The following is a 115,343-nucleotide window of genomic DNA, read 5'->3' as shown; positions in this document are numbered from 1 at the left end:
TTTCTGGGAAGCGTAGTGCTCAATAATTACATTTGCCATATTCCTGAATGACAATGGATAAACACGATCACCAATATTGATACCAATAGCAGGGAGCGCTATGCCTTCCATTATTATATTTGATAATTCAGTGGTGGAGTTAATGCTTTTAAATTCCCCTGGTTTTTTAATAAATATATTTTCTGTCTGATTTATTATTTCCTCAAACGCATGACTGGCATCCGTTAAAGCCTGATGGCAGGTTTTCCAGAACGTTTCTGGAGGGATTTCGACATGACCGGGTGAGAACTCTTGTTCTGAGAGTGTATCAACTGGATTTATGCCTGATAAAAACTGGTTCTGTAAAAGAAGAACATTTTCCATTTGCTTAAGAATAATTGGATATTCTGCGTATCTAATTTCAAAAGCTTTAATATAATCATATAAGCGTTCGACTGAGCTACCATAAAAAATTTTATAAATACTATCTCCCCACGGTATTCTTATTTGTCCCCAGTCTTGTTCAGGGATAAAATCTTCCATTTGAGGAATATCAGGTAATATATTGTAAATAATGCTAAAAAATTCGCTTGCTTGTTGGTATGTTTTAAGTTCCTTTTGGTTGTTAAATGTACTGACGTCCATGGAAAGCAAGGTGTTGAAAGCGATAGTGTGTTTTACAGGTGACGAAATATTGGGTAGCCATAATTCGGAAATACTTAATGCGAGAAAAAGTTCTGCGAGGTTGTATTCTGTATAAACAGATGTTAATTTTTCTTTTATTTGTGGCATAATGTCCTTATAGTTTCTTATCCCCCTGTTCGGGAATTTATCTTTGGACTTATTATTGTTTTTTTTCTTTTTTGAATCTCGTTTTGACTTGCTGTTCTTTCCCATTTTTAAATCCTTTTGAGAACTAAGTGTATGTAATGTGTTGTATTTAATATCCTTCAAGTCTTAATTTTGCATGCCGATCTTGATTTACAGCATCAAAATCATAATGTGAAGCAAGGTCATCAAAGACACACGCCAATTTGGGATGAGTGAAATATAACTGGTTAGCTATTTCTTTGTACTGGTCAACTAGTTTTCGTTCTTTATCACCGCCTTCATAATAAGCTCTTACTGTTGTACCACGGCTATTGATAGTGCCATAATAGAATCCTTCTCTGATCTCATCTCGTTCTGTTTCTTCCAGCAAATCTCTGATTATTATGCTGGACCATGGTGCGTTATTTAGATGTTTTGAGCGGGATAGCCATTTACCGATTATGTAATCAGTAGTATTGCTTCTGTCATTTTCTGCCGCCAATTTCCTGACTTCCTCAATCCAGTTACTAAATACGACTTCATCAATATTATCATCTGGTCTCTGACCGGGGATTCCTTTCCCTTGATCCAGAACTCTGCCAGCTTGTTGTGCCGCAGCCATTAAGGATTCATCCTGTTTATACTCTTTATTAGATTCTGGTTTATAAGCAAGACATATTAATTGCACAAAGAGTGGTGGATTGGAAAGTAATTCCGTGTAAAGGTTTTTTGCTCCTTTTTCACAATTCCTGAATGCTGAGAAAAAGAAGAATTCCAGTAAGGATAAATCTAAACGAGAGACCTGGCCTGATGATTCAAGATATTCAATAGCTCTGGATAGATACCAGCCATCTGGTATTGGTACATCTTTTTCAGTGGTAGTTCTGAATCCATTTAACAGTTTCAATAGGTTTTGCCAGGAAACTTTCTCTATACGATGTTTTACGAGATTAAATGTTGATATATATCTGTCAGCGAACATCATTTTTCCGATGAAGTAATCAATTTCATCAGCATTATCACTCCAGATGTGTGGATAATTGATTCCCTTCCAGTACAGCATTTGGGCGCTTTCAGAGTAACTTGAGAGGTTGTGCCATGTAGCCATATTGGGTGGGAGTATTGAGTGGAATGCGGCAATTTTGTCATCACTATTCATCTCATTTTTAAATTCTTGAGAATTTAACAGGATAAGTTTCTTTTCTTCAGGCAGCCAGGCATAAAATGAACTTATCAATTGATCATGAAATGGGAAACCATTACCTTTGAATTTTTCAATAATCCATGTGAATGAATCTATCAAATTTAAGTTACAGGTAGCCAGAGACTCACCTATTACAGACGGTGATTGTGCTAATGAAAGTAAAGATGATATTCCATCCAATCCTTGGTGGAAATATATCTCTTCTATTGCATTGGTTCGCATTTTTATTATTTTTTCACTATGTATTATGCGATCTATTTCATTCCCTTCAGGTAATGCAGGGTATTGAGATGTGAAAAGTCGGCGTTTATCAAGAATAATATCTTTAGGTGTTAATAAACCGACGAATGACATGAGGTCTTCTGCAACAGTTCTGCTTTTTTTATCTCCATCTTTGTTATACGAGTTATGCCAACTCAGATAGTGATATAGTGCTTCTCTGATGATCTCCTTGTCTCCATCAGAAAAAGAAATTGCGCGTTTAATTAATGCAATAAGTCTTTCTTGGTAGGTTCCTTCAAAATGGTCTATTCGCTTAATAAGCGCTGCTATTCTTTCGACATTTTTTTCTGCCAGAACCAGAATTCGCTCACTAAGTGCAGAATAATATTCATAAAGAAAAGTTCCTCTCATTTGTGCACTGCCAGCATCATCATCCCGCCATTTTGGTCTGGCATTTCCCATATAAACACCGCCCATAGGATCAGTTTGTTCATAGAGAAAACGCCAGACAATGCTATCGTGCTTTTTGATAAGCATATCAAGTACGACGAGTCTTTGTTCATCAGTAGCCATTGTTTGTGGCCAGTAGGGTCTGAGCAACGATTTTAGGGTATTTTCCGGTGTATTGGTCCAGTTTCCCTGAATTCTTAATGATGATAGCGTTGCAAGAATAAGACTGATTCTAAGTAATCGCCTTGGATTCCAGGCTAGGATTTCCAGCGCATGCAATAAGTCAGCATGCCAACAACGCATACCAAAGCCTGTGCTTTCGCTCGTTTCTGTTAGTAGACGAGTAACGGAAACCTCTGTTGATTGCAAACTTGTTTCTATGGATTTTAAGAACACCTCTGGTGATGCTTCAGCTAACGGACATAATACGTCTGTTAATGACAGCCATCTCTCACCATCGGCATCCATCAACAGATCTCTAACCAGATTGTCGATGGCGGCAATGATGAAATCTGAATTAATCCCTTCACTGCTTTCAGCGTAGATTCTGAGCTTTACCAGTGAGTCAGCGATTGATTTCAGAATAAAATCTGATTCTGAACGAACTTTTCCATAGATAGCCGCCATCCAGCGATCTTCGTTTTTAAGCTCCAGGGCAGGATCGGGTTTAAGTAGCGTTTGTTTTACAACCAAGAAGAAACGTTCAAGCTGACTTTCTGTCAGTCGAGGGGCTAGTTGATACAATAGCTCAATGGGAGATTTTGCTTTCCATACATCACCAATCTGTAATACCGGAGAGTCATCCCGAAGAGATATTTCGCGTAGTTCCTGTTCCAGTTCTTCGTAATCTTTTTGCGCAATAGTTTCAACGCAATATTTATCGCCTTCCTTTTTGGTATTCCAGCATCCTACCAGAGTCAGCGTGATTAGCGCTTTTGCTGGCGATGTGGTCAGCCATACGGGAGATGATATTGCCGGGTTTTTGGCCCTAAGACGTCGATAAACCGACCAGGATCGTCCGGTTGTTTGCGATAACCGCCTTGCATCGGATTCCTCCTCTCCTAAAGCAATGAGCTTCTCTTCAAAATCGCTTCGAGTAAGACGTTCCAATGTAATGGTATCACTTCGCTTATTGCTCGTAGTATTGTGATCGCCCAGGGAAAAGGGAATAAAAATAGTTCGTTCAGGCTGGTGTCGGCTTTGTCTGGAAATATCACTGTTCATCGCCAGACAAAATTGAATTGAGGGATTTTTATCAATAAAGTGCCATCCATCATCAGTAGTTATGCAGGCTGATATATTTTCATGTCCCATCTCTATTAAGCTGGCACAGGCAAAAGCGATACCTTCTTCCTGACTGTCTGCCCGGATAATAATTTGTTCTTTTTTATCTGATAGAAAGTCGTTCAGTGTGTTTTTTTCCTCTTCCCTGCCAGCTAGTAAGGTGTCTTTTGTTAACGGAAATTGTGACTGATTGCACCATCGTTCCCAGAAATGGGAAATGGATTCAATGCCTGCACCAGTATGGCCTGTTATTTCACTGAACCAGAGAGCTACAGCCGGAGTGTTTTCCAGCCACGCCTCCAGATCGTCAGCATCAAGAGCATAAACGCCGGACCAGATGTTTTCAGCCTGTGCTTCTTTGAGCCAGCTATCTTTTTTGGACCACCGGCGTGGTGATACGAAAACAAAGCGACTTTGAGCTGCTTCCTGTGGTGAAATTTGTTGATTTCTTTTCCGAAAATCTGAGCGGGCTTTAGTAATGATGTCGGAGGAACAGCCCATTTCCCAGAAAGAGGCACCATCAGGAACCCAGATGTTGCCTTTGTCAGCCTGGACAATACCATCCCAGCCGCTGCTTGAAACAGAATCACCGCCGGGCATGCTCAATGCTGTTATTGTTGTGGTCGCGCTAATTAATCGCCGGATCAAAATGGGCAACATTCCCTGAGCGTCTCTTGTGTCCGCCCACTGTTCAATTTGGGTAGCGGTGATCCTCATATTGAGATCCTTAGAGTGTGTTTTCTGGATTATATTCCCGATTATTCATTGAATAAAATGGAAAAAATGAAACTTTAGTCTTTTGTTTGATGCGAAAGACGAATGATTAGTTTTGCAGGTAAGAGAGAGTTATTTTTGCGATAAGCCTTTCATAACCTCACTTGCTGTTAACTGCTAATCGCGGTGCAAATTCAGGTGCCGGGATTGGTCTCCTGAAGATATTCCTTACTGGCGACATATGACGCGCTTTGCGTCTTTTTTATGTCGTTCATCCGGCTACATCTCAATGGTGGGCCGGGCGGAGGCGTCGCAAGACGCGCCGGTGTCCAGTAAGGCCGGTAAGACCAACTCTGTCCGGTTCCACCACCGCAAAATTGGTCTCTTCGGTGGTGGTTCAATTAATCACTTACTGGAGGCTGCCACTATGGCTACGATCCCTACTCAAACACACCCGTTACTTGCTATTCCCTTCAATGCCGCCACGGACTTCACCGTCCTTGCCGATCACTGCGAAAACTTCGCCGAAACCCTGATTGAAAGTAAAGATATAGCGTTAAAAATGGCGCTCTGCGGCAGGATCAATGCCTGTTTGACGCTGCTCCAGCGAGCGCAGGATCTTCGCCGTGTGATGCTCCGTCCAGCGGATATTTCCCGCCAGCCACTTACGGGCGACCTCTTCAAAGGTATTACCGCTTTTCTTCGCCTGCTTCTCCTGCTACTTTTTCACCCCCGGATTGTCGCCCGCGCTGAGTACGGCGCGAGCTTCTTCACGCAGCTTACGCGCATTCGCCAGCGTAACGGTCGGGTAAGCGCCAAACGCCAGCTTCTTCTCCTTGCCGCCAAAGCGGTACTTGAGTTGCCAGAGTTTAGAACCGTTGGGTTTAATCAGCAGGTACAGACCCTGCGCATCGCTGAGTTTGTAGGGTTTATCGAGCGGCTTGGCGTTACGGATGGCGGTATCGGTGAGTCGCATGGCGGGGGCTCCAGAGTTTATCGAACCAACAGGCCCCCAATTAAGCCCCAAAAACTCTGAATGTCAAAAACCCTGGAAGTATCTATATGATGCTCCAGGCTCTTTGCAACTTACTGATTTTTTAACGTTTCAGGACGTATAGGAGCGCCATGAAACTAAACTTTGGTGCCCGGAGGCGGAATCGAACCACCGACACGAGGATTTTCAATCCTCTGCTCTACCGACTGAGCTATCCGGGCAACGGGGCGCATTAAACCGTATTCAGCCTAAGTCGTCAATGCCTTTCTGATAAAAAATGATAAAAGTTGATTGTTTGCTTTCTTTTTGCCCGGAATTTGTGTGGTTGTTCATCTTAGGCTGATTTTTGTTAACTTAATGCGCCATTTTTGCGACATAAGGCAATAGCTAAAACATCTTCTGCCAGCAGTTTTGCCGTAGCGATGTCAGCAATATCCCGTTTGACCAGTAGCTTACTCAGGCAACCTTCCAGAATCAGTTCCATCTGTTTAGCAACGAGTTCGCAATCTTCAATATCTAGTTGATGTAGTAGCTCGGTGGTGTAACGGGAAGAACTCTGTTTTTGTAATTCAGCTAATTGATGAATAGGGTGGTCAGATTCAGGAAATTCGCTACAGGCCGCGATAAATAGGCAACCTGGGTAGCGTTTCCCTTTTACTTTTTCATCAAGGGCTGCATAACGAGCGAGTAGCTTCTGTTCGGGTGTCAGATTTTCATCCAGTAATGTTTGTCGCTGCCAGACTTCAATCTGTTGGCCGTGATAACGTAGACAGTCATAAAGCAGTGCTTCCCGATCAGGCCAGAATTGTTTGAGATATTCGATATCCATGTTAAGCGAGCCAAAAAGTATCTCAGTTGTGATGGATAAGCCATGTTGTTCCAGTAAGTTTAAGGCATGGCTAAGAACTTGTTCTCGTTGCACGGTGTTTTCCTTCTGAATCATTTTGGCAGATGTTGCAAATGCTCGTTAAAGCGGGTTGCATCCATAAAACCATTTATCCGTGAATCGGGGATCTCTTTTCCCTGAGAATCAAAAAACAGAATAGTCGGTAATCCCCGAACGTTCAGTTTTTCTAACAGCTGTTTCTGTTGCGGGCTGTTATTGGTGACATTGGCCTGTAACAGTAAGGTATCCCGCAGTTGTGACTGAACTTGTGGATCGCTGAAAGTGTATTTTTCAAATTCTTTACAAGCGGTACACCAGTCAGCATAGAAATCAAGCATAATGGTTTTATGGCTGTTTTGTGTCATTATTTGTTCTAATTCCTGCCAGTTATTTATCTGGCGGAAGTTGAGGCTGTGTTGCGACTGTTGGGTAACTGTTGTACCCCAAAACCAATCCTGTAACGGACGGGTAGCTATCAGCATCAGAATTAACAATATCAGTTGTAAGACTCGTACCCAACCGTTTTGGCTTCTAATCGTCAGAGCAAATCCCCATCCTAGGAAACTGACGGCCAGCAGGCTCCATAATCGTATTCCCCAGCTATCACCGATAACTCTTTCCAGCAGGAAAACGGGTAACGCGAGGATAATGAAGCCAAACGCTTCTTTAACATACTGCATCCAAGGCCCACTGCGTGGCAGGAGTTTATGACCAAATAGGGTGACGGCAATGAGCGGCAACCCCATTCCCAAAGCGTAAAGATAAAGGGTTAGGCCACCTGCCACGGTATTACCACTTTGAGCAATGTAGAGCAAAATAGCGCTTAAAGGCGCGGTAGTACAAGGGGAACAAATTAATCCCGCTAACGCACCCATAGCGAATACACCGAAAAGCGAACCGCTTTTTTGCTGGTTACTCCAGTTGACTAAGCGCGTCTGAACAGTGGAAGGCAGTTGCAGAGAATAAAGGCCGAACATCGACAGTGACAGCAGAATAAACAATATTGATATGCCAATCAGCACATATGGATGTTGCAGTGCGGCCTGAAATTGTAGGCCCGCAGCCGCTACAATCAATCCAAGTAGTGTGTAGGTGATTGCCATGCCTTGAACATAGCTTAGCGCTAACCAAAATATCTGTTTTAGGTTCTTAGGGCGTTGGCTGCCAAGAATAATGCTGGAAATCAATGGGTACATCGGTAGTACACAAGGTGTGAAGGCGATACCGATGCCAATCAGAATTGCCCAGAGTGGTGAGAAGGGTAAATGTTGTTGATCATTGGATGTGCTTTCTGGTGTTTTCTGAACAGGTTCAGTCGGTGTTGCGTCAGTTGTTTTTGCTGGGATAACTGCACTCAATGGAACAAGGCGGGTTTCAGGTGGATAGCAATATCCTGCGGCGGCACAGCCTTGATAAGTGACAACGATATTGGAATTGTTGTTCGCCTCTGTAACAGGAACATTGACTATGAGTTGTTGGAAATAAACTTCAGTTTCACCAAAGAACTCATCTCGATGAGCTGTACCTTGTGGCAACGTGATTTTACCCAGTGTGGCCTGTTGCGGCTCAATATGAAGTTGTTTGCGATAAAGGTAATAACCCGGTTTGATCTGCCAGTCTAACGTCAATTTGTCGCCTTTTTGCTGAAAATCAAACATGAATGCCTGATCTACTGGCAAATATGGATTTTGCCCCGGTTGTTCAAACAGCGCGTTCGCTGCTATTGGGGTAAAGAGAGTGCTGCAAAGCAGCAAAAATAGCATCAGAGTACGTTTAATCATAAAGATAATGATCGCTAATTAAATGAAATAGATTCAGCACTATAACCGAAGGCTGTCAGACCAGAAAGTGTTCTGATTAATATTAAAACAGTTATCGAAGGTTTTCAGAGAAAATATATTGTTTAGGAGAGGGGAGTCAGGGGCGATATACGCCCCTGGATTAAGTGGTTATTGGCAGCCGGAATTAGAAGATCATACTGCCGAATAGGAAACCGAAGGCAACAGCTAGAGCAACTCCAATGGTGCCAGGGATAAAGAATGGATGATTAAATACAAAACGGCCGATACGGGTAGTACCGGTGTCATCCATCTGAACTGCGGCAACTAAGGTCGGATAAGTAGGCAGAATAAACAACCCAGAAACCGCGGAGAAAGAGGCGATGGCTGTCAATGGTGTGACGTTCAGAGCCAAAGCCATCGGCATCAATGCTTTTGCAGTTGCCGCCTGAGAATAAAGTAGGGCGGAACAGAAGAAGAAAATAATCGCTAGCAACCAAGGTTGAGAGTGAATTAAGTCTCCGGCAGTGCCTTTAATCCAATCCATGTTCGCCTGTACAAAAGTATCGCCTAGCCATGCAACACCTAGAATACAGATACATGCGCTCATACCCGCTTTAAAGGTACTGGAGTTCAGAATAGCGTCAGTATCAACTGAACAGAACGTCGTCGTGATAGTTGCGATACTCAACATAATGATCAGAATGGCGTGAGTGGTGTTCATCAGGGGTTCTTCAACCAGACCGATGCTTGGGCTATTGACGATAGCGTAAATAACAACACCGATAACTCCTGACAGGAATAACAGAACGGAAGCTTTAGCCTTTGGTTTAACTTCAATTTGTTTGCTGCCACGCAGAGTTACCAGGTTGTCTTCCAGACGTTTTAAGTAAACGGGATCATCAGATAACTTGGAATTGAATGCCCAGGAGATGATGACAGACATCAGAACGATAGCGGCGAAAGTGGATGGTAGTAGCACCATTAACAGATGGATATAGCTGACGCCGTGGCCTTCCATCAGAGAAGACATATAAACGACCGCCGCAGAAATGGGTGAGGCGGTGATGCCAATTTGGGCCGCTACAACCGCTGTGGAAAGTGGACGGCATGGCTTAATGCCTTGCTCTTTCGCAACTTCAGTAATAACAGGCAGGGCTGACAGAGAGATGTTACCTGTACCTGCAAATAGTGTCAGGAAATAGGTAACAATAGGTGCGAGTATCGTGATGTATTTTGGATTTTTACGCAGCAGTTTTTCAGTTTGCTGAACCAAATAATCCAGACCACCGGCAACCTGCATTGCAGAGATAGCGGCGATAACTGCCATAATGATAGAAATAACATCGAATGGAATATGCCCTGGTTTAACGCCAATTACAGCCAGCACTAGAACGCCAAGACCACCGGCAAATCCAATGCCAATTCCCCCTAATCTTGCACCCAGGAAGATGGCCAGCAGAACGATGATCAATTCTACGGCTAACATAATAGTGACTCCTTGAAATAATTAAAAATTTGAAAATTTTAGGTTAATACTTTGTGCATGTAGGGAAGTAAAAAGGCACGCTATCCAGTTGGAGTTGCGTGCCTTATTGCTAAGAGCTATTTTTTATTATATTCAATAACTTAATCGTCAAAACGTTTTGCCTTATAAGATGGGCATTTTAGGTTCTCTACAGAGAAAATGTCATCCAATTGAGATTCGGTCAGTAAGCCTCGTTCCAGCACGACTTCACGAACACTCTTACCCGTTTCGGCACAAATCTTACCAACGATATCACCATTGTGATGACCTATGAATGGGTTCAGATAGGTGACAATACCGATCGAGTTGAATACGAAGCTTTCGCAAACTTCTTTGTTAGCTGTGATGCCATTAATGCATTTTTCTACCAGGTTGCAGCAAGCGTTGCTTAGCAGGGAGATAGATTCAAACATAGCCTGACCGATAGCAGGTTCCATTACATTGAGCTGTAACTGGCCTGCTTCGGATGCCATAGTAACACAAATATCGTTACCAATAACTTTGAAGCAAACCTGATTTACAACTTCTGGAATAACCGGGTTCACTTTTGCCGGCATAATAGAAGAGCCTGCCTGTAATTCTGGTAGGTTGATTTCATTCAGGCCAGCACGAGGGCCAGAAGAAAGCAAACGCAAGTCATTACAGATCTTAGACAGTTTGACAGCCAGGCGCTTCAGAGCACCGTGGACCATAACATAAGCTCCACAGTCAGAGGTTGCTTCAATCAGGTCTTCGGCTGGTATACAAGGTAGACCTGAAACTTCAGCCAGTTTTTCAACTGCCAATTTCTGATAACCTGGTGCTGTATTCAAGCCGGTACCGATAGCGGTAGCACCAAGGTTAACTTCCAGCAGTAGTTCAGAGGTTCGGTTTAGGTTTTTAACTTCCTCTTTCAATAGGATAGAGAATGCGTTGAATTCCTGCCCCAGTGTCATAGGAACAGCATCTTGTAACTGGGTACGACCCATTTTTAGAATGTCGCTGAATTCTTTGGTTTTTTTATCGAAGCCTGCAATTAACAGTTCAATAGACTCGATCAGTTTCAGGATGGAGTTATAAACTGCAATACGGAAACCGGTGGGGTAGGCATCGTTAGTTGACTGGCTTTTGTTCAAATGGTCATTGGGATTCAGGTACTCATATTCGCCTTTCTTATGGCCTAACAGTTCCAGACCAATGTTTGCCAGAACTTCATTGGTATTCATGTTGAGTGAAGTACCGGCGCCGCCCTGAAACACATCGACCGGAAATTGATCCATGCATTTGCCGGTATAGAGCACTTCGTCACATGCTTTGATGATGATGTCTGCAATTTTTTTAGGAATAGTTTGCAGTTCTTTGTTAGCTAAGGCTGCGGCTTTTTTTACCATCACCATGCCACGGATAAATTCGGGTACATCATTAATGGTGTTGTTACTGATATGGAAGTTTTCAATCGCACGTAAGGTGTGAATACCATAATAGGCTTCAGCAGGGACTTCTCGTTTACCTAACAGGTCTTCTTCGATACGAATGTTGTTTGACATGAGAACCTTCTTATTAGATGACGTTTTTACTGTCTAATTATGCGTTTATTAAATCATTATGTTGCCAACAGCAATAGATATGATATGAACTTTTTATCACCGGATTGCCGGCGTGATCATATGCTGGTTAGCAATAAATGCATTGAATCTGGATCACTTTATAGTGGTATTTGTTTAGTTTGATTTGATATATGTGATATTTATCACAATTGCATGTCTGATTAGCAAAATTTACAGAGGATTGAAAACGATAACTGTGACCCCAATTATATCTTTAATAAACTAAAAAACATTAATTTGGTTGTCCCTTGGATTTTGTTGATATGATTTATTCAGGATACAACCCGTTCATCCAAATCAATTGAAGGAGCACCAAGTGCGTTGGTTGCCATTTATCCTGATATTTTTGCTTGTCTACATAGAGTCAACCTTATTTGTGCGTGTTGCCTCCGAACTAGGTGTGCTGTTAACTCTGTTACTGGTGCTGTTTACTTCTTGTGTCGGTATCTCTTTGGTTCGCAGTCAGGGCATAAAGAATTTTCTCCAGATCCAGCAGAAGCTGGTTAATGGTGAGAGCCCGGCGGCAGAAATGATAAAAAGCGTCTCTCTTTTGCTGGCGGGTTTCCTGTTGCTCGTTCCCGGCTTTTTTACGGATTTCCTTGGATTGCTGTTGTTACTGCCAGTGGTTCAAAAAACATTAGTGATGAAACTGATGCCGCATATCAATTTCTATCGTCCTCAAAATAGCGGTGGGTTTAGACGGGATAGTAATACTTTCGAGGGTGAATATGAGCGTAAACAGGATGACCCCTCCCGTACGTTGAAAGATAGTAAACCCGATGATGACGAACATAAGCCTCATTGATAAGCGGCATTTTCTGAATGTCTGGTTTAATCATCGGTTTTTTTCTGTGGGCAAGAAAAAAGTAAAATATTTTTTTGCCTGCCCTTGAAGTATCATAAATAAGTCCCCACTTAATTTATCATGATACTGGTTTAATGAGAGCATGCTGGTATCAATCCTCTTACCTGATATGGACTTTCTTATAGGAGAGCTATCAATGAATATTCGTCCATTGCATGATCGTGTAATCGTCAAGCGTAAAGAAGTTGAATCAAAATCTGCTGGCGGTATTGTGCTGACTGGCACTGCTGCGGGTAAATCCACTCGTGGCGAAGTTCTGGCTGTGGGCAATGGCCGCATCCTTGAAAACGGTGATGTAAAAGCACTGTGTGTGAAAGTTGGAGATATCGTTATTTTTAACGATGGTTACGGTGTTAAGTCAGAGAAGATCGACAACGAAGAAGTGTTGATCATGTCTGAAAGCGACATTCTGGCAATTGTTGAAGCGTAATTGTTGCGCTTAGATCTTCTTAACTGAACGAATTTAAAGGAAAGAAACAATGGCAGCTAAAGACGTAAAATTTGGTAGCGACGCTCGCGTTAAGATGCTACGTGGTGTGAATATTCTTGCTGATGCAGTAAAAGTAACCTTGGGCCCTAAAGGCCGTAACGTTGTGCTGGATAAATCTTTCGGCGCTCCTTCAATCACTAAAGACGGTGTTTCCGTAGCTCGTGAAATTGAACTGGAAGACAAGTTCGAAAACATGGGTGCTCAGATGGTGAAAGAAGTTGCCTCTAAAGCGAATGATGCTGCGGGCGACGGTACAACAACAGCAACTGTATTGGCTCAGTCTATTGTTACTGAAGGTCTGAAAGCCGTAGCCGCCGGTATGAACCCAATGGATCTGAAACGCGGTATTGACAAAGCCGTGGTTGCAGCAGTGGCAGAACTGAAAAAGCTGTCCGTACCTTGCTCAGATTCCACCTCTATTGCTCAGGTAGGTACTATCTCCGCGAATTCCGACGAAACTGTGGGTAAATTGATCGCAGAAGCGATGGATAAAGTCGGTAAAGAAGGTGTAATCACCGTTGAAGAAGGTACTGGCCTGGAAGACGAGCTGGATGTCGTTGAAGGTATGCAGTTTGACCGTGGTTACCTCTCTCCTTATTTCATCAACAAACCAGAAAACGGTTCTGTTGAATTAGAAAACCCATATATTCTTCTGGTAGATAAAAAAATCTCCAACATCCGTGAGCTGTTGCCAGTTCTGGAAGGTGTAGCTAAGGCAAGCAAGCCTTTGCTGATTGTTGCTGAAGATGTTGAAGGTGAAGCACTGGCTACTCTGGTTGTTAACACCATGCGTGGCATCGTCAAAGTTGCTGCGGTTAAAGCGCCTGGCTTCGGCGACCGCCGTAAAGCTATGCTGCAAGATATCGCTGTCTTGACTAACGGTAATGTTATTTCTGAAGAGATTGGCCTGGAGTTGGAAAAAGCAACTCTGGAAGATCTGGGTCAGGCAAAACGTATTGTTATCAACAAAGATACCACCACCATCATTGATGGCGTTGGTGAAGAAGCTGCAATTGCAGGCCGTGTTTCTCAGATCAATCAGCAGATCAAAGAGTCCACTTCTGATTATGACCGTGAAAAACTGCAAGAGCGCGTAGCTAAATTAGCTGGCGGTGTTGCTGTTATTAAAGTTGGTGCTGCAACAGAAGTTGAAATGAAAGAAAAACGTGCTCGCGTTGACGATGCTCTGCATGCAACTCGCGCAGCGGTAGAAGAAGGCGTGGTAGCTGGTGGTGGTGTTGCACTGGTTCGCGTTGCAGCAGCTATTGCTGGTCTGAAAGGCGATAACGAAGATCAAAACGTAGGTATCCGTGTTGCAATGCGCGCGATGGAAGCTCCTTTGCGTCAGATCGTTGACAACGCAGGTGAAGAGCCGTCTGTTATCGCAAACAGCGTGAAAGCAGGTGAAGGTAACTACGGTTATAACGCAACGACTGAACAGTATGGCGATATGATCGCAATGGGTATTCTGGATCCAACCAAAGTAACCCGTTCTGCACTGCAATTTGCAGCATCTATCGCTGGCCTGATGATCACTACTGAATGTATGATCACTGATCTGCCTAAAGACGATAAAGCTGATTTAGGTGCCGCAGGTGGTATGGGTGGCATGGGCGGTATGGGCGGCATGATGTAGTGCGACGAGAGTCGCGTAGGTAGCTAGCCGAGCGGGCTACGTCCGTAGTGACCACTAACTTTTATAGTGGTGGTCGCTAACCAACCCGCCGAAATAGCATTTGATAAAACCCGATATTCGGGCTTGTTTCCAGGCCCGAATATCGGTCTCCGTATGGAGTCCGATTTCAGGTATGGGCGCAAGCCTGTATCCCCGCGAAAGCGAATGATACACGTTGAAGCAACTTCCTCTGGCTGTTGTGATGTAACGAAAATATCCTTTTCTATCAAAGCGTAAGCACCTACCGGTGTGAAGCTGTGCTAATGATTGTCTGGTCGTAATGATATTACATTTACAGAAGCAGACCTGTTATGCAACTAACAGTAGCCTAGGGACAGTGCGTCACCAGTAATGGTGGGGTGCCAAGCGTCCTGACAATGTACTCCCTGAATTTCAGGTATTGTTCTGCCGTGAGGTAAGCAATGGATTTCACCAGTAGCAGGTGAATGAGAGGCTAGGCTGGGTCATAAGGTTAACGTTAAGTGAACTGCTAAAAAGCACCGTCAGCCGCAAGCAGCATAAGCTACTGACATGCTGTGACCAAAAGGTACAAGGTCGGTTATTCCTCTTACATCTGGGAATACGTTGTCATCAGACCTTCGGTGTATTGGCAGAACCTACGTGATCCGTGTCATTAGTACGGAACTCGGTAAGCCCGTATTTTTGCCCTTGTGGCAGGTAAGTCGTAAGACTAGCTGTTAAAAGTGCGGGTAAAGGAGGTTGGAGAAAGCGAATGCCATTCTGTAATGGGGTGGATAAGGGGTTAAAGGTTCCTCTACCGGAAACGGGGCAGACTTCCGACTGGTCTTTAATCGTGTGAAGGCTTGTAAAGCGTTCTAAAGTACATAAGAAACTAGGTGAAGTGGATTACCACTCACCTGACCCCTGCGGGAGCAGATAACTCTCCCGTAAGGGGGATGATCTATCTGCCTCTCGTCAGGGATTCTTTTCCTAATATACTGAGGAGAGTAGCAAGATGAGTACCAAAGTTAACGTACCTGCATTCTCCAACCGAGCGCAAAGCTGGCATACCATTAATTGGTATCAAGTAACGCGACAGGTTAAGGAGCTACAGGTACGGATCGCGAAGGCGACGAAAGAGCAGCGTTGGCATAAGGTTAAAACTTTACAACGAATGCTGACTCGCTCGTTTGCTGCCAAAGTATTGGCAGTCAGACGAGTCACTGAAAACCGAGGCAAGAAAACGGCTGGTGTTGATGGGGAGTTGTGGAATACACCTGAAACCAAATGGCAGGCAATAGAGCGACTGAAACGGACAGGTTATAAACCTAAGCCATTACGTCGAGTTTATATTCCTAAAGCCAATGGTAAGTTACGCCCTCTGGGCATACCTACCATGCTGGATCGTGCAATGCAGGCACTCTATTTATTGGCTCTTGAGCCAGTAGCAGAGACAACCGCAGACCGAAATAGCTATGGTTTCCGTCCCATGCGCTCTACGGCAGATGCGATTGAGCAATGTTTTGTTAATCTCAGTCGAAAAACATCTTCTGAATGGGTCATGGAAGGTGATATCAAGGGGTGTTTTGACAACATTGATCATGAATGGTTACTTGCCAACATTCCGTTGGACAAACAAGTACTCAGGAAATGGTTAAAATCGGGATTCATGGAGTCCAACCGTCTGTTTCCGACCGAGGCAGGAACCCCACAAGGGGGAATTATTTCGCCAGTGCTGGCTAATATGGCGCTGGATGGACTGGAAAAGGTACTCGAAACCCATTTTGGGAAGAAAAATACCAAAGCCAGTTATAAAACCAAGGTCAATTATGTGCGCTATGCAGATGACTTCATTATTACAGGTATCTCGAAAGAGTTGCTTGAAAAGGAAGTCAAACCCTTAGTTGAGGCCTTTATGGCGGAGCGAGGGTTGCAATTATCTCCAGAGAAAACGGTGATCACGCATATTGCAGATGGATTCGATTTTTTGGGGCAGAACTTACGCAAGTATCACGGCAAGATGTTAATCAAGCCAAGTAAGAAGAACTTGCGAAATCATCTCCAGAAACTTCGAGGCATAGTCAGAGGTAATTTGATGGTCAGGCAAGACGTATTGATTCGTTTGCTCAATCCGGTATTACGTGGATGGGCAAATTATCATCGTCATGTCGTGGCTAAAGAAACATTTGGCTATGTGGATTATCGTGTCTGGAAGCTCCTTTGGCGCTGGTGCTGTCGTAAGCATCAGAATCGCAACAAACGTTGGGTGAAAGATAAGTATTTTCACTCAGTTGACAGCGAACAATGGGTGTTCCAATGTGTTGATACTCAGGGCAAGTTAGCTCGACTGCTCAGAAGTAAAGACATCCCGATTAAGCGGCATATCAAGATAAAATCGGAGGCTAATCTATACGATCGCAATGATGAGTTGTATTTCGAACAGCGCCAGATTAAGCACTGGAAGGAAAACAAACTCTATCTTGGAAAATTGCGAACGATATGGGAACGCCAAAGATATCGGTGCTCGATCTGCGGACAAATGTTTAAGAATGATGAGGATTGGGATATCCATCACATTATTCGAAGAACAGATGGCGGCGGAGATAAAATTGATAACTTGATAATGTTGCATCCTAATTGCCACCGGAGCATTCACCATGGAATGGCACTTTTAACTAAAGTAAATCATTGAATTAACTCTTAGCATGAGGTTGGTTATTGCTATTAAATAGAGTGAATTTAAAACTCTAAGAATACTTAACCAGATTTCTAACTGTTAACGGAGATAATTAATGAGAGTTAAAAACATTAATGGTACTGGTGATAATGCTTGTAGTAAATGTGGCAGCTGGCTGAACCATTGGATAAAGCACACAGGGCAAAATCCTCATGAATGTAGTGTACTTTTTTGTAGTAATTCGGCACAAGTAGGTGCGCATGTCCAAAAAGTTGGTAGTACTGATAGAGGCTGGTATATTGTGCCTTTCTGTCGTGAACATAATGGCAAGCGTAATGAGGAGCTTGAGATAAGAGCAGTAACATTAGTTAGTGCATCAATATCTCAAACTTGTGGTACTCGGTAATAATAAAATCGCCGGTTTATGCATAAGCATAGACTTATAAAGGCTTGAGCCGTATGCGGGGAAACTTGCATGTACGGTTCTTAGGGGGCGGTGGTATAGTAATATACTGCTGCTACCCGACATAGTCGCGTAGGTCGCTAGCCTGGCGGGTTACGTCCGTAGTGACCACTAACTTTTATAGTGGTGGTCGCTAACCAACCCGCCGAAATAGCATTTGATAAAATCCGATATTCGGGCTGAGTTTAAGCCCGGATATCGGTTTCTGTTTTACTCAGTGATTGGTTTATTAGGATAGCTGGAAGACTTTCCCGTCAATCCTGTTTTTGCTGACTTCCTCATAAACGGCACAAGAGTTCTCTTGCTGTGACGTTCTTCTCTTCCATATTCTCTCTGTCAGTGCTATCTAGCGTGTCATGTTCGTGATTTAAAGTTTGTGCAACACCGTCCTTGCCCTTATGACTTTATAAAAGTGACTGGCCCTTTTTATCAGCTTAAAAGGCGACTTGATGTTTCACTATCTTGTTCGTCAACAACATCAATCCCAATGCTGCATCAATAAGCAAAATTTCTTACCTGAATTTCAGATAGGAGTTAACGGCATTCGATCATGTTGATCCGTAGAAATTGACCACAAACACGCAACGGGCTAAGTAATAAAAGTGGTTTGGCATGGGATAAATTCTTAAGCAAAAAAATATTTCCTTAAGTTTAGAAAAAATGAGCATATTAGACTAAAATTCATTTATTCATAGGACTTTGGAAAATAATTCAAATATCTATGCACAAATTTAATCGATCCACAGAAATGGCTGTATTCGTTCAGGTAATTGAGTCGGAAGGTCTCTCTGCTGCTGCTCGCAAGCTCGATATGACGCCATCAGCAGTCAGTAAGCTTATTAATCGACTGGAGATGCGGCTTGGTGTACGGCTGTTGAATAGAACAACACGTAAACTTCAATTAACGGCTGAGGGTTCTGTTTTCTATGAGCGTAGTGTCAGGATTTTGGAGGACATCACAGCCGCAGAACAAGAGGCAAATCAGGGAACAGCACCGCGTGGACGGATACGTGTGAATTGTCATGTTGCGTTTGGAAAACATTGTCTGATGCCTTTATTACCAGATTTCCTGCAACGCTACCCGGAGATCACACTCGACATTTCGCTATGTGACTTGATAGTGGATTTACTCGATGATCGTAGCGATGTAGCAATTCGTACCGGTCCTCCTGTGGACGACTCATGTCTCATGGTGCGTCGGTTGGGGTCAAGTCGAATGGTTGTGGTAGGATCTCCTTCATACCTTGAAAGAGTGGGGATGCCTGCTACGCCTAGCGACTTGGGTTGCTATAATCGACTTGGTTTTGGTTTCACCCGCCATGTGAAAGCTTGGCCTTTCATTGGTTCGGAAGAATGGGTGCAACAATTGCCTTCTGGGAATTTGTTACTTGGTGATGGAGAAACCATGCGTAAAGCTGCGATAGCAGGGCTTGGCTTAGCACGACTGGCCCGTTTCCATGTAAATGCTGATATTCAGGCTGGTTTGTTGCTACCTGTACTTGAGGACTATAATCCTGGCGATAAGGAAGAAATATATGCCGTTTTTGTCGGCACAGGCAGGCAACCTCCATCTCGGGTACGGGTATTTCTCGACTATCTAGCAGAGCACATCCATATTGGTGATGGATGGTGATAATCATAAAATTGGTACCATGAAAATGTTTGATCGAGTGTTATCGTGGTATCAATGGAATATCTGTATTCAAATTGAATTCGTGTTAGAAAGGTATAATTATTTATATATAATAAAATCCACATAAAATTAAGGTGAGTATAATCTCTAAGTCATCTTAATAAGTGGGATTTTTTATGAAGCCTTATTTAACAAATTGGTTAAATATTTACATTATGCTCTTAATATTGTAAATTGATTTTTTAAATTAAGAGAGGTGTGGGTAAATTTATAATCCATATTAATTTTGGTGTTTATAGTATTATGAATGTCCTATCAGATAATTAATATCATGGATAAAAGATTTCTTGGGAGATAACTAATTTGATAATTAATGAGTTACCTTTTTATGGGAAAAGTAACTTATTGAGCTTATTCGTGTTATTTATTCGGTTATTTTCCCTATTTTTTTACTGAATTCATCTTGGTATAAAGGATTTTTGGTCTAAACATTTTACCTTAGGATACTTTTATTAAATTATTTTTTGCGATATTGGTGCACAACAGGGTATATTGATGATTAATTGTCGAATTTACAACAATGAGTGAGGAAAAACATGCGAATTAAAGTTTTGCTCAGCGCTTCAGTGTTGCTACTGTTGGCAGGGTGTACAACCACCAACCAATTAACTTCCGGAGGTTCACAGGTTCGTTTTGTTGACACTAAACCTGGCAGCGAGTGTCAGTTATTAGGTGAAGTGACAGGTACGCAAAGCAATTGGATGACTGGTGTAGGTAATGAAAGCAGCTCAATGCGTGGGGCAGCTAATGATTTACGTAATAAAGCCGCAGTCATGGGGGGAAATGTGATTTATGGAGTCACCAGTCCGAGTGAAAGTCTGTTATCGAGTTTTGCTCCACTGGATAGTAAAATGATTGGTCAGGTCTATAAATGCTAGTAATGGCGTTCAGAATTTGAATGGTATGCCCGGCTGAAAAATATCCGGGCATGAATTTTTTGTTAATTTTGTCTTAATCCCAAATCAAGAGGTGTTTTACTCGGTTCTCCACCGATTTCTCTTGCCAGACGTGGTACTAAATAACCTGAAATTTTTGTCAGCAATTCCCGAATAAGCCCCTTGGCTTCTTCATCACTGACCATGAAGTGGGCTGCTCCTTGTACTTTATCCAGCACGTGAATGTAATAAGGCAGAATACCGGCATCAAACAGAGCATTGCTCAGATCAGCCAGAGTATCAGCATGATTATTGACACCGCGTAATAGCACACTCTGATTTAGTAACGTGACACCTGCTTGTTTCAGCAACATCATGCTATCCCGTAAAGATTGGTCGATCTCATTAGCGTGATTGATATGTGTCACCATAAGCACCTGTAATCTTGATTGTGCCAGCCGATCACAAAGCGTTGTTGTGATCCGGGCAGGAATAACCACAGGCAGACGAGTGTGAATACGCAGTCGTTTGATATGGGAAATCTTTTCCAGATTGCTGATCAACCAATCAAGTTCGTGATCTTTTGCCATTAAAGGATCGCCGCCAGAGAAGATAATCTCATCAAGTTCAGGATGTTGCTGAATATAATCTAACGCTTGCTGCCAATTGCGTTTATTACCTTTGTTATCTTCGTATGGGAAATGACGGCGGAAGCAATAACGGCAATTAACCGCACATCCTCCTTTAACCAACAATAATGCGCGATTACGGTATTTATGTAATAGACCGGGAACCGCACTGCGTTGTTCATCCAGAGGATCGGTAGAAAAACCCGATGTAAGCGTGAATTCTTCTGGTGTCGTTATGACCTGAAGCAACAGCGGGTCATCAGGATCGTTTACTTGCATGCGTGCAACAAAAGCTCTGGGTACCCGAAGTGGAAACAGGCGGCGTGCGTCGTTCCCCTTGCTCAATGTCGGGTGTTCATCTAAAGATAATAATTGTAATAATTCATCAGGATCGGTAATAACATCTGTAAGTTGTTTCAGCCAGTCTTCTCTGATGATGATCTTTGGGGTTATAATGTGCGCCATTTTTTGGCTAAGCCATTTTGTTTAGAAAGAGGATCTCCATGGCTACTTATAGTACCAATGAATTCCGTTCAGGTCTTAAAATCATGTTAGATGGCGAGCCGTGCGCTATTCTTGAAAGTGAATTCGTGAAGCCGGGTAAAGGTCAGGCGTTTGCCCGTGTTCGTATTCGTAAGCTGATTTCCGGTAAACTGCTGGAAAAGACCTTCAAGTCTACTGACTCTGTAGAATCTGCTGACGTGATGGATATGAACCTGACTTACCTGTATAACGATGGTGAGTTTTGGCACTTTATGAATAACGAAACCTTCGAGCAATTAGCTGCTGATGAAAAAGCAGTTGGCGATAATGCGAAATGGTTAGTAGAACAAGCTGAGTGTATCCTGACGTTGTGGAATGGTCAGCCTATCTCTGTGACTCCACCAAACTTTGTTGAATTAGAAATTACTGATACTGATCCAGGTCTGAAAGGTGATACCGCAGGTACGGGTGGTAAACCAGCAACTTTGAGCACTGGTGCGGTAGTTAAAGTACCTCTGTTTGTTCAAATCGGTGAAGTGATTAAAGTGGATACCCGTTCTGGTGAATACGTTTCTCGCGTAAAATAATTACCGACTGTATTCGATAAAAGCCGCAGTTCTGGAAACAGACTGTGGTTTTTCTTTATTGGTGATTATACCGGGGGCATGGCTATTTATCTCTTTTGAACTCACGATATTGTGTTATTGATACTGCAATTTTACACGACTATAATTTATCACTGTTTCTAATGGTTATCCGGGACGACCTGGATATACTGCCGTTTTCTGGGGACGACTCCACAACTATACTATTATGGGGCGTTGATATGTCCTGGTTTGTTCTTGTTATTGCTGGTTTATTCGAAGTCGTCTGGGCGGTTGGCCTGAAGTATACTCATGGTTTCACCCGGTTGATACCGAGCCTTATTACAGCCGGTGCTGTGGCGCTCAGTATGGGGTTGCTTGCTTATGCGATGAAAGGCTTACCAATAGGTACAGCTTATGCGGTGTGGACTGGAATAGGTGCAGTGGGTACCGCCATTTTTGGCATTATAGTGTTCGGTGAATCTGCAAGTTTTGCCCGGATTCTAAGTTTTGTTCTGATTATCGCTGGTATTATCGGCCTGAAATTGTCCAGTTAATATCGAACTGCACTCCAAAGGTTTCACATTTTGGCAGTGCAGCTTCTATATGGGATATTCTTTATCAAGAAATACCGATTTTTTGTAGTAGCTTCATGCCTCTTCTCCAGATGCCGCTGCGTTGCAGAAATAGTGCTCAGCTCGTTGCTATTCAACTACAGAGTAAAAACGCCGATAATCGCGACGACACTCAGGATCGCGGCCAAGCCGTAGAAAATCCATTTACTCGCAGGGATATGAATTTTCAGGTCATGCATACCGTGGTGGATACGGTGTGAACCGCACCATAATGGTAGAATGATCATCAGTAATAGAAATGCACGACCAATAAAGCTTTGGCAGAAAGCCAGAATTCGTGTGTAGCTTAACGCTTCCGGCGCTACTCCCAATGGTAAAAGAATTGCTATCAGTAAAATAATGGCAGGGGCTACAATGGCGCCCCACATACCACCGGCACCAAATAATCCCCAAAAAATCGGTTCATCGGAACGTTTAGGTATTTGATTCATTAGATCCTCCTTGAGGTTAAAGTAAGGCTATACCTAAGATAATCGTGGTGACGATAATAGTGACGGCCCATAGCAGTTTGATTACTGGCTCAGGTCCCATCTTTTCGCCTTTTATCACTACGTTAACTGCCTTCGGCGCTAGCTCAAACCAGGTTTTAGTATGCAGTAGAGCACCTATCAGAGTGATGATATTAATTAGCAGGATGACAGGGTTTTTTAGGAACGTGACAAATGCATCCCAGCTTTGTGCGCCGTCTTTTAGAGCGAATAGGCCGTATATCAGCAAGATACTGAACCACATAGTCGTCACTGCGGTACTTTCACGCAGAATATAGAAGCGGTAAAAGCCCAGTTTCTGCCACCAATTGGGAGCCATGCTGCGGATATAAGGTTTACGTTTAGTCGTCATTACTTTCTTCCTCCCCTTATTGTGGTTTGAGCATGGCGATCATGAAGTCTTTCGCGCTTTCGATCTTGCCTTGTTGGATAGCCGCGGCTGGATCGACATGTTTCGGACAGACCTCAGAACAGTAACCAACGAATGTACAGCTCCATACCCCATTCTGGCTGTTCAGTTGTGGCATACGCTCTTTTTTGCCGTGGTCACGGTTGTCAAGGTTGTAACGGTGAGCCAGCGTGATTGCTGCCGGGCCGATAAATTCAGGGTTCAGACCAAACTGAGGGCAAGCGGCATAACATAAGCCACAGTTGATGCAGCCGGAAAATTGATGATATTTCGCCATTTGTGCTGGAGTTTGAATATTTGGGCCTTCGGAAGGTCTGCGGTCATTCCCGATGATGTATGGTTTGATAGCTTCCAGGCTTTCAATAAAGTGGGTCATATCCACTACCAAGTCACGTTCAATAGGGAAGTTAGCCAGCGCTTCAACTCTCATTCCTTGAGGGTAATCACGTAGGAAGGTTTTACAGGCCAGCTTCGGCATGCGGTTAACCATCATGCCGCAAGAGCCGCAGATAGCCATACGGCAAGACCAGCGGTAAGAGAGGTCGGGAGCGAGATTGTCTTTAATGTAACCTAGGGCATCAAGTAGAGAAGTCTGCTCATCATAAGGAACTTCATAGGCTATAAAATGGGGTTTATGGTCACTTTCTGGGTTATAGCGCATGACCTCCACTCTCAGGGTGTTCATATCAACCATTCTCCTGCTCCTTATACTTTTGCTCTTGCGCTGCGGCTTCACCGCCATATACACGTTTTGCCGTGTGGATTTGGTGATTTTCACATCGCTGTATTCTAGGTGAGGGACACCTCCAGAGTTATAAAAAGCGAGCGTATGTTTTAGGAAGTTTGCGTCATCACGTTCGGTACAACCTTCATCCAGACGTTGATGAGCGCCACGGGACTCTTTACGGTTTATCGCAGAATGAATCATACATTCAGCTACATCCAAGCCAAAGCCAAGCTCAATGGTGTACAGTAGATCTGTGTTGAATACATTGGTGTTATCGGTGATTTTCACCCGTTTGAAGCGATCTTTTAGTTCAGCAATCTTATCGATCGTTTTTAACATGAGTTCAGGGGTGCGATAGATACCGCAGCCTTCTTCCATCGAGATCCCCATTTCATCACGGATCTTCGACCAACTTTCCGTTCCTTTCTGTTTCAGTAAATTGTTCAAACGTGCGACTACATCACGGGCTTGGGCATCCAATGGGCGGTCATTAACGGGTTTGGTTTGTTGAACATGTTTTACCGCTGCTTCACCCGCCAGACGGCCAAAGACTACTAATTCAGCCAGAGAATTGGAACCCAGGCGGTTTGCGCCATGCAGGCCGACAGAAGAACATTCACCGACAGCGAATAGCCCTTTAATTCGGGTTTCACATTTCTGGTCAGTTTCGATGCCGCCCATCGTGTAATGTACTGTAGGTCGGACCGGAATGGGCTCTTTAACGGGATCAACACCGACATACGCTTTTGCCAGTTCACAGATGAAGGGCAGGCGTTCAAGTAATTTCTTCTCTCCCAAATGGCGGAGATCGAGATAAACCACATTGCCACGCGGAGTTGAAATAGTACGACCGGCACGCCATTCATGCCAAAAAGCCTGAGAAACTTTGTCACGGGGACCTAGTTCCATATATTTGTTTTCAGGTTTGCCTAATGGAGTTTCAGGGCCGAGGCCATAATCTTGTAAATAGCGGTAGCCATCTTTGTTGACCAGAATTCCGCCTTCACCACGACAACCTTCTGTCATTAGGATACCGGAACCTGGCAGACCGGTTGGATGATACTGAACAAATTCCATATCACGCAGTGGTACGCCGTGACGGAATGCCATGCCCATACCATCACCGGTCACGATACCGCCGTTGGTATTGTAACGGTATACACGGCCTGCGCCACCGGTTGCCATAATAACGGCATTGGCTCTTATCTGAATTTTGGCGCCTTCCATCATATTTAGTGCAACCAGGCCGCGTGCGTGCCCTTCATCCACCAGAATATCGAGGACAAAATGTTCATCAAAGCGCTGGATTTGAGGGTACTTAAGAGAAGTCTGGAATAGCGTATGTAACATGTGGAAGCCAGTTTTATCCGCAGCGAACCAAGTACGTTCTATTTTCATACCACCAAAACGACGCACGTTGACGGAACCATCTTCTTTACGGCTCCACGGGCAACCCCATTGCTCTAGCTGGATCATTTCTGTCGGGCAATGTTCGACGAAATATTCAACAACATCTTGCTCACATAACCAGTCGCCACCGGATACCGTGTCGTTGAAATGGAAGTCATAGGAGTCGTGAATTTGGGTGACTGCGGCTGATCCACCTTCTGCTGCTACAGTGTGGCTACGCATTGGGTAAACTTTTGAGATTAGAGCAATCTTCATTTGAGGATTAGCTTCAGCGGCGGCAATTGCGGCACGTAGACCAGCGCCTCCGGCTCCGATAATAGCGAGATCGGCATTAAAAATTTGCACTGTGCTTCTCCGTTGTTTAAGTTAAATTAATGAATTAGCAAAATCGTCGTAATTTTCCTAAATGTTGTTGTTGTTATTTCTTATATAGCAAGATTTTTTAGGTAACATCCTGTGCTTTAACGATTAAGGACAGCTATTTATTACTACCTAGATTAGATTAAGTATAGCGATTTCCAGGTGAGGTAAATTTGATATGAAAGGGTATTTTGTTGGATTTGATTATAAAAACTTGATCTGGGTCAAGAATTAGTTACTTTATTTGGCATTGATCGATAGCGTTATTATCTAAGTAGAATAGGAGAGCCCATAATGGAACTGAGCATCAAGGCTATACAATGTGAATTTTATTTTTCTGTTGTTTTTTGCTAGTGTCAGAGATTACTTAAGTGCGATAGGATTTTGAAGTTTTATTTTTATAATGTTGCAATTAATAATTTTAAATATTGTTTTATTTTGTTTATAATTTATGGCCGTTTAATTTAAATATGAAAATTATTTCCATTTATTCAATAAATGAATGTTATGTTGAAACTTTAAACAATATATCATTCGGAATAAATATATGAATATGGCTTGCAAGTTTATTCTTTTAATCTATATTTATTAATGGGAGTTTATTTTCACAGGTATATACCCTATGGATTTCAAGATGCATTGCGGCGGCAAGGGAGCGAATCCCCGGGAGCATAGATAACTCTGTTACCGGGGTGAGTGAATGCAGCCAACAAAGAGGCAACTTGAAAGATAACGGGTATAGTGATAACTGATATTTAAATAGTCTTGTCATGCTGAATACAATTTAATTTAGTAATTAGAATATATTTAAATGAGGGAATATTATGGGATTACCAAATATCACTATTGCATTACAAGCAGATAATAATCTCTACCTGAGTCGAATAGATCAGGGGGGAGTTCAGTACATTGAAGCTGTTAAATCTGCCATTGATATATACTCAAGATATAAATTAATACAGCTTGGTACTAATAAGATAGCGCTTCTTGCTGATAATGGGCTTTATTTGAGCCGGATTACTCGATCTGGTGGTGATTATATTGAAGCTGCGAAATCAAGTATTGATGTTTATTCTACGTTTACAGTAGAGGATGTCGGATGCAATGTGATAGCTTTACGTGCAGATAACGGGAAATACTTAAGTCGAATCACTCAAAATGGTGTTGATTACATTAAGCCGGATAAAGTTAATTTAGATGTGTATTGTCACTTTAAAGTGACTACATTAATTGCATAAGTAATGATCTTTATTTGAGTTTTTTATGGTGGCCAGGTAAAACTGGCCACTATTATTTTGTCTTGTTTTTTCACTAATAATATCAGCTAGTTTAATAACTTTCCAAAATAGTGCTACACATTATACACGTTACATAACATATAACTTTATGTATAACAATTGGTTGAAGAAAACCACGTGTAGCGGAATGATAAAGCTTTATTTAATATGTCAGATAAAAACCTATTACTTATTTTAAGATAATCAGATAATAATAGGATTTAAAGTTATTTATAATATTGCAATTAATGGTTTCAAATAACTTTTTATTTTGTTTATAGTTTATTATTTTATAATTTAAATGTGAAAGTTATTTATGATTAATGAATATTATAATTAAATCTTAAATAATTATAATATTCAAAATAGATACAAAAATATATTTTGGTATTTAATAATCATATTGGTTGTATATATTCATTGAAAATATCTGATATTTATAGGAATAGTGAGATGTGATGTTTAAATTAATGCGTTATAAATAATATGATTGACCAAAATAAACTAAATATATTTAAGCAGGAGAGTTTTATGGGATTATCAAGTAGCCCGATTGCATTACAGGCAGATAATGGATGCTATTTAAGTCGAATTGATCGAGGAGGAGGGTTTGACTTTGTTGAAGCTAATAAATCTATTATTGATATTTATACCAAATATTCTTCAACACAACTTAGTTCCAATAAGATAGCGCTTCGTGCAAGCAATGGCCTCTATTTAAGTCGGATCTCTCTGGCTGGTAGTGATTATATAGTAGCGACAAAATCAGATATTGATGCTTATTCTACTTTTATTTTAGAGTATATCGACGATAATGTTATAGCTTTGTGTGCAGATAATGGAAAATATCTGAGCAGGAGCAATTCTGGTGGTATTTTTAACTATATTAAACCGGATAAATACGACTTAGATATATATTGCCAGTTTAAAGTTATAAAACTGTAATTGGATAATTGTGATCTTTGCTGACATCTTATTATAGTGGTCAATTTTACCTGACCACTATTTTTTTACTATTAAAACAATAGGATTAGTCACTTAATACACTAGGTGAAATATTAATTATTTTTCTTATAATATCTTGATTTTAATTTAAATATGATAATTTCTTTTGGTTATTTAATAGTTGCAAGTAATAATTGGTTATATCATCCATAATAAAGAGAGGATATATTTTATTGTTTAACGGTAGTGGTATATATTTAACACGGGAATTTTATTTCTATGGGCATAGCGAGTCGATATGAGATTTAAGTGGTATTCTATAGAGCAATTAATTATATTTAAACGGAGGATATGATGGCACTATCAGAGCACACTATCGCCTTGCAGGCAGATAATGGACTCTATTTGAGTCGATTCAGTCAAGGAAAGATTAATTACATTCAGGCTGGAAGATATACTATTGGTGCTTCTTCCCGGTATGTAGTGACGCTATTTGATGCTTATACAATGGCGCTTAGGGCAGACAATGGGTTATATTTGAGTCGGGTTTATCATCCTGGCGGTAATTATATTGAAGCTACAAAATTGAGTGTTGATGTTTATTCTACGTTTGCTGTAGAAGATGTCGGCTATAATTTGATAGTACTAAAGGCAGATAATGAAAAATATCTGAGTAGGATCAGCATAAAAGGTATTAATTATATTAAGGCGGATAAAACCCATATAGATTCATTTTGCCATTTTAAATTGATAACTCTGTTAGAGTAAATAGTGATTTTGTCTGGTATTGGCTTTGTTGTGTCAGGAAAAAATCGATCACTATTTTATTGTTTATCTGACGGTAATATTTTGGCAGATAGCTAATAATAATATACCTGTCAGTAGTCAATCTGCGATAGTCTTGACGAGATAAGCTAAGTTGTTCCGGGATGATCAGACGGTAATAATTTGTCTGATATGTGTGATGCAGGTAGACTGCACGTTTGGTTTTATTTTGGAGTCATTTACATGAGCGAAACAGCAAACTGGCAGCCAAGTGCACCTATCGCCAACTTGTTGAAACGAGCGACTATTTTAGCAGAAATACGGCGCTTTTTCGCAGATCGTGGGGTATTGGAAGTTGAAACGCCTGCGATGGGTCAGTTTACAGTGACTGATATTCAATTGTTTCCTTTTCAGACGGAGTTTGTTGGCCCGGGTGCCGCGGATGGTATGACTCTTTATCTGATGACAAGCCCGGAATATCATATGAAGCGCCTGCTAGCAGCAGGAAGTGGCCCTATTTATCAGCTCGGGCGCTGCTTCCGTAATGAAGAGGCGGGTCGTTATCATAATCCTGAATTTACCATGTTGGAATGGTATCGGCCTCACTATGATATGTATCGTTTGATGAATGAAGTTGATGATTTACTTCAGCAGATCCTTGACTGTGAAAGTGCTGAATCACTCTCTTATCAACAAGCTTTCCTGCGTTATCTGGATATTGACCCGCTATCAGCAGAGAAAGAAAAGTTGCGTGAAGTCGCGGCCAAGCTGGATCTGAGTAATATTGCTGATATAGAAGAAGATCGGGATACCTTATTGCAACTTTTGTTTGCTGTTGGTGTTGAACCACATATTGGCACTGAAAAGCCGACTTTTATCTACCATTTTCCGGCTTCTCAGGCTTCTCTGGCGGAAATCAGCAAAGAAGATCATCGGGTTGCAGAGCGTTTTGAAGTCTATTTTAAAGGCGTTGAATTGGCAAATGGTTTCCGTGAGCTAACTGATAGTCATGAGCAGCGTCAGCGTTTTGAACAAGATAACCGTAAACGTGCAGAGTTGGGTTTACCTGTTCGACCGATTGATGAAAACTTGGTTGGCGCTCTGAAACAAGGGATGCCAGAGTGTGCAGGGGTGGCGCTTGGTGTCGATCGTTTGGTGATGCTGGCTTTGCGGGCTGAAAAGCTTAGTGATGTTATGGCCTTTTCGATAAGTAAGGCGTAGTTATTCAACGATAGGAATAGGGCGCAGATTGAGGCGCCCTGTTTGCGTCTTATTTATGTTGATGCTGTTTTTGCAGGAATTTCACACCTAAGTCGGGAAAATCGGTGAATACGCCATCTACACCCGCTTGGTTATAAATGATATCGAAAAGCTGGTCGCCACTGGCGGCGTATTTCGGCAGTTGATCGACCCGAATCGTGTATGGATGGACTTCTATATTATTGGCGTGAGCCTCTTTCACCATATTGGTTAACTTAATATTGGTTGGTGTGGAATCCTCAGACACAATCATATGGTAATCAGGGCCGATGCCGTCAGCATATGTTGCCACTTTTTTCATAGCGCCTGGTTTGAACATCCAGTCATAGCTGTAATTTATCCATTTGCCGTCTGATTGTTTTTCATAAGTTTCATTCCAGTCGGTGTAGGCGATCAGTTGGATTAGTTTCAGATCCATGCCTAGCTTGGGTTCCAATTCGTTTTTGATGCGTTTGAGTTCGTTGGTATCAAAACATTGCAGGTAAACTTTGTCGCTTTTCTTGGTGTAACCATACTCTTTCAGCACGGCTAGCACTTTAGTGGAAATATCTTTTCCCTCTTGTTGGTGGAACCACGGTGCTTTGATTTCAGGGTAAATACCAATGTTTTTGCCAGTAGATTTATTTAATCCCTGAACAAACTCAATCTCTTCTTGAAAAGTGTGGATTCGAAAATCGGACTTCCACATTGGGAAACGATGGGAGAAGCTTTGTATCTGTTGGTTATTTTTAATATCGAAGCCTTCCGTGAATTTTAGTGACTTGATTTCGGACAAGGTAAAGTCGATGGCGTAGTAGCGTCCATCTTTGCGGGCACGACCTGGGAATTTATGGGCAACGTCAGTGACACGATCAAGGTAATGGTCATGTAAGACTATCAGTTCATCATCTTTAGTCATGACTAGATCTTGTTCCAGATAATCAGCACCTTCGGCATAAGCCATCGCTTTGGCTGGCAGAGTGTGTTCAGGCAGATACCCACTTGCGCCACGATGAGCGATAACAATCTTATCTGTCGCTTGGGCGATACCTGACATCGATGAAGCTAAAATAATGCCTGTTATTATTGTTTTGATTGGAGTTTGCATGTGTGTTTCTCCGTTTTGTCGATGAGATAAAATCTATCTCATTAATTTATTTTTCTGTGTGAATGACGACTATTGGTCATAATCTCTGAATTTGAAGACTAAAAAAAGCCGCGACATAGATAATGACACGGCTTAATTAATATTATCAGTGATATATCACAGTTTAATGACAGAGGTTAGCCATATTGTTGGGCTATTTCCTGTTTATGTTTATTTTCGGTAATTGTAACGATTAGTAATAGAATAACAGACAAGGCGCTACCGCCGACCATTACCATAAAGGCTCCATCCCAATGGAAGAAATCAATGGTATAACCGATAATAGCACTGGCTGCAACGGAACCGCCCAAGTAGCCGAACAATCCGGTGAAGCCGGCTGCTGTACCTGCTGCTTTCTTTGGTGCTAGCTCAAGAGCGTGCAGGCCGATCAGCATCACTGGGCCGTAGATAAGGAAGCCAATAATTAGCATACAAGCTATATCTATATTTGGGTTACCTGCTGGGTTTAACCAGAATACGATAGTAGCGATAGTGACCAGAGTCATGAAGAATACGCCGGTTGCACCACGATTACCTTTAAATATTTTGTCTGACATCCATCCACACAACAGGGTGCCTGGGATACCGGCATATTCGTAAAAGAAGTAAGCCCATGAGGATTCGTTTAATGCAAAGTGTTTTGCTTCACGCAGATAGGTTGGTGACCAGTCAAGAACACCGTAGCGCAGCAGATAGACGAACACGTTGGCAATGGCAATCATCCACAGCAATTTGTTCGGTAATATATATTGCATAAAAATTTGTTTAGCGGTTAACTCTTTTTCGTCTTTCTCTGTGTAATCAGGTGGATAGTCGTTTTTATACTCTTCGATTGGTGGTAAACCACAGGATTGTGGTGTGTCACGCATCAACGCGAACGCAATCAATGCAACGAGAATGGCGGCAAAAGCTGGCATATAAAGTGCGGCTTTCCAGTCATTGAACCACGCCATACCCAACAGGAATAGCAATGGCGGTAAGCCGCCGCCAACATTATGTGCGCAGTTCCAGATAGAAACGATACCGCCACGCTCTTTCTGTGACCACCAGTGCACCATAGTACGTCCACAAGGAGGCCAGCCCATACCTTGGAACCAGCCACATAGGAACAGCAGTACAAACATGATAGTGATATTGGAAGTTGCCCAAGGCACGAAACCCATAAACAACATAACAAAAGCCGCGAGAATTAGGCCCGCAGGTAAGAAGACTCGTGGGTTAGAACGATCGGATACGGAGCCCATGATGAATTTGGAGATGCCGTATGCGATAGAGATCCCTGAGAGTGCGAAACCGAGATCACCTTTGGAGAAACCTTGCTCAACCAGATAAGGCATTGCCAGAGCAAAATTTTTCCTTACCAGATAGTAAGCTGCATAGCCAAAGAAGATCCCCATAAAAATTTGCCAGCGTAAGCGACGATAGACTGGATCTATCTGTTCTGTTGACAGTCGGGACCTATGAGGCGCCGGCTTAAAAATACTTAACATATTTTGCCTCCGATGGCATTTTTGGTTATATAAACAGCTTGCCGGTTGACTAGTGCCACCGGATAGGAGAATGAAAGGTTTTGTAAGTGGTTATTTTCCATAACGAAAATTATGATAGTCGAAATAACCCAACCTATCTGTGAAACAACCCTCAGTTGTTAAAGTTGTTTTGCCCCGGCGACAATTCTGAGTGATTTGTTAACTTTTTAAAATGTACTTTACCAATGAAATTGTGACTATCGTCACAATAACGAGCTTTATTTAATTATTGGTGAGCGTTTTTGGTTCGTTTTTGTTCTTTATCAAACAAAAACCATAGTTTTTATGCATCTTCTATACGTGTATCCTTTCAGACAAGGGAAACGTTTCATTAGCAAAAACCGCCGTAAACCCTTGCCCAGCGCGGGCGGGGATATCAGGCGAAAAGCCCAGAGGGCTTTAGGGCTGGCGACTCCGGCGTCTCCTGACTGGATTGATATCTGCCAGTAAAACAGGCTAAAATGAATGCACTTTATCAATGAGCGCTGAATATGTTAAGAGCGACCAAAGTCCGCGTCTACCCCACACCCGAACAGGCAGAGTATCTTAACGGCCAGTTCGGGGCGGTCCGTTTTGCGTACAACAAGGCGCTGCACATCAAAAAGCAGGCTTACAAACGTCACGGCGTGAATTTAAATCCGCGCAAAGACCTCAAACCGTTACTGGCGGTCGCGAAGCAATCCCGCAAGTATGCCTGGCTCAAAGAATATGACTCCATTGCATTACAGCAGGCGGTGATTAATCTGCATACTGCGTTTGATAATTTTTTCAACCCGAAGTTGCGCACCCAATTTCCCACGTTCAAGCGCAAACAGGGCAGGCAATCCAGCTATCACTGTGTTGGGGTGAAAGTGCTGGAGGGCGCAGTGAAGATCCCGAAATTGTCACCGATAGAAGCACGCATACACAGAAAAATTGAAGGGAAAGTGAAGAGCATTACGCTTTCTCGCACCGCCACGGGAAAATATTTCGCCGCTATCCTGTGTGACGACGGCAAAGAGGCGCCGGAAAAGCCGGGCGTTATCACCCGCGTGACCGGGTGTGATATGGGGCTATCCCACTATCTTATCCAGTCGAACGGAGAGAAGGTCAATAACCCCCGTCACCTTATCAACGCCGCCCGTAACCTGCGTCGTAAGCAAAAATCGCTGTCCCGCAAACAACAGGGCAGCGCTAACCGCGGCAAGGCACGCTTACGTCTGGCGGCCGTCCATGAGCGGGTAGCCCATGCCCGCGCCGATTTTCAACACAAACTCTCCCGAACAATAGTTGACGAAAACCAAGCGATCATTGTTGAGACGCTGAAATCGGCCAACATGATGAAGAATCACCATATAGCTCGCGCTATCGGGGATGCAGGCTGGCATGGCTTCGTCAAGAAACTGGAATACAAAGCCGCAGCGGCGGGCGTCCATCTGGTCAAACTGGATCAGTGGTTCGCCAGTTCAAAAACCTGCCATTGCTGTGGTCACAAAATGCCGGAAATGCCGCTGCGTAAGCGGATCTGGCCATGCCCTTGCTGTCGAGTCGAACATGACCGCGATATCAATGCGGCGATCAACATCCAGCGCAAGGGCATAACAGAATTACAGGCGGCGGGACTCGTCGTCTCTGCCCACGGAGGCCAGCGTAAATCCGTCATAAAGACGGTGGCGGCCTGAGAAGTGGGAAGCCTCGCCGTTTTTTACGGCGGGGAGCAGTCACGCGTAGTGTATTTCCTGAAACTTGTCCTTGGACGTTTGAGCAAATAATGGATGAGAATTTCTGGCCTGAATAGACTCGATAAATTTGTTTCCTAACGCACTGATTTTGAACAGTGCGTTTTCTCGGTTGCTTAACAACGTGGTTGATTGATTTTCACTTCACAGCAAGCAGTATTAACAGAAATTATTTGCTTTTCAGTGGATACTCATTGTATCAACCAAAATTGTTCTTTTTCATTTTCTTATGACCTTTGTCGTATCAATAATTACAGAAAAATTCATTGTGATCGCTGTGGCTATACTCAAGGCAACAGTAGGAGCCAAAATAGTAACGGAAGTAAAATGCTAACAGTTTTAATTTCTTGTCGAAGAATATAATAATAAAGATAAAATATTAGTAAATTATTAATTTGATTTTTTATATAAACTTATAAAATTTCGGTAGTGATATTGATAATTATTTCCATTTGTAGTAAATTGTATTTTCTTTAATTTATCAAAGATAATCATGGAAGTTTTCAATAAGAAAATAACTATGCCAAGTAAAGACTATGGGTTAGTTGATAAAGTTTTTAACGAAAATTTTAAAGGAATGCATGTAGAAACAATAACAGTAAAAATAGCGCCTTCAGGTACTAAATATACTAATTCGGCAGGAGACGTTAGCAAATCTACTTTTGGACATGTATGGGTTGAATTTCAGGGTGAATCAATCGGATGGGGCTTGGGTGATAATAAGCAAGTAGGAGGAGTTGAGAACATAACTTTTAGAGATTCAATCGCATACGATAAATCAAAAATTTCCAGTGTTACATATCCAATATATTCAGAAAGTGTTGTTCATAATATGAGAAATTACATTTCTGATTTAAAAAATGGAAATTTCTATGATTTTAAGCCGAATTATAACCTCCTTACTAATAACTGTATAGATTTTGTAAACTCAATTCTTCGAGTTTCACATTATGATAATGATAAACATGGTATAGATTTCATTCAGGAATTACGAGGAATGAGTCCAAATGCCGTATTAGATAATCTTGAAGAAATTGTTGAAGATCAGAAAAGTACAGAGACACCACTTATTATTGATTTAACTGGCGATGGTATTATTACCATAGCGGAAAATGGTTCTATATATTTTGATCATGATAATGATGGTATTGTTGAAAGTTCAGGATGGATAGAAGCCAATAATGCATTTCTGGTATGGGATAAAAATGGAGATGGAAAAATAAATAACGGAAATGAGTTGTTTGGGAATAATTCTATATTAAAAAATGGAATCAAATCAGCAAATGGGTTTGCTGCATTAGCAGATCTTGACGATAATTTTGATGGTATTTTTAATCAAAATGATAGTCTATGGAATTCATTAGAGTTATGGATTGATGCCAATAAAGATGGTATAACTGATAATGGAGAGTTGTATAAATTAAGTGAATCAGGAATCTCTGCTATAAATCTTACCTATAAAGAAAATGGATTCAAGGATATAAATGGTAATATTCATGGGCTTGAAAGCTCAGTACTCTGGAATAATGGGGATACGACTAAGATAGTGGATGTGTTTTTTGCTGTGGATAAAAACATACAGATGGCGTCACTAAATTCAAATATTGACATAATAGGGATAAATAATACTTTTAGCGAGATTATATTATGAGTAATTTTTTTGTAAAAAATAAGAAATATTTTCTCTACTCACTATTCTTTTTTTCTTTTATTGTTCAGAGTTCAGATATGAACATACAAGATATCCCATCGATTGTCTTCAATCATTCAGATGATTTTTTATCAGAATTCTCTATTCCAATGCCTAAAAATGAAGATGAATATCATGCGTTAATAGAGAAAGCAAATAGTGGTAATATAGATGCAAACTGGATGCTCGCTGTAATACAACAAACAGAAGGTTATCGTCAAGAAGCCAGTAAAAGATATAAGTTATCTATATCAAGAAATGATAAATATAAGTTAAGATCTATGGTTAATTTGGGATTTATTTTAGAGGATGAAAATAGATACTCAGATGCGAGAGCACTTTTCGAATTAGCTGGAGAAAGTGGATATTTTGAAGGCTATCGCACCATCGGAACCAATTATTTAAATGGGATTGGTGTAAATCAAGATTTTAATAAGGCCAAAGAGTATTTTAATAAAGGAAGCCAAATTGGATGTCATGAATGCACATTTCTTATTAATAATTGGAGTGATGTTATTAAGTTGAAAAAATCAGAATAGTGAATTTATATTTTGAGTTAATCTGTTAGTACTTAAGTGATGAGATCTTTTCAGGAATAAAAATTTGGGGAGGCGGGGTTCTTAAATATGGCGGCAGGCTCTGTTTGATGAATGAGACTTCATTAAAACAAATGATTAAATAAAAAATCAGTGCCTTGTCAACAAATTGAGCGGACAATTTGCCCGCTCTTGTCAAACTTAATACAGCCAGTCGCGTCCCATCCGGTCAGCAGCCATAATAGCGGCGTACACTTTTTCCGGCGTCACTTCAAAAGGCATGTTGTGAATGGTTTCCTCCTCGACACAACTCGCTTTCGCTACTGCCATCACTTTTTCTTTCAGTTTTTCACCATCTTTCACGCCAAGTTGATCCAGAGTAACCGGTAGTCCCATTTGTACACAGAAATCAAGGAAAGTGTCTAATTCTTCATTTGGGCTATTTTCCAGTATTAGTTGAACTAATATCCCAAAGGCGACTTTTTCACCGTGGTACATGTGGTGGCATTCTTCTAATACGGTAAAACCATTGTGTACGGAATGAGCGGCGGCTACCCCTGTATTTTCAAAGCCCAGGCCGCTTAAGTAGGTAATAGCTTCGATGACATTTTCCACCGCAGGTGTACTGACGCCTGCTTCGACAGCCAGTTTTGCTTTATAACCCTCTTCTAACAGAGTTTCGTAACAGAGATGAGCAAGGGCTATTGCGGTGCGGGATATACCGCCATCTGTCATTCGAGGTTTATGGCCGTCCCCACATACGCGGGCTTCGAAGTAAGCTGCCAACGCGTCGCCAATTCCGGCAATCAGAAAACGGGTTGGGGCTTTAGCGATAATGCTGGTATCGATTAAGACAATATCTGGGTTTGTGGGGAGAAACAGATAGTCTTCGAATTTGCCATCATCGCTATAAATAACAGAGAGAGCGCTGGTCGGGGCATTAGTGGAAGCGATGGTGGGGGCAATCAGAACAGGCAATCTGGATTCGTAAGCGACCGCTTTTGCGGTATCTTGTACTTTGCCGCCACCGATACCAATAACGGCTTGGCATTCATGTTTTTTAAGAATGTCAGACAGGCGTTTAATTTCACTCCGGCTACATTCACCGCCAAACACTTCAAAATGGCGAGTAATGTCATACTGTTCCAGGCTGTTATGGATGGTATCTCCCACCGATTTCATCGCGGAGTTACCGATGATAACCAGAACGTGGTCGGCGATAGTTTTTGTGTATTTACCAATATGGAGCAGGGCGTCAGGTCCCTGAATGTATTTGGAGGGGGATTGGATAATTTTCAACATAAGAATATTCCTTTTGTGGAAACTCAATATCTGTTTGTCGCATCAATTTTCCTAACGAACAGGGAGCAAAGTGTGACAGATCGGTAAGCTATCTTCGGATGAAAAAGTACTTAAATTACTTAACAGACTAACACCATCTATAAAAATTAATGGCTGGTTATGGATAAATAAAGTTGTTATGCCAATTTTGTCGTAGGAAATGTGTGTTTTTTTGATCTATGCCCGGATCTCTGTACTGAACAGGCCCTTTTTCCATTGGGACTGGCTGCGTTTAGGGAAGCTAGCGCCATAACGACCACCTGACAAAATGGTTCTATTTTTTCAATTTTTTTCAATTTTTAAGCCATATGTCTTAAATTTCTCAAGCACAATTGCTATTTCCTCCTGGCTTAGAATAGGAACTGGATTTTGGATCGCCAGGGTCTGTAAATATAGATGAGCGAGCACTTCAACTTCATGTGCGAGCCACAGTGCTTTTTGCAGATTAACCTCGCAAACAATCATCCCATGATGTTGTAATAGAATAGCTTTCCTGTTTTTAAAACCGTTAAATACATAGTCAGAGAGTTGTTTGGTGCCAAATGTTGCGTAAGGCACACAGGGAATTGAATCTCCTCCCGCTGCGGCAATCATGTAATGGATGGCCGGGATTGGCTTATTTAAAATAGAAACCGCTGTGCAATGAATTGCATGATTATGGACAACAGCATTGGCATCGGGTCTGGCATGATAGACCGCTTGATGAAAACGCCATTCACTTGAGGGGATCTTATTATCCTCAGGTTGACCATTTTCATCTACGTAAACAATATGTGTTTCAGTCAATTGTTCATAAGGGATTCCTGTCGGCGTAATTAACATGCCATTATTATAACGGACACTGACATTACCCGCAGTACCTTGATTTAATCCTAGTCGGGTCATTTCTAAGCATGTGTTTATAATTTCACGGGATAATGTATTTCTTTTCATGATTATTTACCTTGTTTAAATTCGAAATATGCTTTTATGCCAGTCAATGAAAAATAAATAAATTAAGTCTGTCGTTTATTTTTTGTTTTAGTGCTTTGTTGTTTTTAAATAAATATTAAAGTTAATTTTTGTGATTAAGCTCAAATGTTTTTGCCACTTTTTGGATTTTACAGATACCTGTATTTGTTTTTTTTATTCCGTATTTTTCATTTATAACTCAAACGGTCATTTATTGGTTTTATTGACCGTTTTTGCATAAAAAAGATTATTCGGTCATCTTTATGACCGAATTAAATAAAAAAAATATAAACGGGCATGTGTAATGGATTTATTTCAGTGATTAGGTTCACAATTTAGCGGTATGAATAAATAAGTGTGATTGGGATCATTTTCTTATCTTATAAATAGCTAAAAATACGACTGATTATGGAAGACTTACAGTATCAACTGCGATAGATGAGGGTGCTATGGATAATGTATCGATGCAATCAAATATAACGCGGAATAATGAAAAAAATAGAGGTTATTTAATCCCTTTTACTCTTTTATGTTCTCTGTTTTTTTTATGGGCGGTGGCGAATAACTTAAATGATATATTGCTGCCTCAATTTCAAAAAGCTTTTGTCTTGACAAATTTCCAGGCGGGATTAATCCAGTCAGCATTTTATTTTGGTTATTTTATTATTCCTATTCCTGCCGGGATATTAATGAATAAGTTAAATTATAAAGCAGGGATAATTACTGGGTTATTATTTTATGCTATTGGCGCGGCTCTTTTTTGGCCTGCCGCAGCAGTGATGAGTTATACACTATTCTTGGTGGGGCTGTTTATTATAGCTGCTGGGTTAGGGTGCTTGGAAACAGCAGCTAACCCTTTTGTCACGGTATTAGGGCCTGAAAAAACAGGGCATTTTCGCATTAATCTGGCACAAACATTTAATTCGTTTGGGGCAATTGTCGCGGTTATTTTTGGCCAAAGTTTAATTTTATCTAATGTCCCTCATTTACCCCAAGAAACACTTAATAAAATGACTGTTGAACAGATTGATACCTATAATCACAGCCTCATTTTAGCAGTACAGTCCCCTTATATGATTATCGCTGCTGCTGTTTTAGTGATTGCATGCTTGATTTTGTTTACCAAATTTCCAGTGATACAAAGTGATGAGCATGATAATAGCAGCTCATTCTTTGAGTCTTTAGGCCGCCTGATTAAAATCAAGCATTGGCGCTGGGCAGTGTTAGCGCAATTTTGCTATGTCGGGGCGCAGACAGCTTGCTGGAGTTACCTGATTCGTTATGCTGTTGAAGAAATTCCGAGTATGACTCCGGGATATGCCGCCAATTATCTGACAGCAACAATGGTGTTTTTCTTTATTGGTCGATCGACGGGTACTTGGTTAGTTAAGCGATTTGCGCCGGAAAAAGTATTAGCTTGTTATGCCTTGATATCCATGATCCTTTGCATTATTTCCGCGTTCGTGGGGGGATACATCGGCTTAATTGCATTGACCGTTTGTAGCATGTTTATGTCTATTCAATATCCAACTATCTTTTCATTAGGGATTAAAGGATTAGGTCAGGACACTAAATATGGCTCTTCACTCATTGTCATGACGATTGTTGGCGGTGGCATCGTGACGCCTATTATGGGATTTGTCAGTGATGCTGTGGGCCATATTCCAACGGCTGAACTTGTACCTGCTTTCTGTTTTGCTGTGATCTTTATTTTCGCAAAATTCCGAGCGAATACGTTACCCAGCCATCCGTTTAATTAAGAAAGCAAATAACAACTTTATTTGTATGAGGAAATAGCATGAAAAAGAATATGAATTTACCCAAGATTGGTATTCGTCCGGTTATTGATGGCCGTCGTATGGGAGTGCGTGAATCGCTCGAAGAGCAAACCCTGAATATGGCAAAAGCGACAGCTAATTTATTGACTGGGCATATTTACCATGCCTGTGGCACCCCTGTTGAATGCGTTATTGCAGACACATGTATTGCTGGTCTTACTGAATCTGCGGCTTGTGATGAAAAATTCAGTGCATTAAATATTGGCCTGACAATTACCGTCACGCCGTGTTGGTGTTATGGCAGTGAAACGTTAGATATGGAGCCAACAAGACCAAAAGCTATTTGGGGGTTTAATGGGACGGAACGTCCAGGTGCCGTCTACCTTGCAGCAGCTTTAGCCGCCCACTCGCAAAAAGGTATCCCCGCTTTTTCTATATACGGGCATGAAGTTCAAGATGCTGATGACACTCATATTCCTGATGATGTCAAAGAAAAGTTGTTACGATTTGCCCGTGCTGGATTAGCCGTTGCCAGTATGAAAGGAAAAACTTATCTCTCTATTGGTGGTACATCAATGGGCATCGCAGGTTCAATTGTTGATCATAATTTTTTTGAATCCTGGCTTGGTATGAAAGTCCAATCTATTGATATGACAGAATTACGCCGTCGTATTGATCAGCAAATATATGATGAAGAGGAACTTGAGCTCGCCTTATCTTGGGCAGATAACTATTTCCAATATGGTGAAGATCTGAATGCTAAACAATATCACCGTTCACCAGAAAGTCGTCGTCAAGTTCTTCGCGAAAGTTTACTCATGGCTATTTGCATTCGCGACATGATGCAGGGAAACCCAAAACTGAAAGAAAAAGGGTATGGCGAAGAAGCACTCGGCTACAACGCGATTGTGGCGGGTTTTCAAGGGCAACGTCATTGGACAGATCAATATCCCAATGGCGATACTGCGGAAGCGATTTTAAATAGTTCATTTGACTGGAACGGCATCCGTCAGCCCTTTATGGTTGCAACAGAGAATGACAGTCTAAATGGTGTTGCGATGTTATTTGGTCATATGCTAACAGGGACAGCACAGATTTTTGCTGATGTTCGAACTTTCTGGTCTCCAGAATCTGTCGAGCGTGTTACAGGCAAAAAACTCACGGGACAGGCTGAAAATGGGGTAATTCACCTGATTAATTCAGGTTCTGCAACACTGGATGGGACCTGTTGCCAAAAAGACGCGCAAGACCATCCTACGATGAAGCCTCACTGGGAAATTACCGCAGAGGAAGTGGATGCTTGTCTGGCTGCGACGCAATGGCGCCCGGCGCTCCATGAATATTTCAGAGGTGGTGGCTTCTCTTCCAAATTCTTAACCCAAGGCGGCGTTCCTTTCACCCTGAGTCGTGTCAATATCATTAAAGGTCTTGGCCCCGTCCTGCAAATCGCTGAGGGCTGGAGTGCGGAATTGCCTAAAGATATTCATGACATTCTGGATAAACGGACCAATGAAACCTGGCCGACAACTTGGTTTGTTCCGCGTTTAACCGGTAGAGGCGTCTTTAAAGGTGTGTACTCCGTTATGGCGAATTGGGGTGCTAATCATGGTGTGCTTTCTATTGGTCATGTTGGCGCTGATTTCATTACATTAGCTTCTATGCTCAGGATTCCAGTTTGTATGCATAACGTGGATGAGAACGCCATTTATCGTCCTTCTGCATGGAGTGCGCACGGTATGGATATAGAAGGTTCAGATTACCGAGCCTGCCAAAACTATGGTCCTCTCTATAAGAAATAGCGGCTGCTGGTGGTACGAATTGTGCCGCCTCTATTCCAGACAGGAAAGCGTATGATGCAAGATATCGTTTTAGTTTTGGATTGTGGAGCCACCAATGTACGGGCTATTGCGGTTGACTCTCAGGGTAATGTGATTGCAAAGGAGTCGACACCGAATATTAGTGAGCCTGATAAAGCCAATCCTCATTGGCACATATGGTCACTGGATGCCATTTTAGAACGGTTGGCAGGCTGTTGTCGTGTGATTATCCCTCGATTATCAGGTTATAAGGTATGCGCAATAACAGTGACGACTTTTGGTGTTGATGGAACATTGGTCGATGCAAAGGGTGATCTACTTTATCCAATAATTAGTTGGAAGTGTCCACGAACAACCCCTGTTGTTGAAAATATTGCGCGTTACTTCTCCGCTGAGAAATTACAAACGATATCCGGTGTCGGGCAATTTAATTTTAATACGCTTTATAAATTAATTTGGTTAAAGGAAAATCATCCTACTCTCTACGATAAAGCCCATGCATGGCTGTTTATCTCTTCTTTAATCAATTATCGGTTAACAGGAGTGATGTCAACTGATAGAACGATGGCCGGGACCAGTCAGTTGCTAAATATTCATAATGAGCAGTTTAGTAGGGAAATTTTAGATGCGATTTCTATTTCAGAGAATTTATTTCCTGAACTCATTTCTGCCGGCGAACCAATTGGCACTTTAACGCCGGAGGCGGCAAAAAAATTGAATTTACCTTCCTGCGTTCCGGTTATTTCCTCTGGACATGATACGCAATTTGCCTTATTTGGTTCAGGCGCAGGTTTGAATCAACCTGTCTTATCTTCCGGCACTTGGGAAATCCTAATGGTACGTACTCCTCATGTGAATACCGATATTTTACCCCATTATGCTGGCTCTACATGTGAATTGGACGCAAGAAAAGGGATCTTTAATCCAGGATTACAATGGTTGGCTTCTGGAATACTTGAATGGATCAGACAGCTTTTCTGGCAAGGTATTCCTCCTTCGGAAGCTTATCTTCAAATGATCCATGAAGCTATATCTGTTCCTCCCGGCGCTAATAACTTAAGAATGAATTGTCGTTTATTAACCTCCGAGGCGGGGTGGTGTGGAATAACGTTAGATACTGAACGACGTCATTTTTATCGTGCTGCATTAGAAGCGTTGGGATATCAATTAAAACAAAACTTATCTATTTTGGAGAAAATAAGCGGATTTCATGCTAAAGAATTGATGTTAGTCGGAGGAGGTAGCCGAAATCATCTTTGGAATCAAATAAAAGCAGATATTCTGAATCTGCCAATAAAAGTAATTAATGAAGCAGAAACGACGGTATTAGGCGCTTCTTTCTTTGCCTGGTTTGGGGTGGGTTGCTATGAATCGTCTGAAAAGGCCCGTGAACAATTTTCTTATCATTATGAACTGTATACACCCGGTGAACACCAGGAGGCTTATCATTCATTAGCTAAAAATTTCATATAGGAATAGGTAATCTTCCGTTAAAGACAATTTTCCTATTTATTTCTTCTCGTTGCTTCCTTTAAACATGCCGACTAAAGTAGGAAATGGTAACGCTTTTGTTATCATCGTCACAGAGAAAACGATTAAATGTGGAAATATATTGCTAAAGAAGGCGTGATTTTCTAATTCTGATATTGAGCAGAATAATTCTATTCTGTCCTAATATAAAAGGGATTCCTTTATGAGAAATGCACGTCATCAAAAAATCATGGATCTTCTTCATCACCATGAATCGTTAACGACTATTGAACTTTCCGTAGTTTTGCAAGTAAGTAAAGAAACAATACGCCGAGATCTGCGATTTCTTCAGGAGCATGGTCATCTTCTTCGTGTACATGGAAGAGCAAAAAGTTTAAACAGGGAAACACAGGATAATGGTGACTCTTTTAACATACGGGTTAAAAGCCATTTTTCGAGTAAATCGCTTATTGCTCAACGAGCTGTGACTTGGATAAACGAAGGAATGATAATCGCACTTGATGCAAGCTCAACATGTTGGTATCTGGCAAAGCAACTTCCTGATATTAATATTACTATTTTTACCAATAGCATTCGTATTTGTCATGAATTATCAAAGAGGAAAAATATTCGATTAATCAGTTCAGGGGGCGTTTTGCATCGTAAATATGCTTGTTATATTAACTCTTCACTGATTACACAATTAAAAAATTTAGAGATCGATCTATTTATTTTTTCCTGTGACGGCATTGATGCAAATGGCGATTTATGGGATTCGAATGTTGATAATGCACAATTTAAAGAAATTCTTATAAAACGATCATTACAATCAATTTTGCTAATTGATAAGAGTAAAATTAACCGAAAAAGTGAAATTAAAATAGAAAATTGTAGTCATATCACTGATGTAATATCGAATGATTAGAGCCAGGTGGAAGGCTAATTGCCTTGCCAATCTCTTAATCAGGAGAGCTGATTAAGAGACGGCGATCGATTGGGTGTATAAAAATCAGCGAACTTGAATGTGGCTATTGTTAGTTTGATAGTTAAAGAAATACTTGAGGATCAGGTTCAACAAAATGCCGTAAGCTGGCAGGAAAAAAATTAAACAAATTAATAGCTTAAAGCAGTAATCTACTAACCCAATCTCGATCCAGTTAGCGGCCATGAAAGCATCGGTACTGCGATAGAAAGCGATAGAGAAAAAAGCAAGAGTATCAAGTAAGTTGCCGAAGAACATCGCCGCTGCGGGAGCGACCCACCAATTACGTTTCTGACGCAGACGATTGAAGACGTATACATCCAGTATCTGCCCGAGGAAGTAAGCCATAAAGCTGGCGCAGGCAATACGGGCAACAAAGAGATTGAATTCAAGCAGCGCGGTAATCCCTTGCCATACTCCTTGGAAAAATAGGGCAGAAATCATATAAGAGATCAGCAATGCGGGGATCATAACGGTGGTAATGATTCGCCTTGCCAGTGGTGCGCCGTAAATACGAACCGTCAAATCTGTTGCAAGAAAAATAAATGGAAAAGTAAAGGCTCCCCAGGTGGTATGAAAACCGAAAATAGAGACGGGTAGCTGCACCAGATAATTACTGGAAATAATAATCAGAATGTGGAATAACGAAAGCCAAATTAAAGCGGTAGCACGCTGTTGTGTAATTGTAGTTGATAAAAACATTCTTGTACCTTTTTGAAAAATGGGGTGAGGGAACCCAATGAAAGATCTGCCGTTTTAACTGACGGCGCCTCACATGATACGTCGGTTGTACGCGAATTCAAAATGTCTGTATGTAAAGTTAATTTTTGCTGGCTTTTTTATAATATAATTCGGTCTAATAGACTGACTGAAATTGTAGAGATAAGTTATGCCCGATGTGTTTACTCATCCAGACAAAACCCTTGATACACAAGGGCTTCGCTGTCCTGAACCGGTAATGATGGTACGGAAAACTGTGCGTCATATGGAAGCAGGACAGATGTTATTAATTCTTGCTGATGATCCGGCAACTACACGTGATATTCCCAGTTTCTGCCGTTTTATGGAGCATCAACTGGTTGCGCAAGAAACGGAACAAATGCCTTATCGCTATCTGGTTCGGAAAAAAGAGAGTCAACTCTGAATATAACAGCCAAGTTGAGAAATGAACGGTTTTGCTTTTTACCATGCCTTCGAACGTTAATGAGTTTTCACCACTGAATTCATCTTGCTATGGCACAGGATATGAGCCGGAAATAAGACTCATATCCTTAAATAGCGAGACGATTTTCGTTATTTCAGCTTAATCCTCAATAACCTTACCGCATTTGCTGTCACAAGAGCGGTTGCGCCAGAATCCGCCAGTACTGCCATCCACAAGCCTGTGATACCCAATAGGCTGGTGACAAGGAAGATCCCTTTTAGTCCCAGGGCGATAGCAATATTTTGGCGGATATTATTGTGCGTTGCGCGGGAAAGGGTGATGATTTCCGACAAACCTGTCAGACGGTTGTGAGTCAATGCTGCATCTGCGGTTTCCAGAGCGACATCGGTACCGCTTCCCATCGCGACACCGATACTGGAAGCTTTCATTGCAGGTGCATCATTGATGCCGTCACCGACCATCATTGTGCTGTGATCTTTATTCAATGCAATGACCGCTTTGACTTTATCTTCCGGCATTAACCCGGCGCGGAAATCTATTCCTAACTGACCTGCAATTGCCGTTGCTGCACGTGGGTTATCCCCCGTCAACATCACTGAGTTAATACCTTGATCTTTCAGTAAACGGATAGCATCAATTGCATCTTGACGTAACGTATCTTGCATCGCGATAAGGCCAGTAAATTGTTCATCATACATCACGGCAACAACGGTTTTACCGCCATCTTCTAACTGAACAATTTTTTGTTTCCAATGCTCAGATAATGAGTTTGCTGGCAGTTTTCCGGGCGTACTGACGAGAATACGTTTACCGTCTAACTGACCCTCAACACCCACCCCTGCCAGCGCTTTACGCTGTTCAGCTTCGGTAGTATTGGCGTTTTTACTTTCTGCATATTGCAAAATGGCTTTAGCCAGTGGGTGGTGAGAACCGCTTTCTACTGCGGAAGCCAGGGTTAGTAGCTGAGATTCGCTGATGTTTTCTGCTGGTTGTACATCGGTGACTTGTGGTTTACCCGCGGTCAGCGTACCGGTTTTATCAAAAGCGATTGTGGTGATGAGTCCCAATTGCTCCAGCGCCGCACCACCTTTAATCAAGGCGCCTCGGCGGGTTGCTGCTGCAAGGGCAGAGGTAATTGCGGCGGGTGTGGAAATTACCAAAGCACAAGGGCAACCGATCAGTAGCAAAGTCAGGCCACGGTAGATCCAGGTTTCCCAAGGTTGGCTGAATACAGCCGGTGGAATAATGATAACCAATGCAGAGAACAGCATAATCAGCGGAGTGTAAATCCGGCTAAAGCGGTCAATGAAACGCTCAATCGGTGCGCGGCGTTCTTCGGCTTCTTCAATCAGTTGCAGAATACGGTCAATGGCATTGTTGCCCTGTTCGGATAACACTTTCATTTGGACTGCACGATCCACGGACAAACAACCTGCCGGAACTTTTTCTCCTTGCATTCGCTCAACCGGAACAGATTCGCCTGTCAGCGCACTTTCATCAAAGCTAGCGAATGAATTGAGTAATTCGGCATCAGTGGGTAGACGTCCGCCTGGAGCAATCTCGATGATATCGCCGGGGCGAAGGTCTGAAACTGGGACAGTTCTTTTCTCACCATTTTTTACCAGTAATGCTTCTTCGGGCACCAGTGCCATCAATGCGCTAACCCCTCGACGAGCGCGACCGGCAGCATAAGCTTCCAGCATTTCACCAAGCATAAACAGCAGTAATACCATTGCCGCTTCAGCGGTGGCGTCAATAAACAGTGCGCCGATGGCGGCAACACTCATCAGTGTTTCAATGGCGAATGGCGTGCCTGATCGTATGAGTTGCCAAGCCTTGGTGACAATAGGCACCAATCCAATCACGGTGGTGATGATAAAGGCAATGCGGCCAAATGAAGGATTGATGTGAGAGATTCCCCAACTTATCAGCATCATCAGTGAAAGAGTGATGATCGGGGCAAACTCTTTCCAGCGGCTGCTTTTTGCTGCTTTCTGGCTTGAATCGGAATTGCGTAGAGTAAATCCAGCCTGATTAACGGCTTGAATAACCGCTGAACGTATATCTGTATCCGCATCCACAACCAGTTTTTCTGTTGCGAATAGAACCTTGGCTTGTTTCACTTCTGGAATTTTGCTGACCGCAGTTTCAATTTTGCGGGCGCAACTTGGACAATCCATACCATTAACAATCCAACTGAAACGTTGGCTTGCCAAAAGCTCAGGTGCTGGTGTCTCTTGTGTATCATGGGAAGGGTGATGCTTATGTGAGCAAGCCTTGCCATGTTCATGATTATGTAAATGCTCACTAACTTGTTTAGCCTGATCTGAACAAGTGGTAGTCGCGCAGCAGCTTCCATGCTGGTGGTTATGTTGATGATCACTATTTTTGTTTGTATTTGAGTACATGGGCTCCCCCTGAACAGAGTTAACTCAAAGATAATGATTAAACTCTACACTTTGGAGCCTACTCCAGAGTCAAATAAAAAAGAAAAAATAAGTTGGTAAATTGTGTGATGGGATACTGATATTTATTTTCAATTTATTGCTTATCTCAATAGGGCTATTTTTTGCCGTCCTGTGTGGTGAAGTGTGAAACCTAAGCAATGCTTCACATTGTTCATTCACAAGAACGGCCTGCAAAAATTACGCCTATTGGGATAGGTTACTAAAGATAAATAGAACGAATAATCAAAAAATGGCCGATAAAATAACAGGTTGCCACAATCGCTTTGGAAGATTTGAATTGGAAGCGGTAATGGTTAATCAACCAGAAACTATGTGACAGTAGCAACAAGATACTGCCTGCCAATAGGGAGAAACCATACTCGGTATTAAGGGAGAAGTATTGTTCACCGGCCATCCACACCATTATCAGGAGCATAACGACTGAGGCAACAACCAGCCAGCGCATTTCCTCCAATTTATTCCAAATAACCAGCAGAATAACGGAGCCCAGAACCAGTAAAATTAATGGTAATGGGAAGAAGAAACTGAAATTCATCTGTAATACAAAGCTTATCGTGTAGAGCAGATAACAGAGGAATAATGTGCTTAGAGAAAATAGTGAATACTTACTGGGGAGCATGCGCAGAGTATCTGATATTAAAGCAGTCAATAACCCAAGACAGATTAAATAGCCTGAAATATGCAGTTCAGGTGCTTGCCATGCCCACAATAATAACAATAGCAGAGTGATTGGCCTGAATAGCCATCTTTGCCAGTTTGGACCACGGTAAGCTGCGTCAACATACAACCAACCAGAAAAAAATACTGCGATAAATGGCCAGCTCATCTTCGTTCCTTAAATAAGTGATGGATAAGGGGTCTGCTCTCTTACTAGCAAAATATATACTGAAATAATAGTGATTGGTTTAAGTATCTGTGCGGAAGTAGGCAGTGAATTAAGAAATGTTGATCCGGTTATTTATCTGTTCAACAAAGAAAGGAGGTACGAAGCCATGCTCAGATAAACGTGACAGCTTTTGAATACATAACGGGAAGAGGAATGAAATGAATCATTCCTCAAGTAATTGTATATATTTTTCGGGCGCTTATGTGCGCTGTCCATGCCCACTATTTTGGGTGATGACTTTTCTCCTGCCGTTGTTTTTTCTGCATTGACAGTAGTTCAAAGACACCAAAAAAGAAGATCTTGGTTTGCATCAGGCTAGAGAGTTTTTGGTCTTTGGGCTGACTGGCTTTCAGAAGCAGCATTTGAAATGCATGCATGACCACCATGAAAATCATGGCGACATCCATAAAATACTTCAATGGTTTTGGAAATGGATGGATCAGGTTAAAGATCAGAAATCCCCAAACGCAGATCATTAACAGTTTGCCCAATTGAATAAACATCAGTGTGTACTCCAAAGTAATCGTTATGCAGGTAAATAACGGATATAGAGCCGGTATGCGACTTGTCCGGCGACTTTTTCACGATGAAGTTGCCAGTTAACAGGTACGTCAATCGCCGTTGATTCAGATTCCGCTTCGACATAAATCCAGCTTTCATCTGCCAGCCAATTTTGTTCTTCCAACAATTTTATGGTTTCGTTAAGCATTCCTTTACGAAAAGGAGGATCAAGGAAAACGACATCATAAGGTTTTCCTGATTGAGATAAATGGGTTAATGCACTGTCGTTAATGACCTCGGCATTTTGGGCACTGAGCAAATCCAAATTCGCGGAAAGCTGTTTGGCTATATTACGTTCATATTCAATCAGAGTAACTTGTGCTGCGTAACGAGAAAGTGCCTCTAATCCAAGCGCTCCGCTTCCTGCATAACAATCCAGGCAGTGTGCTTCCTGAATAACTGGGGCTAGCCAGTTAAATAGCGTTTCTCTGACGCGATCTGTCGTTGGGCGTAATCCGGGACTATCCGGTACAGGTAATTTTCGGCCTCGCCATTTTCCGCCAATAATGCGGATTTGTCCCATCGATTGCCGTTGTGATTTCTTTGCCATAATTTGAGTAACAATTGTTAAGACTTACAGGCATTAATTTACCATCTTTTCCTCCAAAGGGTACTCTTGTCGGCATAAGGCGGGAGGGGAATTGGGACGGGCTTGAAAAGCCCGAAGAATCATCAGCCACTCTGATGCTGAATATATTGTTTAACCCCTGCCAACGGCGCGCCACCGCACGAACCGGCAAAATAGGCACGAGACCAAAGCACGGCTTTTCCGTATGCACCATGCCAGTCCAAAAATTTATGACGCAGACGCCGGGACGTTACTACCTTTAGTGAGTTGACCCGCACGGAAAGCTGAACTGTCGGCGGGGACTCGATCAGCATGTAGACGTGATCAGATTCGCCGTGGCTTTCTTTTAGCGAAGCGCCAAAATCATGGCAGACTTCAACCTGCATACTGATTAAAGGCGGCGAATGGCGTTCGCTGAGTATTTTCTTCCTGTATCTGGTGACAAAGACGAGATGCACAGGCAGAAGAAAGGCCGCGTGCCTGGAACGATTGATTTGGTATTTTTGCATTGAAATTAACTAGATAGGCAGTAAGATAATGTGGAAAATTACAACATACTGAATGCCCATGCTCATCCTGAAAGCCTACAAATTCAGACTCAGACCCACAGTAGCACAGTCGCAGCGTCTGCGGCAGTTGTGCGGTTGTGCCCGTTTTGTCTGGAATTACGGGCTTGCCGAGACGCAACGCATTCTGGCATCGGGTGGCAAGTTGCCTTCCTCCTTTGAGTTGAACCGGATGCTCACCGTCTGGAAAGGCATGCCGGAGCATACCTTCTTACAGGCAGCCTACACCGATAATCTTCAGCAGAAGCTTAAAGACTTACACGGCGCATGGCAGCGCTGTTTTGATAAAAAACTGACGGCAAAAGCCCCGGTATTTAAAAGGAAAAATGACGGTCGTGATTCGGTCCGTTTTGTTAACTTTGAAAAATATTGTCGGCTTGAGAGCCGACGCGTCAAGCTCCCGGCGGGTCTCGGCTGGATGAAGTTCAGGCCGTCACGGGATATCAGCGGGAAAATCAAAAATGCGACAATTAGCCAGCAGGCAGGTCACTGGTACATCTCATTTCAGGTGGAAATTGACGTCCCGGAGCCGCAGCATCCATCCACCTCAATCGTGGGGCTGGATGTAGGCGTGGCAAAACTGGCCACCCTCTCAGACGGAACCATTTTCGAGCCGGTGAACAGTTTTAAAACCCGTCAGCGCAAACTGGCGAGGCTCCAGCGCCAGTTAAGCCGGAAAATAAAATTCAGCGCCAACTGGCAGAAGCAGAAACGAAAAATTCAGCGTCTGCACGCGCATATCGGTAATATTCGCCGCGACTACCTTCATAAAACCACAACGAAAATCAGCAAAAACCACGCGATGATAGTCATTGAGGATTTGAAAGTCAGCCATATGTCGAAATCAGCAAAAGGCACCGCCGAACAGCCCGGGCGTCATGTTCGTGCGAAGTCGGGCTTAAACCGTTCGATATTGGCGCAGGGCTGGTACGAAATGCGCCGTCAGCTTGAGTACAAGCAACGCTGGCGTGGCGGTCGGGTGTTAGCCGTCCCGCCGGCCTATACCAGCCAGCGGTGCTCCTGCTGTGGTTATATAGCGAAAGAAAACCGCCGGTCACAAAGCCAATTCGCCTGTCAGGTATGCGGATATACCGCGAACGCCGATGTCAACGGCGCCCGTAATATTTTAGCGGCAGGGCATGCCGTGCTTGCCTGTGGAGGGAGGGGGCGGTCAGGCCGCCCGTTGAAGCAGGAACCGGACACTGAGCAATCAGCAGTCACCCACTAACGGGAATCCCCCTTCTGAGTCAGGAAGTGCGAAGGTGGGGGAGGATGTCAAGAAATTCGTGATTGATATGTGTTGCGTTATTACGAAAATGTTAGACTGATTCTAATTTCGTTATTATTCCTTGTTGTAACGCCATGATTTAACCTTGAGGAGTGCAGTGGCTAATGGCAAAAGAGAAAAAAAGAGGCTTTTTCTCCTGGTTCGGGCGTGGCCGTCAGGAAGAGCAGCAAAAAGAAGAACAATTGGCAGCGGAGCAGGCAGAACAGCAACGTGTTGCTGAGGAAGCTGCAAGATTGGCGGCGGAGCAGGCAGAACAACAGCGTTTAGCTGAGGAAGCTGCAAGATTGGCGGCGGAGCAGGCAGAACAACAGCGTTTAGCTGAGGAAGCTGCAAGATTGGCGGCGGAGCAGGCAGAACAACAGCGTTTAGCTGAGGAAGCTGCAAGATTGGCGGCGGAGCAGGCAGAACAACAGCGTTTAGCTGAGGAAGCTGCAAGATTGGCGGCAGAGCAGGCAGAACAGCAACGTTTAGCTGAGGAAGCTGCAAGATTGGCGGCGGAGCAGGCAGAACAGCAACGTTTAGCTGAGGAAGCTGCAAGATTGGCGGCGGAGCAGGCAGAACAGCAACGTTTAGCTGAGGAAGCTGCAAGATTGGCGGCGGAGCAGGCAGAACAACAGCGTTTAGCTGAGGAAGCTGCAAGATTGGCGGCAGAGCAGGCGGAACAGCAGCGTTTAGCTGAGGAAACTGCAAGATTGGCAGCGGAACAGGTAAAAACTGAACAGCCGCCAGTTATATTAAAAGAGCAAGAGCGCCCGACTAAAGAGGGTTTTTTCTCTCGTTTGAAACGCAGTTTGGTTAAAACTCGTCAGAATCTAGGGTCCGGTTTTCTCAGTCTATTCAGTGGTAAAAAGATTGATGATGAGCTGTTTGATGAATTGGAAGAGCAGTTATTGATTGCTGATGTTGGTGTCGATACTACCCGTAAAATCATTAGCAGTTTAACTACGCATGCCAGCCGTAAAGAGCTAAAAGATGCAGAAGCGTTGTATGCCAAACTAAAAGAAGAAATGTCTGGTATTCTGACTAAAGTGAATCAACCCTTGGACATTGAAGGAAAAACACCCTACGTCATTCTGATGGTTGGTGTTAATGGTGTGGGAAAAACGACGACCATTGGTAAATTGGCGCGTCAATTCCAGGCACAAGGTAAATCTGTCATGCTGGCAGCTGGAGATACTTTCCGTGCAGCTGCTGTTGAACAGCTACAGGTGTGGGGGGAACGTAACCATATTCCGGTGGTAGCGCAACATACTGGCGCTGATCCCGCTTCCGTGATTTTCGATGCTATTCAGTCAGCTAAAGCTAAAGGCGTAGATGTACTCATTGCAGATACCGCTGGTCGTTTGCAAAATAAATCTCATCTGATGGAAGAATTGAAGAAAATTGTCCGGGTGATGAAAAAACTGGACGAAAATGCTCCACATGAAATTATGCTGACATTGGATGCTAGTACCGGTCAGAATGCGATCAGTCAGGCCAAACTGTTCCATGAAGCTGTTGGATTGACAGGTATCTCGTTGACAAAATTGGATGGTACTGCCAAAGGTGGGGTGATTTTCGCCATTGCTGATCAGTTTGAAATTCCTATTCGTTATATTGGGGTTGGTGAAGGAATTGAAGATCTACGGCCATTTAAGGCAGACGACTTTATAGAGGCACTTTTTGCCCGAGAGGATTAATTACCTATGATTCGCTTTGAACAGGTCAGTAAAGCTTATCTGGGGGGACGGCAAGCCCTGCAAGGGGTGAATTTTCATTTGCGCCCTGCGGAAATGGCATTTCTAATCGGTCACTCAGGGGCAGGTAAAAGTACCTTGCTGAAACTTATCTGTGGCATTGAGCGGCCTAGTGCCGGGCATATCTGGTTTGCCGGTCATGATATCAGTCGGTTAAAAAGCCGTGAGGTACCTTTTCTGCGTCGTCAGATTGGTATGATTTTCCAGGATCATCATCTGCTGCTGGATCGGACGGTATACGATAATGTGGCAATGCCGTTGATTATCTCAGGCGCCAGTTCTGAGGATATTCGTCGCCGGACCTCCGCGGCTCTGGATAAGGTTGGTCTGCTGGACAAAGCGAAAAATTTCCCAATTCAGCTTTCAGGGGGAGAACAACAACGTGTCGGCATTGCTCGTGCCGTTGTGAATAAGCCGACTGTTTTGTTGGCGGATGAACCTACCGGTAATCTGGATGGTGAGTTGTCAGAGGGTATTTTACGACTGTTTGAAGAATTTAACCGGGTAGGGGTGACAGTGCTGATGGCGACCCATGATATGGCGCTGATTGAAAGACGGAAATATCGTATTTTGACTCTGAGCCAAGGCCGTATGGCGGGAGAGCATCATGGTTAAAAATGTGCGTAAGGCAGCGGGGAAAGCAACAAGATCGAAAAGTAAAGTTTTACAAGGAGGATGGCGTGAGCAGTGGCGCTATGCTTGGATGAATACGTTGACAGATATGTCACGTCAGCCATTAGCAACGTTGTTGACGGTGATGGTGATTGCGATTTCCCTGACATTGCCAAGTGTTTGTTACATTGTGTGGAAGAATGTCGGCCAGGCTGCGGAAAAATGGTATCCCACCCCTCAACTGACGGTATATTTCGATAAATCACTGGATGATAGCAGTGCCCAGAAATTAATAAGTGAGCTGAAAGCGCTTGATGGTGTGGATAATGTCAACTATCTCTCACGTCAGGAAGCAATGACAGAATTCCGCGCTTGGTCTGGTTTTGGTAACGCGCTGGATATGTTGGAAGAGAATCCGTTGCCCGCGGTGGCTATTATCACACCGAAAATCGATTTTCAGAGTTCACAGACGCTGACCACGCTGCGCGATAGAGTTTCTCAGGTTAAAGGTATTGAAGAAGTTCGGATGGATGATAGCTGGTTTGCTCGCTTGGCGGCGCTGACCGGTCTTATCGGTCAGATTGCGACAGTAATCGGTATTCTGATGATCGTTGCGCTGTTTTTGGTTATTGGTAACAGTGTGCGTCTCAGTATTTTCAGTCATCGTGATACGATTAACGTGATGAAGCTTATTGGTGCAACGGATGGCTTTATTTTGCGTCCATTCCTCAATGGTGGTGCTTTGTTAGGGGCTTTGGGGGCAATTTTATCGCTAATTTTGTCTGCGCTGTTAGTGTGGAAACTTTCTGATGTTGTCACCCAGGTTGCCAGTGTGTTTGGCACGACATTTAATTTGCATGGGCTTTCATGGGATGAGTCCCTGCTGTTAGTTTTACTCTCCGCGATGATTGGTTGGGTTGCTGCCTGGTTGGCGACAACTCAGCATTTGCGCCATTTTACGCCGGAATAAAACGGTAATCTTTTCAACAGGCTGAGCGAGATCAGCCTGACAACGCAATAATCACCTCTTTTTTCCCCTGAGGTAAAAATTTCTTATCCATCGACTTAAGTCTAAAATCACGATTTTCTGCTATATAGAATTAATTAAAAAGGTGCTTGTACTCTCCCAGTGAATCTGGCGGGCGCTTTTGTGAAATGAAATTAATATTTGTCGGGGATAGTACAAATAAAGGTAGTTGCATAAAGACAAAACTATCTGTTATTTTTTGTTCTGTGATCCCATTATAGGGATGGCCGGTGCTGAAATTATTACTCTTCCACGGATCTGTAACTTGAATATGCACATTCTGGTGATAGACTGTACCGCTGTATGTTGAACGTTGGTTCATATACATTGATGTGATCTAATCCATACTAACGATTTGAGCCTTATTTGAGAGGATTTGAATGGCCAAAGAAATGCAAACCTTAGCGTTAGTTCCTCAAGGAAGTCTAGAGGGCTATATCCGCGCCTCTAATGCCTATCCGATGTTGACAGCAGAGGAAGAGAAGGAACTGGCTGAAAGGCTGCATTACCAGGGAGATCTGGATGCAGCTAAGAAGCTGATTCTGTCTCATCTGCGCTTCGTTGTTCATGTCGCTCGTAGCTATGCTGGTTATGGGCTGCCTCAAGCGGATTTAATTCAGGAAGGGAATATTGGCCTGATGAAAGCAGTACGCCGTTTTAACCCAGAAGTTGGGGTGCGTCTGGTTTCTTTTGCCGTTCACTGGATTAAAGCTGAAATCCATGAATATGTACTGCGTAACTGGCGTATTGTTAAAGTTGCAACAACTAAAGCACAGCGTAAGCTGTTCTTTAACCTGCGTAAAACTAAACAGCGCTTGGGGTGGTTCAATCAGGACGAAGTAGAAATGGTTGCCAAAGAACTTGGTGTAACCAGTAAAGATGTGCGTGAGATGGAATCTCGTATGTCAGCGCAGGATATGGCGTTTGATATGTCTGCCGATGATGATAGTCAGGAAGGTCAACCGGTTGCTCCAGTGTTGTATCTTCAAGATAAAGCTTCTGATTTTGCAGACGGCATTGAAGAGGACAATTGGGAAAACCATGCGGCTGATAAATTATCGGTAGCGATAGAAAGCTTAGACGAGCGCAGTCAGGACATTATCCGTTGTCGCTGGTTAGATGATGACAATAAATCTACCCTGCAAGAGCTGGCGGATAAATATGGTGTTTCTGCGGAGCGTGTGCGTCAGCTTGAAAAAAATGCCATGAAAAAATTGCGTGTAGCAATTGAGGCATAAATAAAGTGATTTTGCGTTAACGCATTCATAATTAATACATTAAAAGGGCGATAATGTTTTATCGCCTTTTTTGTTTCGTTTTTCACAGTTGTCATCCAATTAATCCTATGAAAATTGTCATTGCGCCTGATTCATTTAAAGAAAGCCTCAGTGCCTTAGAGGTTGTTGAAGCGATAGAACAAGGATTTCGTGAAATCTATCCACAAGCTGAATACATTAAATTGCCGATGGCAGATGGCGGTGAAGGTACGGTTGAATCAATGGTAGCAGCTACTGGTGGAAAGATTGTACACCTGTCGGTCATCGGTCCGTTAAATCAGCCGGTGGATAGCTTTTTCGGCGTGTTAGGTGATGGCGAAACCGCTGTTATTGAAATGGCTGCGGCTTCTGGTTTACATCTGGTGCCGATGGAAAAGCGTAATCCGTTGATAACCACGACTTATGGTACCGGCGAGTTGATGTTGGCTGCTTTGGATCAAGGTGTCAGAAAGATAATTTTAGGCATTGGCGGTAGCGCGACTAATGATGGCGGTGCCGGTATGATGCAGGCGTTGGGGGCCTGTTTGCTTGATTCTGATGGAAAAGCGTTGGAGGCTGGCGGGGCTGCGCTCAGTCGGCTGGCTAAAATTGATCTTTCCCGTTTAGACGCGCGTTTGAATCGAACTGAAATTATCGTTGCCTGTGATGTAACTAACCCGTTATGTGGTGAATTTGGCGCATCTGCTATTTTTGGGCCACAGAAAGGGGCGACACCAGAGATGGTGAAAGAATTGGATGCAGCTCTGCGCCATTATGGTGAAAAAATTGAATTACTGACCGGCATTAAGGTCATTGACGTACCCGGTGCGGGAGCGGCAGGGGGAATGGGCGTTCCTCTACTTGGTTGGCTGGACGCTAAATTGCAACCGGGAATTGATATTGTTATCTCCACGCTGGAATTGGAAAAGGCAGTACAAGGCGCTGATCTGGTTATTACTGGTGAAGGCCGAATGGACAGTCAGACTATTTACGGTAAAACGCCGATTGGTGTTGCTCGTGTTGCTAAAAAGTATGCTATTTCAACCATTGCATTGGTTGGCAGTATAAGTCGGGACTATAGCATCGTTCATGAGCACGGATTGGATGCGGTTTTCTCAATTATACCCGGCGTTTGTTCTCTTTCTGACGCTCTTGCTTGCGGGCATGAGAATTTGAGGGTGACTGCCCGCAATGTGGCTGTGGTCTGGAAAATGGGTCAGCTAGAATAACAATTTGACTTGGGATCGTAGTAAAAACCACAGGCGTTCATGAAACCTTTTAATGCCGGTTCGTTAGCATCAGAGAACCTTTCAAGGTTTAACTTCCACTGGTTAACAGTGGGATGCTGAGCTTTTATTTCATTTATCAAATATAAACCCACTCCCCGGCGGCGTGTTATTTCACGGACACACAAATCTTTAAGCTGGCCGGATTGCTCATTGAAAGTCACTTTTACTGCGGCCAATAATCTATCATTAAAACGAGCAGCGAACAGTTTATTTTCATTTTTTATCCAACTTTGCCATTGCTCAGGTGTCTGTTGAGGCCAGATTTTTTTCAGATCAATCATATCTTGTGCTGACAAAACAGTAAGTTGTTCAATAGTTAGCTTCATGGTGTTTCCATATCAATTTTAGTTGAATAGATCGATAGAGTGCCGCGTAACCGCTTTTATACGTTACTGGAAAAATGTTTTTAGCATGATCGATATTTCGAGTTAAAGATTGCTTTACTAGTATTTAACCAGAATATCACACTATTTTTTGTCTAAATTCCAATCAACTTTGGCGGTATTTTATTCTGTAATTAATGCTTTTAGCTACCTTGTTAATTTGATTTTAAGCATGAAATGCTATTTTAATAGCATGAAAAATAAAATCTTATTCATAAAAATTACTTTATCTAATCATAGATCACAAAAGATCACGGTTATCCCATTAGATAATCGGAGATCTAAAAGGTAAACACAATAAATTAGACCAATAACGACACGGGGATAAATAAAATGAAAATCATAACAGGTAAAAGCCTATTAGCCGGCTGTATTGCCATGATGATGAGTCACTCACTGTGGGCACAAGAGATCAAAGTGGCGATTGTGGGGGCAATGTCTGGTCCAGTTGCGCAATATGGTGATATGGAATTTACTGGCGCACGTCAGGCGATTGCAGATATCAATGCTAAAGGGGGGATTAATGGTAATAAGCTGGTGGGCGTTGAATATGATGATGCCTGTGACCCGAAACAGGCTGTGGCCGTCGCCAATAAAGTGATTAATGATAACATTCGCTATGTTATCGGCCACTTATGTTCTTCCTCTACTCAACCGGCATCTGACATCTACGAAGATGAAGGTGTCATTATGATTACACCCGCGGCAACCAATGCTGATCTGACAACTCGTGGCTACCAAATGATTATGCGTACTACCGGGTTGGATTCTGATCAGGGACCAACAGCAGCGAAATATATTGTGGAAAAGATTAAACCTCAGCGTATAGCTATTGTTCACGATAAACAGCAATACGGAGAGGGGCTGGCGCGATCTGTTCTCGATAAATTGAAAAAAGCGGGAGCCAATATTGTCCTGTTTGAAGGCGTCACGGCGGGTGATAAAGATTTTTCGGCTCTGGTTGCCCGCCTGAAAAAAGAAAATGTGGATTTTGTCTATTTTGGCGGCTATTACCCTGAAATGGGACAAATTCTGCGTCAGGCTAAGCAGTCCGGCCTGAATATTCGTTTTATGGGGCCGGAAGGTGTGGGTAACTCCTCGTTATCCAATATCGCCGGGGTCGCTTCTGAGGGCATGTTAGTCACATTACCTAAGCGTTACGATCAGGTACCGGCGAACAAAGCTATTGTTGAAGCGATCAAAGGTAAGAAAAGCGATCCAACAGGTCCGTTCGTCTGGACCACCTATGCTGCTCTGCAATCTCTGGCTGCGGCGATGAATCGTACCGGTAGTATGGAACCGACTGATTTGGTGAAAGACCTGAAAGCGAATCCAGTGGATACCGTAATGGGAACACTGAGCTGGAACGCCATTGGCGATCTAAAAGGGTTCGAATTCGGTATTTTTGAATGGCATGCAGATGGTTCTTCTACTTCTGTGAAGTAAAGTCATTCGAATCGGTCATAGCGCCTGTTTGCCAGGCGCTGTTATTCCAGAGGTACAACGTATGTCGGAGCAATTTCTCTATTTTTTACAACAGATGTTAAATGGAGTGACTCTGGGTAGTACTTATGCATTGATTGCCATTGGTTATACGATGGTTTACGGCATTATTGGGATGATTAACTTCGCTCATGGTGAAGTTTATATGATTGGTAGCTATGTCTCTTTTATTGTGATTGCGGCTCTGATCATGATGGGAATTGATTTGGGCTGGTTACTGATTACCGCCGCTTTTTTAACATCAATTATTATTGCCGCTGCTTATGGTTGGAGTATTGAGCGAGTAGCTTACCGGCCAGTTCGCCATTCCAAACGCTTGATTGCCCTGATTTCAGCAATTGGAATGTCTATTTTCTTACAAAATTATGTCAGTCTGTCACAAAGTTCTCGCGATCTGGCATTGCCTAGCCTGATTACCGGACAGTGGGTATTAGGTGAAAGTGATGGATTTTCTGCCAGTCTTAGCGCAATGCAACTGACCATCTGGATAGTGACATTTCTTGCCATGCTGATATTGACAATATTTATTCGCTACTCCCGTATGGGACGTGCCTGCCGTGCTTGTGCGGAAGATCTGAAAATGGCTAGTTTGTTGGGGATCAATACTAATCGAGTGATTTCCTTAACTTTTGTTATCGGTGCAGTCATGGCCGCAATAGCCGGTGTTTTATTGGGGCAGTTCTACAGTGTGATAAATCCGTATATCGGTTTTATGGCAGGAATGAAAGCTTTCACCGCAGCAGTATTGGGAGGAATTGGCAGTATTCCGGGGGCAATGATTGGTGGTTTGATCTTAGGAATTTCAGAAGCCTTAACTTCTGCTTATTTGAGCACAGAATATAAAGATGCCGTTTCCTTTGCTCTGCTCATTGTTGTGCTGTTGTTTATGCCGACTGGGATTTTAGGCCGTCCAGAGGTGGAAAAAGTATGAAACATGCCAATTGGGTGAATGCCATTATTGCCTCGGCCGCTTTATTTGTGTTGTCTGTCTTTATGATGGGGATGCAGTTGTCGCTGGACGGTACGAAGTTGGTCGTCCATCGTGCCGATGGAGTGCGATGGTTATGGATTAGTATTGGTTGTGCGGTGGTTTTTCTGTTCCAGCTATTGCGTCCGGTTGTTCAGCAGACAATCAAGAAAGTACCGATCAAAAGCTGGTCGTTGCCGGATTTCGATGGCTCAACCAAAGGACAAAAGTTACTGGCAATATTGGTCATTATTGCTGCAATTATCTGGCCGTTTATTGTCTCCCGTGGTAGTGTTGATATTGCTACGCTGACGTTAATTTATGTCATGCTCGGGTTGGGTTTGAATGTCGTGGTTGGTTTGTCGGGGTTGTTGGTGCTTGGGTATGCAGGTTTTTATGCTATCGGTGCTTATACCTACGCTTTGTTAAGTCACTATTACGGATTAGGATTTTGGCAGAGTTTGCCGCTGGCGGGGTTAACGGCGGCTTTATCGGGGTTATTGTTGGGCTTTCCGGTATTACGATTGCGAGGTGACTATCTGGCAATTGTTACGCTTGGTTTTGGTGAAATTGTTCGCATTCTACTGTTGAATAATACTGAAATAACCGGCGGTCCGAATGGTATCAGCCAGATCCCAAAACCGACTTTCTTCGGGCTAGAATTTAATCGCAGTGTGAAAGAGGGAGGCTGGGATACTTTCCACAACTTCTTTGGTTTGAAATACGATCCCAGTGATCGGGTCATCTTCCTCTATCTGGTGGTGTTACTGTTGGTAATACTGACAGTATTGATTATTAATCGACTACTGCGTATGCCATTAGGTCGTGCATGGGAAGCGCTGCGTGAAGATGAGATTGCTTGCCGCTCTCTTGGTTTAAGTCCAACTCGAATTAAACTGGCTGCATTTACTATCAGTGCTGCATTTGCCGGTTTTGCTGGTACTTTATTTGCTGCCCGGCAGGGTTTTGTTAGCCCGGAGTCCTTCACGTTTGCTGAATCTGCTTTTGTGCTGGCGATTGTGGTACTCGGAGGGATGGGGTCACAGACTGCGGTGATTCTAGCGGCGGTTTTGTTGGTGGTTTCCCGTGAGATGATGCGTGATCTGAATGCCTACAGCATGTTGCTGCTAGGGGCAATGATGGTATTGATGATGATTTGGCGCCCGCAAGGGTTGCTACCGACAAAACGCCGTCATGTTAAATTGGAACGACAGGTACAGGAAGGAAAGCAAGCATGAGTGCAACACCATTATTGCAAGTTTCCGATCTGACCATGCGCTTCGGTGGCTTGCTGGCGGTTAACAATGTTGCCCTGAGACTAAATCAGGGTGAGATTGTTTCTCTTATTGGCCCTAATGGCGCAGGGAAAACCACGATCTTTAATTGCCTGACCGGATTTTACTGTCCGACTAGCGGTACCATAAAGCTGCGGGAAAAACATCTGGAAGGGTTATCTGGGCAGGCTATTGCTCGTATGGGTGTTATCAGAACATTCCAGCATGTGCGATTGTTCCGGGAAATGACTGTGATTGAGAATCTATTAGTGGCTCAGCATCAGCATCTGAAACGGGGCCTTTTGGTCGGCCTTTTTAAAACGCCGTCATTCCGCCGGGCAGAATCTAAGGCCGTAGATTGGGCCATAACTTGGTTAGAGCGGCTTGGTTTATTACCACTGGCAAATAGACCGGCGGGTAATCTGGCATACGGTCAGCAACGGCGTTTGGAGATTGCCCGCTGTATGGTAGCTCGCCCGGAAATTTTGATGCTGGATGAACCTGCTGCGGGGTTGAATCCGAAAGAGACAGCAGAGCTTAATGCGTTAATTGCTGAACTGAGGGAACATCATCAAGTTTCTGTATTGTTGATCGAGCATGATATGAAATTGGTGATGGGAATTTCAGATCGTATCTATGTTGTTAATCAGGGAATGTCTTTGGCGCAAGGACGGCCAGAAGAGATTCGTAACAACCCGGATGTTATCCGGGCATATCTGGGCGAGGTGTATTAATTATGTTGGAATTTAAGAGGGTATCAGCCCATTACGGAGAAGTTCAGGTATTGCATCAGGTCAGCCTGAATATTCAGCAGGGGGAAATCGTCACTCTGATTGGTGCAAACGGCGCAGGAAAAACAACGTTGCTCAGTACTTTATGTAGTGAACCCAGAGCAACCGAAGGTTCCATAATTTTTCGTGGTAAGGACATCACCCAATGGCCGACATCTCGTATTATGCGTGAGGACATTGCGATTGTCCCGGAGGGACGCAGAGTGTTTGCTCGTATGACAGTGGAAGAGAACTTGGCAATGGGCGGCTTTTTTGCTGATAAGACTCAATATCAGCAGCGCATTGAGCGGGTTTATGATTTATTTCCGCGTTTACAGGAAAGGCGTCACCAGCGGGCTGGAACGATGTCCGGTGGTGAACAGCAAATGTTGGCAATTGGCCGTGCTTTAATGAGTCAGCCACAGTTATTGTTGCTGGATGAGCCTTCTTTGGGACTGGCGCCGATAGTTATCATTCAGATTTTCGATACTATTCAGCAGTTGAGAGAAGAGGGGATGACAATCTTTTTGGTTGAACAGAATGCAAATCAGGCATTGAAGTTGGCTGACCGAGGATATGTATTGGAAAACGGCCAGATCGTACTAGAAGACAGTGGATCTGCATTATTGGTTAATGAAGCTGTGAGAAATGCGTATTTGGGGGGATAGAGAGATATTCTTTTTCACAGGAAGGGAATTCAGATGGTTGATTATCCTCGTAGTACTGGGAAGGTGGTTTTTCCCAAGGTGAGGACGCCATTAATAGTGCTTTAAGTTTGGTATTATCTGAGATTGGGGCAACGAGTGTGGTTTCAAATACTTTGAAATCTGCCCTTATTTTTTCTGTGTTTTCTCGTCATATTTTAAGCGATATATACCCTATGGATTTCAAAATGCATCGCGACGGCAAGGGAGTGAATCCCCGGGAGCATAGATAACTATGTGACCGGGGTGAGCGAGTGCAGCCAACAAAGAGGCAACTTGAAAGATAACGGGTATAGTTTATTGGTGGAGTAATGAAAGGTAAATTAATTGTATTCAGCATATTTTAGTGGCTAAAATCTACAGTCAAAATTATTTTGCTATTAAGTTAATTTTCTTTCATTAGAAAGAGAATGTTTTTAAGAATGTTCATCCGTTATCTTGTAGAAGATATAACCAATTAGTAATGAAAATATTATTGATGCGGATATAACAGAAATATATTCTTGGGATAACAGACTATTTTATTTATTGTCATTTTAACGTTGTGAGTGAATTTGGTGAATTATTATAGTTCACTGAATAAAGGTAAATTTGTAAAATAAAGAATAGAATTATATAGCGCTAGAGTAACCAATATTAATATTATAAATCCAGGTTAATAACGTAATATCAATAATTTCTATTTAAATTTTTTATATATGTTTTTTATATGTATTTTTTATATGTCATATAATTCCATAAACTCTTAAATAATAGTAATTTCATTGAAGCAGAACGTTGACATGAACTATATATCTGCTATAGTTTTGTATTATTGTGACTTGTTTTAGATATGTCTCATTAATGACTGACTTATAATGTGGATATCTTAATATTCTTTTGAGTTATTGTGGTATGTCAAGTCCATGTAATACATTGGGGAATTAAATTTCAAAAGTAATAGTGGTTCTATAATGGTTAAAGAGCATCTTTAATTAAGTGGTAATACTGTATTTTGAAAATATTTATATGTAAGTTGAGTGAATTTTATTTAAACTTTAATGAGGAAAGTAAATATGTCTAGAATAACCATTGTTGTTGATTCAGATGAGCAGAAAGCAGAGTTTTATTCTAATTCCCCTGTTCCAGTACATAAAGACTTAAATGCAGTTGGTCCTTTGAGTGATGTGACGATATCACCTCATGCTAGTGTGGAAGTATTTAGAATAGATACACCAATAATTCCAGAATCCAGAAGATCTCTGAGAGTTGTAAATACCGGGCTATCAAATAGTGTCACGGCTAAATTTTACTGGTCTCATAGTTTTACCTCTGAATGGTTTGAGTCTGGTTCTATAGATGTAGGATTAGGAGAAGAGAAGGTGTTAAACGTGCCTAATAACTCTTTTTATTATAGTAAATTTGTTATCTATAATAATACGGATAAAGTTGCTTATGTGACGGCAAATTTGGTTTAAACATCTCATTTTAATTGAAGGGTTCCATTATGCATACAGAAAATGTTTTAGACATAAGAACCATTGTGGCTAATGAATATGCCGTAAAAACGAGTGCAGTAGAGTGGGATGTTACTGATATTGTAAAAAATGCGATCATCGGGGGAATATCTTTTATACCTTCAGTTGGCCCTGCTATATCTTTTTTAGTCGGTTTATTCTGGCCTCAATCGAAAGAAAATATATGGGAAGGGATTGTCAAACAAATTGAAAGGATGATAGAGGAGTCGGCATTAAAGACGATTAAAGGTATCCTTGCTGGTGATATTGCATATGTACAAGAGCGAATGGCAACCGTTGCCGATCTTCTTGATAAGCATCCGGGATCTGAAGAAGCGAGGAGTGCTTTTAATAACTTGGCAGAAAATATAGATGGTTATCACAAAAAATTTAATAATTTTTCCGATGATGTTAACTATCAGATATTACCCATGTTTTCTACTACGGTTATGATGCAGATAACATATTGGGTTGCTGGTTTAGAGAGAAGAAATGAAATCGGGCTTAGTGATATTGATATTGAAAAAGTCCGAGGGTTAATCAAAAAGACGGTAGAACAGGCTAATAGTTATATTAATAATATATATGATAGAGAGCTTAATGACGCTCTTAATAACTCAACTGCTGACACTGTTGCAAATAATGTGATGTCTGTTCATGGTCACTGTCGTTTACATGGGATTGAATATATCAGTATTTGGGATAAATTAAGTGAAGCCGAGTCGGTAAATAATAGAATCTATGTTGATGTTTTAAGTTATTCTACTTTCTTTGACCGTCAAACAGCAAAAGCCAGAATTCAGGCATTGACTCCAGAGAAAGATATGGCTCCACCTCTCAAACCAGCTCTTAATGACGGGAAAAGAAGAAAGATCGATTCGTTAACGGGACATATTGTGCGTATTGGAGGGGCTCCGAGAGTCGGAGGGCTGACAGTTGTATTTGATGATGGTAGTAGCCATCGATTAGGTACAATATCTGGTGAGACGGCATCTATTTCTCTGAATGGCAGTCGAATTACCAGTTTGGAAGTATGGGGCAATGGTGCTGTTGATCAAGCGGTCTTTACTTTGAGTGATGGTCGTTCATTATCATTTGGCGCACCTGGAACATCTCGATATAGGAAATTTTATGTTGGCGAAAGTCACTATATTGCAGGGGTATATTTGTCCAGTGACTACAGCCCATTAGCAGGTCAGGCAGCAAATATCGCTGTATCTTATCAGTTGATAAATGATGATGAAAAATAATAGCTTTTAACAAGTATATTTTATGTACGTAGGATGTTATTAGCTTTTATTTAATTATTTGATGCAATTGCCGATGTCTATATTCATATGGTGAATAATTCCTTTGATGTCGGCAATTTTTGTATATTATCTCAATAGCTATTTACTTTAATAACTATTTACTTTAATAACTATTTACTTTAATAACTATTTACTTTAATAACTATTTACTTTAATAACTATTTACTTTAATAACTATTTACTTTAATAACTATTTACTTTAATAACTATGTTCCTTATAAGCAGACATATATTCCCTTGGTGAACGCCCGGTCATTTTCTTGAAAAAGATTGCAAAAGCACTATCACTGGCAAATTCTAATTCGCTAGCAACAGATGACAAATTACCCTGTTTTGCCAGTAATTCTATAGATTTGATTAAACGCCATTGTTGTCGCCACTGTTGATAACTGAGTCCTGTTTCTCGGCGAAATATCCGACTGATGGTTTTTTCACTGGCTCCAATATTCATGGCCAATATTTTGAGCGGTGGTGGTAGTGTGGTCAGAGGAATATGGGCCAAACGACGGTCAAAAGGGAGCGGTAATAATGTCGGTTCTCTTTTTGCCAGATGGATTTCGTCAAGGCAGACAGCCAACAGGTTAGCCGCAGGTTTATGTAACCAATCTGTATTGAAAGGTGACAGTGCGATTCGCTCTAATACTTCACGTAACAGAGGGGTAACTTCCAATACCTCAACGTTTTCTGCTAAACGTCCGATCTGATTTATATTTAGATAAATCGAGCGATACCCGACGGATTCTTTTATCTCTGCTCTATGGATAATTCGCGGTGGAATCCAGGCGACCCGAGTTGGTGGAAGTATGCATAACTGATCTGCCAGGGTGATATTGATGCATCCTTGTTGGGTAAATAATAATTGCCCCATCTCATGTTGATGGAATCCTGAGTCATGCTGACCTAGTTCAGCCGCAATTCCCACTACCGGTACTCCAAGGCTATCAGGATCAAAACTATCATCACGAGAAAGCCATGCCATATTGATGTCCTATTTGATAAATAAATTGTCTTTATTATTATAATGCGACAATTAAGAGCATGCTAATTTACGTTTTATTGTCTAATTGATTAAGAAAATACAATGCAACGTAAACTCGGACTTACTTTGGCAACAGCGCTGATGATGTTTCCACAAATTGTAGAAACCATCTATAGCCCGGCATTAACCAATATCGCAAAGGAATTTAAAGTGAGTGCTGAGCAAGCCGCTCAAACGCTATCGTTATATTTTTTCGCTTTTGCTATCGGTGTGGTCGTTTGGGGGCGTATGTGCGATCTCATAGGCAGACGGTTAACTCTATTGAGTGGATTGTTACTTTATAGCGGTGCTTCGTTAATAGCATTACTAAGCCGTCAGTTTGAGTTGTTACTGGCGGCCAGAATGTTATCTGCATTTGGGGCCGCAGTGGGCTCGGTAGGAACGCAAACAATGCTGAGAGATTCTTATCAGGGAAATGAATTAGCTCGGGTGTTTTCTATTATGGGGGTCGCCTTGGCCATAGGTCCGGCAGTTGGCATGATAAGTGGTTCTATTTTGGTGTACTTCTGGGGGTATAAAGGTGTCTTTTCCGGCTTGTCTTTACTTGCGGTATTACTATCAGGCTGGTCTGCTATTTGTCTGCCTGAAACCCGCCCAATGTCAATGGTAACAATATCGCTAATAGATACTTTAATTATCATGCTCAAGGACATGGCAATTTGGCGTAATGCCCTGTTGATAGCCCTCTTTAACCTATGTTTGTTCAGTTATTACCAATTAGCTCCATTTAATTTTGAACGGTTAGGATTCTCTCCTGAGATGTTTGGTTACACAGGATTATTTTTGGCATCGGGAGTAGGCATTGGTGCTTGGTTGAATAAACTCTTGCTGAACAGACAGTGGAATTCATTAAATTTAGTGTTGCTTGCTTCTGTTATTGTCCTAATCGGAGGTGGGTTGATAATGGTTCTGGAAGATACTGGGTTGTTTATTCTGCCGATGATTTTGATTGTTGTGGCCTACGGAATTGCAATTCCTAACATCTTGGCTTCTGCATTGACCGATTATACGGATAGATTGGGAACAGCAGGAGCACTATTGGGTTTGCTATATTATTTGATGTTAGGCGGTGGTTTGGCGCTAGCGGGTTGGAACCAACATCTTGGTGTTGTTTTGATATGTTGTGGTTGTTTCATCCTATTGTTGACTGTAACCAATTATTTCAAATTAATGAGAGTCAAAAACAACCTATCAGTTACGGAATAACCTGACATTGGGAAGATTTGGAATTATGGTAAGCCAATCAAGTAAAAGAGAGATTTAATGCAGATGATGTGGGGTTTTTAGGAACGAATAATGACGTGAACGCTGCCATGCCAGGCCCGTACATTTATCATGATATTTGTGATTTGGCAAAAAAGGCACTTTACCAAGAGGTACAGCGCCTTTTTTAATGAACTAATTTTAGTGATTAGTTCATGCCATATTTTTTCAATTTCTTACGCAGTGTGCCACGGTTGATGCCCATCATCAGGGCAGCGCGCGTTTGGTTGCCACGGGTGTATTGCATCACCATGTCCAACAATGGCTGTTCCACTTCAGCCAATACCAGCTCATACAGATCATTAACATCTTGACCATTTAATTGAGCAAAATAGTTCTTCAGTGCTTGTTTAACTGAATCACGTAAAGGTTTTTGAGTTACCTGATCTTGTGAATTTACAGTAGCAACGGTTAGTACGTCAGAATTTACGCGTTGTTCGAACATAGTTCTGTCAGCTCTTTTCTTTATATTACGCAAAATTTTCGAAATATGCCCCCAACACCTCCAGCTGTTCGCTGGCATCCTCTATGGTGTTGAATGTGCGCCGGAACTGGTCATCAGGAGCATGTTCCCGGAGATACCAAGATACATGCTTACGTGCTATACGGGCTCCCTTGCCTGGACCATAAAAGTCGTGCAATTCCCGTACGTGCTCGCTCATTAAACGCTGCACTTCGCCAATCGGCATCGGTGACAGCAGTTCCCCTGTTGCCAGATAGTGCTGGATTTCCCGGAAGATCCAGGGTCTTCCCTGAGCAGCGCGGCCTATCATCAGGGCATCAGCCCCAGTGTATTCAAGCACTGCTCTGGCCTTAAGCGGGTCAGTAATGTCACCATTGGCAATAACCGGAATGGCAACAGTCTGCTTAACTGTCCGAATATTGTCGTACTCTGCTTCTCCGTTAAATAAGCAGGCACGAGTCCTGCCGTGGATTGTCAGAGCTTGAATACCACAATGCTCGGCCAATTGGGCAATCTTTACACAGTTTTGTTCTTCTGGCGACCATCCAGTGCGAATTTTCAGCGTAACAGGAACATCTACTGCCTTTACAACGGTAGAAAGAATTTTTTCCACCAATTCTGGGTAACGCAGTAAAGCTGAACCTGCCAACTTACGATTCACTTTCTTGGCTGGACACCCCATGTTGATATCAATGATCTGAGCACCATTAGCGACGTTGAGCTTCGCTGCTGCTGCCATTTCATCAGGATCACTCCCAGCAATTTGCACGGAACGAATGCCCGGTTCGTCACTGTGGACCATACGTAGCCGGGATTTGTCTGTCTTCCAGACCTGTGGGTTGGAAGAAAGCATTTCCGATACTGTCATACCTGCACCCATTTTGTAACATAGTGACCGAAACGGGCGGTCAGTTATGCCAGCCATTGGGGCCGCAATAAGACAGTTTTTCAGCTGGTATTGTCCGATACGCATAAACGAAGAAAGAGTGGCCATACTGTGACTGCAAGGGCGCGTATATTACGCATTTTTCGCAAAATATGAAAGGCCAAACTTTGAGCAAATCGTCATTTGTTACAACTTTTTTCCAGTTTTTCTTCTGGGATAAACATAATTATTCATAAATAACATGGTGTTATATGTTATTGGTAAAGTTTATCACTTAGGATATTTCTATCAGCAAGTTTGCTGATAGCACGGATTACCATCAATAAGCGATCAAAATTCACACTTGCAATAGTAACAAAATAAAATAATTTTAATTTGTTACTACTTTTACCCCAGATATCCGACACCACTCTTCCTGTTCCGCAACAGGATCGATTACGAATTTATCAGTATAGGCCCGAATAACACTTTCTGCTTGATTCGTTAAAATACCCGATAAACCTAACAAGCCACCCGGTTTTGGTAATGCGCCAATGACAGGGGCGAGTTCACGCAGAGGGCCTGCCAAAATATTAGCAATTACTACATCAGATTCAAGATCGGTTGGTGCATCTTTCGCCAAATATAGCGTTAAACGCTCCAGAACGCCATTACGTTCTGCGTTGTCGCGGCTGGCCTGAATAGCTTGTGGGTCGATATCTATGCCAATAGCGTGCGTTGCACCGAGTTTTAACGCGGCAATTGCCAGTATGCCGGAGCCGCAACCAAAATCGATAACCGTTTTACCTTCCAGATTGAGACTGTCTAGCCATTGCAGGCATAACGATGTGGTTGGATGAGTACCAGTACCAAAAGCCAGTCCAGGGTCCAGCATAACGTTGACAGCATCTGGATCAGGGACGTCGCGCCAGCTTGGACAAATCCACAAGCGGTTGCCAAAACGCATTGGGTGGAAGTTGTCCATCCATTCACGTTCCCAGTCTTTGTCTTCCAACTGCTCGATCTTATGAATAAATCCTTCACCTAACTCAGGAACTTGTTCGAGCTGGCTGATAACTGCTTTCATATCTGTTTCAGCATCATAAAGCCCGATGACATCTGTATCTCCCCATAAACGAGTCTCGCCTGGTAGGGGTTCGAATACAGGGTTATCGTGGCTGTCTTGAAAGGTGACTGATACGGCTCCATTTTCCATTAGAGTATCTCCAAGGGATTCAGCGAGCCGTCCTGTAGTATTTAATCGAAGTTGTATCCAAGGCATAAAAAATTCTCCTTATTGAAAATAGATTAAAAGTGACCAACTTAATGTGGTCTGACCGCTTTTGGCGGTAATCGCTGACCGATGGTATTGCCCATCCCGAAAGCCAACAGGCTAAGTAACAATGATGGCACGATCGGGTGAAAGCCCAATAGATGGATATTGAAACTAGCGAGCAGAGTGTAGCTTATGGCCCCGGTAATCATCGAACTGATAGCGCCATAGGCATTGGCTTTTTCCCAATACAGGCCCAATACTAATGGCCAGAGGAATACGGCCTGTAAGCCACCAAAGGCCAATAGATTCAGCCAGATAATCATCTCGGGTGGGCGCCAGGCGGCTAAAAGTAGCAATAAACCAAGAATCAGGGTAGAAAAACTGGAAATTCGGGCGAGTCTTTTTTCCTGTACGATTTGCTGTGGAAACAGGTTTAGGTAGAGATCTTTGACGATGGTTGCAGAAGATTGCAGCAGTTGTGCATTAATTGTGGACATAATGGCGGCCATTGGTGCGGCTAGAAAAATTCCAGCAGCGAATGGCGGCAATACCGTGATCATCAATGTTGGGATCACCTGATCGGGAATGGTCAGATCAGGAATAATGGCTCGACCAATTGCTCCTGCTAAATGCATACCGAACATGAGGAGCGTCATGACGATGGTTCCGATGATGATCCCACGGTGAACAGCTTTGCTATCGCGGTAGGAGATGCAACGAACGGCAGTATGAGGTAATCCAATTACCCCAAAACAGACCAGTATCCAGAACGATGCCATGAAAGGTCCGCTAAGAATATGGTCTGCGCCTTGCGGGGAAACCAGCTCAGGATTAATTGTTCGTAATGTGGTGATTGCCTCCGATAAGCCACCTGCCTTATAGATAATCGCCACCAGCAGTAGAACAGTGCCTAGCAACATTACCAGCCCTTGTAGGGCATCATTGAGGACACTCGCTCTGAACCCTCCAAATGCGGTATAGAGGGCGATAGAGATACCGAAAATCATTAATCCAGTGCCATAAGGGATACCCGCAGCAGTTTCCAGCAGGCGTGCGCCGCCAATAAACTGAACGGTCATCGCGCCAACAAAAGCGACTAAAAGACTTAGGCTGGCAAACCAAACCAGAAAACGACTGCCATAACGAGCATACAACATGTCATTAAGGGTAACGGCATTATAGCGACGGGCAAGAATGGCAAATTTTTTACCTAATACGCCCAAGGAAAGCCATATTGCCGGCAACTGAATCAGCGACAGTAATACCCATCCCAGACCATATTTATAGGCTGCTCCTGGCCCGCCGATGAATGAGCTAGCACTGATATAGGTGGCGGTAATGGTCATTGCCAATACAAAGCCGCCCATTGAACGGTTGCCAAGGAAATACTCAGTCAGGAAGGGGCCTTTCTGGTGGCGTTGATAAGCGTAAACTGACAGGAGAAATACCAATGCAAGATAGCCAAGCAGAGGTAAGATAACTTCACTTTGCATTCTCATCCTCCAGCGGGACTTCTTTGAAAATAAACTTCACCATTAACCAGCAGAGGATAATGAATACGACTGGTAGTAACAAACATGCCATTTCAAACCAGCGAGGTAAGCCGGTGACACCGGGAGCATCACTGGGTAAATAGGCTGTCAATAGCCAGCCAATAAGGTAAGCAAGCGTTAGGAACACTGCCCAAAGTGCTTCTTTATGGGATTGAACAAATCGTCTGTCCATTCGTTCTTCCGGTAATTAAATAAGATGGGAAGGGAAGGATTGTACGGCAAGATGCGAATTTATTCAGGAAAAATGTGATATAAAGTGAGTCATTTGAGTTTCGCTTAAAAACTTTTCTATATGAATAGATTATCTCGTATTCTTGTAGCATAACCCATATCAGAAAATGCATTTTCTGAATATGTTGATCACATTTTTATCCTATTTTTCCCATAATATGATTGGTCATGTTATAGACAAATTTAGGTTGTTTATTTATTGGTAACTAATACTGTGAAATACAATGAAATTAAATTATTTCCGACAATAACTTATCTGATATTTATCATCCTATTTTGTTATTGTGGGGGGAATCAAAAATATTGGAAAAATATTTTTATCGATTGTGACTGTTTCTACTGGAGGAATCGACTATCCTATGGAAGTTGGCCTGATCAATATCATAAATATAAAATTTTACTCATTGAAAAATTTAGAAAAAATAGTCTAATCCGCTGTTGAATCAATAATAAGGAATAAGGTATGTATGATTATATTATTATCGGTATTGGTATTGTGGGGCTTGGCGTTGCTAATGCGTTGCAGGAAGTTCAGCCGAGCGTCAAGATATTGATGTTGGATAAAGAGAATACACCAGCCAGGCATCAAAGTGGTAACAATAGTAATGTAGTACATTCAGGTATTTATTATAAACCTGGTAGTTTGAAGGCCCGTCTGGCGGCGCGTGGTAATAAAACTATGTTCTCTTTTTGTCGCCAGCATGGCTTGTACTATGATCGTTGCGGCAAAGTTATTGTTGCTACACAGCCAAAAGAGTTGCCGTTATTGGAAAATCTCTATCAGCGTGGATTGCAAAATGGTCTGAAAGTTAGCCGTCTAAACCGTTTACAACTTAATGAGCGTGAGCCACACGTTAATGGATTGGAGGCATTACTTGTGCCCGATGCAGGTATCGTGAACTATAAAGAGGTGGCTGATAAGCTGGCAGAAATCATCCAGCAGCGTGGCGCTACCTTGATTTATGGTCAAATGGTGACTGCTATTAAAGAAAGCAGTGATAAAGTAGAAGTTGTCACGCCACAGAATAGTTATCAGGCAAAATGGTTGATTAACTGCGCTGGATTGCATAGTGATCGTATCGCTCGTTTATCAGGCTATGATATCGGCATGAAGATTATTCCCTTCCGTGGTGAATATTATGTGTTGAATAGTGAAAAAAATTATCTGGTCAATCATTTAATCTATCCAGTACCTAATCCAGATTTTCCTTTCCTTGGTGTACATTTTACCCGCATGTATAACGGTAAACGTGATATTGGTCCGAATGCTGTATTGGCATTTAAACGTGAAGGCTACAAAAAAACCGATATTAATCTGAAAGATCTGAGTGAAATATTGCGCTACCGTGGTTTTTGGAAAATTGCACGTACCTATTTTGGTGAAGGAATGGCGGAGATATACCGTTCATTATGTAAAAAACAGTTTGTTGCTAATGCCCGTTGCTTGATTCCTGAACTTAATGCCGAGGATATTGTTCCTGGCCCCGCCGGTGTGCGTGCTCAAGCGCTGACTGCCGATGGCAAGTTGGTTGATGATTTTCATATCGTCACGGGTAGGCGCTCACTGCATGTTTGTAATGCGCCTTCACCAGCAGCGACTGCTTCAATTGAAATAGGTCGTGAAATTGTTCACCAATATTTGCCGGTGTGAATGCGAGATAAAATAGAAATTATTTGGCTGTGGTTTTTGTTATTATGATTTTTTATGTTCATGATTTAATGGGTTTATGAAAAAGTTTATTTTCATTTGAAAACGTTATTAAAGTTAGCGCTTTTTGGTAAATATATTTCCTGATTAACCTATTTATATTCTTATTTGTTTTTTTCTGGAGGTATAATATCGATAAAGCCAATTTTGTTTCTCATTTTCTATTTCTGATTTTATGAGGAGAATATTTTAAATAGTTATTAAAAGTCATTTTGTAACTTCTGAGTTGAATCAATATATACCCGTCATATTTCAAGTTGCCTCTTTGTTGTCTGCACTCATTCACCCCGATAACATAGTTATCTATACTCCCGGGGATTCGTTCCCTTGCCGCCGCGATGCATCTTGAAATCCATAGGATATAAAGATTTAACGGTTGATTTTATACTTTTACCGTCTGATTTTGTTAAGTTTAATCATTATAGGAGATGGTTTTACGTTTAATGAATGTTGATTATACTGATTTTTTATTTTAATAAATCATTGCCTTATATGAGATTTTTAATCTCTCTGTATTCGTATTTTTAAACAGTCATAGCGGGCTAGATAAATGAATTAAATATGGCAGAGAATAGGCTGTTTTTAGTCACGCTATACCTTTTTAAAGTTTTCCATTGATAAACTATTTTTTTAACCCTTTGTTTTTAAATGGCATGAAAAAAATAATCCACATGATTTAATCTGGGTGAATCGGGTTTTGATGCCATCAATAAAAAGCGCTAAACCGGTAAGATTAAAGGCAGTAAAAAAACAGTGTTTAAATCCATAGTTAACATATTGAAAGTCAAAGATTTAAGGAGCGTTTAAACGCTCCTTAAAACATGCTGATGTGATTAAACCGGTTTTAAGTTTCCTGTAATCCCAGTTTTTTCTCCAGATAGTGGATATTAGTGCCACCATTCTGAAAGTTTTCATCATTCATTATCGTCTGTTGAAGCTCGATATTTGTCTTGATGCCATCAATAATCAATTCTGCCAGTGCGTTTTTCATACGGGCAATGGCATTATCACGATTTTCACCGTAAGTAATCAGCTTACCAATCATTGAATCATAGTAAGGGGGGACGGTGTAGCCAGCATAAATATGCGATTCCCAACGTACGCCGAATCCGCCTGGTGAGTGGAAGCGGGTAATTTTACCTGGGCTTGGCAGGAACGTGTTTGGATCTTCGGCGTTGATACGACACTCAATGGCATGACCACGAACAACAACATCTTTCTGCTTAATTGAAAGTGGCATACCTGCGGCAATCCGCAACTGTTCTTTAATCAGGTCAACACCGGTAATCATTTCTGTCACTGGATGTTCGACCTGAATACGGGTGTTCATCTCAATGAAATAGAATTCGCCGTTTTCATACAGGAATTCGAAAGTACCGGCGCCACGATAGCCAATTTCGATACATGCGTTAGCACAGCGTTCGCCAATGCTGCGACGCATTTCTGGCGTGATGCCTGGTGCAGGAGCTTCTTCGACAACTTTCTGGTGACGGCGTTGCATGGAGCAATCACGTTCAGCCAGATAAATTGCTTGACCTTGACCGTCGGCCAAGACCTGGATCTCAATATGACGTGGGTTCTCAAGGAATTTTTCCATATAAACCATATCGTTATTGAAAGCAGCTTTTGCTTCCGCACGGGTCATATTGATTGATTGTTCCAAATCTTTATCACTGCGCACGACGCGCATACCGCGACCGCCACCGCCGCCGGATGCTTTGATGATGACAGGATAGCCAATGCGTTTAGCGAAAGCTTTGTTTTTCTCTGTGTCATCAGACAATGGGCCATCAGAGCCAGGTACACAAGGAACGCCCGCTTTTTTCATCGCATTGATAGCAGAAACCTTATCACCCATTAGGCGGATCGTTTCTGCTTTTGGACCGATAAAAATAAAGCCGGAACGTTCAACCTGTTCAGCAAAATCTGCATTTTCAGACAGAAAACCGTAGCCAGGGTGAATGGCTACTGCACCAGTGATTTCTGCCGCAGAAATAATCGCCGGGATATTCAGATAGCTTTTTGCAGAAGCTGCCGGGCCTATACAGATAGTTTCGTCTGCCAGCAGGACGTGTTTTAAGTCACGATCCGCAGAGGAATGTACCGCAACGGTTTTGATCCCCAACTCTTTACAAGCTCGCAGGATACGCAGGGCAATTTCACCACGGTTAGCAATTACAATTTTATCAAGCATGGGAACGCCTCGTTATTCGATGACGACCAATGGCTCGTCAAATTCAACGGGTTGACCGCTTTCCACAAGAATCGCTTTAACCACACCGGCTTTGTCGGCTTCGATCTGATTCATCATTTTCATGGCTTCAACGATGCAGAGGGTATCACCCACATTGACACGTTGACCGATTTCGATAAACGGTTTCGCATCCGGGCTAGGCGTACGATAGAAAGTGCCTACCATTGGAGAACGAACAATGTGACCGTCGATTGCAGCCGATCTGTCGCTGATCGTTTCTGGTAGAGCCTGAGAAGGCGCAACAGCACTAGCTAGCGCAGGTTGTTGCGCTGCTATTGGAATATATTGTTGAGCTGCCGGAAAACTCTGGGGGGCTAATGCGCGGCTGATGCGCACTGACTCTTCCCCTTCAGAAATTTCCAGTTCAGAAATGCCAGATTCTTCAACCAGCTCGATCAGTTTTTTTATCTTACGAATATCCATGAGTGTGATTCCGTACTCTTCTGTTTAATTTAGTTGAGTTTTGACAAGCGGTTTACCGCTGCCTGTAATGCAAAGCTATAGCCATCTACCCCTAAACCACAGATTACACCAACGGCAAGATCTGAAAGATATGAGTGATGACGAAATGGCTCGCGCGCGTGAACATTGGAGAGGTGGATCTCAATAAATGGGATCTTCACTGTCAGCAATGCATCACGCAGTGCCACGCTGGTATGCGTGAATGCAGCAGGATTAATCAAGATAAAATCAGTATTACCCTGTGCAGAATGAATTCTATTTATCAGCTCAAATTCTGCGTTGGATTGCAGGTGACTGAATTTAACCCCTGATTGATAGGCTTCTTCAGACAATTTGCTGACGATATCATCAAGCGTTAAGTTGCCATAAATATCAGGCTCCCGGGTTCCTAACATATTTAGGTTAGGGCCATTAAGGAGTAAAATGTGAAACTTGCCTGTCATTGTGCTGGTATCTCCGGCAATTTGTCAACAATGCGCCAACATAATCCGATATTAGCGATTTGTCATCTTTTTGTAACAGCCACAAATTCATTTCGGCGATAAAGCGCGACATTATAATGATATCGTAGCATTTAGCAGCTAAATACTGGTCTTATCAGAAAAAATGTCAAGAATAAAACCACTGTACTTTAGAGGCTAATCACAATTCTTAACGAACTCTTACCAATGTACGTCCTGTAACCTGATTAGCTATCAATTTATTGGCGTATTCCACGGCTTGTTCCAGTGTTATCTCCGTAGTTGCCTGCTGATAAAAAGAATCAGGTAATAGCTTTTGCAGGCGTTGCCATACGGCGGGTCGTTTGGCTGATGGAACAGTGACGGACTCTACGCCTTGCAGACGTACGTTACGTAAAATAAATGGCATCACTGTTGTTGGCAGATTTGCATCACCGGCGAGGCCACAAGCGGCAACGGTACCGTTATAGTGAGTTTGAGCCAGTATTGTCGCCAGTACATTACCGCCTACGGTGTCAATGGCTCCGGCCCAAAGTTGTTTTTCCAGTGGGCGAGGTGGTTGGCTAAATTCATGGCGCGGCAAAACCTTTTTTGCCCCTAGAGATAACAAATATTCATGATTTTCTTGTCTACCGCTAACGGCAACAACGGAATAGCCAAGTTGTGAGAGTAGTGCTATCGCCGTACTGCCTACGCCGCCACTGGCGCCTGTCACAATAACATCACCACTTTCTGGCTTAACGCCGCCTTGTTCCAGAGCGATAACGCATAGCATGGCGGTAAAGCCAGCAGTACCAATGATCATGGCTTGCCTGCTATCCAAACCGGTAGGTAAAGGTGTCAACCATTCGCCTGAAACTCTGGCTTGTTCTGCCAGTCCACCCCAATGATTTTCTCCTACCCCCCAGCCGGTTAATAATACATGTTGACCGATATGAAAACGGGGATCTTCGGTACTGTGTACAATGCCAGAGAAATCAATACCCGGTATCATTGGGAATTGGCGGATAATTTTCCCTTTACCTGTGATGGCTAATGCGTCTTTATAGTTCAGCGTTGACCAGTGAATATCGACGGTAACGTCTCCTACGGGAAGATAAGATGCATCAACTTCTTCTATGGACGCGGATAATGGGTTCTGTTGTTGTTTGAGTAGCAGGGCTTTCATTATTGTTCCGTTCTCTGTAATCGATTTTGTCATTAAATAAGGATAGATAAAAATGAGTAATTTACATAAGGTAGATAAGAAAAAATAAAGTTTTGGTGGATTATAAAACAGAATTTATCCACATTTTTATCTGTAATCTCATTGTCATATTCCAGCTTAGTTGCGTATAGTGTTCTATTTCAGAAAATTCTGTTTTTTATTATTTTTTAGCAGAAAGTATTGTATTTTAGTCGCAGTTTATTACATCATTAATTTGTTCACTACACAGACTACATACTTGTAGTTAAGTATTGTAGTGGGTGAGCAAAGGTATGGGTTTGTAGATATAAGTTTGATGTGAACTTACCGGAGTCGCTACTGGTCAAAAAGCAGCAGCGGATTTAGCCGGTACGGTGCCGGTGACGCCATCCAGTAGCACCATAATGTTAAATTATGCAAAATCAGGCAGTTCTTGCATTTCGTTATGGAACAATTGGTAAAATTAACCCATTTTTATGCAGTTTTTTTCTGCTCCGTTTGGGAGAAGTAACGTAGAATATCGCGTTGTTGATATGAATAACGTAGCCACTTTTTTATTGAAGCAGGTGTTTGTGCGCCTTGTCGCTGCTTCATGTGGTTGGTAGAGTAGACGGGTTTTGTTCCGTCCCCAGCTTGCAGGATTATCCTTTCGCTATGTTTAAAAAATTTCGTGGCATGTTTTCCAACGACTTGTCTATTGACTTGGGTACCGCCAATACCCTTATTTATGTCAAAGGTCAGGGTATTGTATTGAATGAACCTTCTGTCGTCGCAATCCGTCAGGATCGTGCGGGTTCATCGAAAAGTGTTGCTGCCGTTGGGCAGGAAGCAAAGCAAATGCTGGGTCGAACACCGGGTAATATTGCGGCAATTCGTCCGATGAAAGATGGGGTGATTGCCGATTTTTATGTTACCGAGAAGATGCTGCAACACTTTATTAAGCAAGTTCATAGCAATAGTTTCATGCGTCCAAGCCCGCGAGTTTTGGTTTGTGTACCTGTTGGCGCAACGCAAGTTGAGCGTCGAGCAATCCGTGAATCTGCGCTCAGTGCCGGCGCTCGTGAAGTATTTTTGATTGAAGAACCTATGGCTGCGGCGATTGGTGCTGGTTTACCTGTTTCAGAAGCTACGGGTTCAATGGTTGTGGATATTGGTGGCGGCACCACGGAAGTGGCGGTTATCTCTTTGAATGGGGTTGTTTATTCATCTTCTGTACGTATCGGTGGTGATCGCTTTGATGAGGCGATTATCAATTACGTTCGTCGTAATTATGGTTCGCTGATTGGCGAAGCAACGGCTGAACGTATTAAGCATACGATCGGTTCTGCTTATCCTGGCGATGAGATGTTGGAGATTGAAGTTCGTGGTCGTAACTTGGCAGAAGGTGTACCACGCGGCTTTACGCTTAACTCCAACGAAATTCTTGAAGCTCTGCAAGAGCCTTTAACGGGTATTGTCAGTGCTGTCATGGTCGCCCTTGAGCAGTGTCCGCCAGAATTGGCTTCCGATATTTCAGAACGAGGCATGATCTTGACTGGTGGTGGTGCATTATTGCGCAATCTTGACCGTTTACTGATAGAGGAAACGGGTATTCCAGTCATTGTTGCGGAAGATCCGTTGACATGTGTTGCTCGTGGTGGCGGAAAAGCACTTGAAATGATCGATATGCATGGCGGTGAACTCTTCAGCGAGGAGTGAGTGTTAACTTGCAAGTGAGGGGGGAATGACGGGCAGCTCAGACCTCCTTGCGATTGCTGTCTGGGAATTCCATTGTTTATGAAACAGTACAGTTTGGAATAGCGCAGCTTATGAAGCCAATTTTTAGCAGAGGGCCTTCCCTGCAATTACGACTTTTCTTTGCTGTTATTGTTGCCATTGCTTTGGTTGTGGCAGACAGCCGCCTTGATGCTCTCAGTAAAGTCCGTAATTATATGGATACGGTAGTCAGTCCATTTTATTTTCTCGCCAATGGCCCGCGTCAAGTGCTTGATGGTGTGTCAGAAACCCTTGCCTCCCGTGAACAACTTCGATTGGAAAATCGGGCTTTACGCCAAGAATTATTGATGAAAAACAGCGACATGCTGTTATTAGGGCAACTTAAACAGGAAAATTCCCGCTTGCGTGAGCTATTGGGGTCGCCTTTACGTCAGGATGAACACATGATGGTGACGCAGGTGATCTCCGGTAGGGCTAATCCTTATAGTGATCAGGTCGTCATCGATAAAGGATCAAGAGAAGGCGTTTATGAAGGGCAACCTGTTATCAGTGATAAAGGCATTGTGGGTCAAGTTGTTGCTGTCAGTCAGTTTACTAGCCGGGTATTACTGATTTGTGATACGACTCATGCTTTGCCAATCCAAGTCTTACGTAATGATATCAGAGCTATTATTGCTGGTGCGGGTTGTAGTGATGATTTGCAGTTTGAGTCATTGCCAAGCAACACAGATATTCGGGTTGGGGATGTGCTGGTGACTTCTGGGTTAGGAGGTCGTTTCCCGGAAGGTTATCCGGTCGCGGTGGTTTCATCAGTTAAAGTCGATAATCAGCGGGCCTATACGGTGATTCATGCCCGGCCAACGGCAGAATTACAGCGTTTGCGTTATTTGTTGTTGTTGTGGGGGGCGGATAATAATCCATCCGAACCATTGCCTCCCTCAGAGGTTTATCGTGTAGCTAATGAACGTTTAATGCAAATGATGCCTCAGGTATTGCCGCATGCAAATGAAATGGGACCACCAGCGCCATCGTCTATTTCTGATGAAACAACCAAGACAGCAGAAAGAGTGAAAAATGCTGAATCGACAATAACGTCTGCTAAATTTATAAATTCGGGAAATCGTTAATGAATCAATACCGGAGTCATGGGCGTTGGATCATTTGGTTGTCTTTCTTGATTGCAATGGTGCTGCAAATTATGCCGTGGCCGGAGCAAATTTATATGTATCGGCCAACTTGGTCGGCACTATTGTTGATTTATTGGGTAATGGCGTTACCTCATAGAGTCAGTGTTGGTACCGGTTTTGTCTTGGGGATCATCGTAGATTTGATTCAGGGGGCGACACTGGGTGTTAACGCTTTGGCTTACAGTCTTGTGAGTTATTTGGTGTCATTTAAGTTTCAATTATTCCGCAATATGGCACTTTGGCAGCAGGCTTTGGTTGTCATTGCTTTATCGATACTGATGGATTTCAGTGTTTTTTGGGCAGAATTTTTGTTATCAAATGTTGCTTTTCATCCAGAAGTATTCTGGAACAGTTTGGTCAATGGTATTCTTTGGCCGTGGTTGTTCCTGTTAATGCGAAAAATCCGTCGTCAGTTTAATGTGCATTAGTGGTCGGATTGCAGTTTTTAATGTCCTGATAGAACTTATTCCAGCAGGCGTTACTGGTGCAGGCCATTTTTTCAAGTAACTTGAGGATATGAGCAGGGTGTATAACCGGAGCGTACATAGCGTACGTGAGGATTAATCTGCTCTAGGTTCAAAAATGGCAAATGAAATAGCCTAATGAGATAGGTAGTAGTAAGGACGATATCATCATGAAAACCCTTTATCTGGCTTCCGGCTCACCAAGGCGGCGTGAGCTGGTTGAATTATTGGACTTTAAATTTGAAATTCTTTCTCCTCAGGTAAAGGAGCAATGGCAAGAAGGTGAAACTCCGCATCAGTATGTTAGCCGATTAGCAAAAGATAAATCTCTGGCGGGAGTTGCTATTGCACCAGAAGATTTTCTGGTATTGGGAGCGGATACTGTTGTTGTATTGAATGGTAAGATTCTCGAAAAACCGCGCAGTGAACAACATGCTGTTGAAATGCTTAGTGCACTTTCCGGTCAGTGTCATCAGGTGATTACAGCTATTGCTTTATCAGATAGTCAGCGTACCTTAAGTGATATAGTCGTTACAGATGTAACCTTTCGCCAATTATCCACGCAGGAAATTTTGGATTATGTAGCAACCGGTGAGCCGATGGACAAAGCGGGTGCTTATGGTATTCAGGGAAAAGCAGGTTGCTTTGTTAAAACGCTGAATGGTAGTTATCACTCAGTTGTTGGTCTGCCATTGGTGGAGACGCACGAATTAATCACCAAGTTTTTTGCGTTAGTTGATGGGAAGGGGAACACATGACAGCAGAGTTATTAGTCAACATTACACCGTCCGAAACGCGCGTTGCCTACATTGATGGTGGGATTTTGCAAGAAATCCATATTGAAAGGGAAGCTAAAAGAGGAATTGTCGGCAATATTTATAAAGGTCGTGTAAGTCGGGTATTACCAGGGATGCAGGCTGCTTTTGTTGATATTGGGTTGGAAAAAGCCGCCTTTCTTCATGCCTCAGACATTGTGCCTCATACGGAATGTATTGCTGGTGAGGAGCGAAAGAACTTTCATGTCAAAGATATTGCTGAGTTGGTTCGCCAGGGACAAGATTTAATGGTACAGGTAGTGAAAGATCCCCTCGGCACTAAAGGCGCTCGGTTAACTACCGATATTACCTTACCTTCCCGTTATCTTGTATTTATGCCCGGTGCATCTCATGTCGGGGTTTCACAACGTATTGAAAGTGAAGAAGAGCGTAATCGGCTGAAAAATATTGTTGCTGACTATTGTGATGAACATGGTGGTTTCATTATTAGGACGGCTGCCGAGGGGGTTGGCGATGAAGAATTAGCTCAGGATGCGGCTTTCTTGAAACGTCTATGGAGTAAGGTGATGGAGCGTAAAAAGCGCAATGTCACTAAAAATAAACTTTATGGCGAATTGGCTCTGGCCCATCGTATTTTGCGTGATTTTGCCGGAGCAGCCCTTGATCGTATTCGAGTGGATTCTCGTTTGACATTTACGCAGTTACAGGAATTCATTCGCGAATATATTCCTAAAATGACAGCCAGATTGGAACTTTATAACGGTAATCAGCCTATTTTCGATCTGTTTGATGTAGAAAATGAAATTCAGCGAGCACTCGATCGCAAAGTTGAATTAAAATCAGGTGGTTATTTAATTATTGACCAAACTGAAGCGATGACCACAATTGATATTAATACCGGCGCATTTGTCGGGCATCGCAATTTGGAAGAAACTATTTTTAATACCAATATTGAGGCGACGCAAGCTATTGCCAGGCAATTAAGGCTGCGTAATCTGGGGGGTATTATTATTATCGATTTTATCGATATGAATAGCGAAGAGCATCGTCGACGGGTATTGGCTTCTCTTGAACACGCGCTAAGTAAAGATCGTGTTAAGACGACGATTAATGGTTTTTCCCAACTCGGACTGGTGGAAATGACCCGCAAGCGGACTCGTGAAAGTATCGAGCATATACTTTGCGGCGATTGCCCTACTTGTAAAGGCAGGGGAACCGTAAAATCTGTTGAAACTGTCTGTTATGAGATTATGCGTGAAATTGTGCGTGTGCACCGGGCAGTCGACGCAGATCGTTTCCTGATTTATGCCTCACCCGCAGTGGCCGAAGCGCTGAAAGGGGAGGAATCTCATGCACTGGCAGAAGTGGAGATTTTTGTCGGTAAACAAGTAAAAGTTCAGACAGAACAGCTCTACAGTCAGGAACAATTTGACGTAGTTATGATGTAACCATCTGATTTGCTGACATAACAGCATTAGGGAACCAAGGAGATGCGTGTGAGGCGACTGCCGGGAGTATTTTTAGCGACAGCCGCAATAGTCATTATCATTGTGGCTTTGCTTGTTAGTGGATTACGTTTTCTACTGCCACATATTAATGATTACCGTCCACAATTATTCGCTAAAATTGAGTCAATTATTGGTGTACCTATTGATGCTGGATATATTGCGGGAGAATGGGAATCTTTCGGGCCTGTTTTTGAATTACGTGATATCAGTGTCAAAACCGCAAATGCAGATGTGCAAGCCAAAAAGATTACGATTGCATTGGATATCTGGCTATCTTTGCTAAGAATGCGTTGGAATTTCCGCGATCTTACTTTTTATCAGTTACAAGTAGATTACCATCAACCGCTATTTAATGATCAAAGCGGTAATATGTTTTCCCAATCGGATCTATTTTCTGATCTGTTTCTGGAGCAGTTTGATCATTTTAATCTGCAAGATAGCCGTTTTACTTTCCTTACTCCCTCTGGTGAACGTGCTGATCTGCTGTTACCACAATTAACCTGGCTGAATAAAGATAATCGTCACCGTGCTCAAGGGAAGATTAGTCTCTCTTCTATCAATAATCAGCATGGGGATATACAAGTTAAATTTGATTTGCATGACACTAATGGTGTGTTGGATAACGGGACCATTTATTTACAGGCAGATAATGTTGATATTCACCCGTGGTTAAGTCATTGGTTGCAGGATAATACAGGGTTGGAAGATGCTGAGTTCAGTTTGTCTAGCTGGATTATGCTTAAAGATGGTCGAATTGATGGCGGTCAACTGCAACTCCGTCAGGGAGAAGCTAATTGGAAAGTTGCTAACAAATCTCACAACCTTTCTGTCAGTGATCTGGTGTTACGGATGCGTCGCCAAGATGGTGGTTGGTTGTTTGATGCGCCTGAGTTGGCAAATTTAATCACTGATGGTCAGCAATGGCCGTCAGGAGAAGTATCAGTGCTCTATCTGCCGGAAGCCAAAAGAGTTGACGGTCATGATCATTGGCGTATTCGGGCGAAAAATATTCAACTTGAACGGCTAAGTAGCATTTTACCGACTTTTTCTTTTTTGACTCCTGATCTTGTGAAGGATTGGCAGAATCGTCAGCCACAAGGATTGGTAAAGTATCTTGCCCTCGATATTACACCAAAAATGGCAGATGATTCCCAAATCAGTATGCAATGGCAGAATGTCAGTTGGCAACGCTGGCAGGAATTGCCTTCTATTGATCATTTCTCTGGTTCTCTTAATGGCAGCTTGCGGCAAGGCAAACTGAGTTTTGCATTGAAGGATAGTGTCGTTGATTATCGGGATATGTTCCTGGCGCCGTTTGAGATATCTCAAAGTCATGGCGAAATACTCTGGCGACAAGGTGAGCGAGGTTTACAACTTTGGAGCCAAGGGTTGGATTTGCAAGCGAAATCGTTGTGGGTTAATGGTGATTTTCGTTATCAACAGCCTAAAGAACAGCCTCCGGCGCTAAGTATTCTGGCGGGAGTCCGGGTTTATGATGCCGGTGATGCTTGGAGATATTTTCCAGAACCTCTGATGGGGACGGCTCTGACTGACTATCTGACAGCTTCAATCATTAAAGGGCAGATAGAAAACGCGACTTTTGTTTTTCAAGGCAATCCAAAAGATTTCCCATTTGCAAAGAATAATGGGCAGTTTCAGGTTTTTGCTCCATTGCGTCATGCGACTTTCCAGTACCAACCAAACTGGCCGGCACTGTTGGATCTCAATATTGATCTTAATTTCCAGAATAATGGTTTATGGATGCTTGCTCCGCAAACGGCACTTGGTGAAGTGAAAGCGAGTAATCTTTCAGCAGTAATTCCTAATTATCGCAGCAAGAAATTATTAATCGACGCTGATCTTCTGGGAGATGGCAAAGATATTCATGAATACTTTACCCGCAGCCCGTTAGCAAATTCTATTGGTGAAACGTTGGATACATTGCAGGTTGGTGGTCAAATCGCAGGTAATTTGCATTTGGATATTCCACTCAATGGTGGCAATGTGGATGCCAGTGGTGAGGTAACTTTAAAAAATAATCACTTGTTGATTAAGCCCCTAAACAGCGAAATGAAAAATGTGAGTGGCCGGTTTCGCTTTAATAATGGTAACTTACAAAGCGGCAAATTATCGGCCCAATGGCTTGGGCAGCCTGTTACGGTTGATTTTTCTACCGAGAGTTTACCCAAAAACTATCGAGTCAATGTTGGTCTGAATGCGCGTTGGGCTATTAAAAAATTATCTGGATTTTCACCGGCGATGGTTAAAGTGTTTTCTGGCTCTGTTGATTGGGTAGGAAAGGTCGGTATCAGTTTGCCGTTTCAGGGTAAACCTCAATATGATGTGAAAATCGACGCTGACTTATCACAAGTGGGTAGTCATTTATCTGCCCTGAAAGTGGATGAACTGCGTGCTCTTCATATTCTGGCTGATGGTGATATGGAGCAATTGCGAGTAAAAGGCATTTTAGATAAACAGTATGCCTTTAATACTCAATGGCGTTTGGCAGGGAAAAACACTCAACTGTCACGGGGAGTTTTACAAAGTAACAGTAACAACATTCCTGACTTACCTGAAAAATCCCTATTGGAATTGAATCTTCCGGCAATTGAGGGGGAAGAGTGGTTAGGGCTGATTGCGCCGATGACTTCTGGTCCTTCATTGGATGGAATGTCAATGTTGCCGCAGCATCTGCGTATATCACTTCCATCACTGGATGCAGGAGGGCAACGTTGGAATCAGTTATCGTTGGATGTGGAGAAACAGCCTTGGGGAACGCAGATCATAGCTAATAGCCAGGAAATCAACGGCAAACTTAATATCCGTAATAGTGGTCCTTGGCAAATGAATTTGGGCTATCTTTATTATAATTCTCTAAAAGATAGTCCTGTGAAAAATAGCCCTTTGAAAGATAGCTCTCAGCAAGTTGAATCGGATTTATCTAAGCAATCTCAGACAGGTACAACTCTGCGTTATTCGCTGAACCAGTGGCCTTCATTAGATATCATCTGTTCTGAATGTTGGATTATGGGATTGAAGCTTGGGAAGGTGTCTGGCTCCCTGATTCCAGAGGGCAATTCACTTGTATTAAGGGATGGAATAGTAGAAAACAGTGTCAGTAAACTCAATTTGGCAGGTCGTTGGCAAGAGGATGCTGTAGGGAATAATACCCATATTACCGGGCAATTTTCTGGTGAAAAGTTTGATGAGATGGCATCTTATCTTGGTATAGTCGTACCGATTGTAAATTCACCGTTTACTTTCCGTTTTGATTTTAATTGGTGGGATACTCCGTGGGAACCCAATTTCCAAACGCTGAATGGAAATCTAAAAAGCAACTTAGGTAAAGGTGCTATTGAAAAATTGGGCGGGGGAAGTGCTGGCCAATTACTAAAATTAGTCAGTTTTGATGCTCTGTTACGTAAATTACAGCTCGATTTCAGCGATACCTTTAGCCAGGATTTTGAATTTGATTCAATCCGTGGCGATGTTTCAGTAAAAAATGGGATACTCAAGACTGAAAACTTACGGGTCGATGGGTTGATTGCCGATGTGATAACGAGAGGTGAAATCGATCTGGTTCGTCAACAGATCAATATAGAAGCCATCGTCACGCCAGAGATTTCTGCTACTGTGGGGGTAGCGACGGCTTTTGTCATCAATCCGATGGCTGGCGCTGCGTTATTCGCAGCGACCAAAGTCTTGGGGCCATTATGGAGTAAGATATCCGTTATTCGTTACCGGATTACGGGTAATCTTGAACAACCGAAAATTGATGAAGTTCTGCGTCAGCTTAAGGAGAATAGAGGAACATGAGAAACGTCAATGTTGCACTCTTGCAGTTATGTAGCGGTGAGAATATCAAACATAATTTGGCGCAAATTGAACAGCAAATTAAGCAGTTGCCGGATACTATCAAGTTTGTCATGACCCCGGAAAATGCATTGTTGTTTGCTAATGCTGATAGCTATCGTAGGCATGCAGAACAACAGGGGCATGGGCCTTTGCAGCAAGCTGTCAGTGAGATTGCACGCCGTTATGGTGTCTGGTTATTAATCGGTTCTATGCCGCTTATCAGTCGTGAAAATCCTGAACGGCTCACCAGTAGTAGCCTGTTGTTTGATGATCAGGGTAAGATTTGCGCCCGTTACGATAAAATCCATATGTTTGATGTCAATATTAATGATGAACATGGATCATATAACGAATCGTCCATTTTCCAACGTGGGGAACATATTACCGTTGTAGATACCCCTGTAGGTCGTCTCGGGATGACCATATGTTATGATCTGCGCTTCCCTGGGCTGTTTCAGGCGTTACGTGAGCAAGGCGCTGAATTGATATCTGTTCCTGCGGCATTTACTCGTTTAACGGGAAAAGCACATTGGGAGCCACTGTTACGGGCCCGCGCTATTGAAAACCAATGTATTCTGTTAGCGCCGGCTCAGGTTGGTGTACATGGAACCCGTCAGACCTGGGGTCACTCAATGGCCGTGGATGGTTGGGGGAAAGTGATTAAGAAAAACCCCGATGCAGTCAGTGCACTACAACTGAATGTCAGGGCAGATAGCTTGAAGATTATGCGTGAGCAGATGAAAGTGGTGAAACATAACCGCTTCCGGCCGCAGTTGACGTCCTTGATTGAAAAAATACCGCAAATTAAAGAGTAGCAATTATGAGTTTAACTTCTGTCAGTGAACACTTACTGGCTGCAAATAAATTAAGCCATCAAGATCTGTTTTCAGTACTCGGTCAAATGACTGAACGTCGGTTAGATTATGCCGATCTCTATTTTCAGTCCAGTTACCATGAATCTTGGGTGTTGGAAGATCGGATTATTAAGGATGGCTCCTATAATATTGATCAGGGGGTTGGCGTTAGGGCAATCAGTGGCGAAAAAACGGGTTTTGCTTATGCCGACCAGATCACATTGAATGCGCTGCAACAAAGCGCACAGGCTGCCCGTAGCATTGTCCATGAAAACGGGAATGGTAAAGTCCATACCTTTGGCGAAGTGGCCTATTCCCCGCTTTATGCGGCAATTGATCCGCTGCAAAGTTTTTCCCGTGAAGAAAAGATTGCATTATTGCAGCGTGTAGATCAGGTGGCTCGTGCGGAAGATCCGAGAGTACAAGAGGTCAATGCCAGTCTGACAGGGATCTATGAACGGGTGTTGGTTGCGGCAACTGATGGGACTTTGGCGGCTGATATTCGTCCTCTCATTCGCTTATCTGTCACGGTGCTGGTGGAAGATAACGGCAAACGTGAACATGGCACCAGCGGTGGTGGTGGCCGTTATGGTTATGAGTATTTTCTGGAAGTGGTTAGTGGTCAGATTCGTGCAGAGCAATTTGCCCGTGAAGCTGTTCGCATGGCTCTGGTGAACCTTTCCGCTGTTGCCGCACCTGCTGGTACTATGCCGGTTGTTCTGGGGGCTGGTTGGCCGGGAGTATTGCTGCATGAAGCTGTTGGTCATGGGCTGGAAGGCGATTTTAACCGCCGTGGTACTTCGGTGTTTTCTGGTCAGATTGGTGAGAAGGTCGCGTCAGAACTCTGTACTGTGGTTGATGATGGCACGATAAAAGGTCGCCGTGGGTCATTGGCAATTGACGATGAAGGCGTTCCTGGACAATACAATGTATTGATTGAAAACGGCATTCTGAAAGGTTACATGCAGGATAAAATGAATGCACGCTTGATGGGTGTCGCGCCGACTGGCAATGGTCGCCGTGAATCTTATGCTCATCTACCAATGCCTCGTATGACTAACACATACTTGTTGGCGGGCCATTCCACACCGGAAGAGATCATCGGTAGTGTGAAAAATGGTTTGTATGCGCCAAATTTTGGTGGTGGTCAAGTGGATATCACTTCCGGTAAATTCGTGTTCTCGACATCGGAGGCTTATCTGATTGAGAACGGTAAAATTACCAAACCAGTGAAAGGCGCAACTCTTATCGGTTCCGGTATTGAGGCGATGCAGCAGATCTCTATGGTAGGAAACGATCTTGATCTAGATAAAGGTGTCGGGGTTTGTGGCAAAGAGGGCCAGAGCGTACCTGTTGGTGTTGGTCAGCCTACTTTGAAACTGGACAACTTGACCGTTGGAGGAACAGCCTGATTTTTGGCTGTTTTTCCGAGATAGATCATTATAAGGATAGTCATGAAGAAGACTTGGCTAGCAGGTGTGTTACTGACTGTTTTGACTGTGGCTTGTGGTACTTTTGCTAAAGGTGTTGATAAAACACTGTTACAGGATTCAGAAACAGATAGGAATATCTCAGCAATACAACGGATTGAAGGGCTAACTGAACAGAATAATGTGGTGGCTTACTTACGACAGAATAATAAATTGCCCGATATTTATATTACTAAGAAGCAAGCCCGCGACCTTGGCTGGAATGCAAAACAGGGAAATTTATGTCAGGTTCTGCCGGGTAAAGCAATTGGTGGCGACAAATTTACTAATCGTGAAAAGAAGCTACCGATGAAACCGAAACGTCAGTGGTTTGAAGCAGATGTTAACTACCGTTGTGGGCACCGAGGGAGTGACAGATTGCTTTATTCATCTGATGGTCTGATTTATCTGACGTTGGATCATTACAAAAGTTTTATCTTAGTGGAGTAATTCTATGCGTAAAGTGGAGTTTGATTTTGACCGTATCCCTGATCTGAAAATGTTCTATCAGCAGTTTTCTGAACAGTTTGAGTTAGGAGACGAGTTTGGTAGTAATCTGGATGCTCTGTGGGATGTTGTGACAGGAGGAATTGCGTTACCTGTAGAGGTCAATTTCATCCATTTTACGCAGCAGAAAGAACGCGATTTCTCCTCGTTAGTGCTTTTGTTTGAAGAAGCAGAAGAAGAACTGGAAGGGGAATTGAGTTTCAATATTTTCCCCTAACAGAAATCAGAACCTTACAGGTTTTAGGTCGTTAAGCGGATTCAGCCATATCTTTAAGATACTGGAAAATCTGACGATAAGATTTAGGTGGCTTATTTGCCGCCTTTTCTTTTTTGGCGTTGCGGATCAAAGTACGCAATTGCTGGCGATCGGTTTGTGGGAATAACGCCACCACTTCATCAATAACATCGTCATTGCCGTCAATCAATTTATCACGTAATTCTTCCAGTTTATGGAACAGAGTGATTTGCTGATTATGACGGTTTTTCAGTTTATCAAGCGCGGTGGTAATGGGCTCGACATCCCGGGTACGCAGCAGTTTGCCAATAAATTGTAATTGGCGGCGGCGCCCCTCTCTTTTTATCTTCTGTGCAAGTTCAATGGCGGCCAGCAGATCCTCATCTAACGGAACGCGTTCAAGCGCACTTTTGCTGAGCTCAACCAATTCTGTACCCAGCTTTTTCAATGCTTCGGCATCACGTTTAATTTCGCTTTTACTGACCCAAATTATCTCTTCTTCTTCCTCTTCAGCAGGATAATCATTGAGCCAATCTTCAGGCTGCTTTGCCATAGTGGTTTTCCTTTTAAAAAGGCCGGAGCTGGCAGGTTGATTTTTGGTGCATGACCTGTAGCCCGGTGGGTGTTAACATCCTAATATTGTGTATTGTAACTGGGAAAAACGCCTGATTACCACTCGGCATTGGTTGTGTGGATAAAAAGGTCCTGTTTTCCCGACAGATTTTCCCTTTATTCATCAAATTGCGGGTAATTAATGAAAATCACGGATCAAATTGCGGAACAACGCAAACAACTGGAAAATGCAGTTTCACAGGCACTAGAACTGGCAAAAGCGGGTTGTGATGCTGCGGAGGTTGCGGTTAATAAAACAACGGGTATTAGTGTCAGCACCCGCTTTGGTGAAATAGAAAATGTAGAGTTCAATAGTGATGGTGCGTTGGGGATTACCGTCTACCATCAGCAATGTAAAGGTAGCGCATCATCAACAGATTTAAGCCCGGATGCCATTGCTCGTACTGTTCAAGCTGCGATTGATATCGCTCGTTATACCTCTCAGGACCCATGTGCAGGCCCGGCAGATAAAGCGTTATTGGCGTTTGAAGCGCCAGATCTTGACCTGTTCCATCCAACAGAATTGGATGCTGATAACGCGATTGAACTAGCAGCTCGTGCAGAGCAAGCGGCATTACAGGCCGATAAACGTATTACCAATACCGAAGGCGGCAGTTTTAACAGCCATTATGGCATTAGAGTGTTTGGTAACAGCCACGGTATGTTGCAAAGCTATTGCTCCAGCCGTCATTCTATGTCGAGTTGTGTGATTGCTGAACTTGATGGCGATATGGAACGGGACTATGCGTATACCATTAGTCGTCGTTTTGAAGATTTAGAATCGCCAGAATGGGTTGGGCAGGAGTGTGCTCGCCGTGCATTATCTCGTTTGTCGCCACGTAAATTACCGACCATGAAAGCGCCGGTGTTGTTTGCTGCGGAGGTTGCAACAGGTCTTTTCGGTCATCTGGTTGGCGCTATCAGTGGTAGCAGTATTTACCGGAAATCCTCTTTCTTGCTTGATCATCTGGGCAAACAAATTCTGCCATCATGGCTGACAATTGAAGAGCGGCCACATTTGCTGGCAGGTTTAGCATCTTCTCCATTTGATAGCGAAGGTGTTTCTACCAGTAATCGGGATATTATCAAGGATGGCGTATTACAGACCTGGCTTTTGACAAGTTATTCTGCCCGTAAGCTAGGAATGGCAAGTACCGGCCATGCAGGTGGAATTCATAACTGGTGCATTGCAGGGCAAGGTCAGGATTTTGCAGGTTTGCTGCGTCAGATGGGAACAGGGTTAGTGGTCACTGAACTTATGGGGCAGGGAGTCAGTGCAGTAACCGGCGATTATTCCCGTGGTGCCGCTGGTTTTTGGGTAGAAAATGGCGAGATTCAGTATCCTGTCAGTGAGATTACTATTGCCGGTAATTTGAAAGATATGTGGGCTAATATGGTCACTATTGGGAATGATATTGAAACTCGCAGTAATATCCAGTGCGGTTCAGTCTTACTACCGGAAATGAGTATCGCTGGTCAATAAGAGATACTCGTTTCCGATTATTTTAGTCAGCCCGGACAAATGGGCTGGCTGAATTAACGGTGGAGCTCACCGGCAGCTTCTGGTTGGTAAAGCAATTCTAATACTTTGACTCGGGTTTCTTCGCCGTTTGGCAATGCCCAACTGATTTCGTCACCGATACGAAGGCCCAATAATGCAGCCCCTAAAGGAGCCATGACAGAAAGCTGATCTGAACTGTCTTGCAGTGATGCTGGATAAACTAAAGTACGTACCCGCTCTTCATTGCTTGTCAGGTCAAGAAAACGAACCCGGCTGTTCATTGTTACAACATCTGATGGAATTTCTGCTGGGGGTACAATCTCTGCACGATCCAGCTCCTCATTCAAAGCGTCAGCGATACTAGTATCTGCAAACGCTGGCTGTTCCAACAGGGAATCTAAACGTTCTGCGTCTAATTCGTTGATGATAATTGCTGGTTTAGTCATACCACACTCCAAATGGACTCCAACACAAAATAACACCCCGCACCATGAGGAGGGGGGTGTTATTTAAAATGATTAACCTGATAGTAGGCTGTTCTTACGGGAAAAGAAAGAGATCATGATCACGAACTGTTTTGCGCTGCTAATGAAAACAGTGAAGGACAGGATAATCCACAGGTGAGTGAGCAACGTTATTCTTCGTCAAATCCCGAATTAAATAGGTTAATAATGGCTGTAAGAGCCTGCTCTTCATCTGGGCCACTGGCTTCAACTTCAATATAGCTGCCTTTTTCTGAATCCAGCATCAGCATAGCAATGACACTGCTGGCTTCGGCTTCAACATGGCTATCATTGCGTAAAACAACATGAGATTCAAAGAGCTGTACTAGATCATACAGCTTCATTGCTGGCCGGGCGTGCATTCCCAGCCGATTTTTGATTTCAAGCCTCTGCTTGACAGTCATTATTTATTTTCGCTTTTCGAGAGTACGGTGGCGCGACTGTACGTTTTTTCCTCGGGAGCGGAAATAATCGGCCAACTGTTCTGCCACGTAAACGGAACGATGTTTACCGCCGGTACAACCAATAGCTACGGTTAGATAGCTGCGGTTATTGGTTTCAAGCATAGGCAGCCAGAGTTCAAGATAACTGCGGGTTTGATAGATAAAGTTATGCACTTCCGTATGACGGTCGAGGAAAGCGGCTACGGGACGATCAAGGCCAGTCATTGGCCGTAATTTAGGGTCCCAGTGTGGGTTTGGTAAGAAACGTACGTCAAAAACATAGTCGGCATCAATTGGTATGCCATGCTTGAAGCCGAAAGACTCAAAGACCATTGTCAACTCACGTTCCCGTTTGCCTAGCAGACGTGTTCTTAGCATCTCAGCCAATTCATGGACTGACATTTCGGAAGTGTCGATAATCAGATCTGCTCTTGAACGAAGGGGTTCCAGTAGATCGCTTTCTTGATCAATCGCGCTTTCCAGAGAAAGGTTTTTGCTTGATAGCGGATGCAGACGGCGGGTGTCGCTATAACGGCGGATCAACGTGTTACGGTCAGCGTCAAGAAACAGTAATTGCGGTGAGAAACTCGCTGGTAGTTTAGTCAAGGCTTCTTCGAAAACCTCAGGGGATTCCGGCATGTTTCTTACATCAATACTCACCGCGGCAGAAATATCACGGTCAGACAACGTATTTGCTAATTCCGGTAGTAATACTACCGGCAAGTTGTCCACACAATAAAAACCCATATCTTCCAGTGCACGCAAGGCAACGGATTTACCTGAACCGGAACGGCCACTGACTATCATCAGCACCATGAGGCGACTCCCCTTAATTTCTCAGTGGTTATTATGAGCCACTCTTATCTGTTGCTCTCCATGCACTGCAACAGTTATTTAGTGATAATTGAGTACAATTCTTCATCACTTTGTGCCGATCTTAAACGGCGGCAGAGGTTTTTATCTGCAAGACGTTTGGCGATCAATGACAATGTGTGTAAATGCGTCTGGCATTGATCATTTGGAACCAGTAAAGCAAACAGCAAATCAACTGGTTGATTATCAACTGCATCAAAAGCAATGGGTTGTTCCAGATTTAGGAAAACGCCGACTGCTTGATCTGAACATTCTGCATCTAACTTACCGTGAGGGATAGCAATACCACTGCCAATTCCAGTAGTACCCACTTTTTCTCTGGTTAATATTGCTTCGAATACGACATTTTCTGGTAACTTAAGCTGCTGAGATGCTAGCTCACTGATAATCTCTAAAGCCCGTTTTTTGCTCGAACAATGTACATTATTGCGCGTACATGCGAGAGAAAGCACAGAACTTAGTAGTAAATCTGCTTGATTATTCATTTTTTCTATTCACTTAGGTGCCTCATTGATACCGGATGCCATAGATTATCTGTGACATCCGGTATTTGCGCACTGTTTTACAGCAATACTCCGCTGTTGTTACTACATTCTTTGTTAAATAACTGTTAATGATGTCTCAGTTTGTCTTTATGTTTGGTTAATTGACGCGCTAGTTTATCGACCAGTCCATCAATTGCTGCATACATATCTTCATGTTCTGATGATGCGTGCAACTCACCTCCGTTAATGTGTACAGTAGCTTCGGCGATTTGTTGTACCTTTTCCACTCGGAGGATTACCTGAGTCAGGTTGATCCTGTCGAAATATTGATCCAGTTTGCTGCATTTTGCAGTGATAATGTCGCGTAATGCATCAGTAATTTCAATATTGTGGCCGGTTATTTTGAGTTGCATATTGTCTTCCTTCTCTGTTCATTTCAAACCAGACGCTTACGTTGGTTTGATGGCGGAATGGATAACGACTCTCGATATTTTGCGACAGTCCGTCGGGCAACTATGATGCCTTGATCGGCTAGCATGCTCGTCAGTTTGCTGTCACTTAATGGTTTGGCGGGGTTTTCCGCTGCTACCAGTTTTTTCACCAAAGCCCGTATTGCAGTTGAAGAGGCTTCGCCTCCACTTTCTGTATTGACGTGACTGGAGAAAAAATACTTCAATTCAAAAATACCACGTGGGCTGTGCAGGAATTTTTGGGTAGTCACCCTGGAAATGGTGGATTCATGCATATCAACCTGGAAAGCAATGTCAGCTAAAACCATAGGTTTCATATGTTCTTCACCATGTTCAAAAAATTCCTGTTGTTGTTCTACAATGCAACGCGCAACTTTCAGCAAAGTATCATTCCGGCTTTCCAGGCTTTTGATAAGCCATCTAGCCTCTTGTAGGTTATTACGGATAAACTGACCGTCACTTTCATTGCGCGTATGTTGCCCAAGCTCTGCATAATGCTGATTAATGTGTAAACGGGGGATACTATCTGTATTTAATTCTACTTGCCAGTGTTCACTCTCTTTTCGAACCAGTACATCGGGGATGACGTATTCAGATTCGCCGGTGTTTATTGCCAGACCGGGCTTTGGTTCAAGTGATTGGATTAAACTAATGACCTCTTTTAGAGTATCTTCTTTCAAATGACTCAGACGGATTAAATTGCGGAAATCCCGATGACCTAATAGCTCCAGATGTTCGCCAACGATCAGTTGCGCCTCTTTCAGATAAGGTGTTTCTGGCGGAAGCATTGATAGCTGTACCAGTAGACAATCTTTTAAATCACGAGCGGCGACACCGATAGGATCGAAATGTTGTATCCGTTTTAGCACCGCTTCCACTTCTGCCAGAGTGAGTTGATCGTCGCCAATGCTGGCAAGAATATCTTCTAATGGCACAGTGAGATAGCCAGTGTCATCTACGGCATCAATGATTGATATTGCAATGGCCGCATCGGTTTCCGTAAAAGAGGTGAGTTCTGCCTGCCACATCAAATAGTCTTGCAAGGTTTGAACGGTTTCACCTTGATAAAGCGGCAGTTCATCGTCGTTATAGTCATTACGTGTCCCGGAAGGTGTGCCAGCGGTGTAAATTTCATCCCAACTGGCATCCAGGGGTAACTCGTCTGGCATATCCTTTTGTTGCAAGGCGTCAAGCGTATCCATAGCTTCCGTTTCGTTATCGGGAAGCTCCTGATTGTCTATTTCCTGATGATCTTCATCCTGTTCAAGCAAAGGGTTCATCTCTAGCGCTTGTTGTATTTCCTGTTGGAGTTCAAGCGTAGAAAGTTGCAACAAACGAATAGCTTGTTGGAGCTGTGGTGTCATAGCCAGTTGCTGACTAAGCCTGAGTTGCAAACTTTGCTTCATAGCGTTAAATCAATTCTCCTGGCTAATTAGAGCCGGAAACCTTCGCCTAAATAAACGCGCTTCACCTGTTCATTATTAAGAATATCATTAGGTGTGCCGTGAGCAATCAGCTGCCCTTGGCTGACAATATAAGCACGTTCGCATACATCCAATGTTTCACGGACATTATGGTCTGTGATAAGGACCCCTAGTCCATAATCTCTCAAATGTTGAATGATCTTCTTGATATCGATGACCGAGATAGGATCTACGCCGGCAAAAGGCTCATCCAGCAAAATAAATTTAGGATTGGCGGCGAGCGCTCTGGCAATCTCTACGCGGCGGCGTTCACCTCCGGAAAGCGATTGACCAAGACTGTCGCGTAGATGGCTGATATGAAACTCTTCCATCAGCTCTTCGGCGCGTTCTTTTCGTTGTTCTTGGGTCAGATCCTGGCGGATTTCCAATACAGCCATCAGGTTGTCGAATACGCTTAGGCGACGGAAAATAGAAGCTTCCTGAGGCAAATAACCAATACCACGGCGTGCCCGTTCGTGAAGTGGCAGTAGGCTGATATCTTCATTATCAATGGTGATTGTCCCGGCATCCCGTGAAACGATGCCGACGACCATATAGAAAGTTGTCGTTTTCCCTGCGCCGTTCGGACCAAGCAGGCCAACAATTTCGCCGGAGTTCACGTTTAGGCTGACATTTTCAACGACCTTACGGCCTTTGTAAGCTTTTGCCAGGTTTTCTGCGTTTAGTATTGCCATATATCGTTATTTACTCTTGTTGTTAGCCCCAGGGCCTTCTTCTTGTAATTGAGAAGGGAGTAGGACGGTGGTCACTCGTTTACCTTTGTCACTAAACGCTTCCATCTGCTGAGTTGGGACCAGATAGGTGATACGATCGCCTTTTATATTGCTGTCTAACTGTTCCAAATAGGCATTGCCAGTCAGTGTAACCAGCTCTTTATCCATTTCGTAACGCATTTTGGAACCGCGGCCCTTGATTGGCTTGCCATTGTCTTGTAGCTGATAGAAAGTGACCGGATTACCAAATGCCTCAATAATCATTTTCTTAGAATCGCCATCTGGACGAGTCACAACAACTTTATCAGCGCGGATATCGATAGAACCCTGTTTAACGATCACATCTTCTGTAAATGTGGCAGTGTTCCCTGTCATGTCAAGGGCTTGTTTAACCGAATCGATAGAAATGGGTTTTTGGGTATCATCTTTCAGTGCCAGAGCAGGAAGGCTGACTGCAAAGATGGCGCTGGCAATAAAGGCATTACGGATTCTGTTTTTCATGTTGGATTTCATAGTAGGTGTTAACCTTTTCAATCAGTTCAGCGGTTTTGTTCCGCAGATTGCCACGCATTTTCATACCGACGGATTTTAGCCCGACACCAATCAGTGTGACCTGATCGTCAGATGAAACATCCTGAGTTACCAGGTTGATGATAGCGTTCTCTGTGGTAATACGTTGTAATTGTGACGTATTAGTCAGACTGTCAACCTGTACGTCTCCGTAAAGATAGAGCATTCTGTCATTAGTCAGTTTGGCTTTGTTAGCACGAACTGTCCATGTCGCAATGGCATTTGAGTCATAAGTGATTAGCACTGGTTTGGTAAACCAAGTAAGCTTTGACTCTGCATAATTTTGGACGTCATCAGCGACCAGTTTATACGTCAGTTTCCCCGTAGGGTCATAAACAAAAGTTATGGCATCCTGACTTTGGTAGGTTGGCTGACTATTATCTGTAGCAGAAGACGATTTCGTCTCATCTGAATCAGACAAGTTCCAGCCAATTAACGCCAGGATGATTAATACCAGAGTTATCACCAACCAGGATTTGATTCTATCCATTCTCGTTTCACTTCAACCTACTATATTGATAATCCTTTGGCTTCTTCTAGCTTATTCTGAGCAAAAAGCACCAAATCACAAAGTTCCCTTACCGCACCGCGTCCCCCGGCAATTTGGGTGACATAATGCGCTTTTGGTAAGAGCAATGGATGTGCATCTGCCACAGCGACAGATAACCCCACTTGTTCCATGACCGGCCAATCAATCAGATCATCACCGATGTAAGCAACCTGTTCTGGTTTTAATCCCAGTGTATCTAACAATTCTTTGTACGCCAAAACCTTATCACTTTGTCCTTGGTAAAGATGTGTAATCCCCAGCGTGTTTGCTCGATCTTCCAGCAATTTCGCTTTACGGCCGGTAATAATAGCGACTTCGATTCCCGAAGTAATTAAGCAGCGAATTCCATAACCATCTCGAACATTAAATGTTTTTAGCTCTTCACCGTTATTGCCCATATATATCAGGCCATCGGATAGAACACCGTCAACGTCGCAAATCAACAAGCGGATTTTGCGGGCTTTTTCAATAACATCTTTACTAACTGGACCATAACAGGTGTCCAGATAAACTAATTGGCTCATTAAGGTGTTTTCTCCGGTTAAACCACACCAGCTTGTAGCAGGTCATGCATATGTAATACACCAAGTAATTTGTTTTCCTCTGCGACCAGTAAGGAGGTAATATGGTGTGACTGCATTAAGTTCAATGCATCAACAGCAAGGGCATTCGGTTTGATACGGATACCGCCTGTTGTCATAACATCTGAAATTTTAACAGTGTACAAATCAACTCCCATATCAAACACTCGCCGTAAGTCACCGTCAGTAAAAATACCATCAATATACATATTTTCATCGCAAATGACGGTCATCCCCAGTTTTTGCCGGGTGATTTCGAGTAATGCTTCGCGTAAGGATGCATCACGATTAACCTTTGGAATATCATTGCCGGTATTCATCAAATCACTTACCAGTAGCAAAAGTTTGCGTCCAAGGGTGCCGCCTGGGTGTGATAGGGCGAAATCTTCAGCGGTAAAGCCACGCGCCTGGAGCAATGCAACCGCTAAAGCATCGCCCATAACCAGAGTTGCAGTGGTACTGGTTGTAGGAGCTAAACCTAGCGGACAGGCTTCCTGTGGAACTTTGATACACAGGTGGATATTTGCGGCTTTCCCCATACTACTGTGGTAATTGTTAGTCATGCAGATAAGCGGAATTTTTTGGCGCTTTAATGCCGGGATCAGTGACAAAATTTCACTGGACTCACCAGAATTTGAGATAGCTAAAACAATATCTTTAGGTGTAATCATGCCGAGGTCGCCGTGGCTGGCTTCTCCCGGATGTACGAAAAAGGATGGCGTACCGGTGCTGGCGAAAGTTGCAGCAATTTTGCACCCAATATGGCCGGATTTGCCCATCCCCATGACAATCACTTTACCTTCGCAGTTGAACATCAGTTCACAAGTACGGGCAAAATCTTCATTAATATATTGTTCAAGTTCTGCCAATCCATTACGTTCTATGTCTAATACTTTTTTACCCGCTTGCTGAAAATCAATCTTAGGCATTTCTTTTTCCTACTCATTCGTGTTTATTCAATGCTGTAATTGGAAATAAACAGTACGATAAAATAAGCGATAAAGCAGCTTAATAACAGGACACCTTTAAATCGGTTTAATCGGTGTTTACGACCCAGACAAAATGCAGTAAATATTGTGCTGGCTACCATCATGACCCAAAAGTCACGGTGGAAAGATTCAGGCGAAATGGCTGCTGGTGAGAGTAATGCGGGAAGGCCCAAAACAATTGATATATTGAATATATTCGAACCTATAATATTGCCGAATGCAATGTCATCTTCGCCTTTGAACGCGGCGGCAATAGAGGTTGCTAATTCTGGCAGGCTGGTGCCGACCGCAAGTACAGTAAGCCCGATAACTAATTCACTAATGCCATAAATGCGGGCAATAACAGTTGCATTATCAATAACCATGCGAGTTGCCATAGGTAAAATAAGTAACCCTAATAGAATCCAAAGTAGGGCAATGTGTTTATTGCCTTCTGCCGGTAATTCGGAAGTTTGTTCCTGCGTGTAAATATCTGTTTCAGCACGGCGTGGTAGAGCCACCATTTTTATCATCAATAAAATATACACTATGGCGGAAGTGAGTAATACCAATCCATCCATCCGGCTGAGATAGTTATCACTCATCAGATAGCCACAGAAGGCGGTGAGCAGTAGCATCAATAGCAGCTCCTGCCGCAGGATATCTGATTTTACTTCCATTGGGCGAATAAATGCAGCAGCACCGGTTATCAGTAGCAGATTAGTAATGTTGGAACCAATAACATTACCCACCGCCATATCAGGTTGACTATCTAGCATTGCAGTAACTGAAACCATTAATTCGGGCAGGGAAGTTCCAATGCCAACAATGGTAATACCAATAATAAATGGCGGCAGCCCCAGAGTACGGGCAAAAATTGCAGCACCATATACTAATCTATCGGAACCATATACCAGTAAAATCAATCCGGTAATTAAGAGTAAAAAGGTCAGAAGCATGAAGCATCCCTTGTAAGGTATATTCCGAATTAATGTTAACGCTGGTTGATTTTCTAAACAAAAATTGTCTGCCCAGTTAGATGGGGTATATTCTGACGGCGACGGATAGAAAAGTAAAATTTGTCATCACATTAATGGCGAAAATTCTCCAGTTTTTTTGTAGTATATGTGATTAATATGTGAACCAAATATTAAAGCCAATTTATTAACCGTTAAGGGCTATCAATAATGAACCAACAGACAGCAAATCTCATCGAGATCCGTGGTATGTCTTTTACCCGTGGTAAACGTTCGATTTTTGCTGATATTAATCTAGTTGTGCCTAGAGGGAAAGTCACTGCAATTATGGGGCCTTCTGGGATAGGGAAAACGACACTATTACGCTTGATTGGCGGTCAATTACGTCCTGAACGCGGAGAAATCTGGTTTGATGGCGATAATATTCCTGCTTTATCCCGTTCTCGCTTGTATGCTGCTCGCAAGAAGATGAGTATGCTGTTTCAATCAGGGGCATTATTCACTGATCTCAGTGTCTTTGAGAACGTCGCTTTTCCGCTGCGTGAACATACGAACCTGCCAGAGGAAATTATACAGACTACTGTAATGATGAAATTAGAGGCTGTCGGGTTACGCGGAGCTGCTAATTTGATGCCTTCTGAACTTTCTGGAGGTATGGCAAGGCGAGCGGCTCTGGCTCGTGCTATTGCACTTGATCCTGATCTGATTATGTTTGATGAGCCTTTTGTCGGCCAGGACCCGATTACGATGGGGGTTTTGGTGAAGTTGATTGATGAACTGAATAAGGCGCTTGGTGTGACTTGTGTGGTGGTTTCCCACGATGTACCGGAAGTTTTGAGCATTGCAGATTACGCTTATATTATCGCTGAACAGCGGGTTATTGCTGAGGGTACTGCGCAGCAGTTGCAGTCTAATTCTGATAGACGAGTACGGCAATTTCTTGATGGTATTGCTGACGGGCCGGTACCTTTCCGTTTCCCGGCCGGGGATTATAAAACTGAGTTATTAGGATAATGGGATGTTAATGTTAACACAGGCGCTGGCGGCACTTGGCCGACGAGCCATTGAGGTATTTGCCTCTTTTGGTCGTGCAGGTTTTATGCTTTTCCGCGCAATAATTGGCAGGCCAGAACCCGCCAAACAATGGCCGTTGCTCCGACAGCAACTTTACAGCGTGGGGGTTCGGTCATTGTTGATTATTATCGTTTCAGGGCTGTTTATTGGCATGGTACTTGGCCTACAGGGGTATCTGGTACTGACAACATATAGCGCAGAAGCCAGTCTTGGTATGATGGTGGCGATATCTCTGTTGCGTGAATTGGGGCCGGTGGTCACGGCACTGTTGTTTGCTGGTCGTGCTGGATCAGCCTTGACCGCAGAAATCGGTTTGATGAAAGCCACGGAACAAATTTCCAGCCTGGAGATGATGGCGGTAGATCCATTACGGCGAGTGATAGCTCCCCGTTTCTGGGCAGGGTTTATCAGTATGCCGCTATTATCCCTGATTTTTGTGGCAGTAGGTATTTGGGGAGGTGCGATGGTTGGTGTTGATTGGAAGGGGATTGACAGTGGCTTCTTCTGGTCTTCAATGCAGTCTGCTATCGAATGGCAGAAAGATTTGCTGAATTGTTTTATTAAAAGCGTCGTTTTCGCCATTACTGTAACCTGGATAGCTCTATTCAATGGTTATGATGCAATCCCTACTTCAGAAGGGATCAGCCGAGCAACGACCAGAACGGTGGTTCATGCGTCGTTAGCGGTTTTAGGTTTGGATTTTGTGCTGACAGCACTCATGTTCGGGAACTAAGTCAATGCAAAGCAAGAAAAGTGAAATTTGGGTTGGATTTTTTGTCTTGATTGCACTGGCTGCAATCATCTTTTTATGCCTAAAAGTGGCAGACATTAAATCGGTAGGCAACCAGCCAACTTACCGTTTGTACGCAACTTTTGACAATATCGGTGGTCTGAAAGTGCGCTCACCGGTAAAAATTGGGGGAGTGGTGATTGGCCGAGTTGCAAGTATCTCTCTTGATGAAAAAACTTATACGCCGCAAGTGGCACTGGATATTATGAAGCAGTATGACCATATCCCTGATACCAGTTCTCTTTCCATCCGTACTTCTGGCCTATTAGGTGAACAATATATTGCCCTGAATATAGGGTTTGAAGATCCCGATATGGACACCCGTATTCTGAAAGAGGGGGACCGCGTACAGGATACCAAATCAGCAATGGTACTTGAGGATCTTATCGGCCAGTTCTTGTATAAGAGTGGCGATAATGCTCAAAGTGGGGCAGAGCACACGCCGACACCCTAGCCAGCAACTGAATATCATTAAGAGGAACCAATTATGTTGAAGAGATTATTAATGGTGGCGCTATTGGTTGTTGCGCCACTGGCGAGCGCGGTTGATCAAACGAACCCTTATAAGTTGATGCAGGACGCGGCGGAAAAGACTTTTACTCGTTTAAAAAATAGTCAGTCGCAAATTCGTCAAAATCCAGATTATCTGCGTCAAGTGGTGAAGGAAGAACTATTGCCCTATGTTCATGTCAAATACGCTGGCGCATTGGTTCTGGGGCGCTACTATAAAGATACGACTCCAGAGCAGAGCAAGGCTTATTTTGCGGCATTTGAATCCTATCTTGAGCAGGCTTATGGGCAGGCTTTGGCAATGTATCACAATCAAACTTACCAGATAGACTCTGAAAAGCCGTTGGGGGACAGCGATGTTGTTGCTATTCGTGTCACTATTATCGATCCGAATGGCCGTCCTCCTGTCCGTCTTGATTTCCAATGGCGCAAAAACAGCAAAACTGGCCAATGGCAGGCATTCGATATGATTGCTGAAGGCGTCAGTATGATTACGACTAAACAGAGTGAATGGGCTTCTATCTTGCGTCAGCAAGGTATTGAGGGCTTAACTAAGCAGCTTGAAATCAGCGCCCGTCAGCCAATCACACTGGAAGAGAAAAAATAAGATGGGTGAGAGTCTGATCTGGGAAAAAACAGGGCAAACATTGATTCTCAAGGGCACTTTGGATCGTGATAGTTTGCTTCCTCTCTGGCAGCAAAAAGAGAAATTATTGGCTGATATCAACAGCATCAATGTGTCGCAACTTGAATATGTGGATTCTACCGGGTTAGCTCTTTTAGTCCGTTTCAAACATCATATGCAAAAGAGAGGGGATAAATTGCGCTTTGTTGGCATTGATGAACGGCTTAACACCTTGATTACGCTCTATGATCTGCAAGACATGATCATGGATAGCTAACCGATAATCTCATTAATTATCTGTACAATCAGCGCCCTTGTAAGCAGAAATGTTACAAGGGCGTTTTCATAGTTTAAGAATAAGCAGGATTCTATTAGGATAGACGGCTGACTATCATTTCTAACTACAGAACATTGAGCAATTATGGATACTAATGAGATTAAGCAAGTGCTGATGGATAAATTAGCACTGGATGAAGTCATCGTTAACGGAGATGGCAGCCATTTCCAGGTTATTGTGGTTGGTGAAATGTTTGCCGGTATGAGTCGGGTAAAACAGCAGCAAGCCGTTTATGCGCCTTTAATGGAATACATTGCTGATAATCGTATTCATGCCTTGTCAATTAAAGCCTACACACCGGATGACTGGAAACGGGATCGCAAGCTCAACGGTTTTTAATATTGTTTGCCTCGCCGCGAACAGCAAATTATATAAAGAGAGTTGTCACAGATGGATAAATTTCGTGTGAAAGGGCCTACTCGTCTGTCGGGTGAGGTTACTATTTCCGGGGCAAAAAATGCTGCACTGCCAATCCTGTTCGCCGCGTTGTTGGCTGAAGAGCCTGTTGAGTTGCAAAATGTTCCAGAATTGAAAGATATTGATACCACTATCAAATTATTGAATCGCCTTGGGACCAAAGTTGAACGTAATGGTTCAGTATTTGTAGATGCTCGTGATGTGAATCAATATTGTGCGCCTTATGAACTAGTGAAAACCATGCGTGCCTCTATTTGGGCGTTAGGTCCTTTGGTGGCGCGTTTTGGTCAAGGGCAAGTCTCTTTGCCGGGTGGTTGTGCTATTGGTGCCCGCCCGGTTGATCTGCATATCAGTGGCTTGGAACAGTTAGGTGCTGAAATTGTGCTGGAAGAGGGCTACGTTAAGGCTTCCGTTAATGGGCGTCTGAAAGGGGCTTGCATTGTGATGGATAAAGTCAGCGTTGGAGCGACAGTCACGATTATGACCGCGGCAACGTTGGCTGAAGGAACAACAGTGATTGAGAACGCAGCACGTGAACCTGAAATCGAAGATACGGCTAATTTTCTCAATACCTTGGGTGCAAAAATCACCGGGGCGGGTACAGACCATATCACCATTGAAGGTGTAGAACGTCTTGGTGGCGGTGTATATCGTGTACTACCTGATCGGATTGAAACGGGGACATTTCTTGTTGCGGCGGCGATATCTGGTGGCAAAGTGGTTTGCCGTCATGCTCAGCCTAATACGCTGGATGCGGTATTGGCTAAATTACGTGAGGCGGGGGCGGATATTGCAATTGGTAAAGATTGGATAAGCCTCGATATGCACGGTAAGCGCCCTAAAGCTGTGACATTACGTACTGCTCCGCACCCTGGTTTCCCGACTGACATGCAGGCACAGTTCAGCTTGCTGAATTTGGTTGCGGAAGGTGCTGGTATGATCACCGAAACTATTTTCGAAAACCGTTTCATGCATATCCCTGAATTAATTCGGATGGGGGCGCATGCGGAAATTGAAAGTAACACTGTGCTTTGTCATGGTGTTAAAAAATTATCTGGTGCTCAGGTCATGGCGACGGATTTACGCGCATCGGCAAGCTTGGTTCTGGCGGGGTGTATTGCGGAAGGTGTGACGGTTGTTGACCGTATTTATCATATTGACCGGGGTTATGAACATATTGAAGATAAGTTGCGCGGACTTGGCGCAAACATTGAACGAGTGAAATCGACGGAAAAGTAATTTTGTTTTCTTAATTGTTGGAAACAGGAAGCACTGTAGTTTTAGCAAAGTAGGTGGTGATGGGTAGAAGAAGTAAAGCGTAAACTCAAACCGATAAGAAGGGATTGATGTGTTACTACAATCTACCCATCTCTTACGCTCAAAGATGTTATCGGTAAGCTTCAACCCGTTCTGGCTTACCGTGGGTATGCGCCACGGTAGATCATACATAAGGCCGGAAGATCACTTAGGATCTCCCGGCCTTATTAATATGTTTTAGGATAAATTAGAGAACCCAAAATCTATATATCCTTCAGAGCTAATAACAAAGCACCATTTTTTATTTTCATCAAAAAAATAATGATGTTGTGGCACATTATTAATAACAAGCAAAGAAATAGCATGGAATTGCTCTGGATTCATAGCGATTGCAAAGTCTAAAGATGAATCATTTATATAATAAATCGTTTTACTGCTAGATATAACCTTGTTAATAGAATGATCTTCAACAAATTTATTCATTAATAGTTCCAAATCATCATCTTTCGTATATAAACAACTTTGATGATTATTGGTTTTTGACCAATCTATCTTAGAGCCTTTCCATTCAAAAGAATCTGATAAAGAATCGGCTATTTCTTCCCAATCATCTATTATTACTGGAGGATTAGGTTGTTGATTGATTTCATTTCTAATTTCTTCATCAAGAGTCATGAGCCTCTCCACGGTTTTGATGGAAGCTCAAATAGCTTTTGCAGTTTAGTGACTGTTTTCTCAGTAGAGTCAAAAAGGAAATGTTCACCTTTTTCTTTTCCACTAAAGACATTAATATGGGCACCGCTTCTTTCATCATATTCAATTCTAAAACCTGTTTTTCCATCAGCGGTAGTCATTCCGACAGACTGGTTCTTTGTAGAACCAAACTTACCAGTGTTCACTTTCTCTGCTTTAAATTCTCTATCTGTAAGCCAATTTAATGCCTTATTTCTAGCTTGTTCAAACGAGTCTTTAACTGCTGGACAGCCAGCAAGACCCAGAGGATCAACCCATCCGGTAGGATTATGGACGTACGCATACGGATTCAGACCCCCATTTATCCCTAGCGGGTCAGGGTTGAGGTAACACGTCGCTTCCGGCAAATAATAGCGGAACCGATTATAAAATAAACCACTTTCTTCATCAAAAAGTTGCCCGGCGAATCGGAGGCCCGGGTCCAGTTGCGGGTTCTCGCCGTATCCGCCCAGTCGCAGCCCGTACAGGGACTGCTTCGGCCGCCGCCACACCCGCTTGCCTGCCGGGTCGAACAGCGCCAGCGGCTCGCCGGTCGGGGCGCTGATAACCGGTTTTGCGGGTTAAGGGGAGAGCATGAGATGACGATAGCGATTGAACATTTGCAGGACATTCAGTTAACCCACCTTGAAGCGCTGGCCCTGGCTCAACTGGTTAAACGGCTGAACTGGGCGGAGATACGCGCCTGTGCGGTTGATGATACGGAAGCCTGGGTTATCAAGGCCGCGATAGGGCGGCTCCAGTCGGCACTGGCGTATCATGGGTATTCGCCACGGTAAGAAAGAAACAGGCCGGAAGCGATTCCGGCTTTTTGCTGTTTCAGAGAAAAAACAGAATAAAATAGCTAAAATATAGCTTATATATATATTTACCATTAATCTTATATTTTTCTATATTATTACTTTGTTTATCTTCTTATTTATTTTATATTTTCGCGATTTTAATTTATATATTTAATATATAAGACCAACCCTGTAAAATATTTATTTTAAGCATAAAAATAACAAAGTTGGAAAGATAACGAGGATCTTTCCGGCTTTTCATGAGAATATGTTTTCTATATCAACTAGTTTTTAATATCATTGGATTAAAGGCGACTATTTTTTCATCCTTAGTCATTCCGCATGGATACAACCCTTCTTTATATATCTCAAAGATCTTTTCCAAGATTGATTCTTTTTGTTCACCTAATATATACCTTTGAATAGATAACATGTTTAGTTGATAATAGACTTCATCTAAAATTTCAAAATAAAAATCATCGTATTCTGTATTTGTTTTTTTATTTTAGATTTTCTATAAATTAATGTCTTTTCCTCTTGTAAGTCACTGTATTCTTCGTCAATATCTTCTAAGTAATCTTCAGCTTCAGAATAGTTATCTTTTAAAGAAAATTCACCAACGCTATTTTCTATAAGATCTTGCCAGACTAAATATCCATCTGGTAAATCTTGACTTAATGATAATCTGAGGGATTTGTCTTTATCTTCCAATAGGATAATATCAGAAGGTGCTTTTACGCCCCCTGATAAAAGATTATCTGAAAATAAAAAATTCATTGGTTCAGTTATAAACTTCTTATTTTCGCTTTTCCTTTCGAGTTATCTTTAGCTCTTATTGGTGTTCCATTTATCATTCCTTTCTTAGCTAAATTTTGTATATCAGCAACCTGTTTCGATATCTTATTAACAGACTGGTTTAAGTCTATTTTGTCTGGTACATTTTTAATAGCCTTAAAGTAACCATTGTGATTACCTTGATGCCTTGCCATTGCACTAACCAGTCGGCGCTAGCTTACCGTGAATATTCACCACGGTAAGAAAGAAACAGGCCGGAAGCGATTCCGGCTTTTTGCTGTTTCAGAGAAAAAACAGAATAAAATAGCTAAAATATAGTCTATGTATATATTTACTATGAATCTTATATTTTTCTATATTATTTCTTTGTTTATCTTATTATTTATTTTATATTTTCGTGATTTTAATTTATATATTTAATATATAAGGTCAACCCTGTAAAATATTTATTTTAAGTATAAAAATAACAAAGCCGGAAAGATCACGGGGATCTTTCCGGCTTTGTTAATTATTAACTACCACTTATATGGATACGCATGATTTGATAAGATTTGCTGCTTAATTCCCTCATCAAGAGGACTATTTTCATGTTTTTCTAAATATTCGACTCTTTTGATTACAAAATTCTTATCTGCTTCTAGAAATTTTGAAAAAACTTTATCCCAATCATCCTTATAACCATACATATTCAACATTTTTTCCAATGCTGAATTTATCAAAGGACTACTTGAATATATCAATGTTCCAGGATCTTCACATTCAAACTTTATGTAAAGGATCAGCTTGATTATTGCATTCACCTCTTCCCTTGCTAATTGAATAGATTCGTGCTTCATTATTTTCCTCCGCACTTTCTGATTTTAACTTGATTATCAGTGAGTTTGAGTCTCGTATCATAATCAAGATGTTCTAATATGGCATATGGGTTTTTACCGGCATACAGAATATTATTCAATTTCAACTTTCCTTCATGAGTATATTCTAATCTAGAAGGTGAGCGGATATTTCCTCTTTCCCCTGGATCTATTTTGAAAATAATCGCATAGTCTCCTCGTCCTATATGATTGGGGTTGTTTATCAATAAGTCTCTCATTACATCTTTTGGAGACATTAGTACATCAGTTATATAAACTTTTCCACTGACGTTTGGATGAAGAACACCGCTCTTCATAATGCCGTCAAAACCCGCTTTATTTGTATAGTGAATAAATACATTTTCACCAGCAAGTCCTAGTGGGTCGATCCAACCCGTCGGATTATGAACGTAACTATAAAGACGGAATGTTTAATGTGCTGAATGGGAACTAGATAAAAAAGCCGGAAGATCACGGGGATCTTTCCGGCTTTCTAGTGTTTATTTTCTACTCAAAAGTAATTCTTTCCACTTTTCAAGATAGCTTCTGAACTCTTCTATCGTTGAGATTGTTAAGCTCTCTTCGGTGTACTCATTAAAAATCTCGACGCTATCCAGTTTGATAGTGACAGTATGGGCATTGCCAGTGCCTTCCCATTGCAGTAATTCTCCATTTTTAACCGATTCACATAAATCAAGATATTCATTTACACCACGTAAACTACCTTGAATATCACCACTTAAAAAGTCTGCCAATACATGATATTCATAACCAAGATCCACTTCGGGGTATCCATCTTTATCAATAAAAAATCTCATACATCCTCTACTAATCAATGTATTTTGGGAACGCGGTATTTATATTGCCTGAAGCGTCAAGCCATCCTTCTATCTTAACTCCACTAGGAGAAGTTCCTGACCATTTTCCATTCGGCTGTATGGTGCCGTTTTTATAAGCTCCTCTGATCTCTGACATTACCTGTTGTCGATTCCAAGATTGAGGGAAAAATGTTGAATCAGGTCCTTTTGCTACCCATTGGTTTGTTCTAGCATTAAACACTTCAACTCTTCCTTGATAAACACCATGTGTATTTGGAGGATTTGTAATTTCAGTGATACGGGCTTTCCTTTGATGACCTATACTCGCTTCGTGGTGAAAACCGACTGCTCTTCCTCTCCGATTTATTTCACCATGAAAAACATGCTCAGCATTAATTTGAGGATCACAACCAGCCAGCCCCAGTGGGTCGATCCAACCCGTCGGATTATGCACGTAACTGTAAGGATTTACTCCTCCTGCTAACCCCAAAGGATCAGGGCTGAGGTAGCACGTCGCTTCTGGCAAATAATAGCGGTGCCGATTGTAGCAAAGCCCTGATTCCTCATCAAAAAGTTGCCCGGCAAATCTGAGGCCCGGGTCCAGTTGCGGGTTCTCGCCGTGTCCGCCCAGCCGCAGCCCGTACAGGGACTGCTTCGGCCGTCGCCACACCCGTTTACTCGTCGGGTCGAACAGCGCCAGCGGCTCGCCGGTCGGGGCGCTGACCGCATACTGGGTCTGCACCTCCCCGGCTATCAGCTCCACCCGGTTATCCAGATTAAGCGTAAACGCCTGCGTCTGCTGCGCCACCAGTTCCCAGCCGTCAAACACCAGATGGCGGATCATCTTCAGCCTGCCGTGCTGATACTCGCGGATTTCTGCTGGGGTATCCCCATCCCACAGAATTGTGCACCCTTATCCTTTGCAGCGCTTTTACGCCAAACACCCGAGGTGGGAGCCGGATGCGTTAGTTGCGCACGTCCGGATCTGTGCGGGGGAGTAGCCGGTAACGGCTATTCCTACCGCGACCGATCTTTCCGGCTTTTTAATATAGCCATGATGTACTTATTATGCAAACCCACTAATAATAAAAATATTCTGGCACATCTTTAATAGGAAGATGTGCCAGAGATTTTTATTTATAAAGATTCCATGATGAATAATCACCAATATATATTTCGTTTAATTCCAAGTCCAATGGAATATTGGAAATATTATCAGCTATTTCATCAAAAGGAGATGGTAATACGAATAAAAAGCCAAAATCATCATCTATAATAATAGAGCCATTAAATATTCTTTGACGCTTTGTAAGGTTAATCACATCCCCCATTGATTGCCCTGCATATAAATGGTTTTTATATAAGCCTTTATAATTTTGGTTACACCCTATGGAAAATATAATTCCATTTGAATTGGTTGATATGGTTAGGGTTTTGTTAAGGATGTATGCATATCTTTTACTATTATCAGGCAAGCAATATTCTTTATATTCAACACTGAAATCAGAATAAATTTCATTTGTATAATCGGAAATGTTATTGTTTAATAATACATTTCCGATTGAATGACATGATATTATTTCTGCGGAAAAATTTAACATGTCTACATTCCTCCATTTACTAAAATACGGTCAACATATACTGGAGAGTCTTTTATTAGATCATAATTTTTAAAATCCCCATGTCCTATACGTCCGAATACAATATCTTCACCTTTATTATTAACTTTATATACTTTCCAATAGTCATTTCCATGAATATTTGGCTGCTTAGCATTACCTCCAGGGTGATAATCTAGCTTATATGTAGTACCAGATTTAGTTGTTTTAACATATTGAACATGTTGAATTGCGTTCGGATTACCAGCTTGAGGATAAGTTTTTTCCCACCCACGACTTGTAAGATGCGCATTTACATCAGCAGGTTTTTTACCTGTAAGTTCATCTGTCCATCTCTGAGTTATCCTGTCTTTTTGGTCAAATCCTTTTGTACATTTAGGTTTAAGCCCCAGTGGATCAATCCATCCTGTGGGATTTTTGACGTATGAATATGGGTTCTCACCACCCCAGAGGCCCGTAGGATCGGCACTCAGGTAACAACAGCCTTCCGGCAAATAATACCTGAACCGGTTATAAAATAAACCACTTTCCTCATCAAAAAGTTGCCCGGCGAATCGGAGGCCCGGGTCCAGTTGCGGGTTTTCGCCGTGTCCGCCCAGCCGCAGCCCGTACAGGGACTGCTTCGGCCGCCGCCACACCCGTTTACCCGTCGGGTCGAACAGCGCCAGCGGCTCGCCGGTCGGGGCGCTGACCGCATACTGAGTCTCCACTTCCCCGGCCATCAGTTCCACCCGGTTGTCCAGATTAAGCGTAAACTGTTGCGTCTGCTGCGCCACCAGTTCCCAGCCGTCAAACACCAGATGGCGGATCATTTTCAGCCGGCCGTGCTGATATTCGCGGATTTCTGCTGGCACGTCGCCATCCCACACATACGTGGTCCGCTTACCGCTCGGGATACACCGTTTTTCTGTCCGCCGCCCGAAGGCGTCATAGCGATATTCCCACGGTATCCCGTCCGGGGTGATAAGGCCGGTCAGCTGATTCTGGCTGTTCCACCGGTATTTCGTCAGCGCCAGCCGGCACCCTTCCGCTAAAAACTGTTTCTCCTGCATGCGGCCGGCCCGGTCGTAAACAAACCGGTGCGAGCCCACCCAGTTCAGGCGGTGGCCCTCCTGATAGAGGGTTTCCCCCATAATCTCCTGCACCCCGTCAAACCGTCTTGACGGGTACCCCGTTTCATCATACTGATAATGCTCCCGCAGTGTCCGGCCTTCCCCCACCGAAATCACCTGGCCGTTGCCGTTGAGGAGATAATTTAACGGCTGTCCGTCATCACTGGCGGCGGTCAGGTTCAGCGCGGCATCGTATTCATACCGGCGCGCCACCCCCGCGTAAGCGGGGCCCTCAATCTCGTCCGGTTCAGCCGGCCGGAAAAAGTAGGGGTTGCGGCCTGCCCGTTGCGCGGTTAACTGGCCCATCAGGCTGTACTGCTGGCGCAGAATAAATCCCCCGTCCACATAACGGCCCGTATCCCGGCCGGCGTCATCCCGTTCCAGGGTCAGGGGCGCCTGCTCCGCCAGCGTCAGCTTAATCAGTTCCCCCACCCGGTTAACCTCCCGCCGGCTCTGCCAGCGGCAGAGGCGGGTCTGGCCGCTAAACCGGGCCGGACCGGCAACCGGCGCTGTTTCGCCGGTGAATAACTGCCGTTCTGCGGTGCGGGTATCCGGGTAGTGACGCAGAATCTCTCCGTGCGGCTGGATTTCCCGCACTATCCGGTCCTGCTCGTCGTATTCAAAATGCAGGGTGCTGTCCGGGGAGTCCACGGTTAACAGCCGGCCCA

General features: G+C 42.9%; 109 protein-coding genes, 1 tRNA gene and 4 pseudogenes (1 of these 114 running past the window's edge). 57 read left to right on the top strand and 57 right to left on the bottom strand.

The genetic code is table 11. The annotated features are described in order from the left end of the window. Both EAE90_RS09990 and EAE90_RS09985 read right to left on the bottom strand, forming a co-directional pair. Nucleotides 1-876 carry the beginning of a hypothetical protein gene (locus tag EAE90_RS09990; protein WP_214053360.1) on the bottom strand. 2,874 nt of this gene lie to the left of the window's left edge, so 876 of the gene's 3,750 nt are visible here — the first part of the coding sequence; its start codon is at nucleotides 874-876; its stop codon lies beyond the left edge, outside the window. Nucleotides 877-919: 43 nt separating this feature from the next. After that, nucleotides 920-4,666 (bottom strand): hypothetical protein, encoded by a 3,747-nt coding sequence (locus EAE90_RS09985; RefSeq protein WP_214053359.1) that lies wholly within the window; start codon nucleotides 4,664-4,666, stop codon nucleotides 920-922. 238 nt (nucleotides 4,667-4,904) lie between these two features. On the opposite strand from EAE90_RS09985, the pseudogene EAE90_RS24660 reads away from it, so the two are divergent. After that, nucleotides 4,905-5,060: pseudogene (locus EAE90_RS24660) on the top strand (hypothetical protein); the annotation flags it as partial. 30 nt (nucleotides 5,061-5,090) lie between these two features. Continuing rightward, nucleotides 5,091-5,270 (top strand): annotated as a pseudogene (locus EAE90_RS09975) (hypothetical protein); the annotation flags it as partial. Here EAE90_RS09975 and EAE90_RS23785 read toward each other — a convergent pair. From EAE90_RS23785 to aspA, 6 genes and pseudogenes are all read right to left on the bottom strand, one after another. After that, nucleotides 5,265-5,639: pseudogene (locus EAE90_RS23785) on the bottom strand (Arm DNA-binding domain-containing protein); the annotation flags it as partial. The pseudogenes EAE90_RS09975 and EAE90_RS23785 sit on opposite strands and share 6 nt — an antisense overlap. Before the next feature lie 163 nt (nucleotides 5,640-5,802). After that, nucleotides 5,803-5,878 (bottom strand) — tRNA-Phe (locus EAE90_RS09965). Between the two features lie 128 nt (nucleotides 5,879-6,006). Beyond that, the gene (gene dicD, locus EAE90_RS09960) at nucleotides 6,007-6,579 is read right to left on the bottom strand and encodes a division control transcriptional repressor DicD (protein WP_214053358.1); all 573 of its coding nucleotides are present in this window, start codon (nucleotides 6,577-6,579) and stop codon (nucleotides 6,007-6,009) included. Between the two features lie 17 nt (nucleotides 6,580-6,596). Further along, nucleotides 6,597-8,324 (bottom strand): protein-disulfide reductase DsbD, encoded by a 1,728-nt coding sequence (locus tag EAE90_RS09955; protein WP_214053357.1) that lies wholly within the window; start codon nucleotides 8,322-8,324, stop codon nucleotides 6,597-6,599. Between the two features lie 184 nt (nucleotides 8,325-8,508). Then, complete coding sequence (locus EAE90_RS09950) at nucleotides 8,509-9,810, bottom strand: anaerobic C4-dicarboxylate transporter (RefSeq protein ID WP_214053356.1); 1,302 nt, start codon at nucleotides 9,808-9,810, stop codon at nucleotides 8,509-8,511. Between the two features lie 140 nt (nucleotides 9,811-9,950). Further along, complete coding sequence (aspA, locus tag EAE90_RS09945; RefSeq protein ID WP_214053355.1) at nucleotides 9,951-11,375, bottom strand: aspartate ammonia-lyase; 1,425 nt, start codon at nucleotides 11,373-11,375, stop codon at nucleotides 9,951-9,953. Between the two features lie 376 nt (nucleotides 11,376-11,751). On the opposite strand from aspA, the gene EAE90_RS09940 reads away from it, so the two are divergent. The 7 genes from EAE90_RS09940 to EAE90_RS09910 all read left to right on the top strand — a co-directional run bounded on the left by EAE90_RS09940 (nucleotide 11,752) and on the right by EAE90_RS09910 (nucleotide 20,137). After that, nucleotides 11,752-12,240 carry an FxsA family protein gene (locus tag EAE90_RS09940; RefSeq protein ID WP_214053354.1) on the top strand — a complete coding sequence of 163 codons (489 nt, stop codon included), beginning with the start codon at nucleotides 11,752-11,754 and terminating at the stop codon, nucleotides 12,238-12,240. 196 nt (nucleotides 12,241-12,436) lie between these two features. Then, nucleotides 12,437-12,730 carry a co-chaperone GroES gene (locus tag EAE90_RS09935; protein ID WP_036809429.1) on the top strand — a complete coding sequence of 98 codons (294 nt, stop codon included), beginning with the start codon at nucleotides 12,437-12,439 and terminating at the stop codon, nucleotides 12,728-12,730. Nucleotides 12,731-12,779: 49 nt separating this feature from the next. Next, the gene (gene groL / locus EAE90_RS09930; RefSeq protein WP_214053353.1) at nucleotides 12,780-14,426 is read left to right on the top strand and encodes a chaperonin GroEL; all 1,647 of its coding nucleotides are present in this window, start codon (nucleotides 12,780-12,782) and stop codon (nucleotides 14,424-14,426) included. 1,015 nt (nucleotides 14,427-15,441) lie between these two features. After that, nucleotides 15,442-17,118: a group II intron reverse transcriptase/maturase gene (gene ltrA / locus EAE90_RS09925; RefSeq protein ID WP_214053352.1), complete on the top strand. Its 1,677-nt coding sequence runs from the start codon at nucleotides 15,442-15,444 to the stop codon at nucleotides 17,116-17,118. A 100-nt stretch (nucleotides 17,119-17,218) separates the two neighbouring features. Continuing rightward, on the top strand, nucleotides 17,219-17,509 hold the full coding sequence (locus EAE90_RS09920) for a hypothetical protein (RefSeq protein ID WP_214053351.1): 291 nt from the start codon (nucleotides 17,219-17,221) through the stop codon (nucleotides 17,507-17,509). An 805-nt stretch (nucleotides 17,510-18,314) separates the two neighbouring features. Beyond that, entirely contained in the window at nucleotides 18,315-19,199 is an 885-nt protein-coding gene (locus EAE90_RS09915; RefSeq protein ID WP_246550564.1) for a LysR family transcriptional regulator, read from the top strand. A gap of 596 nt (nucleotides 19,200-19,795) precedes the next feature. Continuing rightward, complete coding sequence (locus EAE90_RS09910; RefSeq protein ID WP_214053349.1) at nucleotides 19,796-20,137, top strand: DUF4156 domain-containing protein; 342 nt, start codon at nucleotides 19,796-19,798, stop codon at nucleotides 20,135-20,137. 62 nt (nucleotides 20,138-20,199) lie between these two features. On the opposite strand, the gene epmB is transcribed toward EAE90_RS09910, so the two are convergent. Beyond that, nucleotides 20,200-21,228, bottom strand: coding sequence for an EF-P beta-lysylation protein EpmB (gene epmB, locus EAE90_RS09905; RefSeq protein ID WP_214053348.1), 1,029 nt, complete (start codon nucleotides 21,226-21,228; stop codon nucleotides 20,200-20,202). 38 nt (nucleotides 21,229-21,266) lie between these two features. On the opposite strand from epmB, the gene efp reads away from it, so the two are divergent. Together efp and sugE are read left to right on the top strand one after the other, a co-directional pair. After that, on the top strand, nucleotides 21,267-21,833 hold the full coding sequence (gene efp, locus EAE90_RS09900) for an elongation factor P (RefSeq protein ID WP_036776062.1): 567 nt from the start codon (nucleotides 21,267-21,269) through the stop codon (nucleotides 21,831-21,833). A 239-nt stretch (nucleotides 21,834-22,072) separates the two neighbouring features. Beyond that, entirely contained in the window at nucleotides 22,073-22,387 is a 315-nt protein-coding gene (gene sugE, locus EAE90_RS09895; protein WP_036776061.1) for a quaternary ammonium compound efflux SMR transporter SugE, read from the top strand. Between the two features lie 155 nt (nucleotides 22,388-22,542). Here sugE and frdD read toward each other — a convergent pair whose 3' ends face one another. The 4 genes and pseudogenes from frdD to frdA all read right to left on the bottom strand — a co-directional run bounded on the left by frdD (nucleotide 22,543) and on the right by frdA (nucleotide 25,844). Then, on the bottom strand, nucleotides 22,543-22,896 hold the full coding sequence (gene frdD, locus EAE90_RS09890; RefSeq protein ID WP_214053347.1) for a fumarate reductase subunit FrdD: 354 nt from the start codon (nucleotides 22,894-22,896) through the stop codon (nucleotides 22,543-22,545). Between the two features lie 16 nt (nucleotides 22,897-22,912). After that, a complete protein-coding gene (gene frdC, locus EAE90_RS09885; RefSeq protein ID WP_214053346.1) occupies nucleotides 22,913-23,305 on the bottom strand; it encodes a fumarate reductase subunit FrdC in 393 nt (130 codons plus the stop codon). Between the two features lie 16 nt (nucleotides 23,306-23,321). After that, nucleotides 23,322-24,056 (bottom strand): succinate dehydrogenase/fumarate reductase iron-sulfur subunit, encoded by a 735-nt coding sequence (locus EAE90_RS09880; protein ID WP_214053345.1) that lies wholly within the window; start codon nucleotides 24,054-24,056, stop codon nucleotides 23,322-23,324. Next, a pseudogene (frdA, locus tag EAE90_RS09875) lies at nucleotides 24,049-25,844 on the bottom strand (fumarate reductase (quinol) flavoprotein subunit). Before frdA ends, EAE90_RS09880 begins: the two are co-directional and overlap by 8 nt. A gap of 839 nt (nucleotides 25,845-26,683) precedes the next feature. On the opposite strand from frdA, the gene EAE90_RS09870 reads away from it, so the two are divergent. The 4 genes from EAE90_RS09870 to epmA all read left to right on the top strand — a co-directional run bounded on the left by EAE90_RS09870 (nucleotide 26,684) and on the right by epmA (nucleotide 30,067). After that, nucleotides 26,684-27,097, top strand: coding sequence for a fascin domain-containing protein (locus tag EAE90_RS09870; RefSeq protein WP_214053344.1), 414 nt, complete (start codon nucleotides 26,684-26,686; stop codon nucleotides 27,095-27,097). A 570-nt stretch (nucleotides 27,098-27,667) separates the two neighbouring features. Next, nucleotides 27,668-28,081, top strand: coding sequence for a fascin domain-containing protein (locus EAE90_RS09865; protein WP_214053343.1), 414 nt, complete (start codon nucleotides 27,668-27,670; stop codon nucleotides 28,079-28,081). A 351-nt stretch (nucleotides 28,082-28,432) separates the two neighbouring features. Continuing rightward, nucleotides 28,433-28,849 (top strand): fascin domain-containing protein, encoded by a 417-nt coding sequence (locus EAE90_RS09860; RefSeq protein WP_246550561.1) that lies wholly within the window; start codon nucleotides 28,433-28,435, stop codon nucleotides 28,847-28,849. A 240-nt stretch (nucleotides 28,850-29,089) separates the two neighbouring features. Continuing rightward, entirely contained in the window at nucleotides 29,090-30,067 is a 978-nt protein-coding gene (epmA, locus tag EAE90_RS09855) for an elongation factor P--(R)-beta-lysine ligase (protein ID WP_214053342.1), read from the top strand. 49 nt (nucleotides 30,068-30,116) lie between these two features. Here the strand turns inward: epmA and glpQ are convergent, their stop codons facing one another. After that, nucleotides 30,117-31,193, bottom strand: coding sequence for a glycerophosphodiester phosphodiesterase (glpQ, locus tag EAE90_RS09850; RefSeq protein ID WP_214053341.1), 1,077 nt, complete (start codon nucleotides 31,191-31,193; stop codon nucleotides 30,117-30,119). A gap of 176 nt (nucleotides 31,194-31,369) precedes the next feature. Further along, on the bottom strand, nucleotides 31,370-32,722 hold the full coding sequence (gene glpT, locus EAE90_RS09845; RefSeq protein ID WP_214053340.1) for a glycerol-3-phosphate transporter: 1,353 nt from the start codon (nucleotides 32,720-32,722) through the stop codon (nucleotides 31,370-31,372). A 530-nt stretch (nucleotides 32,723-33,252) separates the two neighbouring features. On the opposite strand from glpT, the gene EAE90_RS09840 reads away from it, so the two are divergent. From EAE90_RS09840 to EAE90_RS09825, 3 genes are all read left to right on the top strand, one after another. Next, nucleotides 33,253-34,422, top strand: coding sequence for an RNA-guided endonuclease InsQ/TnpB family protein (locus EAE90_RS09840; RefSeq protein ID WP_214053339.1), 1,170 nt, complete (start codon nucleotides 33,253-33,255; stop codon nucleotides 34,420-34,422). 577 nt (nucleotides 34,423-34,999) lie between these two features. Continuing rightward, nucleotides 35,000-36,130: a hypothetical protein gene (locus EAE90_RS09830; protein WP_246550559.1), complete on the top strand. Its 1,131-nt coding sequence runs from the start codon at nucleotides 35,000-35,002 to the stop codon at nucleotides 36,128-36,130. 77 nt (nucleotides 36,131-36,207) lie between these two features. Then, the gene (locus EAE90_RS09825; protein ID WP_246550557.1) at nucleotides 36,208-36,708 is read left to right on the top strand and encodes a tetratricopeptide repeat protein; all 501 of its coding nucleotides are present in this window, start codon (nucleotides 36,208-36,210) and stop codon (nucleotides 36,706-36,708) included. 198 nt (nucleotides 36,709-36,906) lie between these two features. Here EAE90_RS09825 and EAE90_RS09820 read toward each other — a convergent pair whose 3' ends face one another. After that, entirely contained in the window at nucleotides 36,907-38,007 is a 1,101-nt protein-coding gene (locus tag EAE90_RS09820) for a glycerol dehydrogenase (protein ID WP_214053336.1), read from the bottom strand. 321 nt (nucleotides 38,008-38,328) lie between these two features. Then, on the bottom strand, nucleotides 38,329-38,979 hold the full coding sequence (gene fucA, locus EAE90_RS09815) for an L-fuculose-phosphate aldolase (protein ID WP_214053335.1): 651 nt from the start codon (nucleotides 38,977-38,979) through the stop codon (nucleotides 38,329-38,331). Nucleotides 38,980-39,446: 467 nt separating this feature from the next. Between fucA and fucP the strand changes: the two genes are divergently transcribed. The 4 genes from fucP to fucR all read left to right on the top strand — a co-directional run bounded on the left by fucP (nucleotide 39,447) and on the right by fucR (nucleotide 44,987). Then, nucleotides 39,447-40,757 carry an L-fucose:H+ symporter permease gene (gene fucP / locus EAE90_RS09810; RefSeq protein ID WP_214053334.1) on the top strand — a complete coding sequence of 437 codons (1,311 nt, stop codon included), beginning with the start codon at nucleotides 39,447-39,449 and terminating at the stop codon, nucleotides 40,755-40,757. A gap of 38 nt (nucleotides 40,758-40,795) precedes the next feature. Continuing rightward, nucleotides 40,796-42,574: an L-fucose isomerase gene (gene fucI, locus EAE90_RS09805; RefSeq protein WP_214053333.1), complete on the top strand. Its 1,779-nt coding sequence runs from the start codon at nucleotides 40,796-40,798 to the stop codon at nucleotides 42,572-42,574. 51 nt (nucleotides 42,575-42,625) lie between these two features. After that, complete coding sequence (gene fucK, locus EAE90_RS09800; RefSeq protein ID WP_214053332.1) at nucleotides 42,626-44,065, top strand: L-fuculokinase; 1,440 nt, start codon at nucleotides 42,626-42,628, stop codon at nucleotides 44,063-44,065. Between the two features lie 220 nt (nucleotides 44,066-44,285). Continuing rightward, nucleotides 44,286-44,987 (top strand): L-fucose operon activator, encoded by a 702-nt coding sequence (gene fucR / locus EAE90_RS09795; protein ID WP_214053331.1) that lies wholly within the window; start codon nucleotides 44,286-44,288, stop codon nucleotides 44,985-44,987. An 84-nt stretch (nucleotides 44,988-45,071) separates the two neighbouring features. On the opposite strand, the gene EAE90_RS09790 is transcribed toward fucR, so the two are convergent. After that, nucleotides 45,072-45,746 (bottom strand): 7-cyano-7-deazaguanine/7-aminomethyl-7-deazaguanine transporter, encoded by a 675-nt coding sequence (locus EAE90_RS09790; RefSeq protein WP_214053330.1) that lies wholly within the window; start codon nucleotides 45,744-45,746, stop codon nucleotides 45,072-45,074. Nucleotides 45,747-45,933: 187 nt separating this feature from the next. Here EAE90_RS09790 and tusA point away from each other — a divergent pair, with 187 nt between their 5' ends. After that, nucleotides 45,934-46,188 carry a sulfurtransferase TusA gene (gene tusA / locus EAE90_RS09785; protein WP_011148230.1) on the top strand — a complete coding sequence of 85 codons (255 nt, stop codon included), beginning with the start codon at nucleotides 45,934-45,936 and terminating at the stop codon, nucleotides 46,186-46,188. 149 nt (nucleotides 46,189-46,337) lie between these two features. Here the strand turns inward: tusA and EAE90_RS09780 are convergent, their stop codons facing one another. From EAE90_RS09780 to tnpA, 5 genes are all read right to left on the bottom strand, one after another. Continuing rightward, nucleotides 46,338-48,617 carry a zinc/cadmium/mercury/lead-transporting ATPase gene (locus EAE90_RS09780; RefSeq protein WP_214053329.1) on the bottom strand — a complete coding sequence of 760 codons (2,280 nt, stop codon included), beginning with the start codon at nucleotides 48,615-48,617 and terminating at the stop codon, nucleotides 46,338-46,340. Nucleotides 48,618-48,876: 259 nt separating this feature from the next. Then, nucleotides 48,877-49,503, bottom strand: a complete 627-nt coding sequence (locus EAE90_RS09775) for a lysoplasmalogenase (RefSeq protein WP_214053328.1) — start codon at nucleotides 49,501-49,503, stop codon at nucleotides 48,877-48,879. A gap of 281 nt (nucleotides 49,504-49,784) precedes the next feature. Continuing rightward, nucleotides 49,785-50,066, bottom strand: a complete 282-nt coding sequence (locus EAE90_RS09770) for a DUF1145 family protein (protein WP_214053327.1) — start codon at nucleotides 50,064-50,066, stop codon at nucleotides 49,785-49,787. Nucleotides 50,067-50,089: 23 nt separating this feature from the next. Continuing rightward, the gene (rsmD, locus tag EAE90_RS09765; protein ID WP_214053326.1) at nucleotides 50,090-50,674 is read right to left on the bottom strand and encodes a 16S rRNA (guanine(966)-N(2))-methyltransferase; all 585 of its coding nucleotides are present in this window, start codon (nucleotides 50,672-50,674) and stop codon (nucleotides 50,090-50,092) included. 122 nt (nucleotides 50,675-50,796) lie between these two features. Further along, entirely contained in the window at nucleotides 50,797-51,201 is a 405-nt protein-coding gene (gene tnpA, locus EAE90_RS09760) for an IS200/IS605 family transposase (protein ID WP_214053325.1), read from the bottom strand. Nucleotides 51,202-51,259: 58 nt separating this feature from the next. Here tnpA and EAE90_RS09755 point away from each other — a divergent pair, with 58 nt between their 5' ends. From EAE90_RS09755 to EAE90_RS09730, 6 genes are all read left to right on the top strand, one after another. Beyond that, complete coding sequence (locus EAE90_RS09755) at nucleotides 51,260-52,486, top strand: RNA-guided endonuclease InsQ/TnpB family protein (protein WP_214053324.1); 1,227 nt, start codon at nucleotides 51,260-51,262, stop codon at nucleotides 52,484-52,486. A gap of 164 nt (nucleotides 52,487-52,650) precedes the next feature. Then, entirely contained in the window at nucleotides 52,651-54,225 is a 1,575-nt protein-coding gene (ftsY, locus tag EAE90_RS09750; protein WP_214053323.1) for a signal recognition particle-docking protein FtsY, read from the top strand. A gap of 6 nt (nucleotides 54,226-54,231) precedes the next feature. Further along, nucleotides 54,232-54,897 (top strand): cell division ATP-binding protein FtsE, encoded by a 666-nt coding sequence (gene ftsE / locus EAE90_RS09745; RefSeq protein WP_214053322.1) that lies wholly within the window; start codon nucleotides 54,232-54,234, stop codon nucleotides 54,895-54,897. Further along, nucleotides 54,890-55,864 carry a permease-like cell division protein FtsX gene (gene ftsX, locus EAE90_RS09740; RefSeq protein ID WP_214053321.1) on the top strand — a complete coding sequence of 325 codons (975 nt, stop codon included), beginning with the start codon at nucleotides 54,890-54,892 and terminating at the stop codon, nucleotides 55,862-55,864. Before ftsE ends, ftsX begins: the two co-directional genes overlap by 8 nt. A 437-nt stretch (nucleotides 55,865-56,301) precedes the next feature. Beyond that, entirely contained in the window at nucleotides 56,302-57,159 is an 858-nt protein-coding gene (gene rpoH, locus EAE90_RS09735) for an RNA polymerase sigma factor RpoH (RefSeq protein WP_139656373.1), read from the top strand. Between the two features lie 107 nt (nucleotides 57,160-57,266). Continuing rightward, nucleotides 57,267-58,406 carry a glycerate kinase gene (locus tag EAE90_RS09730; protein ID WP_214053365.1) on the top strand — a complete coding sequence of 380 codons (1,140 nt, stop codon included), beginning with the start codon at nucleotides 57,267-57,269 and terminating at the stop codon, nucleotides 58,404-58,406. Here EAE90_RS09730 and panM read toward each other — a convergent pair. Beyond that, on the bottom strand, nucleotides 58,394-58,792 hold the full coding sequence (gene panM, locus EAE90_RS09725) for an aspartate 1-decarboxylase autocleavage activator PanM (RefSeq protein WP_214053320.1): 399 nt from the start codon (nucleotides 58,790-58,792) through the stop codon (nucleotides 58,394-58,396). The two genes, EAE90_RS09730 and panM, sit on opposite strands and share 13 nt — an antisense overlap. Nucleotides 58,793-59,182: 390 nt before the next feature. Between panM and EAE90_RS09720 the strand changes: the two genes are divergently transcribed. The 7 genes from EAE90_RS09720 to EAE90_RS09690 all read left to right on the top strand — a co-directional run bounded on the left by EAE90_RS09720 (nucleotide 59,183) and on the right by EAE90_RS09690 (nucleotide 66,813). Further along, nucleotides 59,183-60,295 (top strand): branched-chain amino acid ABC transporter substrate-binding protein, encoded by a 1,113-nt coding sequence (locus tag EAE90_RS09720; protein ID WP_214053319.1) that lies wholly within the window; start codon nucleotides 59,183-59,185, stop codon nucleotides 60,293-60,295. A 61-nt stretch (nucleotides 60,296-60,356) separates the two neighbouring features. After that, complete coding sequence (gene livH, locus EAE90_RS09715) at nucleotides 60,357-61,283, top strand: high-affinity branched-chain amino acid ABC transporter permease LivH (protein WP_214053318.1); 927 nt, start codon at nucleotides 60,357-60,359, stop codon at nucleotides 61,281-61,283. Next, nucleotides 61,280-62,557: a high-affinity branched-chain amino acid ABC transporter permease LivM gene (locus tag EAE90_RS09710; protein WP_214053317.1), complete on the top strand. Its 1,278-nt coding sequence runs from the start codon at nucleotides 61,280-61,282 to the stop codon at nucleotides 62,555-62,557. Before livH ends, EAE90_RS09710 begins: the two co-directional genes overlap by 4 nt. Further along, nucleotides 62,554-63,327: a high-affinity branched-chain amino acid ABC transporter ATP-binding protein LivG gene (gene livG, locus EAE90_RS09705; RefSeq protein WP_214053316.1), complete on the top strand. Its 774-nt coding sequence runs from the start codon at nucleotides 62,554-62,556 to the stop codon at nucleotides 63,325-63,327. The genes EAE90_RS09710 and livG overlap by 4 nt, the downstream gene beginning before the upstream one ends. 2 nt (nucleotides 63,328-63,329) lie before the next feature. Then, complete coding sequence (gene livF / locus EAE90_RS09700) at nucleotides 63,330-64,031, top strand: high-affinity branched-chain amino acid ABC transporter ATP-binding protein LivF (protein ID WP_011148215.1); 702 nt, start codon at nucleotides 63,330-63,332, stop codon at nucleotides 64,029-64,031. 1,091 nt (nucleotides 64,032-65,122) lie between these two features. Further along, on the top strand, nucleotides 65,123-65,524 hold the full coding sequence (locus EAE90_RS09695; protein ID WP_011148214.1) for a hypothetical protein: 402 nt from the start codon (nucleotides 65,123-65,125) through the stop codon (nucleotides 65,522-65,524). A gap of 29 nt (nucleotides 65,525-65,553) precedes the next feature. After that, nucleotides 65,554-66,813 (top strand): insecticidal delta-endotoxin Cry8Ea1 family protein, encoded by a 1,260-nt coding sequence (locus EAE90_RS09690; RefSeq protein ID WP_214053315.1) that lies wholly within the window; start codon nucleotides 65,554-65,556, stop codon nucleotides 66,811-66,813. Nucleotides 66,814-67,072: 259 nt separating this feature from the next. Here EAE90_RS09690 and EAE90_RS09685 read toward each other — a convergent pair whose 3' ends face one another. Next, complete coding sequence (locus tag EAE90_RS09685) at nucleotides 67,073-67,852, bottom strand: AraC family transcriptional regulator (protein ID WP_214053314.1); 780 nt, start codon at nucleotides 67,850-67,852, stop codon at nucleotides 67,073-67,075. 102 nt (nucleotides 67,853-67,954) lie between these two features. Between EAE90_RS09685 and EAE90_RS09680 the strand changes: the two genes are divergently transcribed. After that, nucleotides 67,955-69,118: an MFS transporter gene (locus EAE90_RS09680; RefSeq protein ID WP_214053313.1), complete on the top strand. Its 1,164-nt coding sequence runs from the start codon at nucleotides 67,955-67,957 to the stop codon at nucleotides 69,116-69,118. Between the two features lie 205 nt (nucleotides 69,119-69,323). On the opposite strand, the gene fis is transcribed toward EAE90_RS09680, so the two are convergent. The 5 genes from fis to EAE90_RS09655 form a co-directional block, all read right to left on the bottom strand. Continuing rightward, entirely contained in the window at nucleotides 69,324-69,620 is a 297-nt protein-coding gene (gene fis / locus EAE90_RS09675) for a DNA-binding transcriptional regulator Fis (protein WP_010847912.1), read from the bottom strand. Nucleotides 69,621-69,645: 25 nt separating this feature from the next. Continuing rightward, nucleotides 69,646-70,611 carry a tRNA dihydrouridine synthase DusB gene (gene dusB / locus EAE90_RS09670; RefSeq protein ID WP_214053364.1) on the bottom strand — a complete coding sequence of 322 codons (966 nt, stop codon included), beginning with the start codon at nucleotides 70,609-70,611 and terminating at the stop codon, nucleotides 69,646-69,648. A 283-nt stretch (nucleotides 70,612-70,894) separates the two neighbouring features. Further along, nucleotides 70,895-71,785, bottom strand: a complete 891-nt coding sequence (prmA, locus tag EAE90_RS09665; protein WP_214053312.1) for a 50S ribosomal protein L11 methyltransferase — start codon at nucleotides 71,783-71,785, stop codon at nucleotides 70,895-70,897. A 41-nt stretch (nucleotides 71,786-71,826) separates the two neighbouring features. Then, entirely contained in the window at nucleotides 71,827-73,272 is a 1,446-nt protein-coding gene (gene panF / locus EAE90_RS09660) for a sodium/pantothenate symporter (protein ID WP_214053311.1), read from the bottom strand. Next, nucleotides 73,262-73,504 (bottom strand): YhdT family protein, encoded by a 243-nt coding sequence (locus EAE90_RS09655; RefSeq protein WP_112879754.1) that lies wholly within the window; start codon nucleotides 73,502-73,504, stop codon nucleotides 73,262-73,264. The genes panF and EAE90_RS09655 overlap by 11 nt, the downstream gene beginning before the upstream one ends. Nucleotides 73,505-74,026: 522 nt before the next feature. Between EAE90_RS09655 and lhgO the strand changes: the two genes are divergently transcribed. After that, the gene (gene lhgO / locus EAE90_RS09650) at nucleotides 74,027-75,214 is read left to right on the top strand and encodes an L-2-hydroxyglutarate oxidase (protein WP_214053310.1); all 1,188 of its coding nucleotides are present in this window, start codon (nucleotides 74,027-74,029) and stop codon (nucleotides 75,212-75,214) included. 901 nt (nucleotides 75,215-76,115) lie between these two features. Here lhgO and accC read toward each other — a convergent pair. The 4 genes from accC to acuI form a co-directional block, all read right to left on the bottom strand. Next, the gene (gene accC, locus EAE90_RS09645; RefSeq protein ID WP_214053309.1) at nucleotides 76,116-77,465 is read right to left on the bottom strand and encodes an acetyl-CoA carboxylase biotin carboxylase subunit; all 1,350 of its coding nucleotides are present in this window, start codon (nucleotides 77,463-77,465) and stop codon (nucleotides 76,116-76,118) included. Nucleotides 77,466-77,477: 12 nt separating this feature from the next. After that, nucleotides 77,478-77,948: an acetyl-CoA carboxylase biotin carboxyl carrier protein gene (gene accB, locus EAE90_RS09640; protein ID WP_036776009.1), complete on the bottom strand. Its 471-nt coding sequence runs from the start codon at nucleotides 77,946-77,948 to the stop codon at nucleotides 77,478-77,480. A 29-nt stretch (nucleotides 77,949-77,977) separates the two neighbouring features. After that, nucleotides 77,978-78,430 (bottom strand): type II 3-dehydroquinate dehydratase, encoded by a 453-nt coding sequence (gene aroQ, locus EAE90_RS09635; RefSeq protein ID WP_036776008.1) that lies wholly within the window; start codon nucleotides 78,428-78,430, stop codon nucleotides 77,978-77,980. A 208-nt stretch (nucleotides 78,431-78,638) separates the two neighbouring features. Then, complete coding sequence (acuI, locus tag EAE90_RS09630) at nucleotides 78,639-79,616, bottom strand: acrylyl-CoA reductase (NADPH) (RefSeq protein WP_214053308.1); 978 nt, start codon at nucleotides 79,614-79,616, stop codon at nucleotides 78,639-78,641. A 672-nt stretch (nucleotides 79,617-80,288) separates the two neighbouring features. Between acuI and mreB the strand changes: the two genes are divergently transcribed. From mreB to EAE90_RS09580, 10 genes are all read left to right on the top strand, one after another. Then, nucleotides 80,289-81,332, top strand: coding sequence for a rod shape-determining protein MreB (mreB, locus tag EAE90_RS09625; RefSeq protein ID WP_011148194.1), 1,044 nt, complete (start codon nucleotides 80,289-80,291; stop codon nucleotides 81,330-81,332). 110 nt (nucleotides 81,333-81,442) lie between these two features. After that, nucleotides 81,443-82,477, top strand: coding sequence for a rod shape-determining protein MreC (gene mreC, locus EAE90_RS09620; RefSeq protein WP_214053307.1), 1,035 nt, complete (start codon nucleotides 81,443-81,445; stop codon nucleotides 82,475-82,477). Next, nucleotides 82,477-82,965 carry a rod shape-determining protein MreD gene (gene mreD, locus EAE90_RS09615; RefSeq protein ID WP_214053306.1) on the top strand — a complete coding sequence of 163 codons (489 nt, stop codon included), beginning with the start codon at nucleotides 82,477-82,479 and terminating at the stop codon, nucleotides 82,963-82,965. Before mreC ends, mreD begins: the two co-directional genes overlap by 1 nt. A gap of 206 nt (nucleotides 82,966-83,171) precedes the next feature. Then, nucleotides 83,172-83,759: a Maf family protein gene (locus EAE90_RS09610; RefSeq protein ID WP_036776003.1), complete on the top strand. Its 588-nt coding sequence runs from the start codon at nucleotides 83,172-83,174 to the stop codon at nucleotides 83,757-83,759. Further along, complete coding sequence (rng, locus tag EAE90_RS09605; protein ID WP_214053305.1) at nucleotides 83,756-85,225, top strand: ribonuclease G; 1,470 nt, start codon at nucleotides 83,756-83,758, stop codon at nucleotides 85,223-85,225. Before EAE90_RS09610 ends, rng begins: the two co-directional genes overlap by 4 nt. A gap of 48 nt (nucleotides 85,226-85,273) precedes the next feature. Continuing rightward, nucleotides 85,274-89,101 carry an AsmA2 domain-containing protein YhdP gene (gene yhdP, locus EAE90_RS09600; protein WP_214053304.1) on the top strand — a complete coding sequence of 1,276 codons (3,828 nt, stop codon included), beginning with the start codon at nucleotides 85,274-85,276 and terminating at the stop codon, nucleotides 89,099-89,101. Then, a complete protein-coding gene (nit1, locus tag EAE90_RS09595; protein WP_214053303.1) occupies nucleotides 89,098-89,955 on the top strand; it encodes a deaminated glutathione amidase in 858 nt (285 codons plus the stop codon). The genes yhdP and nit1 overlap by 4 nt, the downstream gene beginning before the upstream one ends. A 5-nt stretch (nucleotides 89,956-89,960) precedes the next feature. Further along, nucleotides 89,961-91,406, top strand: coding sequence for a metalloprotease TldD (gene tldD, locus EAE90_RS09590; protein ID WP_214053302.1), 1,446 nt, complete (start codon nucleotides 89,961-89,963; stop codon nucleotides 91,404-91,406). 42 nt (nucleotides 91,407-91,448) lie between these two features. Beyond that, the gene (locus tag EAE90_RS09585; RefSeq protein ID WP_214053301.1) at nucleotides 91,449-91,913 is read left to right on the top strand and encodes a ribonuclease domain-containing protein; all 465 of its coding nucleotides are present in this window, start codon (nucleotides 91,449-91,451) and stop codon (nucleotides 91,911-91,913) included. Nucleotides 91,914-91,917: 4 nt separating this feature from the next. Continuing rightward, a complete protein-coding gene (locus EAE90_RS09580; protein WP_214053300.1) occupies nucleotides 91,918-92,187 on the top strand; it encodes a barstar family protein in 270 nt (89 codons plus the stop codon). Between the two features lie 31 nt (nucleotides 92,188-92,218). On the opposite strand, the gene yjgA is transcribed toward EAE90_RS09580, so the two are convergent. Further along, on the bottom strand, nucleotides 92,219-92,758 hold the full coding sequence (yjgA, locus tag EAE90_RS09575) for a ribosome biogenesis factor YjgA (RefSeq protein WP_036809275.1): 540 nt from the start codon (nucleotides 92,756-92,758) through the stop codon (nucleotides 92,219-92,221). Between the two features lie 201 nt (nucleotides 92,759-92,959). On the opposite strand from yjgA, the gene pmbA reads away from it, so the two are divergent. Next, nucleotides 92,960-94,300: a metalloprotease PmbA gene (gene pmbA / locus EAE90_RS09570; protein WP_214053299.1), complete on the top strand. Its 1,341-nt coding sequence runs from the start codon at nucleotides 92,960-92,962 to the stop codon at nucleotides 94,298-94,300. 53 nt (nucleotides 94,301-94,353) lie between these two features. Here the strand turns inward: pmbA and rnk are convergent, their stop codons facing one another. The 12 genes from rnk to EAE90_RS09510 all read right to left on the bottom strand — a co-directional run bounded on the left by rnk (nucleotide 94,354) and on the right by EAE90_RS09510 (nucleotide 102,917). Beyond that, nucleotides 94,354-94,764: a nucleoside diphosphate kinase regulator gene (rnk, locus tag EAE90_RS09565; RefSeq protein WP_036775993.1), complete on the bottom strand. Its 411-nt coding sequence runs from the start codon at nucleotides 94,762-94,764 to the stop codon at nucleotides 94,354-94,356. A gap of 188 nt (nucleotides 94,765-94,952) precedes the next feature. After that, the gene (gene npr, locus EAE90_RS09560) at nucleotides 94,953-95,225 is read right to left on the bottom strand and encodes a PTS phosphocarrier protein NPr (RefSeq protein WP_036775992.1); all 273 of its coding nucleotides are present in this window, start codon (nucleotides 95,223-95,225) and stop codon (nucleotides 94,953-94,955) included. Nucleotides 95,226-95,228: 3 nt separating this feature from the next. Next, complete coding sequence (gene rapZ / locus EAE90_RS09555; protein WP_036775991.1) at nucleotides 95,229-96,080, bottom strand: RNase adapter RapZ; 852 nt, start codon at nucleotides 96,078-96,080, stop codon at nucleotides 95,229-95,231. A gap of 74 nt (nucleotides 96,081-96,154) precedes the next feature. Next, nucleotides 96,155-96,622: a PTS IIA-like nitrogen regulatory protein PtsN gene (gene ptsN / locus EAE90_RS09550; RefSeq protein WP_214053298.1), complete on the bottom strand. Its 468-nt coding sequence runs from the start codon at nucleotides 96,620-96,622 to the stop codon at nucleotides 96,155-96,157. A gap of 125 nt (nucleotides 96,623-96,747) precedes the next feature. Beyond that, the gene (gene hpf / locus EAE90_RS09545) at nucleotides 96,748-97,035 is read right to left on the bottom strand and encodes a ribosome hibernation promoting factor (protein WP_036775988.1); all 288 of its coding nucleotides are present in this window, start codon (nucleotides 97,033-97,035) and stop codon (nucleotides 96,748-96,750) included. A 23-nt stretch (nucleotides 97,036-97,058) separates the two neighbouring features. Then, complete coding sequence (gene rpoN / locus EAE90_RS09540) at nucleotides 97,059-98,498, bottom strand: RNA polymerase factor sigma-54 (protein WP_214053297.1); 1,440 nt, start codon at nucleotides 98,496-98,498, stop codon at nucleotides 97,059-97,061. Between the two features lie 26 nt (nucleotides 98,499-98,524). Further along, a complete protein-coding gene (gene lptB, locus EAE90_RS09535; RefSeq protein WP_214053296.1) occupies nucleotides 98,525-99,250 on the bottom strand; it encodes an LPS export ABC transporter ATP-binding protein in 726 nt (241 codons plus the stop codon). A gap of 6 nt (nucleotides 99,251-99,256) precedes the next feature. Beyond that, the gene (gene lptA, locus EAE90_RS09530; protein WP_036775984.1) at nucleotides 99,257-99,790 is read right to left on the bottom strand and encodes a lipopolysaccharide ABC transporter substrate-binding protein LptA; all 534 of its coding nucleotides are present in this window, start codon (nucleotides 99,788-99,790) and stop codon (nucleotides 99,257-99,259) included. Beyond that, entirely contained in the window at nucleotides 99,771-100,349 is a 579-nt protein-coding gene (lptC, locus tag EAE90_RS09525; protein WP_105398356.1) for an LPS export ABC transporter periplasmic protein LptC, read from the bottom strand. Before lptC ends, lptA begins: the two co-directional genes overlap by 20 nt. A 20-nt stretch (nucleotides 100,350-100,369) precedes the next feature. After that, nucleotides 100,370-100,933 carry a 3-deoxy-manno-octulosonate-8-phosphatase KdsC gene (gene kdsC, locus EAE90_RS09520; protein WP_214053295.1) on the bottom strand — a complete coding sequence of 188 codons (564 nt, stop codon included), beginning with the start codon at nucleotides 100,931-100,933 and terminating at the stop codon, nucleotides 100,370-100,372. A gap of 17 nt (nucleotides 100,934-100,950) precedes the next feature. Next, nucleotides 100,951-101,919, bottom strand: a complete 969-nt coding sequence (kdsD, locus tag EAE90_RS09515; protein ID WP_214053294.1) for an arabinose-5-phosphate isomerase KdsD — start codon at nucleotides 101,917-101,919, stop codon at nucleotides 100,951-100,953. A 23-nt stretch (nucleotides 101,920-101,942) separates the two neighbouring features. After that, the gene (locus EAE90_RS09510; protein ID WP_214053293.1) at nucleotides 101,943-102,917 is read right to left on the bottom strand and encodes a calcium/sodium antiporter; all 975 of its coding nucleotides are present in this window, start codon (nucleotides 102,915-102,917) and stop codon (nucleotides 101,943-101,945) included. A gap of 228 nt (nucleotides 102,918-103,145) precedes the next feature. Between EAE90_RS09510 and mlaF the strand changes: the two genes are divergently transcribed. From mlaF to murA, 7 genes are all read left to right on the top strand, one after another. Beyond that, nucleotides 103,146-103,949: a phospholipid ABC transporter ATP-binding protein MlaF gene (gene mlaF, locus EAE90_RS09505; RefSeq protein ID WP_214053292.1), complete on the top strand. Its 804-nt coding sequence runs from the start codon at nucleotides 103,146-103,148 to the stop codon at nucleotides 103,947-103,949. A 10-nt stretch (nucleotides 103,950-103,959) separates the two neighbouring features. Beyond that, entirely contained in the window at nucleotides 103,960-104,742 is a 783-nt protein-coding gene (gene mlaE, locus EAE90_RS09500; RefSeq protein WP_046395124.1) for a lipid asymmetry maintenance ABC transporter permease subunit MlaE, read from the top strand. 4 nt (nucleotides 104,743-104,746) lie between these two features. Then, entirely contained in the window at nucleotides 104,747-105,253 is a 507-nt protein-coding gene (mlaD, locus tag EAE90_RS09495) for an outer membrane lipid asymmetry maintenance protein MlaD (RefSeq protein ID WP_214053291.1), read from the top strand. 33 nt (nucleotides 105,254-105,286) lie between these two features. Further along, nucleotides 105,287-105,916 (top strand): phospholipid-binding protein MlaC, encoded by a 630-nt coding sequence (mlaC, locus tag EAE90_RS09490; RefSeq protein WP_214053290.1) that lies wholly within the window; start codon nucleotides 105,287-105,289, stop codon nucleotides 105,914-105,916. A gap of 1 nt (nucleotide 105,917) precedes the next feature. Beyond that, nucleotides 105,918-106,211, top strand: coding sequence for a lipid asymmetry maintenance protein MlaB (mlaB, locus tag EAE90_RS09485; protein WP_214053289.1), 294 nt, complete (start codon nucleotides 105,918-105,920; stop codon nucleotides 106,209-106,211). Between the two features lie 144 nt (nucleotides 106,212-106,355). Next, nucleotides 106,356-106,610 carry a BolA family iron metabolism protein IbaG gene (gene ibaG, locus EAE90_RS09480; protein ID WP_011148158.1) on the top strand — a complete coding sequence of 85 codons (255 nt, stop codon included), beginning with the start codon at nucleotides 106,356-106,358 and terminating at the stop codon, nucleotides 106,608-106,610. Nucleotides 106,611-106,661: 51 nt separating this feature from the next. Beyond that, nucleotides 106,662-107,927 carry a UDP-N-acetylglucosamine 1-carboxyvinyltransferase gene (murA, locus tag EAE90_RS09475; RefSeq protein ID WP_214053288.1) on the top strand — a complete coding sequence of 422 codons (1,266 nt, stop codon included), beginning with the start codon at nucleotides 106,662-106,664 and terminating at the stop codon, nucleotides 107,925-107,927. Between the two features lie 255 nt (nucleotides 107,928-108,182). On the opposite strand, the gene EAE90_RS09470 is transcribed toward murA, so the two are convergent. Beyond that, the gene (locus tag EAE90_RS09470) at nucleotides 108,183-108,620 is read right to left on the bottom strand and encodes a type IV secretion protein Rhs (RefSeq protein WP_214053287.1); all 438 of its coding nucleotides are present in this window, start codon (nucleotides 108,618-108,620) and stop codon (nucleotides 108,183-108,185) included. Then, nucleotides 108,617-109,189 (bottom strand): RHS repeat-associated core domain-containing protein, encoded by a 573-nt coding sequence (locus EAE90_RS23780; protein ID WP_422615988.1) that lies wholly within the window; start codon nucleotides 109,187-109,189, stop codon nucleotides 108,617-108,619. The genes EAE90_RS09470 and EAE90_RS23780 overlap by 4 nt, the downstream gene beginning before the upstream one ends. An 87-nt stretch (nucleotides 109,190-109,276) precedes the next feature. On the opposite strand from EAE90_RS23780, the gene EAE90_RS09460 reads away from it, so the two are divergent. Next, nucleotides 109,277-109,474 carry a DUF7706 family protein gene (locus EAE90_RS09460; RefSeq protein WP_214053286.1) on the top strand — a complete coding sequence of 66 codons (198 nt, stop codon included), beginning with the start codon at nucleotides 109,277-109,279 and terminating at the stop codon, nucleotides 109,472-109,474. A gap of 459 nt (nucleotides 109,475-109,933) precedes the next feature. Here the strand turns inward: EAE90_RS09460 and EAE90_RS09455 are convergent, their stop codons facing one another. The 8 genes from EAE90_RS09455 to EAE90_RS09420 form a co-directional block, all read right to left on the bottom strand. Beyond that, nucleotides 109,934-110,254, bottom strand: coding sequence for a hypothetical protein (locus tag EAE90_RS09455; RefSeq protein ID WP_214053285.1), 321 nt, complete (start codon nucleotides 110,252-110,254; stop codon nucleotides 109,934-109,936). 8 nt (nucleotides 110,255-110,262) lie between these two features. After that, the gene (locus EAE90_RS09450) at nucleotides 110,263-110,466 is read right to left on the bottom strand and encodes an AHH domain-containing protein (RefSeq protein WP_214053284.1); all 204 of its coding nucleotides are present in this window, start codon (nucleotides 110,464-110,466) and stop codon (nucleotides 110,263-110,265) included. A gap of 321 nt (nucleotides 110,467-110,787) precedes the next feature. Beyond that, on the bottom strand, nucleotides 110,788-111,108 hold the full coding sequence (locus EAE90_RS09445; protein ID WP_011144744.1) for a hypothetical protein: 321 nt from the start codon (nucleotides 111,106-111,108) through the stop codon (nucleotides 110,788-110,790). Further along, on the bottom strand, nucleotides 111,108-111,443 hold the full coding sequence (locus EAE90_RS09440) for a hypothetical protein (RefSeq protein ID WP_214053283.1): 336 nt from the start codon (nucleotides 111,441-111,443) through the stop codon (nucleotides 111,108-111,110). The genes EAE90_RS09445 and EAE90_RS09440 overlap by 1 nt, the downstream gene beginning before the upstream one ends. 183 nt (nucleotides 111,444-111,626) lie before the next feature. Next, nucleotides 111,627-111,944 carry a hypothetical protein gene (locus tag EAE90_RS09435; RefSeq protein ID WP_214053282.1) on the bottom strand — a complete coding sequence of 106 codons (318 nt, stop codon included), beginning with the start codon at nucleotides 111,942-111,944 and terminating at the stop codon, nucleotides 111,627-111,629. 10 nt (nucleotides 111,945-111,954) lie between these two features. Further along, nucleotides 111,955-112,788, bottom strand: a complete 834-nt coding sequence (locus EAE90_RS24235; RefSeq protein ID WP_281422329.1) for an EndoU domain-containing protein — start codon at nucleotides 112,786-112,788, stop codon at nucleotides 111,955-111,957. 289 nt (nucleotides 112,789-113,077) lie between these two features. After that, complete coding sequence (locus tag EAE90_RS09425; protein ID WP_214053281.1) at nucleotides 113,078-113,545, bottom strand: hypothetical protein; 468 nt, start codon at nucleotides 113,543-113,545, stop codon at nucleotides 113,078-113,080. A gap of 2 nt (nucleotides 113,546-113,547) precedes the next feature. Continuing rightward, on the bottom strand, nucleotides 113,548-115,343 hold a 1,796-nt coding region (locus tag EAE90_RS09420; RefSeq protein ID WP_281422328.1), incomplete at its 5' end, for an RHS repeat domain-containing protein.

It is taken from the genome of Photorhabdus caribbeanensis, from assembly GCF_018448885.1.
Classification (GTDB): domain Bacteria; phylum Pseudomonadota; class Gammaproteobacteria; order Enterobacterales; family Enterobacteriaceae; genus Photorhabdus; species Photorhabdus caribbeanensis.
This window is presented reverse-complemented; position numbering and strand designations above follow the sequence as displayed.

What these genes read in the sequence shown, in the direction of transcription:
- EAE90_RS09985 (WP_214053359.1), bottom strand. Translation starts at nt 4,666, where the DNA reads ATGAGGATCACCGCTACCCAAATTGAACAGTGGGCGGACACAAGAGAC.
- EAE90_RS09955 (WP_214053357.1), bottom strand. Translation starts at nt 8,324, where the DNA reads ATGATTAAACGTACTCTGATGCTATTTTTGCTGCTTTGCAGCACTCTC.
- EAE90_RS09950 (WP_214053356.1), bottom strand. Translation starts at nt 9,810, where the DNA reads ATGTTAGCCGTAGAATTGATCATCGTTCTGCTGGCCATCTTCCTGGGT.
- aspA (WP_214053355.1), bottom strand. Translation starts at nt 11,375, where the DNA reads ATGTCAAACAACATTCGTATCGAAGAAGACCTGTTAGGTAAACGAGAA.
- EAE90_RS09935 (WP_036809429.1), top strand. Translation starts at nt 12,437, where the DNA reads ATGAATATTCGTCCATTGCATGATCGTGTAATCGTCAAGCGTAAAGAA.
- groL (WP_214053353.1), top strand. Translation starts at nt 12,780, where the DNA reads ATGGCAGCTAAAGACGTAAAATTTGGTAGCGACGCTCGCGTTAAGATG.
- ltrA (WP_214053352.1), top strand. Translation starts at nt 15,442, where the DNA reads ATGAGTACCAAAGTTAACGTACCTGCATTCTCCAACCGAGCGCAAAGC.
- EAE90_RS09920 (WP_214053351.1), top strand. Translation starts at nt 17,219, where the DNA reads ATGAGAGTTAAAAACATTAATGGTACTGGTGATAATGCTTGTAGTAAA.
- EAE90_RS09915 (WP_246550564.1), top strand. Translation starts at nt 18,315, where the DNA reads ATGGCTGTATTCGTTCAGGTAATTGAGTCGGAAGGTCTCTCTGCTGCT.
- EAE90_RS09910 (WP_214053349.1), top strand. Translation starts at nt 19,796, where the DNA reads ATGCGAATTAAAGTTTTGCTCAGCGCTTCAGTGTTGCTACTGTTGGCA.
- epmB (WP_214053348.1), bottom strand. Translation starts at nt 21,228, where the DNA reads ATGGCGCACATTATAACCCCAAAGATCATCATCAGAGAAGACTGGCTG.
- efp (WP_036776062.1), top strand. Translation starts at nt 21,267, where the DNA reads ATGGCTACTTATAGTACCAATGAATTCCGTTCAGGTCTTAAAATCATG.
- sugE (WP_036776061.1), top strand. Translation starts at nt 22,073, where the DNA reads ATGTCCTGGTTTGTTCTTGTTATTGCTGGTTTATTCGAAGTCGTCTGG.
- frdD (WP_214053347.1), bottom strand. Translation starts at nt 22,896, where the DNA reads ATGAATCAAATACCTAAACGTTCCGATGAACCGATTTTTTGGGGATTA.
- frdC (WP_214053346.1), bottom strand. Translation starts at nt 23,305, where the DNA reads ATGACGACTAAACGTAAACCTTATATCCGCAGCATGGCTCCCAATTGG.
- EAE90_RS09880 (WP_214053345.1), bottom strand. Translation starts at nt 24,056, where the DNA reads ATGGTTGATATGAACACCCTGAGAGTGGAGGTCATGCGCTATAACCCA.
- EAE90_RS09870 (WP_214053344.1), top strand. Translation starts at nt 26,684, where the DNA reads ATGGGATTACCAAATATCACTATTGCATTACAAGCAGATAATAATCTC.
- EAE90_RS09865 (WP_214053343.1), top strand. Translation starts at nt 27,668, where the DNA reads ATGGGATTATCAAGTAGCCCGATTGCATTACAGGCAGATAATGGATGC.
- EAE90_RS09860 (WP_246550561.1), top strand. Translation starts at nt 28,433, where the DNA reads ATGATGGCACTATCAGAGCACACTATCGCCTTGCAGGCAGATAATGGA.
- epmA (WP_214053342.1), top strand. Translation starts at nt 29,090, where the DNA reads ATGAGCGAAACAGCAAACTGGCAGCCAAGTGCACCTATCGCCAACTTG.
- glpQ (WP_214053341.1), bottom strand. Translation starts at nt 31,193, where the DNA reads ATGCAAACTCCAATCAAAACAATAATAACAGGCATTATTTTAGCTTCA.
- glpT (WP_214053340.1), bottom strand. Translation starts at nt 32,722, where the DNA reads ATGTTAAGTATTTTTAAGCCGGCGCCTCATAGGTCCCGACTGTCAACA.
- EAE90_RS09840 (WP_214053339.1), top strand. Translation starts at nt 33,253, where the DNA reads ATGTTAAGAGCGACCAAAGTCCGCGTCTACCCCACACCCGAACAGGCA.
- EAE90_RS09830 (WP_246550559.1), top strand. Translation starts at nt 35,000, where the DNA reads ATGCCAAGTAAAGACTATGGGTTAGTTGATAAAGTTTTTAACGAAAAT.
- EAE90_RS09825 (WP_246550557.1), top strand. Translation starts at nt 36,208, where the DNA reads ATGAACATACAAGATATCCCATCGATTGTCTTCAATCATTCAGATGAT.
- EAE90_RS09820 (WP_214053336.1), bottom strand. Translation starts at nt 38,007, where the DNA reads ATGTTGAAAATTATCCAATCCCCCTCCAAATACATTCAGGGACCTGAC.
- fucA (WP_214053335.1), bottom strand. Translation starts at nt 38,979, where the DNA reads ATGAAAAGAAATACATTATCCCGTGAAATTATAAACACATGCTTAGAA.
- fucP (WP_214053334.1), top strand. Translation starts at nt 39,447, where the DNA reads ATGGATAATGTATCGATGCAATCAAATATAACGCGGAATAATGAAAAA.
- fucI (WP_214053333.1), top strand. Translation starts at nt 40,796, where the DNA reads ATGAAAAAGAATATGAATTTACCCAAGATTGGTATTCGTCCGGTTATT.
- fucK (WP_214053332.1), top strand. Translation starts at nt 42,626, where the DNA reads ATGATGCAAGATATCGTTTTAGTTTTGGATTGTGGAGCCACCAATGTA.
- fucR (WP_214053331.1), top strand. Translation starts at nt 44,286, where the DNA reads ATGAGAAATGCACGTCATCAAAAAATCATGGATCTTCTTCATCACCAT.
- EAE90_RS09790 (WP_214053330.1), bottom strand. Translation starts at nt 45,746, where the DNA reads ATGTTTTTATCAACTACAATTACACAACAGCGTGCTACCGCTTTAATT.
- tusA (WP_011148230.1), top strand. Translation starts at nt 45,934, where the DNA reads ATGCCCGATGTGTTTACTCATCCAGACAAAACCCTTGATACACAAGGG.
- EAE90_RS09780 (WP_214053329.1), bottom strand. Translation starts at nt 48,617, where the DNA reads ATGTACTCAAATACAAACAAAAATAGTGATCATCAACATAACCACCAG.
- EAE90_RS09775 (WP_214053328.1), bottom strand. Translation starts at nt 49,503, where the DNA reads ATGAGCTGGCCATTTATCGCAGTATTTTTTTCTGGTTGGTTGTATGTT.
- EAE90_RS09770 (WP_214053327.1), bottom strand. Translation starts at nt 50,066, where the DNA reads ATGTTTATTCAATTGGGCAAACTGTTAATGATCTGCGTTTGGGGATTT.
- rsmD (WP_214053326.1), bottom strand. Translation starts at nt 50,674, where the DNA reads ATGGCAAAGAAATCACAACGGCAATCGATGGGACAAATCCGCATTATT.
- tnpA (WP_214053325.1), bottom strand. Translation starts at nt 51,201, where the DNA reads ATGCAAAAATACCAAATCAATCGTTCCAGGCACGCGGCCTTTCTTCTG.
- EAE90_RS09755 (WP_214053324.1), top strand. Translation starts at nt 51,260, where the DNA reads ATGCTCATCCTGAAAGCCTACAAATTCAGACTCAGACCCACAGTAGCA.
- ftsY (WP_214053323.1), top strand. Translation starts at nt 52,651, where the DNA reads ATGGCAAAAGAGAAAAAAAGAGGCTTTTTCTCCTGGTTCGGGCGTGGC.
- ftsE (WP_214053322.1), top strand. Translation starts at nt 54,232, where the DNA reads ATGATTCGCTTTGAACAGGTCAGTAAAGCTTATCTGGGGGGACGGCAA.
- ftsX (WP_214053321.1), top strand. Translation starts at nt 54,890, where the DNA reads ATGGTTAAAAATGTGCGTAAGGCAGCGGGGAAAGCAACAAGATCGAAA.
- rpoH (WP_139656373.1), top strand. Translation starts at nt 56,302, where the DNA reads ATGGCCAAAGAAATGCAAACCTTAGCGTTAGTTCCTCAAGGAAGTCTA.
- EAE90_RS09730 (WP_214053365.1), top strand. Translation starts at nt 57,267, where the DNA reads ATGAAAATTGTCATTGCGCCTGATTCATTTAAAGAAAGCCTCAGTGCC.
- panM (WP_214053320.1), bottom strand. Translation starts at nt 58,792, where the DNA reads ATGAAGCTAACTATTGAACAACTTACTGTTTTGTCAGCACAAGATATG.
- EAE90_RS09720 (WP_214053319.1), top strand. Translation starts at nt 59,183, where the DNA reads ATGAAAATCATAACAGGTAAAAGCCTATTAGCCGGCTGTATTGCCATG.
- livH (WP_214053318.1), top strand. Translation starts at nt 60,357, where the DNA reads ATGTCGGAGCAATTTCTCTATTTTTTACAACAGATGTTAAATGGAGTG.
- EAE90_RS09710 (WP_214053317.1), top strand. Translation starts at nt 61,280, where the DNA reads ATGAAACATGCCAATTGGGTGAATGCCATTATTGCCTCGGCCGCTTTA.
- livG (WP_214053316.1), top strand. Translation starts at nt 62,554, where the DNA reads ATGAGTGCAACACCATTATTGCAAGTTTCCGATCTGACCATGCGCTTC.
- livF (WP_011148215.1), top strand. Translation starts at nt 63,330, where the DNA reads ATGTTGGAATTTAAGAGGGTATCAGCCCATTACGGAGAAGTTCAGGTA.
- EAE90_RS09695 (WP_011148214.1), top strand. Translation starts at nt 65,123, where the DNA reads ATGTCTAGAATAACCATTGTTGTTGATTCAGATGAGCAGAAAGCAGAG.
- EAE90_RS09690 (WP_214053315.1), top strand. Translation starts at nt 65,554, where the DNA reads ATGCATACAGAAAATGTTTTAGACATAAGAACCATTGTGGCTAATGAA.
- EAE90_RS09685 (WP_214053314.1), bottom strand. Translation starts at nt 67,852, where the DNA reads ATGGCATGGCTTTCTCGTGATGATAGTTTTGATCCTGATAGCCTTGGA.
- EAE90_RS09680 (WP_214053313.1), top strand. Translation starts at nt 67,955, where the DNA reads ATGCAACGTAAACTCGGACTTACTTTGGCAACAGCGCTGATGATGTTT.
- fis (WP_010847912.1), bottom strand. Translation starts at nt 69,620, where the DNA reads ATGTTCGAACAACGCGTAAATTCTGACGTACTAACCGTTGCTACTGTA.
- dusB (WP_214053364.1), bottom strand. Translation starts at nt 70,611, where the DNA reads ATGCGTATCGGACAATACCAGCTGAAAAACTGTCTTATTGCGGCCCCA.
- prmA (WP_214053312.1), bottom strand. Translation starts at nt 71,785, where the DNA reads ATGCCTTGGATACAACTTCGATTAAATACTACAGGACGGCTCGCTGAA.
- panF (WP_214053311.1), bottom strand. Translation starts at nt 73,272, where the DNA reads ATGCAAAGTGAAGTTATCTTACCTCTGCTTGGCTATCTTGCATTGGTA.
- EAE90_RS09655 (WP_112879754.1), bottom strand. Translation starts at nt 73,504, where the DNA reads ATGGACAGACGATTTGTTCAATCCCATAAAGAAGCACTTTGGGCAGTG.
- lhgO (WP_214053310.1), top strand. Translation starts at nt 74,027, where the DNA reads ATGTATGATTATATTATTATCGGTATTGGTATTGTGGGGCTTGGCGTT.
- accC (WP_214053309.1), bottom strand. Translation starts at nt 77,465, where the DNA reads ATGCTTGATAAAATTGTAATTGCTAACCGTGGTGAAATTGCCCTGCGT.
- accB (WP_036776009.1), bottom strand. Translation starts at nt 77,948, where the DNA reads ATGGATATTCGTAAGATAAAAAAACTGATCGAGCTGGTTGAAGAATCT.
- aroQ (WP_036776008.1), bottom strand. Translation starts at nt 78,430, where the DNA reads ATGACAGGCAAGTTTCACATTTTACTCCTTAATGGCCCTAACCTAAAT.
- acuI (WP_214053308.1), bottom strand. Translation starts at nt 79,616, where the DNA reads ATGAAAGCCCTGCTACTCAAACAACAACAGAACCCATTATCCGCGTCC.
- mreB (WP_011148194.1), top strand. Translation starts at nt 80,289, where the DNA reads ATGTTTAAAAAATTTCGTGGCATGTTTTCCAACGACTTGTCTATTGAC.
- mreC (WP_214053307.1), top strand. Translation starts at nt 81,443, where the DNA reads ATGAAGCCAATTTTTAGCAGAGGGCCTTCCCTGCAATTACGACTTTTC.
- mreD (WP_214053306.1), top strand. Translation starts at nt 82,477, where the DNA reads ATGAATCAATACCGGAGTCATGGGCGTTGGATCATTTGGTTGTCTTTC.
- EAE90_RS09610 (WP_036776003.1), top strand. Translation starts at nt 83,172, where the DNA reads ATGAAAACCCTTTATCTGGCTTCCGGCTCACCAAGGCGGCGTGAGCTG.
- rng (WP_214053305.1), top strand. Translation starts at nt 83,756, where the DNA reads ATGACAGCAGAGTTATTAGTCAACATTACACCGTCCGAAACGCGCGTT.
- nit1 (WP_214053303.1), top strand. Translation starts at nt 89,098, where the DNA reads ATGAGAAACGTCAATGTTGCACTCTTGCAGTTATGTAGCGGTGAGAAT.
- tldD (WP_214053302.1), top strand. Translation starts at nt 89,961, where the DNA reads ATGAGTTTAACTTCTGTCAGTGAACACTTACTGGCTGCAAATAAATTA.
- EAE90_RS09585 (WP_214053301.1), top strand. Translation starts at nt 91,449, where the DNA reads ATGAAGAAGACTTGGCTAGCAGGTGTGTTACTGACTGTTTTGACTGTG.
- EAE90_RS09580 (WP_214053300.1), top strand. Translation starts at nt 91,918, where the DNA reads ATGCGTAAAGTGGAGTTTGATTTTGACCGTATCCCTGATCTGAAAATG.
- yjgA (WP_036809275.1), bottom strand. Translation starts at nt 92,758, where the DNA reads ATGGCAAAGCAGCCTGAAGATTGGCTCAATGATTATCCTGCTGAAGAG.
- pmbA (WP_214053299.1), top strand. Translation starts at nt 92,960, where the DNA reads ATGAAAATCACGGATCAAATTGCGGAACAACGCAAACAACTGGAAAAT.
- rnk (WP_036775993.1), bottom strand. Translation starts at nt 94,764, where the DNA reads ATGACTAAACCAGCAATTATCATCAACGAATTAGACGCAGAACGTTTA.
- npr (WP_036775992.1), bottom strand. Translation starts at nt 95,225, where the DNA reads ATGACTGTCAAGCAGAGGCTTGAAATCAAAAATCGGCTGGGAATGCAC.
- rapZ (WP_036775991.1), bottom strand. Translation starts at nt 96,080, where the DNA reads ATGGTGCTGATGATAGTCAGTGGCCGTTCCGGTTCAGGTAAATCCGTT.
- ptsN (WP_214053298.1), bottom strand. Translation starts at nt 96,622, where the DNA reads ATGAATAATCAAGCAGATTTACTACTAAGTTCTGTGCTTTCTCTCGCA.
- hpf (WP_036775988.1), bottom strand. Translation starts at nt 97,035, where the DNA reads ATGCAACTCAAAATAACCGGCCACAATATTGAAATTACTGATGCATTA.
- rpoN (WP_214053297.1), bottom strand. Translation starts at nt 98,498, where the DNA reads ATGAAGCAAAGTTTGCAACTCAGGCTTAGTCAGCAACTGGCTATGACA.
- lptB (WP_214053296.1), bottom strand. Translation starts at nt 99,250, where the DNA reads ATGGCAATACTAAACGCAGAAAACCTGGCAAAAGCTTACAAAGGCCGT.
- lptA (WP_036775984.1), bottom strand. Translation starts at nt 99,790, where the DNA reads ATGAAAAACAGAATCCGTAATGCCTTTATTGCCAGCGCCATCTTTGCA.
- lptC (WP_105398356.1), bottom strand. Translation starts at nt 100,349, where the DNA reads ATGGATAGAATCAAATCCTGGTTGGTGATAACTCTGGTATTAATCATC.
- kdsC (WP_214053295.1), bottom strand. Translation starts at nt 100,933, where the DNA reads ATGAGCCAATTAGTTTATCTGGACACCTGTTATGGTCCAGTTAGTAAA.
- kdsD (WP_214053294.1), bottom strand. Translation starts at nt 101,919, where the DNA reads ATGCCTAAGATTGATTTTCAGCAAGCGGGTAAAAAAGTATTAGACATA.
- EAE90_RS09510 (WP_214053293.1), bottom strand. Translation starts at nt 102,917, where the DNA reads ATGCTTCTGACCTTTTTACTCTTAATTACCGGATTGATTTTACTGGTA.
- mlaF (WP_214053292.1), top strand. Translation starts at nt 103,146, where the DNA reads ATGAACCAACAGACAGCAAATCTCATCGAGATCCGTGGTATGTCTTTT.
- mlaE (WP_046395124.1), top strand. Translation starts at nt 103,960, where the DNA reads ATGTTAACACAGGCGCTGGCGGCACTTGGCCGACGAGCCATTGAGGTA.
- mlaD (WP_214053291.1), top strand. Translation starts at nt 104,747, where the DNA reads ATGCAAAGCAAGAAAAGTGAAATTTGGGTTGGATTTTTTGTCTTGATT.
- mlaC (WP_214053290.1), top strand. Translation starts at nt 105,287, where the DNA reads ATGTTGAAGAGATTATTAATGGTGGCGCTATTGGTTGTTGCGCCACTG.
- mlaB (WP_214053289.1), top strand. Translation starts at nt 105,918, where the DNA reads ATGGGTGAGAGTCTGATCTGGGAAAAAACAGGGCAAACATTGATTCTC.
- ibaG (WP_011148158.1), top strand. Translation starts at nt 106,356, where the DNA reads ATGGATACTAATGAGATTAAGCAAGTGCTGATGGATAAATTAGCACTG.
- murA (WP_214053288.1), top strand. Translation starts at nt 106,662, where the DNA reads ATGGATAAATTTCGTGTGAAAGGGCCTACTCGTCTGTCGGGTGAGGTT.
- EAE90_RS09470 (WP_214053287.1), bottom strand. Translation starts at nt 108,620, where the DNA reads ATGACTCTTGATGAAGAAATTAGAAATGAAATCAATCAACAACCTAAT.
- EAE90_RS09460 (WP_214053286.1), top strand. Translation starts at nt 109,277, where the DNA reads ATGACGATAGCGATTGAACATTTGCAGGACATTCAGTTAACCCACCTT.
- EAE90_RS09455 (WP_214053285.1), bottom strand. Translation starts at nt 110,254, where the DNA reads ATGAATTTTTTATTTTCAGATAATCTTTTATCAGGGGGCGTAAAAGCA.
- EAE90_RS09450 (WP_214053284.1), bottom strand. Translation starts at nt 110,466, where the DNA reads ATGGCAAGGCATCAAGGTAATCACAATGGTTACTTTAAGGCTATTAAA.
- EAE90_RS09445 (WP_011144744.1), bottom strand. Translation starts at nt 111,108, where the DNA reads ATGAAGCACGAATCTATTCAATTAGCAAGGGAAGAGGTGAATGCAATA.
- EAE90_RS09440 (WP_214053283.1), bottom strand. Translation starts at nt 111,443, where the DNA reads ATGAAGAGCGGTGTTCTTCATCCAAACGTCAGTGGAAAAGTTTATATA.
- EAE90_RS09435 (WP_214053282.1), bottom strand. Translation starts at nt 111,944, where the DNA reads ATGAGATTTTTTATTGATAAAGATGGATACCCCGAAGTGGATCTTGGT.
- EAE90_RS24235 (WP_281422329.1), bottom strand. Translation starts at nt 112,788, where the DNA reads ATGATCCGCCATCTGGTGTTTGACGGCTGGGAACTGGTGGCGCAGCAG.
- EAE90_RS09425 (WP_214053281.1), bottom strand. Translation starts at nt 113,545, where the DNA reads ATGTTAAATTTTTCCGCAGAAATAATATCATGTCATTCAATCGGAAAT.